Here is a 115,343-nt window from a genome sequence, read left to right as displayed (position 1 = left end):
GCTTTTACCGCCACTACCGTGGTGCGAAACTTCTCCATAGTTTGTTTGGGCAAACCGTAAATTAAGTCCAAATTGACCGAGGTATAGCCTATGTTTTTTGCATCAAACACTAATTTGGCAATGTGTGCGGTACTTTGAACCCGATTGATAGACTGCTGAACATCTACATTAATATCTTGTACACCAAAGCTAACACGGGTGTAACCTAATTCATTTAAATCTTTTAAGTATTCACAAGTCACATTTCTAGGATCTAACTCAATTGAAAATTCAGCTTCGCTGGAAATAAGAAAGTGTTTCTTAATCAGATACATTAAATAGGTATGTTGTATCGTTGAAAGAAAACTTGGGGAGCCTCCACCTAAATGAAGGGCTACCACTTTCTTATCTTTATAAAGCGATTTTTTCGCTACCATCTCTTTTTCAATGTAGCTAAGGTAATGGTCGGCTTTTTCGTTGTGGCGAGTTACTATTTTATTGCAGCCACAGTAATAGCAAAGCTGTTCGCAGAAAGGGATGTGAATATATAAGCTTATGGTATCGGCGCCGCAGTTTTCAGACGCGCTCTCTAATAACCCGTCGTTCACCGACTCGAATTTAAGCGCAGTAGGGTAAGAAGTGTAACGTGGCGCCTGTTGTGCATATTTTGTAATTGTACTTGTGGCGCGATCAATTGGCGAATTCATAGGTATTTTCTGCTTAGTTTGCTAGTAAAGTAGCGAAAGACACTTATACAGGTGGCCTTTCTTTCGTGGTAAACCCATTTCATCATTGATAATAATGCAAACTAGTAAGGTGTTTATTGATCTCGTTCAAGGTTTTGCTCTTAAACATACTCATTATAGTCAGTTTTCCAATTTTGCTAGTACAAGGCCTGCTGGTAAGGAAAAAAACGCTCAAATTACCGGAACCTTCCGGTAAAAGAGTGGGTTGCTGCCAGTGCGCTAGCAATGCCCCCAAAAAGGTGCATCTTAAAGGCGATGCGCATAGCGGCGTTCCGGTAAGCTGTCAGCAAATGAAGGCTCCCTTGGCGTTGCTTATTGCGGGAGATTCCGCTGCCGCTGGCGTGGGTGTATCTACTCAAGAACAAGCACTGTCTGGCTGGTTAATTAACAGTTTGTCGGAAAACTTTTGCGTTGATTGGGAATTAAAGGCCAAGACAGGGGTTAACAGTACGGATTTGTTATCCATGTTGCAGCGGGCTAAACCCAACCTTGATCCTACGTATGATGCTAATTCAACGTCCCTCTCAACAATCACTTCTACCCATAGTTTCGACACGCCTCTTCAATGCAGCTCGTTCGACGTGGCGGTTATTTCAATAGGGGTAAATGATGTAACGGGTTTTACGTCCTTGCGCCGGTGGCGTAGTAATGTCACGCAAATAATTGAAATACTAAAAGCGCGATACCAGTGCAGGTCAGTTGTATTTACCGCACTGCCTCCTATGCACGAATTTCCCGCGCTACCCCAACCGTTACGTTGGGTGTTAGGGCAAAGAGCGAAGTACCTCAATACCGCCTTGCTTAAGCTGGTGAACAAATATCATGGGGTTAACGTACTCACACTAACCTTAAACCCAATAGGTAATGATCAATCAGACAACACGCTCAAATACATGGCTGAAGATGGCTTTCATCCGCAAGTTGCAGGCTATCAATTGTGGTCTAACGCTGTTGTGAAGTTAGTGAACGAAGAACTTGATGAATTGGTCGGTAAAAATAGCAATGTTGGTTGAAGCTGAAAGGTTCACCCCTACAATACATTATTCATTTAGTAGGTGTTTAAAACCAACAATATTTAACGGCTTCGCGCTGGAGGTGCAATGAAAAGAGTAACGATAGATATGGTGTCAGACGTAGTTTGCCCTTGGTGCATTATTGGTTACGAACGTCTACAAAAAGCCATCGCGCAATTAGACGATATTGAAGTAACTATTCAATTTCACCCGTTTGAACTTAACCCGGACATGCCGCAAGAAGGACAGGACGTTCGTGAACATATAATGGAAAAATACGGGCTTACTCCAGCACAAAGTGATCAAAACCGAAAACAACTTATTGATGCAGGTGCATCGGTTGGTTTTAAGTTTGATTACTTCGACGGCATGCGTATGGCGAATACCTTCAATGCACACCAAGTACTGCACTATGCAGGGGAAAACGGTAAGCAAGAAGCGCTAAAATTACGCTTATTTGCCGCCTATTTCAGTGAAAGAAAAAACGTGAATGATATAGAGGTGTTAGTAAGCGAAGCGGTGTCTGTGGGGCTAAACGAGCAAGAGGTAAGTGAACTTCTGGCCAATCAAACCTATGCAGATGTCGTTCGAGAGCACGAGAACTTATGGTTGCAACGTGGTATTCAAAGCGTACCTACTTTTGTGATTGGTAATAGCGGTGTTGCGGGTGCACAAGACCCAGAGACGTTAGCGCAATTTATTGTTCAGGCATCTACTGAGCAATGAGTAATCAGCTAATACACCTTTTAGCCCAGTGGCATCCGCTAAAGGATGCCCACCAGTGGGTGCTGGGGCTTATATATAAGACGGAAGGCTCTTGTTACAGGAAAGCGGGGGCTGTCATGTTGTTCAGCAATGCTGGGCATCAACTAGGTGTGTTAAGTGGTGGCTGCCTTGAATCAGACATTAACAAACAAGCCCAGCGGGTAATGCAAGATGGTAAGCATCGTACAGCAGTTTACGATGATAACGATGAAGAAGACATTGCCTTTAAACTAGGTGTAGGCTGCGGCGGGGTTGTACATTTAGCGCTGTTACCTGTAACTAGTGATAATCACTATTTACAGTTACATACTGTGTATTCATATTTGGTGAGCGGGCAACCTTGTTTATGGAAGCAAGAAGTTAATGGCGAACTTTCCTCCTCTGTTAGCGTTTGCGACAACCAGCAAGCGAGTAACAGCGAACAGGCTGACAACACCACTCGTGTGAAGCCTGAAGCTAAAAAAACGGCCGCTTTACTTGATACCCAAAACGGTAAGTGCTTTCTAACAGTACCTTGTGAACCGCCTCCACACCTACTTATCGTTGGCGGTGGATACGATGCCACTTTTGTGGTGAAGATGGCAGTGCAGCAAGGGTGGTCGGTGAGCGTATGGGATCCTAGGCCAGCACAGGCAAGGGTAGAGCACTTCGGTGATGCTAACTTTATTGTCGAGTCGACAGAAGTCGAAGCACTGAATTTGCATGTCGCAGAACACAATATCGATGCAGCGGTGTTGATGTCTCATCACCGACAAATAGACAGTAATGCCTTAGCAATGTTATCTCGGTACCCGCTGAAGTACGTGGCCATGTTAGGGCCTATTCACCGTAAAGAAGAAATGTTCGCGTTAGCTGGGGTTAAAGAAAGTGATTTTAAAGGCTTCTTCGCCAGCCCAGCTGGGTTTAATATCGGTGGCGACTTGCCAGAAAGCATCGCGTTGTCGATTATTGCTCAGTGCCATGCAGTACTGGCAAACAAATTTCCGACATTAAAGTAGTTATGTGCAACACGCAGTTTATATACACATTCCTTAAAAGTCTTATACATGGCTTCAGTAAAAGCCCCGTGCAAGCCCCATAAAGCTTCCATAACTGCGTCCATAACTGCCACGAAGTAGATAAATAGCCCCAAAGTAGATGAATAAGTGGGGCTTTTTATTTAAGGTTACATCGCTTTTGTTTTAACAAACGCAATAGTTAAAAACGATTTCTTACCGATATACCATAGGAGCGAGGTGCGCCTGGGTAGGCCATCAGTTTTCCTTCTTGCACTGGCACATCAAAACCACTTCTAGCGATATATTCTTCATCCAAAAGGTTTCGAGCCCATACAATAATTTCGGTGTCCCATTCCTCAAGCTGAAGTGAAAGTCGTGCATTAATAATCTCGTATGAACCAGACTGTTTATAGGGGTCGTTGGAATCATCCAAATATACTTCCCCTGTATACTGATAATCTGCGCTTATTGTGGCGTCGTAACTCGCTACTAAAAAATGATGGTTTAGCATAATTGAAAGGCTATTTTGAGGCTCAAAACCCACTCTGTCACCGTCTCGTGCACAATACGGGTCGGCAGGTGACGCACGGCCCGGATCGTCAATACCCGTATGCCATGAATAGGCCACCCAACATGTACCTTGTTTGAAGGTATCAAAATTGGCTAACGTGCGTGATGCAATAAGCTGAAGTTCCGTGTTTGCACTCATTAACCAAGTGGTTTCAAGCTCCAGTCCCTTCACATGAATGTCGCCTGCGTTTTGCAGGTTAAAACCGGTACCTGTGAAAGTGGTGGCTTGAAAATCTTCAATGGTTGAATAATGCGCCGCAACATTTACCCGCACACCATAATCAGGCCAATCCTGTTTCAAGCCTATTTCTGCACTACGCGCTTTTTCGGCCTCAAAAGTGGCATCTAAAGACGGTAAAATACGATCAGTATTAGTGCCGCCTGCTTTATAACCAGAGGCTAAGCTGGCATAAATTAGTTGGTTTTTATTGGCCTGATAAGCAAGCTTTATCGTGCCCGTTAACTGGCTATCATCTATTGCTTCGTTTAAATCAGGTCGTGGCAGTACCGCTGATGAACCCAAGAAAAAATACCCCCATCCCGCCTGTTGAAAAGGCGCTAGGGCATTTAGCGAGGTTGGACTAATTGCAGTACCAGTATTGAGCGCTACGCCAATATCATTTAACGCTGTTACCGCAGCACCTATATTGGGCCTGCTTTCGGGAGCGCCGCTCAAGCCATCAATACCTGGGCCTTGTTCGGTGTACCGGCCAGCTATCGACTTCTTTTCATCGGTAAAACGCATGCCAGTCGTCAAGGTGATTGTGTCAGACAGCAACCAGTCAGCTTGGGCAAAAAATGCAACACTGTCTTGTTCTTGATTTGCCGAGTGCATAAATACGGTATTGCTTGGTGCTGCCACCCCAGAAGGGGCTATTAACCCGCCAGTGGCCGCACTAAGTCCATCAATCGCACTTGCCAAGGGAAGTAATTCAGCACCTGCAATGCTAAAAAAGCTATCGAATGCAAACTGTGTCGTGGTGTTAAAGGTTAAATCTAAATTTTGGCTAAAGTAATAGGCACCCAAAAGGCCACGAATTTTATCGCTTTTATAATGCAATCTAAACTCTTGAGAGAAAGACTGTTGTTTTGCATCGTTAGTGGCGGTTAATAAATCCGCATCTGAAAAATCGGTATCTACAATATCGATGCTATCAAAGGCGCGATAAGCCGTAATACCTACCAAAGACCATTGCTCACTAAGCACTACATCAATTTGCGCCGAAACACCTTTATCTTCCATTTTTGAAATAGGGGGTTGAGATAACGATGTGGTGAAATCGTAGAAATCGTCAGTACTGTAAATGGTGGCGTTAAACGGGGGCTGAGATAACAATGCATCTGTGCCAAATTTGCCAGGGATGTCATTTGCCTGAAAATTGTTTTGCCAAGTAAGTGCACCGCAACAACGCTCATTTAATTCACCGTAATCGGCAATGATGCGAACGCTGACATTTTCTGTAGGCGTATAAAGCCACTGAGCCTTTATGGCTGAGCGGTTTTTGTTATTTAAACTCTGCCCAGAAGTGGCATCGGTAATATAGCCATCACCATCGGTTTTAAACCCTGAAATACGCATGGCTAATATATCGTCAATCAACGAGAACGACGCGCCTGCACTTAATCTTAATAATGAATCATTACCCGCCAATACTTCTACAAAACCATCGGTATCGGTATGACTTGGCGCCACAGAGGTAAGGGTCATTGCGCCTGCTGCAGTATTTTTACCAAATAGGGTACCTTGTGGGCCACGTAGTACTTCGATAGCAGCAATATCAACTAAGTCGTTGATAAGGGCATTTTGCCGTGAACGATAAACCCCGTCCACATATAAGCCCACAGAAGATTCGAAGCCGAAATTTTGTGACGATGTGCCAATACCGCGGATGGAAAACCCTGAATTAGTCACGCTTTGATTTTGAAACGCACCAAATGCAGGCACATAGTTTTGCAAATCAAAGACGTCTTTCACCACGGTTTCAATTAAATCGTCGCCGGAAAGGGCGGTCACGGCAACAGGTACTGCTTGTAAATTTTGTGCCGTTTTTTGTGCCTGAACGGTGATATGCTCTAAGGCGCTATCTTGGCAGTAAGCAAGTGAAGATGTGCAACTCGCAGCTATACCTAATGCGACGAATGTGTGCTTGGGCAGCAATTTTTTCATTTTTATTTTACCTAACATCTAACCCATTTCAAACGAATAGCGTCGTTTGACTACAGCTAGAACCTTAGCAGTAATCTTTCACTTTGCATCAATGTGCAAAAAACAACGTAACAACTTAGTGTTGCAGTAATTTTAAGTCGCTACAACGATAGTAGAAATATTCTGAAAACCAACTGCCTCAACGCTATTGGGCGTGTTTAGTCGCCTTTGTTCCCCATAGCCTAACATGATGTATTCCCATTCAAAATATCAATTAAACTTATGGTGCTACTTTTCTTACCATGGTTAACATATTGATAACATCAGAGAGTAGTATGACTGACATCTACCTAGTACGCCACGGACAAGCATCTTTTGGCGCAGCAAACTACGACAAGCTTAGTGATCTAGGTGCACAGCAGTCCCAGTGGCTTGGGCACTACTTCAAGCAGCGCGATATTACTTTCGATAGTGTGTTTATGGGTGACATGGTGCGCCACAGAGAAACCGCCGAAGGTATTGCAAAAGGGATAGGTTCTCTACCCCAAGCGAACATCAACAGTGAATTGAACGAATTTAACTTTCAAGCAGTGGCAACAGCGTTTTTAACCCGATACCCAGATCAAAAAGTGCCAGAAGGTGCGTCTCGGGCAGAATATTATCGGTTGCTTAAAAAAGCCATGTTGGCATGGGCAGCCAATGATCTCGACCATAACTTATTGGATGAGAGTTGGGCAGGCTTCGAAGATAGGGTGGCCACTATGCTAAGCGCGCTCCAAAGCACACAGGCAAAGCGAGTGTTGGTGGTAAGTTCAGGGGGGGCCATTGCCATGATGTTAAAGCACATACTCGGTTACGACGCCCCCACGGTTATTAACATGAACTTGCAGATTAGAAATGCGAGTTTTTCTCAGTGCTTCGCGAATACTCGTGGTGTGCATTTGAACAATTTCAACAGCGTACCACATTTAGATGTTGTGGATAGATTGCACGCTGTGACATACAGCTAAACAGCGCCATCAGCGGATAAGGACAGTTATGAACTTTGAATACAATGAAAGAACACAAACGCTTTTAACGAAATTAAGAGCCTTCATGCAAGAAGAAGTGTATCCAATTGAGAAGGAGTATGTTCACGCGGTAGAAAATGGTGAAAACCGTTGGCAAACTCCCGTTATGATGCAAACTCTCAAACAACGCGCAAAAGACGCCGGCCTTTGGAATCTCTTCCTTCCAGAGGAATATAAGCCTTACGGCGCTGGGTTATCAAATGCTGAATACGCCCCTTTGTGTGAAGAGATGGGGCGTGTGTTGTTTAGCTCAGAGATTTTCAATTGTAGCGCGCCTGATACGGGCAACATGGAAGTGTTGGCGAAGTACGGAAATGAAGAACAGAAAAAACAATGGCTAGAGCCACTGCTTAATGGCGAAATTCGTTCTGCCTTTGCCATGACCGAGCCAGCAGTTGCGTCAAGTGATGCGACTAACATTGAAACGTCAATTACCCGAGATGGCGATGAATACGTAATCAATGGGCGCAAATGGTACACCAGTGGTGCCATGAACGAAAATTGCAAAATCATGGTGGTAATGGGTAAAACCGACTTTGAAGCTGCTCGTCACCAGCAACAGTCGCAAATTTTAGTGCCAATGGATACGAAGGGGGTCACCATTGTGCGCCCCATGGCTGCGATGGGCTATTTTGATGAGCCTGTAGGGCATGCGGAAGTATTGTTCGATAACGTACGGGTTCCGGTAAGCAATTTGCTACTCGGTGAAGGTCGCGGGTTTGAAATTGCACAAGGTCGCTTAGGCCCAGGCCGTATTCATCACTGCATGCGCTTAATTGGCTGCGCACAGCGCGCCTTAGATTTAGCCTGTGAGCGAGTAGATCAGCGTGAAGCATTTGGTAAGCCACTTAGCAAACAGCAGTCGGTGCGCGAAAGTATTGCACAAATGCATTGTGATATTGAGCAAGCGCGCTTACTAACACTTAAGGCTGCCGACAAAATGGATAGATACGGCAATAAAGTCTCTCGAGATATTATTGCCGCCATTAAAATTGTTGCACCCAAAATGGCGTGTAGGGTTATTGACGAAGCTATCCAAATGCATGGCGCTGCAGGTACAAGTCAAGATTACGCATTGTCTGCCATGTACGCGTATGCTAGGACCATTCGTTTAGCCGATGGCCCTGACCAAGTGCACATGATGCAATTGGGTCGCAATCTGATTGCCGAAAAGAACGCTTAAGGAGTATCTGTGGCTACGCACACGCTAGATATAGAAACGTTAAATCACTACCTAAATAAGGCGTGCCCAGAAATAGGCACGGTGTTGTCGGCAGAGAAATTCTCAGGTGGGCAATCTAATCCTACGTTTAAACTAAATGCTGATTCTGGCGTTTACGTGCTGCGTCGCCAACCGCCGGGGAAACTGCTCAAGTCTGCCCATGCGGTTGACCGCGAGTATCGCGTTATCAATGCACTAAGTAACACAGAAGTACCTGTGCCTAAGGTTTATCACTTGTGTGAAGATGCCGACATCATTGGCAGTATGTTTTACATCATGGCCTACGTTGAAGGCACCATTTATTGGGACAGCGCTTTACCGGAAGTAGAGAGCCCAAAAACTCGGGGCGCTATGTACGATGAAATGAACCGCGTGCTGGCAGTGATGCACGGTGTTGATATTGACGCCGCTGGGTTAACGAGTTACGGCAAGCCAGGAAGTTACTTTTCTCGCCAGTTAAGCCGGTGGACTCAGCAATACCGTGCTTCTGAGCTAGAGCATGTAGAAGACATTGAGCAGCTTATTACCTATTTAGAAGAAAATTTGCCTGAAGATGATGGGCAAATAGCCTTGGTTCACGGTGATTTTAGGTTGGATAATATGATGTTTGATATGTCTAACCTTGATGAACCTAAAGTGATTGCGTTGCTTGATTGGGAGTTATCTACCTTGGGGCACCCGTATGCCGATTTAGCCTATCAATGCATGCAGCTGCGTTTACCAAGTGACATCGCCCATGCGTCTGGTTTAGGTGGGTTAGACAGAGACGCGTTAGGTATTCCTAGTGAAGAAGAATACGTAGGTGCATATTGCAAGCGACGCGGCATTGACAAAATAGACAACTGGACCTTTTACCTCGCGTTTAGTTTTTTCCGTCTAGCAGCCATTCTGCAAGGAGTAGTTAAACGGGCACATGATGGCAACGCATCAAGCGACAAGGCAATGCAGTTAGGCGCTATGGTGCGCCCTCTGGCACAAATTGCGAATAAAACGATTCATCAAAACAGCTAAACCACCGAACACGGCTGTGGATCTCAATGACATTGAGGTGCACTTATGGACCACCGAGCGCCTATTAATAAGCGAGCGGTAAGCAAAGAAACGAATTATTAGGAGTGGCTATGAAAGCGATTGTATGTGAAGCATTTGGACCGATAGACGATTTAAAATGCAAGGAAATTGATGACCCAGTAATTAAGCCAGGTCACGTAGTCGTTAACGTAGAAGCGGCCGGTGTTAACTTTCCTGATGGGCTACTTGTACAAGGTTTATATCAAATGAAACCGCCATGCCCATTTGTGCCAGGTAATGAAGTAGCTGGTGTGGTAGCCGAAGTGGGCGAAGGTGTAAAGCATATAACTGCTGGCCAGCGCGTCATTGCGTTATCTAATCTAGGTGGTTTTGCTGAGAAAGTACTGGTGCCTGCCACGCATGTTATGCCACTACCGGATCCTATCGATGTAAAAGAGGGGGCTGCTTTAGTTACCGCACATGCTACTGCCCATCATGCACTAAAACAGCGTGCAAAAATTCAACCGGGAGAAACGCTTGTGGTAACGGGCGCAGCCGGTGGTACGGGCTTAGCCGCAGTGCAAATTGGTAAAGAAATGGGGGCAATCGTCATTGCCGTTTGTTCTACCGAAGAAAAGCTTGCGTTAGCCAAAGAGCATGGCGCGGATATACTTATTAATTACAAAGAAAAGAACTTAAAAGATGCCATTAAAGAAGCCACCAATGGCAAAGGCGCCGATGTGGTTTACGAATGTGTTGGCGGCGATACATTTCACGCCTGTAGCCGCAGCATGGCGTGGGAAGGACGTTTGCTTGTGGTGGGCTTTGCGGGTGGTGAAATTCCTCAATTCCCTGTGAATCTATCGTTAGTGAAAGGCTACTCGGTAGTAGGTGTATTCTGGGGGTCGTTTACCCAGCACGATCCAAAGGGTTTTGCCGCCAACATGAAAGAGCTTTTAACCTGGTATGTGCAAGGCAAAGTGAAAGTGGTGGTAGATGAAGCCTTACCCATGGAGCGTGCCACCGAAGCCATGGCTAAAGTGATGAACCGAGAAGTGAAAGGTAAAATGGTTATCACGCCTTAGCGTTTAAAAATGAGCTTGTAAAAAGAGACACTTGAATGAGTCACTTAAGAGAGCAGCTTAAAAGGCACTAGTAGCTAAAACGATAAGGTATGGTCAACGATTGGGTAAGCAGTCCATTACGTACCATGCCTTTTTTATTGCCTAGAATTTGCGAAGCTCAGTGATATGTAATAGCTCACCGCTTGGCCCCCACAAATAAAATACCTTCCCCCACGCTTCTATTGAAACGTCTGATATCTTAAGTTTGTCGGTGGCTTTTTTACATAATGAATGTGCCGCTTCAATATCCAGTACACATATCTGCAGCATGAAGTTGTTAGCCAAATCCTCCTGATAGAAATTCTGTAAAAAGAATTGGCAGTCACCATTTTCAAATAAGGTTAACGCATCGGAAACAAATTCACCTTTAAAGCCAATTTGGGTGTAAAACCTTTTCGATACAACATAATCTTTACTGGGAATGAATACTTTAATGTGGTCAACGTCCATGCGCTTCTCCAACCAATGGCTAAATGACTATTCAAGTTATTGTGGCATACTGATGGCATCGATAGTAGAAAGTCGCAGTATAAAAAAATATTCGGCGATTTATCGATAACGCATTTTGCGGTTGTTCACAAACTGTACATGCCAATAGGCTTGAATAAGCAGGGGGAAAAACAGGTAAGTTGGGCTAGAAACAGGGCATGCTAACGTTTACGGCAATTACTCGGCTACAACAATACCCTGTGGTAACGCAGTATGTAGCAGGCGCGTAGCGTTAGAAGCAGAAGGCTTTTGTGTTGAAACAGAAATCAAACGTTTAAGCACAAAAGAAGAAGACTGGCTTCGTACTTTTTTAACCGTCACTGGCGAATTCTGCGTAGGGTTTACATGCTGAAAATCAGATGTTTGAACTGAAGAAGACGTTGCGAATTGCGTTGATAGTTCGTTAGCTAAACTGTTCGAAGATAGGCCTAAACCAACAACAATGCTACTCATAGTAATGAAGTGTCTTAATGTCATTTTCATAAGTACTCCCAGCGTATAGTGCGGTTAGGTAAAAAGTCAGAAGCGACTAACAAGTCGCTTCGTCCGAAGGTTTTGTTTGTTCCCCTTCATTACAACTAAAGTCGCACTAAAACAAAACATCACCATTTATACTAAGGTATGAAATCTAATACTTTTGGATGCCCGTCCAAACCATCAACAGGCATCAACCAAGGTTCTACCAAGCAGTTACGCCGCCATCTACCGCGACAGTTTGTCCATTCATGTAGCTGTTACCGGGTGATAACATGAGGATCATGGCATTCACAATTTCTTGAGGCTCGCCCAAGCGTTTCATTGGGCTTCCCATGCCAAGCTGAGTTTGTGCCTCTTTAGTGTTGTAACCATCCACGTTTAATATATTGGTAGGGCTGTAAAAAGGGCACACCGCATTTACGCGTACATTCTTGCGACCGTATTCAACAGCGGCAGTTCGGGTCACGCCGGCAACTGCATGTTTAGCGGCGGCATACGCGCCACCTTTTGGGGCGCCACCCAAGCCGGCTAGGGAACTAACGTTTAATATATGTCCTTGCTTCTGCGATAACATTTGTGGAAGTTGGTACTTCATGCCAAACATCACGCCTTTTACGTTTACAGCAAACTGAAGGTCTATTATCTCTTCGGTCATTTCATGCATGGGGGCAGGTACATGAGCGATACCCGCATTGTTGATGGCGATATCTAGGCGACCAAACTTCTCTTTTGCCAACGCCACCAAGGCTTTGTTTAATTCTTCACTGGCAATATCGCCTGCTTTCGTTACCACATCAGTATAGCTCGCCACGTCAGCGCGACATGACGCCAAGTTTTCTTCATTAATATCCGATAACACCAGTTTGGCACCTCGGCTACCTAGGCCTTCTGCTAATAGGCGGCCGAAACCGCTGCCCGCGCCAGTGATCAATATCACTTTATCGCTAAAATCTAATAATGAATCCATAGTGGTTTCCTTAAGCTTGTCCAGTTGAATTAATAAAAGTGATAAGAAGATCGGCCAATTCCGGGCCTTTATCTTCTTGCACGAAGTGTCCGCCTTTCACTACTGTGGTGTGCGGCACGCCGCGACAGCCAGGTATGAATGACTGCATTAGCTTGTCACCGCCAGCGGTAACTGGGTCGCTGTCACTGAATGCGGTCATAAATGGTGTATTAAATTGTTTTAACCTTACCCATGCTTCACGGTTTGCTTGAGTTTGTGGATCGTCGGGTGTGGCGGGCACTAATAACGGAAATTGTCTGGCCCCTTCTTTATATTCTTCAGAAGGAAAAGGGGCGTCGTAAGCATCCAAAGTTTCTTGAGAAAGCATAGATACAGTTCCCCCCTTAACCACACCTGATACGGGAAATACAGGAACATCTTGCGAGAAGCGACGCCAGTTCAAAAATGCCTCGGGGGGCTTGTGCTCACCGGTAGGTAAAAACGTATTAGATGCCATGACGCCAGCAAAGCGGTCGGGCATGTCGGCTACCAGTCTTAAGCCTAGCAATCCGCCCCAGTCTTGGCAGAAGAGGGTTACTTTTCCTTCAACGGTTTGATTAAACCAGTCTTTAAGCCAAATAAGGTGGCGGGCATAGGTGTAATCTTCTCGCCTAGTGGGTTTATCTGAACGGCCAAAGCCGATGAGATCAGGTACTAGCACATTAAAGCCTGCATCGGCTAGTATCGGAATCATGGTGCGATACAGGTAAGCCCAAGAAGGCTCGCCGTGCAGAAGAAGAATAGTGTGGCCATCTTTGGGTCCGCACTGATAGTAGGCCATGACTATTTCGCCGCTTACGGTATCGGTAACGTGTACGTACCTCGGCTCATAGGGAAAGTCGGTAATAGAAGAGAATGCACTTTCAGGGGTTTTTAAAACTTGCATACTTGCCCACCTCAAATGTGAATCAGATGTAACTAATTAGTGTGTTCATTAACAAAAACACTAGCGAGGTAATCTGTCAATTCTTCCTTATACCCCATCGAATATGCGCTTAAGGGCAGTTGGGCACAAATAAAGGGGTTGCTGTCCATATTAAATATTGTGATGAATGTCTATAACACCAATAAACTTGGATGATTGACAACACTGCAATAACATCCGGTTAACGTGAATAACAGGATACCGTTATGACAGAGATGGAAAACAAGGCAGTGGACTACAAAGTCCAACAGGGCATAGCAACTATTACTATGCAAAGCGCGCCAGTAAACGCACTTTCTCGCGCAGTACGAGTTGGGCTAATAGATGGCATCGAAAGCGCATTAAGCGACGACAGTGTTAGTGCTATTGTAATCACTTCTTCTCTCGCCTTATTTTCAGGTGGCGCTGATATTAGTGAATTCTCCGGTGGCGATTTATCGCCAAATCTTCCTGAAGTCCTCGATAAAATTGAAAATGCTACCAAGCCCGTGGTGGCAGTATTGCCAGGGCCTGCGTTTGGGGGCGGATTAGAAGTCGCGCTAGCGTGTCATCACAGAATTACCTTTGCTGGAAACCAAGTGGGCCTTCCAGAAGTCAACTTAGGTATATTGCCAGGCGCGGGTGGAACGCAGCGTTTACCGCGTTTAGCCGATCCTGCTACCGCGCTAACTATGATTGTTACAGGTAAGCCTACTTCGGTAGTGAAGCTTCCAGGTGTATTCGACAAAATTTCAGACAAGCCTGAGCATTTGCTTGAAGACACCAAGCAGTACCTTGGTTCATTGAATGCTGAGAGTGGTATTAAACGCACCTGTGATATTACGCTGACAATGTCTGAAGAAGTGCAGGGCGTATTTGACGCCGTTACCGCACAAACGAAAAAAGCAGCACGGGGCTTTTTTGCGCCCTTAAAATGTATTGAAGCGGTAAAAGGCGCATACACATTAGCTTTTACCGATGGACTTAAGCACGAAGGCAAATTGTTCATGGAATGCATGAACACCCCTCAAGCCCGTGCACAGCAACATTTCTTCTTTGCCGAGCGAGCAGCGGGTCACGTGAGTGACTTTGATAAAAGCACACAAGAGCGAAGTATTGAGAAAGTTGCGGTTATTGGTGCTGGCACCATGGGGGGCGGTATCGCCATGAACTTTGCGAACGCGGGTATTCCTGTCACTATGCTAGAGCTTAAGCAAGAAGCGCTAGATAAAGGCTTGGCCCTTATTCGTAAAAACTACGAAAACTCAGCCAAAAAAGGCAAGTTAACCCAAGAGCAAGTGGAAACACGTATGGCGCTGTTAAGCGGCACTACAACGTATGACGACTTAGCCGATGTAGATCTTGTTATTGAAGCTGTATTTGAAAAAATGGAAGTGAAGAAAACCGTTTTCACTACCTTAGATAAAGTCTGTAAGCCAGGGGCTATTTTAGCGTCTAACACGTCTACCCTTGATGTGAATGAAATTGCCGCGTGTACCTCACGTCCACAAGATGTTATCGGTCTTCACTTCTTCTCGCCAGCTAACGTTATGAAGTTGCTTGAAGTGGTTAAAGCTGAAGATACGTCGGCTGACGTTATCAAAACCTGTATGAAATTAGCCAAGCGCATTAAGAAGGTAGCGGTATTGGTTGGCGTATGTTTCGGTTTTGTTGGCAACCGCATGATTGAACCTTACGGCCGTGAAGCTAACCGTTTATTGCTAGAAGGTGCAAGCCCTGAGCAAGTAGACCGCGTGCTCACACAGTTTGGTATGCCTATGGGGCCATTCACCATGGGTGACATGGCAGGCTTAGACATTGGGTACTACGTACGTCAGTCTCGCCAAGCCTTTATTTCACACGACCCTTCATACGGTGCAGTGGCTGACCGTTTAGTAGAAAAAGATCGTAACGGTCTTAAAACAGGCCGTGGTGCTTATCTGTATGAAGCAGGAAGTCGTGTTCCCATTCCAGACCCTGAAGTACTCGAGATTGCTAAACAAGAAGCTGCTCGTCTAGGGGTAACGCAGCGCGATGACATAAGCGATGAAGAAATCCTGGTGCGTTGTCTATACACCCTAATTAATGAAGGCGCATGCATTCTTGAAGAAAGCATAGCGGCTAAGTCTAGCGATATCGATGTTATCTATGTGTATGGCTATGGCTTCCCAGTTTATCGTGGCGGCCCTATGCAGTATGCAGACGAAGTTGGACTGGGTGAAATCGTCGATAAGCTATCTACCTACGCTGAGAAACTGGGAGACTACGGAAAAATGTGGTTACAACCAAGCGACCTATTAATCAAGCTAGCGCAAGAGCGCAGTAGCTTTGCAAAATTTAAAAACTAAGGAGTACGCTATGCGCGATGCAGTAATAGTAAGTACCGCAAGAACGCCTATTGGCCGTGCCTATAAAGGTGCACTTAACAATTTACCTGCCCCTACATTAGGTGGTCATGCTATTCGTAACGCCGTACAACGTGCCGGTGTCGATCCTGCCAGTATCGACGATGTGATTATGGGCGCCGCCCTAACGCAAGGCAGTGGCGGCATGAACATTGGCCGCTTAGCAGCATTAGCCGGCGATTTGCCGGTTACCGTTGCAGGTATGACGTTAGACAGACAATGTAGCTCTGGCATGTATGCCATTGCTAATGCCGCAAACAGTATTCGCACTGGCGACACCAATATTATGGTAGCTGGTGGATTAGATTCTATTTCTTTGGTTCAAACCAAAGCCATGAACATGTCTCGCGCGGTAGACCCACAATTAGTGGCTAAGCATAAGAATATTTATATGCCTATGCTGCAAACTGCTGAGGTTGTGGCACAGCGTTACGGTATTAGCCGAGATGTGCAAGACGAATACGCTTATCAAAGCCAAATGCGCACAGCGGCGGGTCAAGAAGCGGGTAAGTTTGACGACGAAATTGTGCCAATTACGGCCACTAAAGCCATTTTCAATAAAGAAACCGGCGAGACCAGTGAGCAGGAAGTCACGTTGTCGAAAGACGAAGGTAACCGCCCTGAAACCCAGCTTGAAGGTTTGCGTTCATTGAACCCTGTGATTGAAGGCGGGTGTATTACTGCGGGTAATGCTAGCCAATTATCAGATGGTGCTAGTGCAACCGTGATTATGGATGAGCATTCTGCCGCTAAAGGCCAAGCGCAACCATTAGGTATTTACCGTGGTATTGCGGTAGCAGGTTGTGAGCCAGATGAAATGGGTATCGGCCCAGTGTTTGCCATTCCTAAGCTGTTAAAGCAACACGGCTTAACCATGGACGATATTGGTTTGTGGGAATTGAATGAAGCCTTCGCAGTGCAAGTGCTTTATTGCCGCGACAAGCTAGGTATTCCTGATGAATTATTAAACGTAAACGGTGGCGCAATTTCAATTGGTCATCCTTACGGAATGAGTGGCGCACGTATGGTGGGTCATGCATTAATCGAGGGCAAACGACGTGGTGCGAAATACGTTGTTTGTACTATGTGTATTGGCGGCGGTATGGGTGCTGCTGGTTTATTTGAAGTTATATAGGTATTTGGTATGGAAGGTTATAAAGCTCCACAACGCGACGCCATGTTTGTTACACATGAGCTATTAAACTATCAAGAACATTATCAAAAGCTTGGCTTTGATGAAGCATCAGAAGATTTAGTATCAGCTATCTTCTCTGAAGCGGCTAAGTTTTCTGAAAATAGCCTAGCACCCATCAACATGTCGGGTGACGAAGAAGGGTGTAAGTGGGTAGACGGTGAAGTCACTACCCCTGCTGGCTTTAAAGAAGCTTATCAACAATACGTTGAAGGCGGCTGGCCAAGTATGTCTCACCCTGAAGAGTTTGGTGGTCAAGCACTGCCTTATTCACTTTCTTCTATTATTGCTGAATGGTTTTCCGGTGCAAACCACTCGTGGGCTATGTACCCTGGCTTAAGCCAAGGCTGCATGGAAACTATTAAAGCGCACGGAACTGAAACACTTCAAAACCAGTATTTACCGAAGCTTATTAGCGGTGAATGGACAGGTACCATGTGCTTAACAGAAGCGCATTGTGGCTCAGATTTGGGCATGCTTAAATGCCGCGCAGAACCACAAGACGATGGCAGCTACAGCTTGACGGGTACGAAGATTTTCATCTCGGCCGGTGAGCACGATATGTCTGAAAATATCGTTCACATTGTACTCGCGCGTTTGCCTGGTGCGCCAGAAGGCACTAAAGGTATTTCGTTATTTGCAGTACCTAAGTTCAACGTGTCTGATGACGGCGAAAAGCTAGATCGCAACGCCGTTGCGTGCGGCAGTATTGAACACAAAATGGGTATTAAGGCCAGTGCAACCTGTGTGATTAACTTCGACGGTGCGAAGGGCTTCTTGATTGGCCAACCTAATCGCGGCCTTAACTGCATGTTCACCTTTATGAACACTGCCCGAATCGGTACTGGCCTTGAAGGCTTAGCTGCTTCTGAAGCGTCTTTCCAAGGTGCATTGCGTTACGCTAAAGATCGTATTCAATTTCGTTCATTAACTGGTCGTAAGAACCAAGATGGTCCTGCAGATCCAATTATTGTGCACCCCGATGTACGCCGTATGCTACTTACGCAAAAAGCGTTTGCAGAAGGTAACCGTGCATTAGCAGCTTACTGCATGCAGTTGGTTGATGTGACCCTTTACGGTGATGATGCACAAGAGAAGAAGCTAGCTGATACTAAGCTTGCTTTATTAACACCTATTGTTAAAGCCTTCTTGACAGAAACAGCGCAAGAAAGCACCAGCTACGGTATGCAAGTTTACGGTGGCCATGGGTTCATCAAAGAGTGGGGCATGGAGCAGTTAGCGCGTGATACGCGTATTTGTACTATGTACGAAGGAACTACGGGTATCCAAGCTATCGATTTATTAGGCCGTAAAGTGATGGGCTCTAATGGTGAATTGCTCAATGTATTTGTACAAGAAGTACGTGAATATTGCGAATCGCTTCGCGGTAAAGCCCAGTTCAGTGCATGGACAAATGCATTAACGTCTCATTTAGATGAGTGGCAGCAACTTACCATGGATATTGGTAAAGCAGCAGCCTCCAATCCTGATGAGATTGGTGCCGCGTCGGTCGATTACCTTATGTACTCAGGCTATGTGACAGTTGCTTATTTCTGGCTGAAAATGGCCGTTAAAGCACAAGAGCAACTTGATGCAGGTAGTACTGAGACCGAGTTCTATAAGAGCAAAATATTAACCACTGGTTTCTATTTTGATCGCTTACTAACGCGTACCCGTTCACTTGTATCAGCCATGCACTCAGGCTCAGACAACCTTATGTCTATGCCAGAAAGCATGTTTGCTATCGAGTAAATACGATATGTAATGAAATGCCGAGCACCTGCTCGGCATTTTTCTTTTTTACTGTTTTGCGAAAGGCTAGGTATGCCACTAAACGCAGTAACATCTCACGCCGTTTCCATCCAACACCATTCTATTCATTATCTAGAACGAAAAGGGCGAACCTCAGATAGCCCGTTATTGATTTTATTTCATGGATTCCCTGAAAATGCCCATGCATGGGAAGCGCTCATCAATGTATTACCAAGTAATTATCATATTATTGCGCCAGATTTACCGGGATACCATCAATCAGAATCATTACCAGATAGCAGCGATTACCAAGTTCCTTCGCTGGTTACTCGTATGGGTGAATTCGTTCGTACGGTAAGCCAAGGCCGAAAAGCGATATTGGTGGGTCATGATTGGGGTGGGGCGATAGCCTGGCCGCTAGCGGCTTTTCAACCTGATTTGTTTCTTAAGCTGGTTATTATAAATGCAGCGCACCCCAGCACTTTCACTCAAGCGCTTAAAGCAAGTAGTGCACAGCGTAAGAAAAGTGAATACATAAAAGCATTAGCGGCAGAAGATGCAGAGATAGTTTTACAGCAGACCGATTTTGCCATGCTTAAGGATATGCTGGGTACTGCCATGTTTGAAAGTTCAGGTCACAAGGCTAACGAAAAAAGCTATGGGGCAAGGTTGCTTCGTAGTTGGCGCAATAACCAAACATTAACAGCCATGCTGAACTATTACCGAGAAATGCCACAAATGGCACCGGATGAGCATGCACCTGACGCTGAATTGTCACGTATACATGTGCCGCTTCTACGCGTCAGTTTACCTACATTGGTATTATGGGGGCGTTTAGATGATGCGTTTGATGAAGGCATTTTGAATGGTTTAGCAACTTACGTTCCCGACCTACGAATTGTGTATCACGATACGGCGACACATTGGGTACATAGAGAGCAAGCGAGCTGGGCGGCAAGAGAAATAACGGATTTTATAACGTAAGCATTTTTTGAAAAGCAATATGGGAAAGGGGCGTGGCCCCTTTCGGGGCCACAAGCACGGCATCCTGCCGTTACCATGTTGAACTGCTGTATCTTTACATGGTGCGAAGTATCTTAAAAACTAGATACGTTCGTTAAGTTCGCTAGAGATAGGGCTTGATTGTAGACCTTGCTCAGCAATCCACGCTTGAAGTGTTTTACCGTCTGCTTCTGGGTTTTGTAGTTCACGACTTGGCATTTTCTTAACCAAAAGTGTACCTACATCTACCGCGTTGTTTACGATAGCAGTACGGATTAGGCTGTTGCCGTTACACGAAATACCTGAGTAGTAATCATGCAATTTTAATTTGAAATCTGATTGTACACGACGCATCTTTTTACGTAGCTCGCCTTTATCGTCTGCTTGAACGATAGTGCAAATGTTCGCTAGCGCTTCGTTTACATCGGCTTGTGCTGCGTTAGAGAAAGCAAGAGTAGATGCTGCAATAACTAAAGAAGTTTTAACAATTTTCAACATGGTTAATTTCCTTTCGTATTTAATGTTTAATTTAAAGTTTGTCTGTTCGGTTCGGGAGTAATTAAAAACCAAATGGGCAGGTCAGAAAACATGCAAGGGAATAACAAGGTATCCCAAAGTATACCTTATACCAAAGTTGTAGGGCGGGTGGCGGGTTCTAGGCCTTTATTTGTAAGGTGCCAACCTAAAGTATAAGAAAAGTTGAAATTGGGCGTTCTACTGCAATTAATCAGTAAAAATGCGCAAAAATAAGCTAGAAAGGTTAGTTTAAGGAGTATTTTCACCGCCCAGCTTGCTCAAAATCGCTAATTTTTTCACTTTATTTGAATTTCGTTGGATGACAAGCAGCGTTATAGGTGAATCCGCTTTTTGTTCACAAGAAGAATGGCCGTAATGGTGGCGTTATTGAATTGCAGTATAAATAGGCGTAGATAAATAACCAACAAGGTTACCTATCTACGCGCTATGAAAAAGCTCGTTAGCTATTAAGTAAGGCTTGAGCAGTAGTTTCATTGGTAATGAGTGAATTGATAAGCTTGGATCGCAAGGCACCGAGTATGGCGTCTTTCTTATTCATACCTGCTGCGATACCCACAACTGGCTTCTCGGAAGCTAGAGTGAGTTTGCTACTGGTTACCCTTCGATTCACTTCACAATCAACAATAGCGCCTTCACGATTGTACACCCACCCAATGATTTCACCTGCGGCACCCAATGACGACAAGCTTTGTGTTTCGTTATCACTAATGAAGCCATCTACATGCAGGGGCGATGTGTTCCCTAAATTACCAATGCCTACAAAAGTAATATCGGCTTGCCGAGCCAGTTCGTGAATACGCGCAATATGAGCCTGTTGATGCAATTGTTCGCGCTCGGTTTCAGAGCCAGCAATAACAGGTAATGGCATTGGATAGTGTTGAGCTCTCACTCTATCGGCAATGTGCACTGCTACATCATAGCGAGTGGCTTCACCGTTGTTAGCAATATTCCCTACTAATGACACAATTTTATGCTGGGGGCAGTTCATCAACGCCAGTTCGTCAGCACAAGCACGCAATACGCGACCAGTACCAAACGCAATAGTTTGCGGTGAGTCAGACTTAAGTGAGCGCTCTATAGCACTGGCACCGGCTTGTCCCAACCCCAAGGTAGAATTTTCGTCGCCAACCACAGAGGGGACTACCTCACAAAACTGCAACCCAAAACGCTGTTGAATGGTTTCAGCTAACTCCATACAGCGGGCAATAGGGTGCTCGAGTCGCACCTTCACTAGCCCTTCAGACATGGCCAACGCCACTAAGCGCTGGGCACTTTGTCGAGAGGTATTTAAGCGTTTGGCAATTTCGTCTTGTGTTTTACCGCCTACATAATAAAGCCACCCAGCACGCGCGGCTTCATCGAGACGTTGATTTTCTAGGTGTTGTTTTTTACTCATTTATTCTTGTTCCATCAATCAGATACCAACATAGGGTAGGCTTGTATAAAGTTATCCCAATGTGAGAAGGTTGTCGTGTGGTTTGTTGGCATATCCTTTAAATGACTCCCCCCTGTGTAATGAATAACCTGCATGTTTGCGGCAATCCCAGCTTCAATACCCGCAGGGGAGTCTTCAATGACAATACATTGTTTAGGCGTAACCCCCATTTTTTCAGCCGCATATAAAAAGAGATCGGGGGCTGGCTTCCCATGTTTCACAAGAGAACGTGTAAATATATTGCTAGTGAAATACTGGCTTAAGCCAGTACAAGATAAGGCGTACTCTGTGCGCTCGGCTGAACTGCTAGTTGCAAGGCAATAGGGAACATTGAGCCTTGTCAGCAGACTTATAATGCCCGGTGTCGGCATTAAGTTTTCAGCAAAGCTTTTATTCAGCAAAACATGAAATTCATCTTTAATTTGAGTGGTAACAGTCAGGCCAAAATCATGCTGAAGTTGCTGTTCAACATGTTGCATACTTTTGCCAAGAAAGTTGCTGATAAAATAGTCCGCGCTAATCAACACTCCATAGGTTTCAAGTAAGTGCTGCCAGCTTTGCATCGATAACACTTCACTATCGATTAACACGCCATCACAGTCGAAAATGACAAGGCTGCTTTCTATTGTCATGTTATTCCTTATGCCCACTTATATATTGCTAAAACGGCATATAGCCCGAATGAATGTGTCGCAGCGTATGATCTGCGTAGTGTTTCCCATAGCGATTTCCAGAGAGGCTTAGTACTTCACAAGGAGGGAATTTTACGTACAAGCCCAGCCAGAAACCACTTCAATTTTACTTAATTTAGCTATTTAGCTCCATGAGTAAACGTAGGGGCAAACGTCTTTTTGAGTAATGTGCAACAACTGAGACAAAACAACGCTAGCTTCGCCATTTTTCACTATTCCAATCGATAGAATAAGTTCTAAAAAGTAAATGCGGGCGGTGTATTAATCAGGCGGTCAGGCTTATGACTTCAATATACTTAATTTACTTACGCATAACATATCGTGCCCTTACGGCGTTTTTAAGTCAACAAACGGCCCATAAACATAGCAATAGCAGTTAGATTCACCCCAATACGAACCTATTAGTAATAACATTTATTGGATACAAATTAACTTGTTAACCGAATTATAACGTTAGGCTTGTTAATTCCGTTTACATTTAAACATCGATATGTAAGTATTGCCAATTGAGAAATAACCCAGTTTAGTGGCAAATGCTCAGGTGGGCAGAAATTACTAAGCCAAGCCTGTTAATCTTCAGTGGTAGTTTAGGTCTTGGTATCGTTTTTATGAGTGTTAACGTGAAAATAATAGCGCTCATTACAAGTTTAGTTTTGGTACATGGCAGTAAAATGCTCGGCGAGTTGTCCCAAAGTGATGAATCAAGTAGCGAGATAAAAAATGAAAACGAATTCAAGCAATGTCGATATTGCACAGATAGGTGACGAGCAACTCCCTGTTGCTAAACACCAGTTGAAGGGCTGGAAGCACTTCATGGGACTTTATGCTGGTGAGCATGTTGCAGCCACCGAGTTTGTCTTTGGTGCTACGTTTGTTGCCCTAGGCGCAACCATGACCGACATTCTGTTTGGTTTACTCATCGGTAACATATTGGCTGTGCTTAGTTGGACGCTGATCACTACGCCCATTGCCGTAGATACACGCCTAAGTTTATATACTTACTTGCACAAAATTGCCGGTGATTCGATGACCAAGCTCTATAACTGGGCTAATGTCATCATATTTACAGTTATATCTGCCGCCATGATCACGGTATCAGCTACCGCGGTTCGATTCGCATTGAATATACCTGCGCAACTAGATTGGTATCCAACGAACCTTGCGTTTGTCGGTGTTGTTGCAGCGGTTGGCGTTATTGTGGTGTTTGTTGCCATGTACGGCTTTAACGCGGTGTCTGATTTTTCTCGTATTTGTGCACCTTGGCTATTCACTATGTTTGTGTGTGGTCCATTAGTGCTAATGCCAGCTTTGGCTGATGCAGTAATTGGTCAAACCTTCCTAACAAGTTGGGCTGACTTCATGCACATAGGGTCTGTGTCGGTATGGACTGGTTTAACCCCCTCTGGTGAGCAGGGCATTGGCTTGCTTGAAGTTATTGGTTTCTCTTGGGCTGCAAATACAATCACCCATTTCGGATTGATTGATATGGCTATGCTTCGTTTTGCAAAGCGTAAAGTCTACGGTCTTACTACTTCTGCGGGTATGCTTTTCGGTCACTATGTGGCATGGATTTCTGCCGGTATTATGGGGGCAGGAACTGCCATTATCGTCCAAAAATCTATTACTGAATTAGACCCAGGCGATGTAGCCTTCCACGCATTGGGTTTATCTGGCTTGGTCATCGTTATTGTTGCTGGTTGGACAACAGCGAATGCTAACTTGTACCGTGCAGGTTTGGCTGCACAGGCTATTTTTAAAGATAAATCTCGGATTAAAACCACCGCCACAGTAGGTATGGTTACCGTTGTTATCGCGTGTTTCCCTTTCGTATTTACTAAGCTACTTCCGTTACTCACGTATGCTGGATTACTCGTTGTGCCTGTAGGCGGGATTGTATTCGCTGAACACGTAATATTCCCACGTATTGGTTACACACGTTACTGGGCACATTTCCAAAACTTAACGCATAGTACACCTGCGGTGGCGACCTGGGGATTAGGGCTTGTATTTGGTTTTGGTCTAAACGCACTAGATATTATTTCATTCTACTACCTATTTATTCCAACGTGGATATTTACCATTATTGTCTACACCTTGTTGGCAGCAAAGTATGGTGCAAAGCGTCAATACGTTGAAGAAAAAGCAGAAATGGATGCTTTTTATACAGAAGTTGAAGTGCAACAGGAACGCCAAGCCGCTGAGATTCCAGCACCTGCAATTGACACATCATTGTTATCGAAATTACTACAAGTTGTGTCTTGGGGTAGCCTATTAGCGACGACGTTATTAGCCATTAATACGTTTTCGCTAAGCCCAGATATAGCGAATTACGAAGGCAACAGAGAGCTGTTCTTTAACTTGGCTTTCATATGCACAATTATTTACTTTACTACTGCTTACTGGTCAATGCGTCGCCACAAAGCACTTGCGAAATAGAGGTTTTTTATGCAACCAGCAACTAATATGCGTTTGAACCGTACTGCGTTACCTTCTCTTGATGAGAGCATCGCTGTACCTCAGTACGATGTATCTCGTGTAGAAGCCGGTATTGTTCATGTTGGTGTGGGCGGTTTTCATCGCGCCCATGAAGCCATGTACGTAGATGCGTATATGAACGTAACAGGTGACACCTCGTGGGGTATTTGTGGGGTAGGGCTGCGTGAAGCCGACCGCCATATGCAATCACGATTAAAAGAGCAAGACTACCTTTATACGTTGGTAGAGAAGCACGCCAATGGCGACCGCAAAGCGCGTGCTATTGGTGCACTTACTGACTTTTTAATTGCGGGCGATAGCCCCGTGGCCATCATTGATAAAATGGCGTCGGAGGCAATTAAAATTGTTTCGCTGACTATCACGGAAGGTGGGTATAACTTCGACCCAACTACCGGGGAATTTATTGCACAAAACCCCGATGTACAGCATGACTTAGCGAATCCTGAATCGCCGAAATTAGTTTTTGGTTATGTAACCGCTGCACTTAAAAAGCGTAAAGAAATGGGTATTGCACCTTTTACTGTCATGTCGTGCGATAACATTCAACATAATGGTGATGTACTTAAAGCCATGTTGCTGTCTTATATTCGTCTTGCGGATACCGATTTCGCACAGTGGGTTGAGGAAAACGTAAGCTTTCCTAATTCAATGGTCGATCGTATTACCCCAGCAACAACAGATGAAGACAAAGCGGCATTAGTTGATTCAGGCATTGAAGACAGCTGGCCTGTGGTATGCGAACCCTTCGATCAATGGATTATTGCTGATAAGTTTTGTAATGAACGCCCCGCGTTTGAAGATGTTGGCGCACAGTTCGTCGATAATGTGGCCCCTTACGAAAAGTTGAAGCTGAGAATGCTGAACGCGGGTCATTCTGTATTGGGGTTAACGGGTTCACTTGCCGATCTTGATACAATTCATGAAAGCGTAGCGCAAACGGAACTTCGTTCTCTTCTTGCCACCTTCATGGTAGATGAAGTCATGCCAACACTAGACCCGGTTGCAGGTATTGATGTTCACGATTACAAAAATATTTTGTTAGCACGATTTGCAAATCCGTATATTAAAGATTCGCTTTCCAGAATTTGTTTAGAAAGCTCAGCAAAAATTCCTGTATTTTTACTACCTACCATTCGTGAGAATTTAGCAAATGGTGGAAAAGTTGATATTAGCGCCTTAATACTTGCAGCGTGGAGTTTCTATTCAGACAAGCGTACTTCGCAAAAAGGTACGCCCCTAGTTATTCAAGATCAACTTGCAGATGAATTGCACCAGGCTGCTTCACGTTACCAAGATGATCCTTTGTCTTTCTTGAAAGTGACCAGTGTTTTCGGTGATTTAAGTGATGAGTCAGGCTTTACGCCTTTGTTTAAAGATTACTTGAGCCGTATTTATAGCGGTGAGTCTATTCTAGACATAGCCAAATCGTTAACGAGTGCGCCAAGCGAGCCGGCGCTCGTGTAACAGGCACAAAGAAAAGAGGCGACCTTATGGTCGCCTCTTTAAGTGCAGATTACTCTGCAACCATGTTGAATCTTTTCACATGGTATGTGAATTTTTTAGTCAGTCTTACAATCTTCCGCTCAGGGCTGTTTATTCGCCCAAGGCTGTTTATTCGCTCAAGGCTGTTTACAAACGACCGCTCAAGACTGTGGCAATTTCGTTACCTTCCAAGCCATTCTCAGAAACCCATGCTTGCAACGTTTTACCGTCAGTTTCTGGTGCTGATAAATCACTCTTTGGCATTTTCTTAACAAGAAGCGAACCTGCTTCTACAGCGTTGCTCAGCATTGCTGTGCGTATCAGGCTGTTACCGTTACAGCTAACACCTGAATAATAATCTTTTAATTTAAGGCGGTAATCTGATTCTACAGAACGCATTTTTTTGCGTAGCTCACCTTTATCATCTGCTTGTACAATAGTACAAATGTTTGCTAATGCTTCGTTTACGTTGGCTTGCGCCATGCCAGATACACCCAAAGTTGCTGCGATAACTAGCGAAGTTTTAACGATTTTCAACATGGTCAATTCCTCGGTTTAATTTAAAAGTATGTTCGTTCGTTGGGTTCTATTAAACGCAAAACTATTAAGATTAGAAAGAGTGGGTCTAATACTAAGGTATAGAGTTTAATATCTAAGCGGAATAGAAAGGGAAGATGCAAATAAAAAAGGCACACCACTTAAAGAGGTGTGCCTTCAAAAACAAGTAGTAAAAGTTAGTGGCTTTTAAAGTGGCTTGATACTTCCATTATCTGTTCACGCATCCACATATGAGCGTAATCATGATCTGCACTCACGTGCCAGTATAAGAAGTATTCAACGGTAGGTAAGTCGAAGGGTAATTCATAAATGGCTAAATCGTAGTGCTTAGCTAAATGAAATGGCAAGCAAGCAATAAGATCGGTTTTCACGATTGTGCTGGGCACGGTTAAGAAGTGTTGGCTTCTCATGACTTCTTTACGGCGTTTACCCATTCTATCCAGGGCGACATCTATAGGACCTGCACCTGATTTTCGTTGCGACACATTAATGTGACCGAGGCGTAGAAAGGTGTCCAAATCTAACCCGTTCTTTAAAGCAGGGTGATTCTTTCGTGCTAATACCACAAACCTGTCTTGCGCTATCTTCTCTTTGCACAAATGCGGGTCACTAAATGTAGATGCATCGGCAAAGAAATCTAAGGTGCCACTGGCCATCGCAGATACTATCTGGCTACGAGGAATTTCATAATTGGTAAGGCTAATATTGGGCGCTAAGTTTTGTAACCGCGAAACCAACCTTGGCATAATACTAACTTCTAGCAAATCTCTGCTGGCAAAGTTAAATGCCTTTTCTGCTGTTAAAGGATCGAACGTATGACTCTCTTGCACGCTCTTTCTTAGCAATGCTAAGGCTTGTCTCGCAGGTACAATAATGTTCTGAGCAACCGGGGTGGGTGTCATACTATGCCCGGTTCTGACGAACAAAGGGTCGTTCAACATTTCCCGTAAACGAGCCAGTGAATTACTCACCGCAGGTTGGGTAATACATAGCACATCCGCTGCTTTAGTTAGGCTTCCCGCTGTATATATGGCGTCGAATACGGCGAAAAGGTTTAAATCAATTCTATTTAGATTCATTGCGCAATCCTTGTCTGGCGAGTGCCAGTATGAAAATACCTAAAAGGTAACCGGCGAATTCTTTGGTTAATATTATTTTTACCTCATTGTAACAAGGTTATTTATAAATACCTATTATTAAAAGTTAATTGAAATATTCAATACATCAATAGTACTGTTCGTCTTAAATTAACTACCATTGGTCAAAAATTATGAAAACACTCATCGACTTAGCAGTTGGAGAAACCCTTGAACAAGCTGAATGGCTTACCATTTCACAAGACATGATTAATCAATTTGCTGAAGCTACAGGGGATTATCAATGGATACACCTTGATACTGAACGGTGTAAAAAGGAGAGCCCGTTTAAAACCACTATTGCACATGGTTTTTTAACTGCGTCAGTTATGCCCAAAGCGTTTGAAGGTGTACTCGCACCATCAGACAAAATTGCATCAACCATTAACTATGGTATTGACTCATTACGTTTTTTAGAGCCTGTAAAATCAGGCGATGCGATAAAATATCACTTCAAGTTGGTAGAAGTCGTTAATAAGCCTGCGGGGAAACTATTTAAAATGGAATCAAGCTGCGTGCTAGCCTCGTCAGGCAAACCTGCACTGGTAGGAACGTTTCTGATGCTGGCAGTAATGCAACCTAGCTAGTGAGCAATTAGCGCTGAGTATTCTATATGTTGTACTCTGCATTCTACCGGCTAGGAGGCTCGTTTGCGTTGTTGGGGATGTTGGTAGTTTGAACATCAATACGCGGGCTCTCTTGGTCGGTATTAATGGCCCGTATTGGGTAGGGAATAATAATACCTTCTGCGGCATAGCGCTTATGTAATGCCTTGATAAATGCCGATTTAATAAAGAACCGATGGAAGTACTCTTTTGCTCTTAACATCACTGTGAAATTGATGCTGGAATTATCAAAGGTGTGGTACACCACAAAGGTATCGTAATCGCCTACTCCCCATTCGTGAGAAACCAATATTTCTTTGGCGACCTCAAGGGTAACCCTCTCTACGTGCTCAAGGTCAGAGTTATAATGCACACCTACATCAACCGGTACTGATAACTCTTTACTCGGGTAGAAATAGTTAATTATTTTTGATTCAGCTAATACACTATTTGGCACAATAATGGTGTTATTGGGTAGCATCTTTATCCACGTTGAGCGCCAACCAATACGTTCTACAAAACCTTGTTCTTTACTCTCTAATTCGATGAAGTCGCCAACTCTAATAGGCTTGTCCATGACCAGTTGAACCCCTGAAAAGAAGTTTTCCAAGGTGGGTTGAAGGGCAAGGGCAACAGCCAGTGACGTAATACCTAACGACGCAACAATGGGCGTAATTGAAATCCCTAATGTACCCAACATAATCAATAGGCCAATACCCACGATAAGACCTTTCACAATGCCTTTAATTATGCCCGTGCTACTTCGAAGAGAATCTGAGCGCTGTGTTTGGTTGGCAAGTAACCCCACGGCAAAACGATTTAAGAAAAGAATAGCGGCAATGATCAGCAATAATTTAGAGGCAAGCGATATTGAGCTGGCATAGGACGCATTCACAATATCGTACTTGTCGAACAGCCAATTTAAAATCCAAATATCGATAACAAAAATAAGGATAGTGAGCGGCAGGTTTAACGAGTGGGCTAGCAAAGAGTCATAGAAATGTGAAGTACGGTCGGTAAGCAGCAAAAACTTGCGCAAAAAGATGCGCTTAAGTAAGAACATGAATAGGTTAGCAAGTATCACAGTAACGGTGATAACTAATTCAGGCACTAACATTAAACCTGCGAAGTTAACTTCTGGCATGGCTTTCCCTTGACCAATAACATATGGATACACAATTAAGCCATTCATACTAAGGGCGTTTTAGAACCTCAGTGTGAATACAAACACTACTATGTGCAGCAATTAACGTTCCAGCCAAATTCACACAAAAGAATCTAGAGGGCATTAACGCTAAAAAGGGGGAGTCATTTTCCCCTGGAGCGTTTCAACACGGGCGATAGCAGTAGGTGGCGGACGGAAGCAGAAGATGCATGAAAAGGGAAGTCGCTTGCTTCAATGCTAAACGAGTGCATTAAATTTGTGCAAAGCAATAAGGATTTACTATTTAATCAAGCGAGTTAAATACTTGTCAGGTACCAAACTTATAAAAAACTAACGTAACCGGTAATCAGAATTGCCTATTTTTATACGCATGTTCTAAAGGTTGTTTAAAAAGACATACCAATAGCGATACCGGCAACAACAGCGCTTTTGTGATTTCGATGATAGTCATAGTGCAGTTGGGGCGAAACACTAACACCAGATACCTCAAACTCATATAAAAAGCCCAATCGGACAACTTCCATTTTATGGCTACCGTGGAACTCTACCCCAGGACCAATCTGTGCGATAAAATTCGTAGTAATGTGTAGATCCGCAACCAGCAAATATGTGTAGGCGTCTAAATCTTCGAATGCGTATTCGGCCACAAAGCCAAGCCCTAAAAAGTCGGTAACACGATATTCGTAATCAATACCTACGGTGAACGCGTTTCCACATTCTTTTGTATATGTTGTGCCTACTAGAGCGGAAAAATGATGAGGGGACGTTTGCCAATGATGAGCCTTTCCTTTTGCAGCAACGGAGGGGGCAAACGCCAAGGTTGTAATCAATCCTATCGCTATTTGTGCTCGCATGATGTGCTCACTTACTTTTATAGTGAATACCTAGAAAGACCTCTTCTAGCACTCTCTACAGCGTAGGCACGATATTCACACCTCACCAATGAACTTTAGTTGAAGTGCGCAAGCGACGGCTAAATAAGACATTCCACTTTGTTCACTTAAATAGGTAAACTCTTATGCAGGGATATCGGCTTAAAGTAATTGAAAGCTACTGTAGAGGCCATTGTTAGTTAATTAAAAGGAGCACTGCGATGTATAACGAAAGAGAAGTAACCAAGTTTATAGAGGCATGCACTACTCAGCTCGTAAATTTATACACGGCAAGTAAAGAGGGAAAAAACGTAGATGCCGATAAATACCGAGTGCAAGGGTTTATGCACGCAGGCGAACTACTTGGCGTAATAAGTAAAAAGCAAGGGCAGGCGCTTATCGCTGACTTACACTTTCAGGTTTTTGGTGAAACCATTGACGAGAGAGCGAGAAGAAAGAATAAACTGGAAGCATTAAAGGAATCTGATCCAGATGCCTATATTGAAATTCCCGCGATAGAAAGACGTTAACTGGTGTTAAGCAAATATATTTAAGGCCACTGTTGTAAGCCACGACTATAGAAGTCTACAGCGTGGCTTAACCAGAACAACAAAGTGATAAATTAATTAGTTGCGTCTTCAGCACCTTCTTCAATGGCTTCGCCAGCGCTTTGTATATCTTCCCCTGCACCTTCTACAGTAGCGCATCCATTTACACCTACCACAGCAGATGAAAACAATAGCGCGGTGAAACTACCTCTAAGTAATTTCGACTTTAAAAATGACGACAAAACTGACCTTTTCATGACATGTCTCCTGATATTAATAATTAACGTTATTTAGTTTCTTTACTCATCACTCGCTTCGCTATCCCCATTTACTTGATCGCCAGAATTGCGCGTTGGGGATGATTCGGTGCCTGAAGTGGTCTCTTTCTTTTCAAGCATACTGTTAAGCTTATCGCTTCCCTTGGAATTAAAATCCAACGTACGAATAGGGAAGGGAATTAAGATGTCGTTTTCTTCTAATACACGTTTAACAGTACATATAGCTTCGTGGCGCACCACCATAAAGCCAGGGTCGCCTGGGTAACGTATCCAAAACCATAGCAATAGATTGATACTTGAATCACCGAATGACGCAGCGTAAACCGCAGTTTCGTCTTTCTTTATTACGTAGTCTTTTTCATTCATTGCGTCGGTAATGACTTCGGCGGCTTTTTCAATGTCATCGGCGTAGGAAATGCCCACGGGAACCTCAATACGCCTAATACCTTCAACTGAATAGTTAGTTAAAATATTTCTAAATAGAATTTTATTGGGAATGATTTCACGTTGCCCGTAAAAAGTAGCGACTAAGGTGTTTCGCAGGTTAATTTCCTCTACCGTTCCGAAAACGCCTTCAGCTTCAACCACATCACCAATTTCGAAGGGTTTACGTATACCCATCGCAATCCCTGCAATGAGGTTTTCTGTCATATCTTGAAATGCAAAACCAATGGCTAAACCTACAATACCCGCACCAGCAAGCAGTGATGTGACCGTGCCCTTGAGGCCAACAAAATCCAGCGCAATGAAAATACCGAAAACAATAATGAGTGACTTGATGATAGAGGTAAGTAATTTAGCGATTTGACGAGATTCGAATGCTCTGCGCATTACCTTTCCAACAATATTCCCTACCACTTTTGCCAGTATTCCGAAAACAATAGCGATTAATATAGCGACTACAAAGTTGGGTAGGTGCTTAATTCCGCTCTCGATCCAACCCTCTAGCTTCTGGTTGATCAGTTGGTAAAAGTCGTCAATATTCGGAAAATCCATAAAATTCTTTTATTTTCTAACAATATGACAGTGACTATTCAAGAATTATTCCGTCGTTAAATGTTGTTATGCTGCTGTTTTTGTTAGTGAAAATAAATTTCGGACTGGTATGGATACAAAAGTGATAAGAAAAAAATACAAGGGTGAGAAATAACTACGCAATAACTAAATGAATTTTCATAGAGGCTAGACAAAAGTTACAGTGGTCTGACCATGTGTAAAATTAATGTAAATATATTATTCACAATAAATTTACAAAGCATGTATTGACGCTTAACATCAATATTGCAGGTCAAAGATTGTTCATTGACCTTTCACAATAACAATGAGAAATCGTCCAGCCTGTTGCTAGCGGAAAGTGTGGGTTTTACCGGTAGTGATGCGCCCAGATTTGGAATCACACTATGAAATTTAAAACGCGTAAGACTGCAGTAGCTGCCTTAGTCAGCTCTGCCTTATTTTGTTCTCCTTTTTTAGCGAATGCGCAAGATGCTAACGAAGAAGTTGAAGCTGAATCTAAAAATAAAAAAGATGTAGAGTTAATTCTTGTTACAGGGAGCTTTGTTCGTCGCAGTGAGAACTTTGAGTCACCATCACCCTTAGCGGTAGTAGACAGCGTAGCTATCGATTCAATAGGTGCAAAAAATATTGCGGATATTACGCAAACATTAACAATTAATACTGGCGCAGAGAATAACCCTGATGCCTTTACGCAAAATGCCACCGCAGGTACCTCAAATATTAACCTTCGCGGGTTAGGGGTTGCTTCTACCTTGGTACTATTAAATAACAAACGCCAAGTCGTTACTGCTCAGCCTACAAACGAGGGTTTAAATTTCGTTGATACAAGTTCACTCGTGCCTATGATTGCCATTGATAGAATGGAAGTCGTAAAAGACGGTGCATCGGCCTTATACGGTTCAGATGCGGTTGCAGGGGTGGTTAACTTCATTACTAAACGCAATTACGATGGTGCGATGGTCAGTGTTGATTATCAAGACGGTGCCCATGGTGATAACAAAGAATATATATTTCAAGGTTTATGGGGCGCTACAGGCGACAATGGTAGTGTGCTAGCTGCCATCAGCTACACGAACCGTTCACCGTTATTTTTAAGTGACCGACGTTTAAGTCGCCCTCAAGATGACACTAGTGCGTTAGGTAACCCAGCATCTTATTTTGTAACTATTCCAGGCGCTGGAACATTACCTATAATCGACCCTTATGGGTGTGAGGAATTTGGTGGTGCACCTAATTTACTTGCTCCCAGTGGAACGATTCCAGGCTTAGAAGTTGGTTTCTGCGGCTTCGATTTTGGTAAGTTCTATTCCTATGTTGCAGATGAAAGTCGAATAAATTCCTATGTAAGAGCAGACTATGAGTTTGACAATGATATTACATGGACAGCCGAGCTCAGCATGGCGCGTAACCGCGCCGAACGTGGCGGGGCGCCAAGTTTCCCGATTCTAACATCACCGATTGTTCCTGATTATCACCCACAAAACCCATTCGGTCAGTCTGTCGCCTTCTTTGGCCGCGCTGAAGGAAATGGATTCGATGGTGATCCAGCCAACACAGAATCAGATACTTTTAGATTCAGCACTAATTTACAAGGTGTGACTGACAGCGGTTTCTGGGAGGTGAGCTATACCCGTGCAGTGAATGATTTCTTATTCAAAGTGCCTGATGTATTAAACACTGAGTTCCAGCTAGCGTTGTACGGTTTGGGTGGCTCGGCATGTGATCCTATCGCGGGAACACCAGGCGAAGGTAATTGTGAATTCTTCAATCCTTTTGCTACTTCCTATACGTCAGCGCCCAACTCAGACTACGTGGTAGATTCGTTCACGGGCACAGAAATCATAGATTCAAAAGCTGATCTTGAAGTGTTCGAAGCGTTTACTTCATTTGATATCTTTGAAATGAGTAGTGGTTTTGCCGCACTAGCAGTAGGTGTGCAATATCGCGAAGAACAGTTAAGCCAAGATTATGATGATTTGGCTAACCAAGACAGTTTCACCTTCGTTATTGGTAATCCAGATATTGATGGAAGCCAAGATGTATGGGCTGCCTTTGGTGAACTTGCTTTACCATTAAGCGAAGACTTAGATGTGCAACTCGCCGTTCGATATGAAGATTACGGCGGTAGCATAGGTAGTACAGTGGACCCTAAACTCGCAGTGTCCTATCGCGCTACCGATGAGTTTTCACTGCGGGGCTCCGTGTCTACGTCGTTTAGAGCACCTACTGTGTTCTTAGCGCAAGGTGGCGCTACGTCATTGCAGCAACTTATTGACCCAGTGCAAGGTGCTACGGCGTTTGTTGCGGTAAGAACCTCAGGTAACGAAAATCTAAAACCGGAAGAATCTACTGCATATAATATTGGTTTTTCATACGAGCCTTTCCGCGATTTCTCTGTAGAGGTTGATTATTGGAACTTCAAGTTTGAAGATTTGATTATTCAAGAAAACGCACAAGCAGTGTTGAACTTAGATCCAACTGATACCGATCGCATTATTCGTGCTGGCGACCCGTTAAACGGCCCTGTGTTACAGGTTAACAATACCTACGTTAATGCAAGTGAGATGGAAACATCAGGTATTGATTTCGTCACTAGTTATAAAATTGATACTGGCGTGGGTAGCTTTACACCAACCCTAAACGCCACTTACATCACAAAGTATGACTTAAATGATCCTCAAGCTGAAAATATTGACGGGGCAGGCCGCAGGAACTTCAACAATATCGGGGTATCTTCACCGGAACTAAGAATGAACTTTGGTCTTGCATGGAAAAATGACATTCATGCAGCAAACTTATTCGTTCGTTACATCTCATCTTATGACGATGATCAAAACTGTTCTGATGGGACTGCAAATATCGGTGGATGCGCTGATGGTTTCTATGAAGTAGACAGCCATGTCACAGTAGATGCTCAGTACAATATCGACTTAGGCTCACTGTTTGAGACGGAACAAAGTTATGTTGTCACCGTAGGCGGATTGAACTTGTTTGATGAAGATCCCCCTCAGTTGTTTACTAATAGCGGTTTTGATTCAAAAGTGCATGACCCCCGTGGGCGTCAAATATATGCACGGTTAGCGGTAGAGTTTTAAAACTTAACTTTCTTAACCCACAAAATCCTAGCGGCCTATGTTGAGTGTTCATGAAAATGCGCATTCTCATAGGTCGCTTTTTTATGTAAAGATTTCTCGCCAACATTAGTATTTTTTACTTCCACACTTTCTTATCTAAAAAGCTGAATTCATAAAGCGTATTGTTTACATTGTTTACTTCAAGTGAAGGAGGGCTATATGAGTACGCTACTAACCCGTGAAGAAATTCAAGTAAACCTCGAAACCTTAAATGAAGGTCTAGAGGAAAATGAACGGTGGGCATTGAACGACAATGCTATTGAGAAGACATTTACCTTTAAAAGTTTCATTCGTGCATTTGGTTGGATGTCACAAATTGCTATTTGGGCAGAGAAATTAAAACATCATCCGGAATGGTTTAATGTTTATAACCGGGTTGAAGTGAAATTAACGACTCATGATGTGGGTGGTTTAAGCGAATTAGATTTTAAACTGGCAACAAAAATGGAAAGCTTTAAACCCTAAACGTTTAATTTTTAACCTTGAATTGCTTGGCGATTAAGCATAACGATTAATAATAAAGCGTTCAGTCAGAAAAGTGAAATAATTAAGTAATAAGTCCTTGTGTTACAAAAGTGCGTATGTATAATACGCCCCACGTTGAAGGGAGACATCAAACACCTCAAACCAACAACGTTATTTTCTGGCGCGGGATGGAGCAGTCTGGTAGCTCGTCGGGCTCATAACCCGAAGGTCGTAGGTTCAAATCCTGCTCCCGCAACCACATTATAACCCTGGCTTATGCCGGGGTTTTTTGTATCTGTAAATCTATTTTTACCCATTCTTTATATTCTCGATATTAGCCTCTTTACCAATAACACTTAATTCGACATGTTAGTGTGATTGCGCAAATGTCATATTGGCGCTTTCTTATACCCCGTATACCTGGTCGTTAAAATCATGCAAATGGTAATGCCTTCCAACACCTATTGGTTAATTTAATTGGTAATGCTTATTTAATTAGCGTGCATAAGATGGTAAAAGTATTAAACAGTAAAAAAGGGAAAAATATACTGCATGTATATTTGTAAGTTCCTAAATCACTTATGCTTTTAAATGCGCTGATGGGTAGTATGATTCAACAATTTTTCATGATAGAGCAAGAAGTCACTTTGCTCGACGGACAATATGACTTTGGCTTAGTAGCACTGTCATTAATGATTGCCATCTTTGCGTCGTTTATGGCATTTAACGTTGCTACTCAGGCGGCGACTTCCACCAATAAATTCAGAAAATATGCATTACTTAGTGCAGGCAGTTTTGCTTTGGGCGGCGGAATTTGGGCCATGCACTTTTTAGGTATGCTCGCCTTTGAACTATGTACCGCCGTTTCCTACAACGTAGGGATAACCTTAGCGTCTGCCTTACCGGGTATAGCGGCGGCCTGGGTCGCGCTCTATCTTATGACAAGGTCAACTATTTCGTTCACTGAAATATTAATTGGTGGCGTTTTAGTTGGCTCAGGTATCGGCACAATGCATTACAGTGGCATGGCGGCCATGGAAATGTCGCCTTTGCTTCGTTATAACCCTTCATTATTTTTATTGTCTATTGTTGTTGCGGTATGCCTGGCCATGCTGGCACTTTGGATCAAATTCGGTCTAACCGCTGTAGGGACAAAAAAGTCGAGCTTGGGAAGGGATGCGTTTATTTCGAGCGTTGTCATGGGGCTTGCTATAGCTGGCATGCATTACACTGGAATGTCAGCCGCTAGGTTTGTCATGCCGCCAGGTATGGAGTTTTCTTCCCAACCCTCTGAAATATCAATTTACTTGGCACTTACCATCGCCATGGTAACGGTTACACTTATTGCGCTGGTGCTGGGTATTACCCTGTTGTTCAAGTACAAAGATGTGAGTTTCCGTGCTATCGAAAGCGAAAAAATTCAGCGAGCTATTACAGATATTGCCGTAGATGGCATTATTACGGTAGACAGTAAAGGCATCATCAAAACGGCTAACCCTGCAGTCACCGCGGTGACAGGCTATACGCCGGAAGAGCTCATTGGACAACACGGGGCAATACTGGCCCCAGCCGATAAAAAATCAATATACGACAGAGATTTTTTCGAACAAAAATCAGTGCCGACTGAACAAATAATTGGTACTAGCCGAGAGGTGGTCATCGTCGGTAAAAGTGGAGAGATCGTTCCTGTTCGTGTTGGGATTGGTTATACCAAACTAGATGGTAACGCCTTGTTCGTTGGTTTTTTTTCCGATTTAAGAAAACGCAAAGCAATGGAAGATGCGTTGCGTGAGAGTGAAGCTAAATTCAGAAGTTTCATTTCTAATATTCCAGGTATCGCATACCGGTGCTTGAATGAGCCTGATTGGCCCATGGTATTTATCAGCGACGCAGTGTGTGAAATAACGGGATATACCGCTGATGACTTTATTCTACCCAACCCTAAAATAACGTTTGGTTCCCTTTGTCACCCTGATGATATGGAGCGAATAGAAGAGGAAGTAGCTGGTCAAAAAGACTTTAGTATCGAGTACCGCATCTTTAATAAAGCGGGTGATATTAGATGGGTGACCGAACACGGTGTTCATGTGCTTGATGAGAAAGGCAACACCATTTACTTAGATGGCTTTATTTCTGATATTACCGCCCGAAGGGAAATGGAAGAGGAACTTAAAGCGGCAAAAGAAAAAGCAGAGCAGGCTGCGGCAGCTCGCACGAACTTTCTTGCTAATATGAGCCATGAAATAAGAACCCCAATGAATGCCATTATCGGGTTCAGCGACTTAATGCTTGCTGAAAAAATGCCGCCAGAACAGCATAGCCATCTTACCACGGTAAATCGCTCTGCACGTTCACTGCTACATCTATTAAACGATATTCTAGATAGCGCAAAGTTAGACAAAGGCAAACTCGATTTAGAGTATCGCGACTTCATCATTCGCGAAGAAGTCGATACGGTGGTGTCGACATTTTGGCTAGAAGCCAAACGCAAAACAATCTCCTTAGAAGTACAGGTGGGAAGTGAAGTTCGCGAGGCCTACCATGGTGTTCCTGAGCGTATCAGGCAGGTGCTAAATAACTTAATTGGTAATGCCGTTAAATTTACTGGTGATGGAAGTGTGGTTTTAGACGTATCCAGCGATAGCTCATTTGTTTACTTTAAAGTAAAAGACTCGGGCATTGGCATGAATAGTGAGCAGGTAACTCGTGTATTCGACGCTTTCGCTCAAGCTGACGCCTCAATGAGCAGAAAATATGGCGGAACTGGGTTAGGCACTACCATATCTAAACAACTTGTTGAGTTGATGGGCGGAAACATATGTGCGCAAAGCGAACTCGGTGTAGGTAGCACCTTTACCTTCCGCTTGCCGTTAGTACCTGCAATTGCCCCTAGGGTAGTGGAAGAGGGCAAGCCCGCCCAATTGCCACCAATGCATATTCTTATCGTAGACGATATTGCGCAAAATATAGATTTGTTGTCTTTGTTATTAACTCGCTCTGGTCATACCGTTGAGGTAGCAAGAGATGGTCAAGAAGCGCTGTTGAAAATGAATATACCCGGTATCGAACTGGTGCTAATGGATTTACAGATGCCTGTATTAGATGGCTTGGAAGCATCGATGCAAAGACGAAAATACGAAGCTGAGCATAGCCTACCTCCAATGCCAATTATTGCGTTAACAGCCAGTGTATTAGTGCAGGATAGACATGCCGCCACCGATGCGGGAATGGACGGATTTGCTAATAAGCCTATCGATTACCCCGTGCTTACCCGAGAAATGGCACGCGTACTGGGCAAAGAAATTGATGAATCAGCCACATTAATTGTTAATGATGACAAGTCGGAGAAACCAAAATCAAGCAAAGTGGTTAACCTAAATCGAGCCATTATGCTCTGGGGTGATGCGCAAACTCATCGTAATGAAGTGGCGAGATTTACCCGCGAAAACGAAGCTAAAATTGCGCAAATAACGACTGCTATTCTCGATGACGATGCATCAAAAACAGCATCATTGGCCCACAGCATTAAAGGGGTTGCCGGAAACTTGTGTTTGGACCCTTTGATGTCGGTATGCCGTGATATTGAGAAAAATGCACAGGCTGGTGAATTAGACATTTCCACAGTACAATTGCTTAAAAAATCATTCAACGAAGTGATAACATGGCTACAAGGCACTACTGAGACTCAAACGGTGCAAGTTAAGCAAGACGTCGACTACGCTGTGTTGTTAGCGCACCTCGTTAAATTAAAGCAAAGTGTTGAGCAAAACATGCTTGATGAAGATGAATTACAAGAAGTTAAGACGCTTGCTGGTGGCGAATACAAAGACACCATAGCCTCCATTATCATGGATATTGATGATTTTGAGTTCGAACGTGCCACAGTGCAGCTCGTCGAGCTAATTGATACTTTGGCCAGAGAGACTAAAACGCAATAATGCTTAAAACTATTGAAAAACCTACCTTGTTGGTCGTCGATGACGAGCCCGTAAATTTAAGAGTCTTAAAGCAACTGTTAGCCGCAGATTACCAACTGATTTTTGCCAAAAACGGTGAAGAGGCGATTAGAATAACGTCGCAACGACAACCCCAACTTATTCTGTTAGATATCATGATGCCAGGGCTAACAGGGTTCGAGGTATGTAGAATATTAAAAGGCCGAGATGACACACGTCATATTCCCGTTATATTTGTAACCGCGTTAAATGATGAGCACGATGAAGCGGAAGGTTTTGAAGTAGGCGCAGTAGACTATATTACTAAACCCATTTCACCACCGGTAGTAAAAGCCAGAGTGAAAACCCATTTATCGTTAGTGCAGTCTGACGAATTAATGCGCACTCGATTGCAAGTGGTGCAGCGCTTAGGCCGCGCGGCTGAATATAAAGACAACGAAACCGGTATGCACGTATTGCGCATGAGCCATTATTCGAAAGAGTTGGCGTTAGCATACGGGTTTAGTGATGAACAAGCTGAAATATTGCTGCACGCTGCGCCAATGCACGATATTGGTAAAATCGGTATTTCTGATAGCATCATGTTGAAGCCAGGTAAATTGACAGACGAAGAGTTTGCAATCATGAAGACACACCCTGAAATTGGTGCCGAAATTTTAGGGGAGTGCGATTCCGCGTTATTAGTGATAGCTAAGTCAGTGTCACTTACCCACCACGAAAAATGGGATGGTAGTGGATATCCCAACGGGCTAGTAGGTGAAGATATTCCTATAGAGGGAAGGATATGTGCCGTGGCTGATGTGTTCGATGCGCTTACCAGTAAACGGCCTTACAAAGAGCCGTGGAGCGTAGAAAAAACACTCGCGTTTATGGAGAGCCAGAAGGGTAAGCATTTTGATCCGGCACTCATTGATTTGCTGATGTTAAAATTGCCTCAGATACTAGAAATAAAAGAAAAGTGGAAAGACGAGGACTAATCATCTTGTATTGTCAAACATGGTCTAACAACTAATACTCGAGTGCTGTTGCTTAATGTGGCACCAATCAGTATAATACACTCATTAAGTGATGGTAGCGGGCTCCCTCAGTGTTAAGGAAAGTAACGCTTCCATTATTAGCAAACTATCACCTACCGGTGTTTTTTACCCATGTGTTTGCATTTGTCTTTGTGACAGATATGGGTTCAGAATTTTAATAAAAGCCCCGCTAGTCCGGGGCTTTTTGTTGTATTAGACCCTGGAGTCAGCCTAGCTGAGCTAGGTGATGACAGGTGGGCTTAAGGCCCTTTTTTCGTTTTTGGAGGTTTGCATTGGCAAAACTTGAAGAGAAACTAACCGAAATGCTCAACCCTGGTGTAGAAGCTTTAGGGTTTGAATTGGTTGGGATCGAATTTGTACGAGCGGGGAAACATTCAATTCTTCGCGTTTTTATTGATCATGAAAACGGTATCTCCGTAGATAATTGTGCAGATGTAAGTCATCAAGTGAGTGCAATTTTGGATGTTGAAGATCCAATTAGCACAGAATACAACCTTGAAGTATCTTCACCGGGTATGGATAGACCGCTTTTCAAAGAAAAGCATTATGTTGATTCTGTAGGTGAAGTTGTTCAGGTTCGTTTATCAATGCCGATGGACGACAGACGTAATTTTAAAGGCAAGGTATTGGCATGCGACAATGGCGTAGTCAGTATTGAAGTGGATGGCCAGCAGTTCCAGTTAGCTGTGGCGAATATCGAAAAAGGTAACGTTGTTCCCACATTCGAATAACGGAACAGCAATGCTTTCATCGACGAAAGCTTGAGTGAGGCTAAAATGAATAAAGAAATTTTGTTAGTGGCGGAAGCCGTTTCAAATGAAAAACAAGTGCCTAGAGAGAAGATTTTTGAAGCGCTGGAATTTGCAATTGCCAGTGCCACCAAAAAGAAAAACGAAGGCGATATCGAAGTTCGAGTAAGTATCGACAGAACCTCTGGCGACTTCGACACATTCCGTCGTTGGTTAATTATTCCTGATGACCAGGAACAAGAAAACCCATTCGCAGAAATTACCCTTTCTGCTGCGCAAGTAGAAGAGCCTGAGCTTCAATTAGGCGATTATGTTGAAGATCAGATTGAATCTATCAAATTTGACCGCATAACTACGCAGACCGCGAAACAAGTTATCGTACAGAAAGTACGTGAAGCTGAACGCGCGCAGATGATTGCGGAATACGAAGATAAAGTCGGCGAGTTGGTCACCGGTACGGTTAAGAAAGTAAACCGCGACAACATTATCATCGATTTAGGGAATAACGCTGAAGGTGTTATCTACCGTGACGATATGCTTCCTCGCGAAACATTCAGACCAGGCGACCGTGTTCGTGGTTTACTTTATGTAATCCGCCCTGAAGCACGTGGCGCTCAATTGTTTATCAGCCGTACTCATCCTGACATGCTTGTAGAGCTATTCAGACTTGAAGTACCAGAAATTGCTGAAGAAACACTAGAAATTAAAGCGGCGGCCCGTGATCCGGGTTCCCGTGCAAAAATTGCCGTTAAAACTAACGACAAACGCTTAGATCCAGTTGGTGCATGTGTGGGTATGCGTGGTTCACGTGTACAAGCAGTATCGGGCGAACTGGGTGGTGAGCGTGTTGATATCGTATTGTGGGATGAAAACTCAGCACAATTTGTTATTAACGCCATGGCCCCTGCAGAAGTTGCCTCTATTGTTGTGGACGAAGACAGCCACATGATGGATGTAGCGGTAGAAGCTGACAACCTTGCTCAGGCAATCGGTCGTAGCGGTCAAAACGTTCGCCTTGCTAGCCAGTTAACTGGTTGGGAACTGAACGTGATGACAGTAGAAGATCTGAACAAGAAACATGAAGAAGAAAACGCGAAGGTGTTGAACATCTTTACCGCTGGCTTAGATGTAGACGAAGAGTTTGCTGCTATGTTGGTTGATGAAGGTTTCACTACATTGGAAGAAGTGGCATACGTGCCAGCAAGCGAGCTTCTTGCCATTGACGGACTTGATGAAGATACCGTTGAAGAATTGCGTAATCGTGCACGTGCATTCCTTACGACCCGTGCATTAGCAAACGAAGAATCGCTTGAAGGCGCAGAGCCTACCGAAGCCTTACTAGGCCTTGAAGGAATGAGTAAGCACGTGGCCTATGTGTTGGCCAGCCGCGGCATTACCGACCTTGAAGAACTGGCCGAGCAAGGCACAGATGAAATTAGTGATATTGATGAACTAGACGAAGCTACTGCGGGTGCGCTAATTATGGCAGCACGTAATATCGTTTGGTTCAATGAAGAGTAAAGGTCAACAGGGGGAATAATACGTAATGGCAGATGTATCTATTGAAAAGCTCGCCAGCGACATTGGTACGACCGTTGACCGATTGGTTGGCCAGTTTAAAGACGCGGGTATTACAAAGAATGCCGGCGCTCAGGTTAATGAAGAAGAGAAAAAGAAACTGTTGGATCATTTAAGCAAGCAACACGGCAGCGCGTCCGAACCACAGCGCATGACACTTAAACGCAAGACAACCAGTACTATTAGCGTAGGCAAGTCGAAAGAAGTTAAAGTAGAAGTACGTAAAAAGCGTACTTACGTTAAGCGTACTGATGCTGAAGAGCAACAACGCATAGCGGAAGAAGAAGCGAAGTTAGCCGAAGAAGCACGTTTGAAACGTGAAGCAGAAGAAAAAGCTGCTGCTGAAGCAAAACAAGCTGCTGAAGAAAAAGCACGTAAAGCGGAAGAGTCAAGAAAGGCTGCTGAAGAAGAACGTGCTCGTCGTGCTGAACAAGCGAAGAAAGAGGCTGAAGCACGTAAGAAAGATGAGCCTGAAATGTCTGCTGAAGAAAAAGCTGCTCAAGAAGCTGCTCGTCTTGAAGAAGAACGTCTTCGTAAGGCTCAGGAAGAAGAAGCACAGAAGAAGCTTGAAGAAGATGCTAAGAAAGCCGCTGATGAAGCGCGTAAATTAGCAGAAGAAAACGAGCGTCGTTGGAAAGAAGAAGCTGAAGCTCGTAAGAAAGCGGAAGCTGAAGAAGTGCATTTACATTCAAATCGCTATGCTCAAGAAGCAGAAGACGAGCAAGACGCGCAAGTTGAGCGTTCTTCACGCCGTCGCAGAAAGTCTAAGCGAAATGCAGGTGAGCACTTGAAGCAAGGCTTCAATAAGCCAGCTCAACCTGTAGAGCGTATCGTTAAGCTTGGTGAAACTATCACTGTTGGCGAACTTGCTAGCAAGTTAGCGATTAAGTCGAACGAAGTTATCAAAACCATGATGAAAATGGGTGAGATGGCGACAATTAACCAAGTTCTTGACCAAGACACAGCAGTACTTGTTGTCGAAGAAATGGGTCATAAATTCGAACTGGTTAACGACAACGCGCTTGAAGAAGAATTGTTAGCTGATGATGGCACAGGCGGTGATAAAACTTCACGTGCACCTGTAGTCACCATCATGGGTCACGTTGACCACGGTAAAACATCACTACTTGATTACATTCGTCGCGCGAAAGTGGCTGACGGTGAAGCCGGTGGTATTACCCAGCATATCGGTGCTTACAAAGTACAAACTGATAATGGCGAAATTACCTTCTTAGATACGCCTGGACACGCCGCGTTTACTGCAATGCGTGCTCGTGGAGCAACGGCTACCGATATCGTTATCTTGGTTGTTGCGGCAGATGATGGCGTAATGCCACAAACGAAAGAAGCGGTTCAACATGCTCGAGCAGCGGGTGTTCCGTTAATTATTGCCGTGAACAAGATGGATAAAGAATCAGCCGATCCAGATCGTGTTAAAACTGAGCTTTCTCAACTGGAAGTTATTTCAGAAGAGTGGGGCGGTGAACACCAGTTTTGTAACGTTTCTGCTAAAACCGGTATGGGTGTTGATGGTCTTTTAGAAGCCATTAACCTTCAAGCTGAATTACTTGACCTACAAGCGGTAGCTAAAGGTCCTGGTCGCGGTATCGTTATTGAATCACGTCTTGATAAAGGTCGTGGTCCAGTGGCTTCAGTACTTATCCAAGAAGGTGAGCTGAAAGCCGGTGATATCCTACTGTGTGGTGAAGAGTACGGACGTGTTCGTGCAATGCGCGATGAGCATGGTCAAGAGCTTAAGCTAGCTGGCCCGTCTACCCCTGTTGAAGTACTAGGTTTATCTGGTGTTCCAGTAGCTGGTGAAGATGCAGCGGTAGTGAAAGATGAGCGTAAAGCCCGTGAAGTAGCGGCTAAACGTCATCAGAAGAAGCGTGAGCTTAAACTAGCTCGTCAGCAAAAAGCCAAGCTTGAAAACATGTTTGCGAACATGGAAGCAGGTGACGTTAGCGAACTTAACATCGTACTTAAAGCTGACGTACAAGGTTCTGTTGAAGCGATTGCTGAATCGTTGATTAAACTATCAACGGCAGAAGTTAAAGTTAACATTGTTGGTAGCGGCGTAGGTGGGATCACTGAAACTGATGCGACATTGGCAGCAGCTTCTGGCGCTATCGTACTTGGCTTTAACGTTCGTGCCGATGCAACTGCACGTCGCGTACTAGAAGCTGAAGAAATTGATTTACGCTACTACAGCGTTATCTATAGCCTAATCGACGAAGTGAAAGCAGCAATGAGCGGTATGCTTGCGCCAGAGTTCAGACAAGAAATTATTGGTCTGGCTGAAGTGCGTGATGTATTTAAATCGCCTAAGCTTGGTGCTATCGCTGGTTGTATGGTTACAGAAGGTGTGGTTAAGCGTAGCAATCCAATCCGTGTACTTCGTGAAAACGTAGTAATCTATGAAGGTGAACTAGAATCTCTACGTCGCTTCAAAGATGACGTACAAGATGTACGTAACGGTATGGAATGTGGTATCGGCGTTAAGAACTACAACGACGTAAAAGTTGGAGACCAAATCGAAGTCTTCGAAATCGTTGAAGTTAAACGCGAAATCTAATTGCCTAACTAAATCAGTATAAATAAAGCGGGGGCACAAGCCCCCGTTTTTGTCTGTCACTTTTCAAAATGAAACTAGGTTGTTTATAGGCTAAGCTTTACAAGGCTATGCCTAAAAGCGGATTAGCTTATAAAAGCCTGAGTGACTGGCGACTATCGCTGATTTAAAGACAGGAGAAAGTTATGGCTCGTGAATTTTCACGTACCGACAGAGTGTCGCAGCAAGTTCATAAAGAAGTAGCTAGCATTCTGCAAAATGAATACAAACACCGCGTTGGCGATATGCCGCTTATTACTGTGTCTGATGTAGATGTAACACGAGATTTAGCCCACGCTAAAATATATGTGACTATCTATAACAGCACAGAAGAAGAAGGCAAAAGACAAATAAAACAGCTGGCCGAGTTTCAGCCGTTTATTCGTAGTATTTTGGCTAAGCGTTTACGCATGCGCTCTGTGCCACATCTTCATTTCTTTGAAGATAAATCAATTATTGAAGGTATGCGCATTTCTAACTTGGTATCGCAAACCGTTGCGGCAGATGACGCGAAGCGAGATACCGACGAGTCAGAAGAGAAGGAATAAATGGCAAGGCGTCGTAAAGGCCGTGATATTAACGGCATAGTATTGCTAGATAAGCCATTAGGCGGTTCTTCAAACCAACTTCTTCAAAAGGTACGTTGGTTGTTCAAAGCTTCAAAAGGGGGGCATACAGGCGCGCTAGACCCTTTAGCCAGCGGTATGCTGCCTTTATGTTTAGGCGAAGCTACTAAGTTTTCGCAATTCTTATTAGATGCGGAGAAAACCTATGAAGTGACCGCAACGCTAGGTATTCGCACCAGCACTTCTGATGCAGACGGTGAAGTCGTTGAAGAAAAGCCGGTGACGGTAGATGAAGCGACGGTTCGAAACACATGTTTGCAATTTTTAGGCAAAAGCAAACAAGTGCCTTCTATGTTTTCGGCGCTAAAACACCAAGGCAAGCCTCTTTATCATTATGCTCGTCAGGGAATAACGGTTGAGCGTGAAGCGAGAGATATTGAAATATTCGAGCTTGAAGTTACTCGTATTGCGCTACCAGAAGTAGATATGCGCGTTAAATGCAGTAAAGGAACCTACATTCGTTCGTTAGTAGACGATATTGGTCAAATTCTTGAGTGCGGCGCTTATGTAACACGTTTGCATCGCACTGAAGTAGCCGATTATCCAACCGATAAAATGGTGTCTCTTGATACGCTAATTGCGACTCAAGAAGCACTAGATGAGGGTGACTTTGCAGCACTAGATGCATTTATGATCCCCATGGATACCGCAGTAAGTAGACTGCCTCTGGTTTGTATTAACGATGCTGAAAAACATCGTTTCGACAACGGTCAAAGTATTAAAGGCACGTGCAACGAAGCGTTAGTCGTCGGTCAGCCTTACCGGGTTTACTTCGGTGAAGACGAACAAGGTTTGTTTTTAGGCGTAGGTGAAGGCGTACAAGATCCAAAAGACCAAGTTGGGTCTAATGGCGATATTTTTGTCAATCCGAAAAGACGGGTTGTGTACAACCAATAAAGTTTACACTTTCCCTTGCTAACTCGCGCGCTGTCATTATAATACGCGCTTCATTCCGTCTGGCTGAATTAGTGATCGGCCGGACATAATTTAGGAGAATGTTATGTCACTAACTAAAGACGAAACTGCAACAATCATTGCTGATTATGGCGTAAAAGAAGGTGATACTGGTTCACCTGAAGTTCAAGTTGCGTTGTTAACTCACAACATCAACAAGCTTCAAGGCCATTTTGCTGATCATAAGAAAGACCACCACTCACGTCGCGGTCTTCTACGTATGGTTAGCCAGCGTCGTAAGCTTCTAGACTACCTTAAAGGCAAGAACGCTGAGCGTTATCTTGACCTAATTAAGCGTCTTGGCCTACGTCGATAAGCTTAAGTTTTTAATGAAAAAAGCACCCTAGGGTGCTTTTTTTATGTCTGTAAAACGTTGCCCCCACAGTAATTGTTGCGTATGTTTAGTATTGGTAATGCTTTAAGCATATGGAAATTACTGATAATAAGAGGGATGTATGTCATCAAATATTGATTACTCAACGTATTCACTGGAAGAATTGAAGCAAGCTCGCGCCGCTATTGACGATATTGAGCACCCTGAACGGGCGCAAGAGTTGGAAGAGCGAATCACGCAGTTAGAATTACCAGAGAATTCATCTACAGAAGCTCCATCTACAGGAGCTTCCTCCACAGTATCGACCGCAAGTGTTTTAAGAAAGGGTAAGGTTTCCTTTCATGGTAAAGCGTCAGAATTCTTTTCTATTTGGATTGTGAATTTATTGCTCACTATTGTGACATTAGGTATTTATTCTGCGTGGGCAAAAGTAAGAACCAACCGATACTTTTATGGAAATACCGAGATTGATGGTCATCGGTTTTCTTATCTAGCGAATCCTTTACAAATTTTAAAAGGCCGTATTATTGCGGTGTGTTTATTTGCTAGTTACTTTATTTTAAGCGCAATAAGCCCTATTGCGGGTGCGTTTATGGTGTTGGCCTTAATGCTATTCACGCCCTTTATGATAGTACTAGGTCAACGTTTCAGTATGCGTATGACAGGGTATCGAAATGTTCGATTTAAATTCAATGGCGGCTTTGGTGACGCGTTTGTAGTTTTCGTGGTGTTGCCATTCGTTAGCTTATTTACCATGTACTTGATGTTGCCGTGGGCGCTTAAGAAGATAGACGAATACCTCGTTGACGAATCAGCCTTCGGTGACAGTAGTTTTACCACCAAATTGAGCACGGGATCTTATTACGTTGCCTCACTCGGCGCTGTGGGCATTGTGGTGGCTGTGTTTTTGGTAGGTGCAAGTATAATGGGATTTGGCTTTACTAGTCTTATTCAAACACTAGAAAACGGTGCTCCTTTGGTGATGTTCACTTTGTTCGCCATGTATCTTATTGCCTATGCTATTTCATCTAGCTTTTATACCGCGCTTATCCGCAATCATATTTATGAAAGTAGTGAAATACCAAACGTGGCGCAATTCAAGTCCAATGTGGGTGTATTGCCGTTGGTATGGCTTAGAACAACCAACGTTATCGCTATCGTTCTTTCCTTAGGCTTTGCTATTCCCTGGGCGAAAATTCGCAGTGCTCATTTCTTTGCTAATGCCACTGAGGTCACTGTGTTATCAGGTATTGATAGCGTTACGTCCGTTAACACCGGTTCTGTGGGCGCGACAGCTGAAGAAGCGGCTACGTTGTTCGATGTTGATGTCGCATTAGGCTAGCCTAGTGATACCCGGGCAGTTATATCAATCAAAAGATTCAGCGGTAACATCAGTTATCGCGAATATTGAAAAAAATACATTGATCATTCGTTTATTAAATGGTGACAAGCGTGTTAAGGATGAGCAATGTGTGACAACAAGCCGTCTAGAAATAGACGCGAGCGATATTGCTGACAGTGGTGAAAGTGCCGGCGTTGGCAGAAGTGAAAGCACTGAGCCGCTAAGGTTTCAGCAATTTGAAGTCAATGCGAAGTCGAAGCTGGGTAATTTACCTCGAGAAATTACTCTACCTAACGACCGCTTACTGGTTTGCTCTCCATCGCCCCTGTTAGATCAGTGGTTAGATGGTGGGGCAGGTAGTCGTATCTCTCAAATGGAAACTAAAAAGCCTTGGCTAATTGCGAGTGTTTTATTAGTACCACTTTTACTCTATGTTATTTTCGTACAAGGCATGCCATGGGCGGCCGTTAAATTTGCTAACCAGATACCATACTCTATTAAATCCGTAGCTTCACAGCATACGTTGAGCGCATTAGATTATTCAATGTTGGAGCCTAGCACGCTACCTGATTTGCAACGTGAGCAGTTAATGATGGGCTTTGACACTGTTGTAAAGCAAGTTAGCGGACTCGGTATCGAAAGTAATATTCGGGTTCACTTTAGATATTCCGATTTGATTGGACCCAATGCCTTTGCGTTACCTGACGGCACCATAGTGTTTACCGATGACTTGGTAACACTGGTAGATGGCGACCAAGCATTACTTGATGCTATTTTGTTACACGAAATTGGCCATGTGGCACAAAACCATTCCATGCAATTGATAGCCGAGTCTTTATTTGCAACTCTAGCGATAAGTTACTTTTTCGGTGATTTAAGCGGAGCAATTGAGTCTTTTATGGGAATAGGCTCTAGTGTTGTGCAAAACCAGTACTCACAAAAGCATGAATGGCAGGCTGACAACTTTGCTATTTCACAATTAAAATTAATGCAACGCGATCCCGCTGACTTTGCAGACGTAATGCGTAAATTATCGAACGACAGTGAGCAGCAGGGCTCTGAAAATAGTTGGTTTCAATCTCACCCCTCAACAAAAGCACGTATAGAGAATGCTGAAAGCGCATCTTACAATGACTGATGGGTATCAGATAACCTAGTGTTAATGCCTACGTTTACAAAGGCCTAGCGAGGGTTTTCACCTAGATTTTGGCGTGCCTGTCTGTGTGGAATATAGTACGATTTCTGCCTTCGCCTTTAGCACGGTAAAGCGCATCATCGGCTTCTTTAATTAATGTTTCTACTTGTAAAACAGTGTTATGTTGCGGCATGGGTATTTGCGTCACGCCAATACTCACCGTAATGTTATCTGCTCGCGAGTAACGTAATTCTGCAATCCTTTCATGCAAATACTTACAATAGAGTCGGGCATTATTCTGGGTTGAGTTATATAGCACTATCAGAAACTCTTCGCCGCCCCAACGGGCAACAACATCGGTTTTTCGTGTGGCCGTTTTCAACGTATGTGAAAGTACACCAATAACCTCATCTCCTATATCGTGTCCGTGTTTGTCATTAATATTTTTAAAAAAATCAATATCAATAAGTAAAAAAGACACAGGAACAAACTTTCGGTTTACCTGATCGAGTAGCTTACGAATATCAGCAGAGGCAGCACGACGATTGAGTAAATTAGTAAGCGGATCGAGACGGGAGAGTAATGTGAGCTCGTCGGTTTTTAATTCCAAGCTGTCTCTCACTTCTATTAGCTCTTGATAGAGCTTGTCGCGACTCTTCGCTGTGTGCATAGACCAATAGAGTTGCTCACCATGCAGTATAACATTAGCCAATATTGGTATTCGTTCATGCTGCGCAGTAATGACAGTTAATTGAAGTTCCGAAAACCTACCCGAATCGAGCAAAGAAGGTCTCACATAGCTTTCAAAAAAAATTAAACTCGCCCGCGAAATAATGTTGGAAACGTTACTATCCGTAACGCCTTCGCGAGAATAACCAAGCAGGTCCAAAGCATCTTTGTTGCAAAAATTAATATTCCCGGAGCCTAAATCAGAGACTAAAAGTAAACTAGGAAAAAGGTCGAGCTTATCGTCCTTCAAGGTACGAAAGACTCTATTTTTTCTGCAATAGTTGCGGGGTTTGTCATATGCAAACAATGACCGTGAGCATCGATAACTTCAAGCGATGATAAGGGCGTATTTTCATGCATATATTTCCCGACTTCTACTGACGCTAATGAGTCGCTGCTACTTTGTAAAATGAGTGAAGGGAAAGCAATGGTTGGAAGAATATTTCTATAATCAGAAAAGAAAGTAGCTTTAGCAAAAGGTTTTGCATATTTGGGGTCGGTGGAACAAAAGCTGCTTTCAAGCTCTTTCACTAAACCGGGATCGTTTTCTCCCCCCATCACCAATGGCGCAAGGTAACTCGCCCACCCAATATAATTTTTGTCCATTAAGTTAATAAGCTCTGCCAAGTCTGCTTCTTCGAAACCGCCGAAATAATCCGGTGGTAGATTCAAGAAACATGGAGAGGGGCATACTAATACGAAGCTTGAAAAATACTGCGGGGCCGAAATTGAAGCAAGATAACCAATAATACCGCTTACCGAGTGGCCTATAAATGTCACTTCAGTTAACTCAAGTGCTTCACAAATATCGACGACATCTTGTGCATATCCTTCTAACGCTTCATACCGTGTTTTATCAAAAGCACTGACATTAGATTTTCCGCAACCTACATAGTCAAAAAGCACAATTTTGTACTTTTGCTTAAGATAGGGGGTAAGGTATTTCCACATGTTTTGGTCACAGCCAAACCCATGTGCAAGCATAAGCGTCTTTGTCCCTGAACCAATAATTTTTACGTTATTGTTGTCGATTATATGACTAGCGTTGGATTGGTGAATCATAGTTGCAGCCTGTTCTTACTCGAGCAAAAAAATAGCCTGAAAATAGCAATACACAAGGCTACCCACGGATATAATGTTTATAGCATCGAAGAGAGGCAGATTATATGCTACTTATGGTCAATAAATTCAGCGCAAAAAAAAGGAGCCATTTAGCTCCTTTAACGATTTATACACGTTTAAAATTAAGATTAGCCTTCCGATACGCTCGCAGTTGAAGAGGGCGCCGAGTTTGTAGCGCTCGTTGTGCTTCGAGAAACTACTTTGGTGGCTATCTCTCTTAGTTCATTTTCAAGGCTAGTAATGCGCCCAGAAAGAGAGCTGTTACGCTGCTCTAATACTGATAATTTGTCTGACAAATTCCGAACTTGTTGTTCACTGCTGCGTTTATCACCAGAGACTTGTTCTAATTGAACGTTAAAGGCAAGAATTTCGTCAGCCAATGAAGCCAGTTGATTTTTCACCGAACCAACTTGGCCCTGCTGGCTAGTCACATCATCGGCAACCTTCTTAATATTGCCCTGAAGCGCAGTTTGAACGTTACCAACTCTATCACCTAGGTCAGCAATTTCTTTTTGATTTCGGCGCCAGGCTGAAGCCCAAAGTTTGTCCATCTGCTCCCACAAATCATTGGTTTTACTGGCTAACTCATTAACTTTAACTTGCAAAGCCACGGTGGATTCGCCCATTTCTTCACCCGTGGCAGAAAGCTTTTTCTCTAATTCAAAAATGCGCTTTTCAGCGAGAGAAGCCACCATTTTTTGCTGTTCTACCAATGTGTACAGGTAGTAACATCCGCCACAGGCACCAAGGGCAATAAGTGCGATTAGGAATACCCAGAGGCCATTACCGCCGCCACTGCTATTCTCAGGGGCTTTGGGGGAGGGGCTGGATGGCGATGAGGAATTCGAAGATGCATTGGTTGGCGAAGGCTGACGCTTTTTTTGATAATCGCGACGATCTTCATCATCTAAGCGAATAGTTGGAAAATCATCGTTGTTCGAATTATTTGCCATAAGTTCTCTATTTTATCTCGTTTAAGCATTGGGTTAACTGCAACCTACCTCGTTGTAGGCGCAGCAACCGAAAATATAATTAATCGCGCACAATAACATCGATATTATATTGAATTAATTATAAATACCAATGGCGATTATGTATCATTATCAAACCATTCTACACGATACAAATCGCGGCGGCGATCTAGATAATTCCTCACGGAGCCCTCATTTTGAAGCTTAGTGAGTTTATCTAAATCTAGGTCCACGATTAGCGTCATTTCAGTGTTTGGGGTAGTTTCAGACACAATAGCATCATGGGGGAATGCAAAATCGCTAGGTGAAAATACCGCAGTTTGACCGTATTGAATATCAACGTTGTCTACTTTGGGTAAGTTACCCACGCTGCCAGCTATGGCCACATAACATTCGTTTTCAATCGCGCGGGCTTGTGCACAACGTCTAACGCGTAAATAGCCGTTCTTAGTATCTGTCCAAAAAGGAACGAACAGAATTTGCATCTCTTGTTCAGACAGTAACCGCGCAAGTTCAGGAAATTCCACGTCGTAACATATCAGTACTCCGATTTTTCCGAAATCGGTATCGAATACTTTAAGGCTATTGCCGCCTTTCATTATCCAATCTTTCTTCTCGTGTGGGGTAAGGTGTAATTTGTACTGACTCTCTATAGTGCCATCGCGCTTACAGATATAACTCACGTTATACAGTTCGTCTTCTTCTACCACTGGCATGGAGCCAGCAATAATAGTGATGTTGTAAGACACAGCAAGATGCGAAATGGAGGTAAGAATCTCGTCGGTATAAGTGGCCAAGTGCCATATTGCATCTATCGAAGTATCAGACGGACTTAGCCCCATTAATGGCGCGTTGAAAAACTCAGGAAACAATGCCACATCGCAGGAATAATCCGATAACGCGTCTACGAAATATTCAACTTGTTGAAGGAGTTCTTCCACATTATTGAAGTAACGCATTTGCCACTGAATACAACCGATACGCGCGCTCGATTTACGGCCAGTAATAAGTGACGGATTATTCGGCTCATAATAGATATTGTGCCATTGCAGTAACGTTGCATAGCCTTTGGACGCTTCGTCCTCGGGCAAATAGGCACTGAGAACCTGTTTTACCTCAAAACCATTAGACAGCTGAAAAGTAAGGATAGGATCGTATATGTCTTTAGATTTTACCTGTTCAATGTATTCATAGGGTGACAGTTCTTTTGCGTAATTCTTATAAGTAGGAATACGCCCGCCAGCCATAATTGACTTCAAGTTCAGGTTTCTACATAACTCTTTGCGCGCTTCGTACAACCGTCGACCTAGTCTTAGCCCTCGATAGTCGGGACAAACGATGACTTCAACGCCATACAACACATCACCGTTTGGATCGTGGGTAGTAAGATAGGCATCGCCAGTAATTTCATCGTAACTGTGTTTGTCGCCGAATTGGTCGTAATCCACAATGACAGAGATAGCAAAGGCCACCACCTTGCCTTTGTCTTCAATACAAATTTGACCTTCAGGGAATGTGGTTACTTGCGCCTTGAAGTTGTTATAAGGCCAAGCCCCCCCAACGTTTGCATACACGTTGTCCATTAATGATTTAACGTCGTTGTAATCGTCTAAGCGCAAGTTACGTAGCGCTAGATGATGTTCGGTTTCTTCAATGACTGTTTGATCCTGACTCATGCCTTTACCACCAGTGTTTGTTTTTCATATTTGAGCATAATTATTTCCGTGGGGCTAACGGTATTAATTCTTGTTTGACCAAGCTTTTGAAGCAAGTTTTATTCCCATTAAAACCAATGCTTTACAACTAGAGGGATTGGGTCTTTCACAATTGTTCGTAAACTGTGCATTTATCGCTTGCTGCACCGGTCACTTAGGCGTATAAACCCGCATCCGTTTACGCGCGCCACTGCTGCGCCAAGCCAGAATCAATCATGGAACGTTTTTCGTTAGATTTACCTTCACCTCTTTATGTTTTTGATGAAGATTATTTCAGTAGTATCGTGAGCGATTTACTCGAAAAGGGCTTTAGTATTAGGCCGTTAGGCGTACCTGAATTTGTTATAGATACACTGGTCGCTTGTCAAGATACATTGTCTAAGCAAGCATATCGGCGCGCCGGAATTGGTCGGGCTGAACAATTTCAACACCTAGAAAAAGTCAGAAGCGACGAAATATGCTGGATAGACGGTACCTCGTCAGAAGGCCAATTGTGGCTAGAATGGTGTGAGGCTTTAAGGCTGTACATTAATCGCCATTTGTTCATGGGGTTATTTTCATTCGAGAGCCATTTTGCTTGTTATGCTCCCGGTAATTTTTACAAACGTCATCTAGATGCTTTCAAAGGTCAAAGCAATAGAATGTTATCGGTGGTGACTTATCTAAATGAAGATTGGCAAACTACCGACGGTGGTGAGTTAGTACTATATACTAGTGAGCAGGATGACATTGGGGTTAGGGTGTTACCTGAAAAAGGCACTATTGCGATTTTTCTTAGTGATCTATTCCCGCACGAGGTACTCACCGCAAAACGTGAGAGACACTCCGTTGCGGGGTGGTTTAGGTTGAATACCAGCATTAATGAAAATATTGATCCACCAAAGTAATTCACCTATAGCTAAACCCTTGCTTCTAATGCTAGTATCGAGAATATAAGTCAAAAGTATAATTCCCAAGTGATGCGGTTACTGTTACACCCCAACAGTAGGTTATTGACTTATAATATCGTAGATAGTTAAACCCTCCATTTAACAGATGCGGTAACTACGGTAAGTCTCAGGGACAAGAAAAAAGTGATTAGTTGAATGTTGGAAAAAATTCCTGCCCCCACCTCTAAAGAGGATTTGCGCGTTCTGGTCATCGACAACCAGGGTTTAGTGCACGATGTAGTAGCCTCTGCGTTGCATGCTATTGGTATCAAACATGTAGTGAGTGCATTTAATGCCTTTCACGCTATTCGTTTGTGTGAAGAAAAGCGTTTTGATTTCGTGCTGCTTGCATTCAATGTTAGTCATGATAAAGACGGCTTTCATTTATTCGAAGAGCTTAAGCACTTAAATCATATCAATGATACCACCACGGTTATCTTTTTGAGTGCCGAAACCTCGCCTGAATTGGTCAATTGCATTGTTGAGTTGCAGCCCGATGATTTCTGGGTAAAACCATTAACGCCAAGCAGTATAGAGTCTCGTTTAAATTACTTACTTCAGATACGCTATAAGCTTCATAAAATGCTCCATTGTATGAAGATTGGCGACTATTCTACTGCGATGTACTATGCCGAACGTCAATTAAAAGACGTGTCACTGTTAGACTATCACCCCAGAATTAGGCGCCTTATTGGCGAGTGTTTGCTGCAACTGCGTGATTATGAAACGTCTGAAAATTATTACCGTGAATTACTGCAAACCATGGATCATGCGTGGGTACATATTGGTTTAGCCCGTTCGTTGTTACGACAGGATGAGTTGGAAGAAGCGCAATCAATGGTTGAAGATTTATTACTTCGTCGAGATACCCGTTTTTTAACCTATGACCTGTTGGCACAGTACTTTATTGAAAAAGAACAATTTGAGTTAGCTTACGAACAAATGAAAGAAGCGAGTAAGTTAGCGCCTCGTAATATTGAACGCAATAAGCGATTGTGGGATTTGGCAAGGCTCAACCACGACAAAGTAGGTCAGTTGTCTGCGGTTCAAAATATGGCGAAGTTTGCCAAGAATTCTATTCATGACTCACCGGAACTTTCTTTAAATGTAATTCGTTCTACTATCGATTTAGCCACCAGCCTTGGTGCTGGGGAAGGTGATAGATACATACAGCGTGCACAAAATGACTTAGAAGAGTTCAGTCAGCAAAAAGGGGTTCAAATCCAACTTGGCGATCAAATTGACGTAATTAAAGCGCGTATGTTGTGTCTTCGAAATCAAAAGAAGTCGGCCGAAGAAATCATGAACGCCAGTTCAGTTCGCACCACTGGGCAATCGATGGAAGATAACCTAGACAAAATGAAAGCCTTTCATGAACTAGGCATGCGTGAGCAGTGCATCAGCATACTGGAGAAGCTTAAAACGCAAATTGAAGGTGATACTTTTTCCTCGCAAGTCGTCGATGAATATCTAAAACAAGAGTCTATTGAACGCACAGAGATACAATTCACGACTAAAGAACTGAAGAATATGGCTACGGTGCATTATAAAGAGAACCGGTTGCAACCTGCTTACAATAATTTGCGCCAAGCACTCACCATTTCGCCAAAAGATAAACAAATTGCATTGAGCTTAATGAAGGTATTGCTTCAATTGCACAGTACCCAACCCTTAAGTGATGAGCAATTGGAAGTGGTCACACTGGCAGCACGCATGTTAACTAACGAAAAGTTATCAGCTTCACAAGCAGACAAGCGCGATCAGTATATTGATAAGTTAGGGCTTGAGGTAGAAGCGCCTCACGATAAGGAAGCCTTGGGCGTTCTTGGTCACCCTACAGCATAAATGAATACATTGGACAGTGAGGCTTGCTCCGTATAGTTATGCCTGCATAAACTAAATAATACTCGGATATAAAGCAGATATAAAAAAGGGATGGTTTTTAAACCATCCCTTTTTTAGTTTTAAACCGCCAGCATTTATTTACGGGGTTATTTTTGATGAATTTACTTAGCTGAACGGCGGCGAAAGGTTAGCACACCCGCCATTAGTGCTAAAATGAAGCCCATAGAACCACCAGAATCGTTATCAACTTCAACTACATCGTCACCTTCATCTGGTAATTCTGCTTCTAAGTTGAAGGTTGCAATGAACGGGTCGTGATCTGAGCTACGGAATGGACCTACATCAGTAAATGCATAGCCGTCTTCATCAGCGTAATAGGTCAGCGCTTGATCATACTGGAATTGGTAAACTTCAGGAGAGTTAATACTCCAATGTGCACCATCTACCGCATCAGCAAGCATGGTTTCACTTGCTAGCACATGGTCTAAGCTACCTACTTGCTCTGTACCGTAGAACCAGTAAGAGTAACCTTCTGCATCAAACTCTTCTGCAAGATTTACGTAACCATAATTAGCGGTTACTTCTACAGAGGCACCATCGTCCATACCTGTATTTGCTGCGGTCATTACCGTGTAGCCTTGGGTTTCAGCGGTGTAGTCGGTAAGAACAGCAACAGGATCTTCAGCGCTGTATGAGTTCAAGTCACCTAACACTAGAATACGCTCAGGTAAGCTCTCATCACTTAATGCTTCACCAAGGGTAATAGCAGCAGATACACGTAGTGCATTACAGCTACCTTGAATAGCATCAGTTTCACTCACTTCTTCAGCAATATCTTCACCACACTGTGAACCTTTCGATTTAAAGTGGTTAACGGCAACAGCAAAGGTTTTACCGCTTTCAAGGTGCGCAAACGATTGAATTAAAGAAGGGCGCATTTGTGCCACACTGTCTTCATCAATTTGCTGAATTGGCATATCTACTACTTGTGCATCACCTTCAGGCGTTACAATAGAAGCGCGGTATAACAAACCAACGGTAATAGCATCGGTACCAATTTCTGTGCTATCAGCTGTGCTGATAAATGAGTACTGTTCGGTATCGGCAAGTTCAGCGTTTACCGCAGCCACTAGGCTGACAATAGCACTGTCATCGCCAAAGCCGTCGTTTTCAATTTCCATTAAGCCAACAACGTCAGCGTTTAAGCCAACAATGGCTTCAACGATACGGGCTTCTTGTAATGCAAATTCAGTTTCGTCTTCTGCACCACGGTTTGCATCGAAATCGAAAGTTACATCGCCGTTAGCATCTACTTCGCCATTGAAGTAGTTCAATACGTTGAAGGTAGCAATCGATAAGTTACCTTCAGTTACTACCGGGTTCGCTTCGCGAGTAGAGGTTACTGTTATCACATCGGTAGGGTTAATTCTAAACGCACCGAAGCTATAGTTTAGCGGGCCGCTTGCAGACACAGTATCACCAATACGAATAGCATTTGCGTAGCTAAAGGTAGGGAAGTAGTTAACGGTGTCTGGGTAACTAGAACTGCTGTTATCTTCAATCTTAAGTAAGCTGGCTTCTGAGGCTGCAACTGCTTCAACGTATGCGTCTGAAAGTGGTGCTGCTACGTCGCTAGGCTGGCGTTTAACGCTGTCACTTACTTGAATTTCGCCGTAACGCCACAAATCGTTTGTGCTAGTTACCGTAGCATCAACAACAGAAGCTAGCATGCCTTCAAATGGCTCAAGAGAATAATCGTAAGGCATATCGATAGTTGTCATCAATACGTCATCGCTTGCGCCACAATCAAGTGCAGTTACATCGCTGTCTAGGTTCAGCGTAGTCATGCCGTAATTTTCAACAACTTCACCATATAGGCGAGCAACGTTACCTACCGCAACGGTAGTGCTACCATTAACGAAAATACCTTCAGAAGTGGCATCATCACCATCACTATCTGCTGTTTCTTCTTGTAAGAAGAAACCGCCTGCACCCATGCCCGTAACAATGGCTTCAACAATATGGCTGTTACCAACTTCTTCTGAAGCATCGCCGCTCCCTTGAATGGTACTAATAAGGGTTGCTGCGTCAGCACAAACACCTAGCTCAATGACAGGCTCTTCTGGTGGAACTTCATCATCACCGCCGCCTTCAGTACTAAAAGTAGCAACAGGGAAGGGGGTCGCTGCAGCAGCATTGGTTGCTGCATCATCTAATGCGTCCACGCCGCTGTAAGTCCAGTTGTCAGATGAGAACGTACCGCCATTAGCGACTGAACCATCTTTTCGGTAAGCCCAGCCGTCTAGGTATTCCCAAGCTGTGCCATTCCCGTCAACATTAATGTCACCGAAAGTATCGATAACCGCGTCGTTTTCGAAAAGCTCTACCGCATCATCGCCATTAATTCCCATGGCGGATGAATCATAGTCTGGTGCATAACCGAAAAATTCCGTAAAACCATCAATTTCAGATGCTACATAAATATAGCTACCCGCTGAGGCACTATCTGCTGGAAACGTAAATTCTACACCATCAGTACCGCCGCCATTATTGGCTGAGCCAAGCCCGTATACTGATAAGTCGGCAATATCGTTTACAACGTAAAGCTCAACAGCTTTAGGAACGCCGCCGGTGAGTGATGCATCGACAACACCGCTGATAACTAAGTCGCTGGCATTGGCCGAAAATGCAGTAAGAATACCTGCTGTTATAAGTGACAATGGAGTTTTCACTGGTTGTTTCCCTCTTAGGTCTTTTATTATTAGGTCTGTCAAAGCAGACCCTCTTTGTTATTGCTAGACCTAGCCTATAACGATAATGCCAACGCAGGAATGACTTAACGTTATTCAAGTTTATTTTTAATTAAAATATAATAATCAATGGGTTAACTCATATAAATAAAGTTATTTATGACATTGGCTCGTCATAAATGGCAATTCGGCGTCGATAAATAACACTACAAAGACTAAATAGTTTTCAGCGCGCTCTGGTTGTCGTCAAACGATAAACCCCTGCGTTAACTGTGTTTTAGCGTATCGCAAAACCAGTTGTGGTCATCGATAACCTGCCTTGCATAGTGATTAGCATTAGTAATTAGAGCGTTATTGGTGTCGTCGGTTAACGCCTTTACCGCACTTTTGGCAAAGCGTGTACTTCGCCTATCACCTCGGCAATGCGCTAAGGCAAGGGTGTAACCGCAGAGTTTAGCAAAGTATCCAAAGTCACCGTTTAGCGCTTTATTTCCCATACCAATATCATGAGGATCTAGCCCCACTTTAGCGTGGTGACGAGAGCGAATTAACCAGTGTGCATTGTCCCATATAACCTCATCTAACAATAGGTCTGGGCGGCGTTGCATTCGTCGTTGGCTGCGGGCGGTTAAATGAGCAGGGTTCAATTTATTCACCGGGCACACATTATCGAAGTAGAATAAGGGCGCGGCTTTGCGCTGTTGTTTCACCTCAACAATATGGCAATAACGAAAACTTTCAGCGTTATGCGGTTTTTTGGGGCCAACTAAAAAATAAAAGCGGCGCATATTTACCGAACCAGTTCCGGCATTTTCTCTGCTGGTGATATCGACAATGTCATCATCCATATAAGGTGCGAATGCCGCTAAGACCTGCTGATGTTCCGTTGGGCTCAACGGCGTGTATTTATCGGTGATGTGCTTAAATTTAAGTCCATCCTGCGTTAAATGTACCGCTTTTGCTAACGCACTTTTAGATTCGAACTTTTCACCACAAGAAGAGCGCTCCAATGCTTTGCGATAGAATTTTTTCAATTTGCCATCGGGCTCTTGCTCCATAGCTTCATTAATAACGGTCGCCTTTTCAGTTACGCGCTGGCATGTTGCCACGTACTCTTGAATGAAAAGGGATTGAGCATGTTTAACCTGATGGCGGTCTACCGCAGGTTTTAGCGGGTCTGGCATGTCTATCAAAAAGCGGCCTTCAGAAATACCTTTGCAATGGGCTTCTACGAGAGACAGTGAAGTAAGATAGCGAAGAATATCCCAATGTGCATAGCCAACACAGGCATCGTCAAAATCGTTCGGCGTAAAAATAACGGTATCGCCGTGTGAGCCTTCCTCAGTAATAAAGCCAAAGTTAGACGTGTGGCAATCACCCATAACACTGGTCAGTGACATCGAAAAACAAGCGTCTGGTACTGGTAAATGGTGATTCGCTAAATCCGCATAAAATAATTGTGCGCTACCGCGGTAAAACACGAAGGGGCTTTGGGCCATTTTCAAATGTTTAGCTAAGTGAGGAGAAGGTAAGGTGCCATCAATTCTGGCAATTTCTTGATTAAGAAATTTCGCGCGATCCATAACTGCAATGCCGTTGTAACAATGATGGCGTTAACATTACCTTTATTGGTTTTTGAATGCGAGGCTTGCGTGGGGAGGTGGAATGTGAGAAATTTCGCTCGTTCGGGATTTTTGCGGTTATTTAATATTATTGATTGGTAAACTTGATTGAAACATTCAAAAATACCAATTAGTTTTTTTAAAAAATCCGCGCTATTCTTATCACCAGTTTCAACGAAGTCGATTTTGCAAAACAGCAAAGCGCTGAAAACAAAATGGGCTTTGTAATTTTTCGTACTGTTGTATTTATAGACCAAGTGTCGTAAGTACAAAACAACACTCACTAAATGGAGAAAGTAAACATGGCATTAATTAACACTGCTATCAAACCGTTCAAAGCACAAGCATTTAAAGACGGCGAATTCATCGAAGTAAGCAGCGAAGATATCAGCGGTAAGTGGGCAGTATTTGTTTTCTATCCAGCAGATTTCACATTTGTATGTCCAACTGAACTTGGCGACATTGCTGATAAGTACGAAGAGCTTCAGTCTCGTGGCGTAGAAGTATTCTCAGTATCAACTGACACTCATTTTACTCACAAAGCGTGGCACGATTCGTCTGACACTATCAACAAAATCAAGTTTGCAATGATTGGCGACCCTACTGGTGAAATCACTCGCAACTTCGATTGTATGCGTGAAACTATGGGTCTTGCTGACCGTGCAACATTTGTTGTTGACCCAGAAGGCATCGTTCAAGCGATGGAAATCACTTCTGAAGGTATCGGCCGTGATGCAGACGACCTAGTTCGCAAAATCAAAGCTGCTCAGTACGTTGCTTCTCACCCAGGCGAAGTTTGCCCAGCTAAATGGAAAGAAGGCGAAGCTACACTAGCTCCTTCTCTTGACTTAGTAGGCAAAATCTAAGCAACCGCTTAGCGCTTATAAGTAAGTAATGGGAGTGGGTCTCCACTCCCTATCAAATTAATTTCCAATTCCTGCTTATGTTGTTAGCCTGAAAAATGGTTGGCAGGGATCGGCGTGTCGAAAATAAGGCAGACTACCGTGTTAACTAAAGAAATTTTACAAGCGTTGAAAGGCTATGCTGAGTCAATGCAGAAAAACGTAACCTTCGTCGTACAGACCGGTGAACACAGCAAGCGTGAAGAGCTTGTGTCGTTTCTGTCCGACATTGCTGGTGTAAGTGACAAACTAAGCCTTGAAGAGCGTGACACTAACGGTGTATTACGCAGCTCTATCAGTTTTTTACTAGAAGCTGATGGTGAAGATACAGGTATTCGCTTTTCTGGTATTCCTGGCGGTCACGAATTTAACTCGCTTATCTTAGGTATGCTTCACGCATCAGGTACCGAGCTTAAAATTGATGACAGCGTAAAAGCGATTGTTAAAGGCGTTAAAGAAGAACTTAACTTCGAAGTATTTATCAGCTTAAGCTGCCATAACTGCCCAGAAGTCGTTCAGGCGCTTAACCAATTTGCACTACTTAATCCAAACATTACGTCTGAAATGATTGACGGTGGATTATATCAAAACGTAGTAGCAGAACGTGATATTCAAGGCGTTCCAAGCGTTTACCTTAATGGTGAGCTATTCGCTAATGGTAAGGTAGATGCATCGGTTCTTATCGATAAACTTATCGAACGTGACCCGTCGCTGAAAGATGCGAACAAAGGTGAGTCGTTACCGCTACAAGACGTTACCGTAATCGGTGGTGGTCCAGCGGGCGTGGCATCAGCGATATACAGCGCACGTAAAGGTTTAAAAGTGACTGTGGTTGCCGATCGTTTCGGTGGTCAAGTGAAAGATACAATGGGTATTGAGAACCTTATCTCGGTATCTAAAACTACTGGCCCTGAGCTAGTAGGTAACTTAATGGAACACATGAACGATTACGATATCACGCTTAAAGAGCACGTTCGTGTTGATTCTGTAGCACAAGGTAACGTTAAAACTATTACGTTATCGTCTGGCGAACAAATTCGCACTCGTTCAATTGTTGTTGCTACTGGCGCACGTTGGAGAGAACTTGGTGTTCCAGGTGAGAAAGAAAACGTAGGTAATGGCGTGGCGTACTGCCCACACTGCGATGGTCCTTTCTTTAAAGGTAAAGACGTTGCAGTCATTGGTGGTGGTAACTCGGGTATTGAAGCGGCGCTTGATTTAGCGGGTATTGTTAAATCGGTAACGGTATTTGAATTTATGCCAGAACTTAAGGCTGACCAAGTACTGATTGACCAAGCTGAAAAACGCGAAAATATCACGATTATCAGAAACGCAGCTACCCATCAGATTAAGGCTGAGAATGGCAAAGTTAACGCAATTGAGTATCAAGATCGCAATACCAATGAGTTACATACCCTTGAGCTTTCGGGCGTATTTGTACAAATTGGCCTAGTGCCAAATAGCCAATTCATGGAAGGTGTCGTAGATATGAGCAAATATGGCGAAATTGTGATTGATACCAAATGCAATACTTCAGCGCCAGGCATCTTTGCGGCGGGTGACGTAACAACGGTTCCTTATAAGCAAATCGTTATTTCAATGGGCGAGGGTGCAAAAGCTTCACTTGCCGCATTTGAATACTTGTTAAGCCATGAAGTTATTGAAATGGAAGAAGAAACACAAGCTGCGTAAAACGTTTTTACGCAACGACTTTACTATTAAAGGCCGACTTACTGCTGTAAGTCGGCCTTTTTGTATGTAACCCATGAGGATAGCTAAAAAAATACTAAATAAGAATAATTATTGTTTTCATTGCTTGGCGATATTTGGTAATTTATACATAAAAATCAGTCGATGAAAAAGCGCGATAAATGAGTCGGTAGGGTAATGTAGAAAAGGCGTTGCTGTGCATTATTTTATCCTACTTAAGCGTTCAACTATTCGGCATTCATTATTCGTATTCGAAGGTAAGTTATGTTCATGTTATTTGCCGCAAGCGGCCTCTCAGTTGTGTCTATGGCGGCTGTCTATAAAAGTTGGCAACGCCAAACCTCACCGATGCTCTATATCGGGGTTGCTATTTGGTTAATGTCGTCCATTGCGTGGTCAATGTCGGTTGGGTGGGAGTTTGGTGTAGTGTACGCACTTTGCTTACCCGGATTGTTAGTATGGCCATTTATCGCGGCGAATCAGAGTGCTGCCCCCGCAACGCAACAACGGCCTGAACCTAGAAAACTCGATCTTTCCGTTAGTACTTCAATACAGCATATTCTTCATTCCATCATTGTGTTGATGTTAATGCTGATATTTAGTGTGGTGGCTTCCTTAGCACTTAGTGCATTACTTCCCCTTGAAATAGCCGGTCAACTGGCAATTTGTATGGTGATATCGCCCATTATTTGGGGGCTTGCGGTCTACCACTACCTAGCAACATCTAAGAAAATTAAAACGGTTGGCGGCTACCTTGTAGCAACAGCAGTAAGTTTAGCAATACTGATGGCAATGCCAATTTAGGAATAAAAATGAAAAAAGCAACAAAACAGTCAGCGCTAAATGCACACAGTTGGGTAGGCGTATTTTTAAGTGTATTGCTCTTTTTAGTGTGCTTGTCAGGCACTATTGCTGTATTCCATTTAGAATTTGAACGCTGGGAACAACCGCATATTCCCGAGTTTGAATCCGTCGAGGATGGGGCAGTAGAAAAGGCGATGGACCGCTTTTTAGCTAAACATCCCGAAGAAACGGATCATCTATTTGTGGTGCTTCCTACATCAGGGATACCACGGTTAGTGGTAGAAAACGATCATGCTGCTTATTTCGCTGATGCACAGGGAAATTTGCTTGAGAAGGAAAGCGTGCCTTTCACTCAAATGTTGGTGGACTTACATTTATATCTCAATCTACCCCATAGCTGGGGCATGATATTAGTCAGTGCCTTAGGTGCGATTATTTGTACACTCATTGTAACGGGTATCATTGCGCATAAACGTTTAGCAAGAGACGCGTTTAAATTTCGGCGCGGCGGCAATGGTCAGCAAAATCAAATTGATTTACACAATCGCTTTGGCCTTTGGGCTGCACCATTTCATTTGATTATTGGTGTGACGGGTGCTTACTTTGGGTTGGCTGGTATCGTACTGGTGTTGGTGGCACAACTTAATTATGGCGGTGATAGGGATGCGGTAATAAACCAAGTATTTACGCCCGATCCAGTTATAGAGGCGCAAGAAGGTAAACCTGCGATAGGTAAAGCCATCGCGCAAATGGAAACCATTGCGCCAGAAAACCCGCTTATATTTGTGACTGTTCATGAGGTAAACAAACCTGAGCAGTTTATTGAAATTTATGCACAAGTACCGGGGCGAATGATATACGGTGAAGCCTACCGATTTGATACCGCAGGTAATTATTTAGGTACCGCAGGCTATGACGATGGCGTCTGGGGTAAGCAATTGTTATGGGCTGTTTATCGCCTCCACTTTGGTGACTTTGCCGGAGTACCAAGTAAGGTGCTGTATTTTGTTTTGGGTATCATGCTAACCATGCTGTGCGTATCGGGTATGGAAGTGTGGTTGTCTAAAAAAGCCCATCCTGTGTTGGCCACGCGTTTATGGTATTGCACGGTGTGGGGCAGCGTGAGTGCATTGGCATTCACGGCAATAGCAGATATATTCTTTGCGGGTTCGTTAATTGCAGTATTCTGGGGAGTAATGGTTTTAAATGTGGCACTTACGGTTGCGGTAAAGCGGCTTACCAAACCAGTGTGGCTGATAATTTCAGGTATCAGTGTGTTAATGCTTTTACTTATTTATAGCGCTGTGAACGGGGAACATTCACTATCGGTGGCATCGTTGCAATTGAACTTGCCAATGTTCGTGTATGTGGTGTGGAGTATATGGCGTGGTAATACGCTGCTTAAGCGTGAAACTCTTTTGTCGAATTTTAAAAAAGAAGATCAAACAACAACGCAAAATATTGATGGCAATGGCAATGGCAATGGCAATGGCAACAAGAGCACATCAGTATCGACGGAACCGCAATCGCCAATGGCTTAAAGCGCTTAACAAACACGAGCGTATTGATAATGTGAACTAATACAGCGTGGCTTTTACTTCGTTTAACTAACTAAATGTGAAAGCCGCGCTTTTTATGTCTTATTATCTGAGTCTAAATTTAAACCTTCATCTGGCAAGTTGCTGTTCATGTATTAATAATGCATTCGCATCCCTTTTGGCCATCGTTGTGCTGAGTGTATGCTACTTATAGCCGTTGGACATATTGAATAATCACCAATCTAAATTTAACCCTCGGGTAAGAACATGCTATTGCTAGCCATCTACATTCTTTGATGGACTTAATAAGGGTAGTGAATGCGAATATTAATCATAAGTGGTTTGCTGGCCGTGATGGGGTATTTAGCATTTTGGCCTGTGCCAGTTGAGCCCGAAGCATGGAGTGCCCCACAAGACAAAGGGTATAGCGGCGTGCATCAAGCCAACGATAAGCTATCCTTCGCCCATGCTATAGCCTTAAGCGAGCCAACAGCCCTTAGTAATAAAGAAACAAACCCAATAAAAAGTGAATACGGCCCCGAAGATTTTGCACTGCGAAGTGATGGCGCCATTGCCACGGCCACGCATTCTGGCACCATCATGCTATTAGCCCCTAACGATACGCACTTTACACCTTGGATAAACACGGGCGGGCGGCCGCTAGGCTTAGAGTTCGATGCCAATGATAATCTCATAGTGGCAGATGCCTACCTAGGGTTACTTTCTGTTTCGCCATCAGGTGATATTTCCTTGCTAGCAGACACCGTTGATGACACGCGCATTGTGTATGCCGATGATGTAGATGTAGCAGAAAATGGCATGATATATTTTTCTGACGCCACCACTAAATTTAGTGCAAAAGCCTATGGCGGAACCCTAAGCGGCAGCTTGTTAGAAATTTTAGAGCACAAAGGTAATGGCAGATTGCTAGCGTACAATCCAACTACCCAAGTTACGTCTGTATTAATGGATGGGTTAATCTTTGCTAATGGCGTCGCCATCAGCGAAAACCAACAATATGTCTTAGTGAACGAAACAGGCAGTTACCGTGTGTTACGTTACTTTATTGCTGGGCCTAAAACAGGTTTGGTGGATGTGTTCATCGATAACTTACCTGGCTTTCCCGATAATATTGCCACAGCGCCAGATGGCGGTTATTGGATAGGGTTTGCTTCACCCCGTTCCGCCTCGTTAGACGATTTATCAAACACCCCCTTTTTGCGTAAAGTGGTACAGCGGTTGCCTGCATCATTGCGCCCAAAAGCAAAAGCCTACAGCCATGTAATAAAATTAAATGAACAAGGCAAGGTGACAAGTGACTTACAAGACCCAAGTGGAAATTATCCGCTAACAACAGGGGTGTTAGAAACGGCAGATATGCTATACATTAGCAGTTTAACTGCCTCATATGTGGCGGTGGTTGAAAAAGCAAATTTACCAAAGGGAGAGGATGAATGAAGCGAAATTTACCTAAAGTGCTAACTGTTATTTTATCTGTTTTAGGCAGTTTCTTTATTGCTTGTGCGGCCGATACTCTTGCGGTTAATAAGAATGACACCGACAAAGTAACCTCTGGCGACAGTTTCAAAACACAAGTGATCCCACAGGCCAATGCAGCCATTGATGAAGGCGAGGGTTGGATATTCTATAGCTACCACAATGATGAAACCTTTGGTACTAGCCAATCATTAGCGGGTATGGCTGTTATTAAGCCTGGTGTGGAAATACACCCGCCTCACGAACATAGTGACGAAGAGTTTCTATTGGTTACTCAGGGGAGTGGGGAATGGAGCGTTGAAGGTGAAGTGTTTAAAGCTAACACCGGCGACATGCTATACGCTGCCCCTTGGGATGAACATGGGGTGAAAAATACCGGAGAAGTAGACTTAATCTTTGTGGTATTTAAGTGGCACAGCAAAGGTATTGCTGTGCCTACAAAAAGTGCTTACAAGAAATAACTAACCAATCGTTAGCATTCAGTGTTAGGGGAAACTAGCGTTTTGCTGTTGATTTTCCTCTTCGCTGTGAACTAGGCATGCTTTGCCCGCTATTTTTGCCGCCGCTTCGGTTATCGGCTTTATTTCCACCTCTGTTAGATGCGTCGTTATCCCGACCAGTTGCATTGTTTTTGCCTCGGGCTTTACGTTGAAAACTTGGCGGCAAGCCAGTATGTTTAGTTAACCCACGCTCGCCATTTCTGCCTTTCGCCGCTTTTTTGCGTTTCTCATCTGCGGTTTCCGGCGGTACCAAGTGCTGAGCACCACGGCCTATTAAATCTTCACGGCCCATACGCTTAAGGGCTTCACGAATTTGCGCGAAGTTTTTAGGGTCGTGATATCGAAGCATAGCTTTATGCAGGCGTCGGTGTATTTCACCCTTTGCCGAAGGCACGTCTTCACTGTCTTTTGTGACCTTACGAAGTGAATTTACTTCGGTGTGGTACATAGTCGTTGCTGTGGCCATTGGTGAAGGATAGAAGTTCTGCACTTGATCAAGCTTAAACTTATTCTCCTTCAGCCAAATCGCCAAATTCAACATATCGTCGTCTGTGGTACCTGGGTGCGAGGCAATAAAGTACGGAATTAAGTATTGTTTCTTGCCCGCTTCTTGTGAATATTTGTCAAATAACGCTTTAAAACGGTAATAGCTGCCCATGCCCGGCTTCATCATTTTAGATAACGGGCCGTCTTCGGTGTGTTCTGGTGCTATTTTCAAATAGCCGCCAACGTGATGCAGAGCCAACTCTTTTACGTACTCAGGATCTTCAACCGCCAAATCGTAACGAACACCAGAAGCGATAAGCACTTTCTTTACGCCGGGTAATTCACGAGCACGACGATACAAATCGATAGTAGGCTTATGGTCGGTGTCCATATGCGCACAAATACTCGGATATACACAAGATGGGCGACGACACGTGGCTTCGGCTTTCGGGCTCTTACAGCGCAAACGATACATGTTTGCAGTAGGTCCACCTAAGTCTGAAATTACACCGGTAAACCCAGGTACGGTATCGCGAATTTCTTCAATTTCACGAATTATCGAGTCTTCAGAGCGGCTTTGAATAATTCGGCCTTCGTGCTCTGTAATAGAACAGAAGGTACAACCGCCGTAACACCCGCGCATAATATTGATACTGAACTTAATCATATCGTAGGCGGGTATAGTGGCATCGCCATAAACAGGGTGTGGCACACGCTGATAAGGAAGGTCGAATACCGCATCCATTTCCTCTGTTTCCAAAGGCATAGCGGGTGGGTTTATCCAAATATGTCTATCGCCATGGCGCTGCATTAATGCACGTGCACAACCTGGGTTGGTTTCTTGGTGCAAAATACGTGAGGTATGGGCGTATAAAACTTTATTGTCTTTTACCGTTTCGTAAGCAGGTAGCTTAACGTATACATTTTCCCAAGGCTTCCTGCGTTCCGGAGGCTGTATCACGACAGGTGCAGCTTCAGGGGCTTCGCTGTTTGTTTTATCTTTATCTTGCGAATCGCACTCAGGCTCCATTTGATAAGGGCTTGAGATAGGTTCAATTTTACCCGGGCGATCTAACGAGGTTGAATCAACCCCTTGCCACTCAGGTAGTGCTTCTTTTACGATAATGGCGGTGCCGCGAATATCGCGCATTTCATCAATAGTTTCACCTGCCGCTAAGCGGTGGGTAACTTCAACCAATGGGCGCTCGGCATTGCCGAAAAATAACATGTCAGCTTTGGAGTCGAACAATACAGAACGACGTACTTTCTCACTCCAATAATCGTAATGGGCAATACGGCGTAAGCTCGCTTCGATACCGCCGGCAATAACAGGCGTGCCTTTAAAGGCTTCGCGGCAACGTTGTGCGTAAACCGTTACAGCGCGATCTGGGCGTTTTCCGCCAACATTACCTGCTGTATACGCGTCGTCGTGACGAAGTTTTTTATCTGCCGTGTAGCGGTTTATCATGGAATCCATGTTACCCGCCGTAACACCGAAGTATAAATTCGGCTTACCAAGGGTCATGAAAGCGTCTTTACTCGTCCAATCTGGCTGAGAAATAATCCCTACGCGAAAACCGTGGGCTTCAAGTACACGGCCAATCACCGCCATACCAAAACTTGGGTGATCTACGTACGCATCACCAGTCACTAAGATAACGTCACAGCTGTCCCATCCTAGGGCATCCATTTCCTCTTTAGACATGGGAAGAAACGGCGCAGTACCAAGGCAGTGCGGCCAATATTTAGGATAAGAAAATAGACCGCGGTCGGCCTTAATGGTGGCTTGCATAAGATTCACATATAGCAGAGAAAAAAAGAATTAAGTAGGTCAGTACATCATAGTTCATATTGCTAATCGCAAATATAAAACTGCCAAGAGCCAGAATAAATAGCCGAGAGCGAATATAAATTGCCTAAAGCGAATATAAACATTGCAGACCGAACGCCTATTATACCAGTACACAGCAACCAAGGTATAGCGCTGTCGTTAAATTCACCGCCTTTGTTATACTGCATTGCTATATCAATTAGGATAATAACGAGAAAATATATGGCTTACTGGTTATTTAAGACAGAACCTGATGCATTTAGCATTGATGATTTACTATCACGGCCTGACCAAACTGAACCTTGGGACGGGGTGCGTAACTACCAAGCAAGAAACTTTTTGCGTGACAAGGTCGCCGTTGGTGATCAAGTTTTTATCTATCATTCGAGTTGTAAAACAGTTGGCATTGCCGGGATAGCAGAAGTAGTTAAAGCCGGATACCCAGATGAAACCCAGTTTAACCCCGAATCTAATTACTACGACCCCAAATCGTCGCGTGAAAATCCGCGGTGGTTTCGGGTAGATGTAAAGTTTGTTGAAAAGTTTGAAAGCGTATTGCCGCTATCTGTCATTAAGGCAATGCCTAACATTACAGAAATAGGTTTGGTAAAAAAGGGGGGGAGGTTATCGATAATGCCGGTGGAAGCAACAGAATGGCAGCAGCTTTATACTACTGCCAAAATGAACTAAACCTGCTATATATAAGTAAATATTTATCTAAGATATCATTGGCGTGTAAGTTGTTGGCGTTGCACTATTTACCTACAGCAAAACGAGTATCTGCATCTCTTAATAAATAAAGGGCAAAACACGCCGCCCACATTGGCCATGCGGCGAAAAACAACATGTTGTTGAAGGCGTCTAAGTATTGCGGAAATGACGACAAGGTTGACCCGCCGTGAAGCAAAAATATCAAGCCGTAGGAATAACGCTTTGCAATACCGGCAACGAAAGCAAGGACCAGTGCCAATTGAAATGCACCTAAAATGTATACGGCCGTCTCTGGTACGCCACCAATTGAATAAAAATGTTCAAATATCTTTGCGCTATGTGCAGGGTTAACGAATTTGTCTAATGTCCATACGAACATAACAATGAAAACAGAAACGCGAAGGGCGAAAAGAGACCAACTGAGGCGATTAGAAATATCAGTGGTTTGTTGAGATTGCATTTTAACTCCTATTTATTTGTGTAGCGATAAAGAACGGGCGTTTTCATATTAAATTTCAAAAACTTTCATAGAAAAAAATAAAAATGCTTATGAAATATTTTTAGCCGGATGTCGGTCTTGTCGAGTAAGCAATCTTGTAAGGTAAAAATACGAATGAAAAATAATATTGGGCTTGCCATCAGTGCACTGGCTCTATCTGTAAGCCAAGGGCTGCAAGCTCAGCAAGCTGACACGCTTGATAACATCGACAAAAATGACATTAAAAAAGATATAGAAGTCGTTGAGGTGACTGGAAATCAGCAAGTGCTAAACCCATTAAACCCTGGCGACAATACGCTAAGTGGATTATTTGGCGCTGGCATGTCTGCAGCCGATACACCGCGAGCGGTAACGTCTTTGTCGGTTGAAGCTATGGATGCTTTAAACATCAATACCTTACACGATATTGTCAAAGCTGCGCCAAATGCTTATGCATCTAGCGGTTTTGGTACACCTAGTTTGCCAAGTATACGAGGGCAATTGGGCGAGCTATTTCAAGATGGTATACGCCGCCAATCAGGTAACAATGGTTTTGGTTTACCGGTTTCATTCAATAGTGTTGAACAACTAGATGTAGTGAAAGGGCCATCGCCCGTACTATTTGGTAGTACACAGCGAAATGGTGGCTTTGTGAACCTGCAAACCAAAACTGCGCCTACTGCAGATAGCGAAGGTAATATCACATTGAGGGCTGGTCGTTGGGATCAATACTCAGCGCAGCTTGATTATGGTACCACCATTGAAGAAGGCAAAAGTGGGGTGAGAGTCAGTGTTGAGTGGCTAGATCACGGTAGCTTCTTTGATTTTGCAGAGCGTGTAAGCAAAAACCTGTTTATTGCGTACCGATATACACCTAGTAATGCCACAACATGGGACGTAAGTGCAGAGTATTACGATGCCGAATATCCTGATATTGCAGGCATTAATCGCCCCACGCAAAACCTGATTGATAACAACCTTTATATAACGGGCCAAGGCGTACAAACGAATGGCAGTACCGTACCTGGTGCGGGCGCTATTATTTCACCAACCGGTGAAGTGGTTATTCCGCGAAGTCAGGTGTATACCCACCCTGATGATGTTAATGGTGCTGAAACTACTGTACTTCGCAGCAACTTAACCCATCAATTTTCAGATAGCCTAGTGCTACGAAATATGACCTATTATCAGCACCTCACCCGTGAAGAAATTGCGCAAAATAGTTTTGTAGAGATTATCGATGGCGCAGATGCGTTCGAGAATCGCACTGAATTAGACCTAGTTTGGAACGATAAGCAAAGCACCACATTCGGTTTAGCATTACGTTACAACAATGTATTAGGCTACAGCCAATTTACAACTGAAGCTGACAGCCCTGTAGATTTAACCGGCCCGTTAAGTAACCGGGAAATTCCGTTAACCGATGCACAAAAAGCACGGTTGGTTGAGCTTAGTCCCGGTGTATTTGTTTCACCGGGTGGCCAGTACGATATAGATGGCGATGGTGCAGGGGACTACAATTTATCTGACACCACCGATTCAACCACCTTACAAACTGGCCTTGCATTTCAGCAGCGCTCTCAGTGGACAACATCGTTTTCAACCATTGCCGGTGTTAGGTTCGACTATTATGATGTAGAAGCGCGCGATCCCCTTGCTCCTGAAGGGGTTACCGCCGCTTCTGACACTTATAACGATATACTTGAAAGCGTACAACTCAGTGCGGTGTACAAGCTAACAGAATCACTTAATGCTTATGTGGCGTGGTCAGAGAATGATGCCACATCCAATAGCATGGCAGGGGGTACTACACTTACCAGTGCCAACGAAATTAACCCGCTAAATTTTGCCACTGAAAATACCCTTTACGAAGTAGGGCTTAAGTATTCTCCTGATAGTCATTGGTATGGTGAAGTGTCGGTATTTGACCAAACTCGTAGTTTACGTAACCGCGATGGCAGCAACAGTGGTGTGAAAACCAAAGGCGCAGAGCTGCAAGTTTTCTACCAAGGGCAAGATGTGTGGGTAAACGCGGCGTACAGTTATTTGGATGCGCGCTTCGATGATTCAGCGGCGTTTCAAGATACTGCACAAGTGGCCGATGCTTTTGACGATAGTCGACCAGACATTATTGAAGGCAATGGCGTTGGTTCGCCGTCTTTTGCGGCGTTTGCTCCGTCTGACTCATTAGTGCAGGGCATTCCATCGCAAATTGTGTCATTAAATGCTGGCTGGCAACTTACTGATGACTTACAAGTTGGTGCATCAGCCTTGTACACCAAGTCGTTCCCACTAGATTTCCTACAAACTGTATTTATTCGGGATCAAATCAATATTGATGTAAATGCCGATTATCAGGTTACTGATGATATGCGGCTTCGTGTTGATGTTATTAATATTACTGACGAAGAAAACTGGCAGCCCGTGTTTGAAGGTGGTTATTTTGGCGCTACCTTGGCCATGCCCAATACACCTCGTCACGTTCAGTTCACTATGCAATACGCGTTTTAAGCGCAATTAAGGAATAGTTTATGTTTAAGAAAATTGCACTTATCGCCGTATTGGTGGCTGCCGTTTTTGGCTTTTTTTACTTCGATTTGAATACCTATCTTACCCTTGACGGTTTGAAAGGCTCATTAGATACCTTTACTCAACAAATTGAAGAAAACCCACTGATAAGTATTGGAGTTTTCTTCGCTATTTATGTTGCGGTAACGGCCTTGTCGTTGCCGGGGGCGGCCATCCTTACCTTAGCTGCGGGTGCCTTATTTGGGCTAGTGCAAGGTTTTGTTATTGTATCGTTTGCATCAAGCGTAGGTGCTACCTTAGCCTTCTTAGTGGCGCGCTTTATTCTTCGCGATATGGTAAGAAAGCGTTTTAGTGAAAAGCTTAAAAAGATTGATGAAGGCGTAGAAAAACAAGGTGCTTTCTACCTGTTCACTTTGCGCTTAGTGCCAGTGTTTCCGTTCTTCCTGATTAATTTGTTGATGGGTTTAACATCAATAAAAACGTGGACATTTTATTGGGTAAGCCAAGTAGGTATGTTGGCCGGTACTGTAGTTTACGTAAATGCGGGTACCCAGCTTGCGCAGATAGACAGCTTATCGGGCATTGTATCGCCAGGGCTTATTCTATCGTTTGTATTGCTAGGCATATTCCCGTGGATTGCCAAATCTATTGTGGCGTTTGTTGAACGCCGCCGCGTTTACAAAGGCTATAAAAAGCCCGCTAAATTCGATAGAAACCTTATCGTTATTGGCGCAGGTGCGGGTGGCTTGGTGACCAGTTATATCGGTGCAGCCGTAAAAGCAAAAGTTACGCTTGTGGAAGCCGGTGAAATGGGCGGTGACTGTTTGAACTATGGTTGCGTACCAAGTAAAGCCCTCATCAAAACTGCAAAAGTAGCCAACCAGATGCGTCAAGCTGAAAACTATGGTTTGCACAGTGTTGAACCTACCATGTCTTTTAAAACAGTGATGCAGCGTGTACATAACGTTATTGCTACTATCGCGCCGGTAGACAGTGTAGAGCGCTACACCAGTTTGGGTGTGGATGTAGTAAAAGGCTACGCGAAAATCATCGACCCTTGGACGGTGGAAATAAAGCAAAACGATGGCGGCAAGCAAACCTTAACGACCAAAAGCATTGTAGTGGCTACAGGCGCAAGCCCGTTTGTACCGCCATTGCCAGGTATTGAAGAGAGTGGCTACGTAACTTCTGATACGCTATGGAGCCGTTTTGCTGAGCTAGAAGAAACGCCAAAACGCATGATTGTATTAGGTGGCGGCCCGATTGGCTGCGAGCTAGCACAAGCCTTTGCGCGCTTGGGCAGTGATGTCACCCAAGTTGAGCGTGCGCCCCTCTTAATGGGCCGAGAAGACAAAGAAGTGGCTGAATTTTCAGAAACCGTGCTTCGCGATAGTGGCGTAAACGTATTAACTAGCCACGACGCCCTTCGCTTTGAAAATAAAGACGGTGTTAAAACCTTAGTAGTCGCGAAGGACGGCAAAGAAAGCGCTATTGAATACGATGAAGTGATTGTGGCGGTAGGGCGTAAAGCACGCCTTAACGGCTTTGGTTTAGAAGAGTTAGGTATTCAGTTTGACCGTACTATTGAAACCGATGACTACCTACAAACCTTAATGCCTAACATTTTTGCAGCGGGCGATGTAGTAGGGCCGTATCAGTTTACCCATGTTGCATCGCATCACGCTTGGTATGCTGCGGTAAATGCTTTATTTGGTATCTTTAAAAAATTCAAAGTTGATTATCGTGTTATTCCTTGGACTACCTTCATCGACCCTGAAGTAGCGCGGGTAGGGTTAAGCGAAAACGATGCCGCTGAGCAGGGTATTGAAGTAGAAGTCACCCGCTACGAGTTTGAAGAACTTGATAGAGCCATTGCAGAGAGCGCTATTAAAGGCTTTATAAAAGTACTGACACCGCCGGGCAAAGATAAAATTTTAGGGGTGACCATTGTGTCTGAACACGCTGGTGATTTGCTCGCGGAATTTGTATTAGCCATGAAGCACGATTTGGGGCTTAACAAATTACTTGGCACTATTCACGCTTACCCAACGTGGGCCGAGGGCGCCAAAAACTCTGCAGGTACATGGAAGCGCGCTAACACACCAGAAAAATTACTAAGCTATGTGGAAAAATTCCACACGTGGCGTCGTGGTTAATAGGGCAGCAATTATGATGAAATTATCTTTAGGTCTAAACCGCTTAAAAAGAACAACCCATCTACTTGCCGCAACTGCGCTACTGGCTATGCCAGTGGCGCATGCTGAAGAAGGGTTACACACCCCTTTTTCAGCAATGCTAACGAAATATGTTGCGCCTATTAACCCTGTTACCAATGGTGATGGAGTAGAAATTAAAGGCAGGAGCACAGAAGTTGATTATGCGGGTTTTAAAGCGTCGCAAACTGACCTTACTGCTTATCTGAAAAGTTTATCGGCAGTGTCGAAGGATACATTTAATCAGTGGGATAAAAACACGCAACTGGCGTTTTTAATTAATGCGTACAATGCGTATACCATCGATTTAATATTAACCCGATACCCTGACCTAACCTCTATTCGTGACATTGGGGGTTTCTTTTCATCACCTTGGAAGCAAGCTTTTGCACCACTGTTAGGTGAAAAGCGTACGCTTGACGGCATCGAACACGGTTTAATTCGTGAAAAAGGAGTGTACAACGAACCTCGCATTCACTTTGCCGTAAACTGCGCCAGTATTGGTTGCCCTGCATTACGTGAGGAAGCCTATGTGGGCGATAAGTTAGATGAACAATTAGAACAGCAAACCGTTCGTTTTTTATCTGACAATAGCCGCAATTATTACGATGGTAATACCCTACACATTTCGAAAATTTTTAGTTGGTACAAAGAAGACTTTGAAATGAAGTGGCGTGATTCATCAAGCTTAACGGGGTTTATCGCTCAATATGAGAATGCGCTTTCATTCAAAGATGGTTCGGCACTCGATGACAATGACATAAAAGCGATTCTGTCAGGGAAAAGCGACATTGAGTTTTTGGATTACAACTGGGCGCTGAATGACCAAGAGTAATTTATCGTTAGTGGCATTAGGCAGTTTGTTTTGTCTAATGCCACTGTGTATGTTCGATGCCCTAAGGATTAGTTTAAGAGGGGCTGCAGGTGTTCGTGTAGCTGTTGAAGCAGCCGTTCAAGTCATTGCTCGATTAGTGGCTCATATTGCGGGTCAGGTGACGGGCCTTTTAAAAGCCATTTTAAGCGTAATAACGACCGTAATGTTTACTATTACGTTGGCTTACGCACTTGAGCCCGCCCAAGCGCAGGCTCAAATAAATGCGGATGCTCAAACAAGTACTCAATTAAAAGATCAGCCTCAAAATCAATCACCAGCTTCAAATCAGATTTTAGGCGATGCGCCGACGGTGCAGTTCCATGCGTGGGGCGGTAGTGCTCAAGTGAACGGGTATATTCAGTGGGTAAGCCAGCAAGTAAGCAAGCAATATAATATAACCTTAAACCACGTGAAACTAGCCGACACCAGCGATGCGGTGTCTCGTGTACTTGCCGAAAAAGCCGCCGGTAATCATACCCAAGGTAGCGTTAACTTAATTTGGATTAATGGCGAAAATTTTGCCGCCATGAAACGCCATAATTTATTATTGAAAGACTGGGCAAATAGTATTCCTAATTTTGCACTCACTAATCCGTCTCGAAACCCTGCAATGATCACCGATTTTGGTATTGCTACCGACGGGCAAGAAGCACCGTGGGGCAAGGCGTCTATGGTGTTTTATTATAATCACCGATTTGTAGAAAAGCCTCCGCTGAATATTCATGAGTTACTTGCCTTTGCCAAGCAATACCCGGGTCGATTCACCTACCCAATACCCAACGATTATTTAGGTATAAGCTTTTTAAAGTATGCGGCTATTGCGTTAAATGAAGATCAACAGGGCTTGCTGTATCAGCTGGTAACTGACACTGCATTGGCGAAAATCACCCCCGCGCTTTTTGAATACCTAGATGCGTTGCATCCTCTGATGTATAAACAAGGGGATTATATGCTGCGCCAGGCTTCACAACTACAACGTTTAATGGGAACCAGCGAATTACTTTTGGCCTTTTCTTTTACCGCCGCAGAAATACCCAGTGCAGTAAATCGTTTTGACTTACCTAGCAGCATTCGTACCTATGCGATGGAAGACGGCAGCCTGGCGAACGTGCATTTCATAGGCATTACTTACAACACCGAAAATGTTGAAGCTGCTAAGCAGGTGGTGAATTTTTTATTATCTCCCCAAGCCCAAGCGAAAAAACAACAATTGGCAGTGTGGGGTGACGACTCAGTACTCGACTTTTCTATGCTTGCTGCTAACGACAAAGCGATGTTTAAACCTGTTTCGCACCACGTTTCTGCAATAAACAAAGAAGAGGCAGTGCCACTTTTCGCTGAGCCTCATAGCAGTTGGACAGATGCCATACGACAAGCATGGTTTGACCGTTACGGTGAGCGGTTCTAATGTCGGTGTTCTCACGATTCACATTGCTTCGCAGCATGACACTTTTTCAACGCATAACGCTGAGCGTACGGGTGCTACTTGTTTTGCTGTTAAGCCTGCCGGTATTAGCAGGGCTTGTTGGTGTGATGTTACCTGCTTTTGGTTACTTTCCCGCACTGGATGCGCATGATTTTACCTTCACTGTTTTTGCACAGTTATTGGCGATAGATGGCATGGGTAAAATGGTGCTGTTGTCATTTATCACAGGCTTGTCAGCCACCGTAATTTCAGTTGCTAGTGCCTTTTTACTGTTGGCGGTATTTTACCGCTCAGCCTATCTCAATAAACTGCAAACTTGGCTTAGCCCGTTATTAGTCTTGCCACATGCTGCAGCTGCCATTGCGTTATTATTCGTGCTTTCACCCTCTGGCTTCTTTTCGAGCATCGCGGCAAATTTTAGTAACATACTAAGTAGTATAGGAACCGATGAAGCAGCTAGTGTAGGTGGCGCTAGTACGCTATTACCGCCGATGTGGGCATTTCCGTACGACAGTTACGGCATCTCTATTATTATTGCGCTGGCCCTTAAAGAATTACCTTTCGTATTTTTAATGGCGATAACTGTGATGTCGCAGCCACATGTTAAACGTAAGTTCGATGGCTATTTTAAAAGCGCGACGGCGCTAGGTTACTCGCCGGTAACCGTATTCTTTAAAGTCATTTTCCCCACCGTTTATCCTCAAGCGCGTTTACCCATATTGGCTGTGTTAGCCTATGCCACGGCGAATGTGGAGATACCCTTGCTACTAGGCCCAAATAACCCGCCCACGCTAGCAGTGGCAGTGGTGCAATGGTTCAACCATGTTGATTTATCGATGCGCTTTCAGGCATCGGCAGCTGCACTGTTACAAGTAGCAGTAACGCTAGTAGCACTGTGTGTATGGGTTGTGGGTGAACACGTAGCAAAGTATGCTCAAGGGCGTTTCTACTCAAATGGCTTTAGGCACACAGGTCAAGTGTTTTCCTCGTTACTGGCGTACGCCATAGTTGCAGTTTACGCCGTGATAGTACTCTCGATAATCGTCAGTACCGTACTTTGGTCTTTTGCCACTTTTTGGCAGTTTCCTGCTTTTTTACCAGCAGGGTTAACCTTATTGCATTGGAAAACCACGCTTTGGGCACTGGCTGAGCCTTTCAATAATACCCTGTTGCTAGCCACGTTAGTGAGCGGCTTTTCGGTGATAGTCGCTATCATGGCGCTAGAAGCAGAAACGGTTAGCGGGCATGGAGACCATAATAGTAAACCTACGTCTTACTTTAACGGATGGTCAGGGGCGTTGTTGTCACTTACTTTGTTTTTACCACTGCTAGTGCCAGGCGTGGCCTTCTTATATGGCTTAGTATGGTTTCAATTAGCCTATTTTAACGAGGCCGTGTGGTTTCATTTATTTATTAGCCATCTTGTTTATGTATTGCCTTATGTGTTTATTTCGTTGGCGGTGGCTTATCGTAAGTTTGACCCTAGGTATGCGCAGGTAGCTTATGGCATGGGAAAAACACCATGGCAGGTATTTGTGAACATAAAGCTACCGTTATTGCTTGCCCCTATACTGGTGGCTTTTGCATTAGGGCTGGCTATTAGTTTCAGCCAGTATTTGCCTACCTTGCTAAGTACCGGTGGGCGTATTGCTACTGTTACCACAGAAGCGGTGGCCGCGGCATCGGGTAGCAGTGCTCGGTTGACTGCAGTGTATGTGATAGTACAAACGCTTATGCCCTTATTGGGCTTTGTATTGGCCTGGTGGTTGCCCACAGTTTGTTTTAACCCGATGGGGCGCTATTCGCTTCTACAAACACGGAAATCGAAATTATGACCTTGAAATTAGATAAGGTGAGTTTGTTTCGATACACAGATACCTTGTTTTCACTCGATGAAGAGATTAACCCAGGCGAAGTGCTTTCTATCATGGGGCCAAGCGGCTCTGGCAAATCGACCTTACTTAACGCAATTGCTGGGCAATTAACTGCGCCTTTTTCCATGAAGGGTAGTATATACATTAATGATAAGTGCATTAACGGCATGCCAGCTCATAATCGTGGGGTAGGCGTGCTATATCAAGACCCTTTGCTTTTTGAACATATGACAGTTGGGCAAAATATTGCGTTTGCATTGCCTAGCAATATGCTTGATAAAGCTTCGATTCATAATGCGCCTAGTAAAAAAACGTTATCAAGAGCGCAGCGTGATCAACGGGTGACTGAGATGTTAGCCGAAGTGGGGCTTGAAAGTTTACAGCATCGACCCGTACAGACCTTATCGGGCGGACAACAGGCGCGTATCGCCTTGTTGCGAACGTTGGCTGCCGCACCTAATGTGGTGTTACTCGATGAGCCGTTTAGTAAATTAGATGCTGCAACCAAAACTCAAATGCGAACTTGGGTATTTAGTCAGCTTAAAGCCCGTGGTCTACCCACCTTATTGGTCACGCACGATAGTGAAGATGTAGAAGCTGCCCAAGGGCGCTTAATTGAGATAGAAACATGTTAGATGCGAAAGTTACGCCTTTTATAAAGCCGCTGTTAAGACCCATGATTTTGGCGCTGAGCAAAGCCTGCGTTACCCCAAATCAAATTACCTTGGCTGGTTTTGTTATTGGTATGCTGTCGGTTCCTGCCATTATCAATGGGTGGTGGGCAATGGCGTTCATATGTATTGTTGCAAATAGAGTATCCGATGGTATTGACGGCGAACTTGCTCGCTTTCAGCAAAGTAGCAGTAGTGCAGGTGGCTTTTTAGATATTTGTTTAGACTTTTTATTCTACGCTGCCGTGCCGTTAGCGTTTGGTGTAGCAAACCCTGCCGAATGGGGTGTACCTGCGCTAGTGCTAATGGCCGCGTTTGTAGGCACGGGCAGTAGCTTTTTGGCCTTCGCCGTAGCCGCAGAAAAATTTAATATCGAAAAACCACAGTTTAAGAATAAGAGCTTTTACTATATGCAGGGGCTTACCGAGGGTACCGAAACCATACTCTTATTTTTAGCATTCTGTATATGGCCAGCGTATTTTCCGGTGTTGGCTTATGTTTTTGCGGTAGCGTGTGGCATTACCATCATCACCCGAGTTTACAGTGGTTTTACTACCCTTAAAGCTGTAGAAGGTATTGATGATTACTGCACTAATAAAGAGAAAGAGAAGCAATAGTGGATAACACTGCACTTGTACGAGTCTGTCTATTTTTAGGCATTTTCGTGATAATGGCTTTGCTAGAAGCATGGCTGCCTGCTAGGCAATCGGTATTGGGGCGAGCCAGCAGGTGGAAAGGCAACCTGAGTATGGTGGTATTAGGCGCGCTGTGCTCAAAAGTGGTGATGCCCGCCAGTTTAGTGGGTGTGGCTCTATGGGCGGATAGTACTAATGTGGGTTTATTTAACCGCGTAAGTTTGAGCCATTGGGTTGTGGTTGCGCTTAGTGTATTGCTGCTTGATGTGGTGATTTATTGGCAGCACAGACTATTTCATAAAATTCCTCTGCTGTGGCGTATTCATAAGATGCACCACGCAGACAGTCATGTAGATACCACCACAGGGCTTCGCTTCCATCCTATCGAAATTGTATTAAGCTTGTTCATTAAAGCGGCGGTGGTTATTGCGTTCGGTGTGCCTGCTATTGCGATAGTTATTTTCGAAGTTGGTTTGAACGGATTTGCCTTGTTTAACCATGCGAATATCCGACTGCCTCAAAAATGGGATGACAGAATTGGGATGGTTATCATTACCCAACGGCTGCACCGCATCCACCACAGCCAGACAAAAGCAGAGTCTAATACTAATTTTGGTTTCAGCGTCTCTTGGTGGGACAAACTCTTTGGCAGCTTCAAAAGCCGCGCAACCATGCGCGATGAAGATATTGCTATTGGCCAAAAAGAATACCCAGCAACAAACGATAATGCAGGCATAATAGCATTGCTGAAAATACCATTTAATCGCTAAGTTTTACGTGATTACTCTCTACAATAAGCCAGAAACCTTCAGAGCTAAATACACAGTCCCCAGCTGAATTATCATCCCTAGGCCAATAAACACACCGTCTCGGTTGGTCATGCCTATAGCGGTTAATGTTAGCGCAAAAGCAGGGAGTGCTACGGCGAAAGGAACAACCTCAAGAGGGATCATACACAATGATGCTATAGCACAATAACCTGCAACTATATTTTTCCATGGCGTTTTTGATAGTACTGTTAAACGTGGTTTTAACAGCCTCTCGGTTTTTTTAACGTAAGGTTTGGCTCTGTCTACCGCGTTTTCTAACTTGTCTTGTTTAATTTCTTGTTTAGTAATTTTATTTGGTAACCAAGGCGCACTTCTGCCTAAAGCAACTTGTATACAGATTAGAAAGAGGGTGATACCACATAAGGAAGGCACGCCGGGGATGGCGCCAGTAGGCAGTAGTGCAATTAGTGAAGGTATGAGTAGTAGTGGACCAAAGCCTCTGTCTTCGAAGCGAGCAATAATATCTCCTGCGCTTTGCTTTTTTCCTTCGTCTTCATCAACTAGCTTGTCCAAAAGCCCACTTATTGATTCATTCATGTTGACCCATTCGTAAGTTATCTCGCATCCTAAAGAATGACACTATGGTGAAACATAGTTGCTGTAATTTATTACGTAAGTTTCTTGCAATGGTTTACTGCAAAAATTGTTACATTCTGGACTATTGGCTAAGGAGCGTGTTTTACCAATATGTACTAAAGTAAAAGCTAATTGTTTAACTTCCCATAAGGGGGATATGTGAAGCCAAATGAAGGCATTGCATTGTTACGTCAACTCCCTACGTGTTTGTTGTTCAAGCGTCTTGGTGATACAGCGTTTGACGTAAGCATTGCATTTGCGCGTCAGTTTGGTGAGGCAGTGGTATCTGATGCGTTCTTAGACAGCCTGCGTTTTTTCGATCCTATTACTAAAGATGAGCTTTCTGGTAGCTATCATCCATTCGCTATAGCAGAGGAAACCTTGCACCTTTGCCAATGGGTACGCATTCAATCTTATGAAAGGGGGATTCAGTTTTTTATAGAAAGTGCGGTTATCACGGTCGGCGGCGTTAGCTTAGTGGTTATCAACGCAAAGGCGGTTCAAAATAATTTGTTTATCGCGCCGGAAGAATCTTCACCCGTGGGCAAACACATTACGTTTAATGGGCTACTTTCAACTCTATCTTCGCAGCTTATAAATACTACCAGTGACAAAGTAGATAGTCTTATAGAGAATATTTTAGGCGCGTTCGGTGAATTCTGCGATCTTGACCGCTGCTATTTATTCGAATTTTATGACGACAAAAAATTCGCCTGTAACACCCACGAATGGGTAGCTGCAGGGGTAACGCCTTATAAAAATGATCTTCAAGCGTTACCGATGGAAACCATGCCTTACCTTGATAGAAAGATTAAGCAAGATGGCCTTTTTAAAGTGAATAATGTGGCCTATTTACCAAGAGAAGCCGCGGGGGAAAAAGAGGAGTTTGAGCGAGAGCACATTTGTTCAATTCTTTGTGCCGCGATTGAATTGGATGAGGGCATTTTCGGTTTCATTGGCTGTGATATCACGGGTAGCCCTTATACGTGGCGTGATTATGATATTAAGTACTTAGAGCGTATCGCGCAGATGTTGGCTAACACATTACAAAACGCGCATAACGAACGGGCTCTGTATGAGGCAAAACAACAACTTATAGAAGCCAACCTCAAGTTGGCAAAGCTTGCCAATATCGATGGCTTAACCGGTATAGCGAACAGAAGGCTGTTTGACGATACATTGCAAAGCGATATACAAAGAAGCGTTCAGTGTAAAATGCCACTAAGCTTATTATTAATTGATGTCGATCACTTTAAAATTTACAACGATTGTTATGGGCATGTGGCGGGCGATCGTGTGTTAATAAAGGTTGCAGAAATACTGAAGGAAACCTGTGTTGGTAATGACGATGTAGTGGCAAGGTATGGTGGAGAAGAGTTTGCTGTCATCATGCCATTTACTGACATGAATTCCGCACTCAAAGTAGCAGAGCGTATTCGAAGCAATATTGAGCAAGCGGCCATTGTGTTCAAACAGTCAAGCTACAACAGCAGGCTGACGATAAGCTTAGGCGCTTCCACAATGGCATTTACTCATCCAGTGAGCCCTAATGAATTAATTCAGCGTGCCGATGCTGCACTTTATTTGGCTAAATCGCTAGGGCGTAATCGCGTCGATGTATGGGAAAACCGTGAAACAGCGCTGCGTTAAAACGTAAGCACCAGTTTTCCAATATGCGCTTTTTGTTCGAAGTCTGTTTGCGCTTGTTTTATATCTTCAATGGGGTAAGTTTTAGAGACAAGTGGGCCAATATCGCCTGCTTCAATGCGTTTCACTACGTTGCCAAATACCTCTTCACAAATCACAGTACAGCCCAGTAATTGTAAATCTTTTAAGTACAAGGTTCTAACATCTAAGGTTACGCTATGCCCACCAATAGCACCCGATACTGCGTAGCGACCAAAGGGGCGCATCATATCAAGTAGCTCAGGCCATCTTGGTCCTGCCACCAAATCGATAACAACATCAAACGGCTTATCTTTCGTATACGTTAACCAATTACAGTCGCGGGTTAGGGTGTCGTCTGCCCCCAGTGCTTTCAATGCTTCTTGTTTTGATTCACTGGTGATAGCCACTACAAAAGCGCCTCGTGCTTTTGCTAATTGCACTGCAGCAGAGCCAACGCCACCAGAAGCGCCAGTAACAAGCACCCTGTCTCCCGCCGCTACTTTAGCGCGGTGCAGCATGTTTTCAGCGGTAGAATATGAACATGGAAAGGAAGCAAGTTCGGCATCTGACATGGTTGTATTTACGGTATACGCATGTTTTGCAGCAACTTTTGTGTACTGTGCAAAACCACCGTCGCATTCAGATCCAAAATACCAAGGTGAAGGTAATTTAGCACCATCCGCTTCGGTTAAGCAGGGTTCTATCATTACCCGCTCACCAATGCGTGCAGTGTCTACTTCACTGCCTACAGCCACAATATAGCCGCATACATCTGCGCCCTGTATTCGAGGAAGTGCGAACGGTTCACCATTCCACGATTCCACGTCAGTGCCATCGTCCTTTGTGTACCATCCCTTGCGGGTATTTATGTCTGTGTTATTGACACCCGCGGCGGCCACTTTAATCACAACGTCGGTGGTAGCTGGAATAGGCAGGGAGAGATCGTGACGAAGACTAAGCGCATCAAGATCGCCATGGCGTGTAAGTACGACCCCTTTCATGTGTGAGGGAAGTTGTGACATAAATTGTCTCCTTTAAGATAAACCGTGTTCTACAAGTGTTTGATCTAACATAGCTTGCGTTGTGGTTAACGCTTCTTCGCCCATGGTTGGCCACGCAGCCGACATACCTTCATGCATAATGAAAAGTGAACGAGACAGTGATTCGCTTTGGGTTAAGTCGTAAAGCCATTGGCGTACGTCGGCTTTATGAGTATTTACGGCTGTGGTTATCTGTGTGTAGTTTGGGTAGCTAGATAAGGCTTGTAGTGACATGCATCCGTTAGGGGCGTATTGCTGTAGCCATAACGCCAAACGTGAAAAAACATGCTGTACTGCGGCTTTCATATCGTTCGGGCAGTCTGTTGCTAGAAATGATAAATACCGCTGGTGGCGATGGGTGAGCGCCCCAATGATCATCTCTTCCTTAGAAGGAAAGTATTTGTATAAGGTTTTTAGCGTAGTGCCTGTTTGTTCTTTTAACGAGGCGACATTAGGCTGGGTGAAGCCATTAACGCTAAATGCGTTTTCTAACCGTGCGGCAATGTCATTTTTTCGCTCATCGGGTGTCATTTTGATCTCCAATCTCTGGCCAACTTCTACGAGACGGGTAGAATATTTGCTCTACTTTAATGAGGTGAGGGTAGAGCAATCATTCTACCTTTGCAAGTCGCAGTATAAGATTGGGGAATATCCCTTCGTACACGGCCTTTTTTGAGTGAGTAATTTGCGCTGATTCGTGTCGTTATTCTGTTTCTGTTACCGTTTAGAGTAACCTTTCGATAAGTGATTGTTTATGGTAACTTTGTTAAATGTGATTATTTATAGTAACTTTATAACTAAGCAAACTAACTGCCGTGTAATATTGCACTTGTATAAAAACACAGGCAATCTGAGTCGTGTCTATGATGCAAGTTCGTGAACACGAGGGCAAACTGGCTAATGATGAACTAAAGCGAGCTGTCACCGAAAAGGGAAGGTATGGATAATACAAAAAAGCGGCAGGCGGTGATAACCGGTGATATCGCAAACTCACAGCAGTTAAGCGATACTGATTTAGCACATGTGTTACAGGTGCTAACCAACGAACTTAAAGCGCAATCTGCATTATACAACGGGCAGTACGACGTATTTCGTGGTGATGCTTTTCAAGTTGTCATACCTGAGCCTGAAAGTGCCATGCTTGTCGCCATTTGCATCAGGTTAGCATTAAAAGCCTGCACGCCGACTACAGATGTGCGTATTAGCGTAGGGATTGGTGGAGTAAGTTTTACTGATGGAAAAGTGAAAACTGGAAATGGTGACGCCTTCGTACGCTCGGGTAGGACGCTGGATAGTATGAAGTCCCAATTCCTCGCTTTTTCAAGCGACAATGAAGCGTTTAATAAACACGCAAGTCTATTGACTGCATTTGTCGATAGTCATATGACTTCCTTAACGCAAACACAGTCAGAAACGTTACTTGCCTATATTAAAGCAAAAGATAAAGGTCACGAAAGTATAGCGAATACGCTGGGGAAAACCCGTAGCAACATCACCCGTATTTTAATCGCGAGTCAATATCACCTAGTTAGTGATTATTTGCATTACATGGCAACAGAAGTGAAAACGGAGCAGTAAGCATGGAGCAACTTAGCATGGTAATAGGGCTATTGGTTGCCCATTTACTGGGAGACTTCTATTTTCAGCCAACTCGCTGGGTGGAAAGCCGAAACACTAAACATCTGCAATCGCCTGCGTTATACCTTCATGCTCTACTGCATGGTGTGCTAGCACTTATTACGTTGTTCGCCGTGTCGGTATTTACGACAAAAGAGGCGGGCATGGCGGATATCGATATTGCAGCATTATTGATGGTAGCTGGTGGGGTATTAATAAGCCATTTTGTTATTGATGCAATAAAGTCTTACGCGGGAAGCACAACACTAGCGTTTGCAGTCGATCAAGCCGCGCACATAGGTGTAATTGTTATTTTATGGGCGATGCTTACTAATCAGGTCGGGGCATTGTTTAAGCAACTCTTACTGGTTAATCACCAGCATCTGGCCTTACTCTTGGCGTACTTAATTATTTTAAAACCAACGTCCATTTTCATAAAACAACTTCTGTCGCCATGGAGCAAAGAGCTTGATGAGCATGCCAAACCTAAAACAACTAGCCCACTGGTTCAGCTTCCTATACAAAATACGCTCGCCATGGCAGGGCAGCGAATTGGCTATTTAGAGCGCTTGCTTATTCTTACCTTTGTACTGCTCAATCAATTTGCTGCAATAGGTTTTCTACTTGCTGCTAAATCAATCTTTCGGTTTGGCGATTTGACAAAAAGCGAAGACAAGAAACTAACGGAATATGTATTACTGGGCACATTAACGAGTGTAGTCATTACGCTAGCGGTCGGGCTTACCGCTAGGTGGTTTGTTGGAAAAATTTAGTTCTCGATAGTTTCTAGCATCAATGTTGCAGCTGCACCCACCTGTAAGGGAGGATGGTAATAGTAGCCTTGAATCACGTCGCAGCCCATTTCACGCAGGCGTACAAGCTGGTTTTCTGTTTCTACGCATTCACCCACCGTGGCTAGGTTAAGTCCTTTGGCCAGCATAACAATAGCGCTTACAATACCATCGTTAGATTTTGACTTGCCTAGTTTTTTAACGAAGCTGCCATCAATTTTCAATTTATCAATGGGTAACGTAGAAATATAGCTTAAGCAGGAATAGCCGGTACCAAAGTCATCAATGGATACTTTAAAGCCCAATTTTTTTAGTTTCTTCAGTGATGTTAATGCAAATTCGGTAGAGCTTATAAACGTATTTTCAGTCAGTTCAATTTCAATGAATTCAGGCGGAATCTGGTTACACGACATAATCTCGGCAATTTGCTCGGCACAATCTAATTGGGTAATAAAACAAGCTGGCAAGTTAATCGCAATAGGCACTATAGGAATCCCTTGTGCACGCCATTGATTCATTTGAGCGCTCACACGATTTAAAATCCATATGCTCAGCATATTGATAAGACCTGCTTCTTCAGCAATAGGTATGAAGTGTGAAGGAGGAATATAGTTACCTTCATCATCTTGCCAACGTATTAACGCTTCCATGCCTTGAACATGACCAGAATGGGCACAAATTTGGGGCTGATAAACCATATGAAAAGCATCTTCAAGTTTTAGCGCTTGTCGAAGTTGCCCTTCCACAGACAGTCGATTTAATGAATTCTCTAACATGCCGTTATCGAAGAAGCAGAACTGGCCTGGTCCATTCTCTTTCGCATGATACATACTGGTATCGGCATGCTTTAAGAGGGATATGCCGTTTTCATTCTGAGTTTCATATATTGCGATACCAATACTGGTAGAAATGTGAAGTTGATGACATTCCAATAGCATCGGTTCACTCAAGCTCGCGATAATTTCATTCGCAAGGTACGCTAAATCATCTTTAGAGTGAGTTTCTTCAACCATAACAACAAATTCATCGCCACCCCACCTAGATACACTGTCTTGTCGTTTCACAATTTCAGTCAGCTTTTTCGAAACTTCAATAAGTACCTTATCGCCAATATCATGCCCTAAACTGTCGTTGATAAGTTTAAAGCGATCTAAATCTAGAAACATGACGGCCAGTGGGCTGCCATATTTATTAGCTTTGTTTACCGCAAGTTCCAATTGATCCAAAAATAGGTGGCGATTCGGTAAGTGCGTTAACGCATCATAATTGGCACGTTGGTAAAGTTGGCGAGTTCGAAGCTCTACTAAACTCTCAAGCTCAGTATTATGAGCCTTTAGCTGCTCTTGGTGATTTTCAACGGTTGCTAAAATATCGTTAACGCCAGAAAATAATTCGCCTAATTCATCATTGCGTACTGCTGGCAGGCGAGTGTGATATTCACGAGATGTTGCGACTTTTCTAATAAGCGCGATCAGTTTGTCGATGGGGCTGGTAAAGAGTTTCTGTAAACGAAAATTTAGCAAGTAAGAGAGCAGCATGCTTAGCAACAATACGCTTAATACTACCAGCATTGCTTGATGCTGTTGTGTATCAAGAGAGTGCGTACTGGCCGATAACAAAAGGTAGCCAATAATTTCTTTATCGAAAATGATAGGTTCTAAAAAGTAAAGCGCATCGTCTTTAAAGGTGGCCCCTAAAGGTAGCTGCTGGGGGGAGGTTAAGTCGAAGACGCCTTCTCTGGCATATTCGGCGAACAGGTTAAATTCAGCATCGTAAACCTTGGCGGTTAACGTAGCTTGCAACTGCGATGCTGCAAACAGTAAATCTTGGGTAGGTTGAGCGTCATTGAAAAGTACCGATGAACGGCTGGCCGAAGCCAACAATTTAGACTGGCTGCTAAGCACGTTCACTAAGTTAGTTTTGTAATCATCCACAAAATTGGAATACAGTAAACCCGCTACTAGGCATAGCGATAGGAAGTTAACCGAGAGGATGGCAAACAATTGTTTTGTGAAAAACGACGTAGAACGAAATATCATTTTATTTTCGCTACCTTCAACAATTCGGAGCTAATCGATAATTTAAGACGCTCAGCCTCTGCTAAATCAATTTCAAACCTTAACCGATTGTTTTCCTCATAAAACGTAAATACCGATGGGCGGTCAATAAGGTTAGGTAAATCACTTATAATGATGGTTGAAGTGGTAAGGTTTAACAGGCTGTCATCATTTTTGGTTAGGAATGCAAAGGTGCAGCTCTGTTTACCATCTAACACAACGATGCGAATGGGTGCACCACTGCTACTAGGCCTGCTTTCAACTAACTGGGTTAAAAATTGCTGAAACGCCTCATCATTCTGCACGCAAAAATTGACCGAGTCAGTGTTAATACTGCTCCATGTCATAAATTTTGTGAAGTTAAACATGTAAGCCGCTTTAAGCTTGTCGACCTTTTTTAGGTCAGCAAATGCTGAGTGACTGACACCTAAGGTCAGAACGACAACAATCAGTAATGAACGCATATACAACGCTTAATACAACACAGAAAGTTGAAGGCCAGCTCGCCACAACTCTTGGGGTTGAGGGCCATTTAGATTTTGATATACAGGCTTACTGACATCGGCAACCACTTTTAACCAGTCGATGGGAACAAATGAAATCCCCCCGAACACACTTACTTTTTCTCCGCCATACAGATCAGGATTAGTAATACTTGCAGGGTAGGGGTTGTTACCACCTATCGTGATTTCATCGTCTTGCCCGTGGATAGATTCTGAGTAGCCAAAGGCGACTCCAGTGAACAATGCTGTGCTCTGGGAAAGTGGGAAGTTATATTTTCCACTAAGTTTATAGTTGTTTCCTAGGCGATAGTTCCTATCGTTGGTACCCGTGCGGAGCATGGCTGATAGGGTGATAGTAAATGCGTGCTCGCCCTTATTTTGATAACTCACTTCAACAGGGAAGTCGTAGGTTCCCGAGCCTAGCTGCATTGTGTAGGGAAGTTGTTGATTACCTGCATCTCTAGGCGTATCGCCTTGCTCATCGATGGATCCGGTTGGCAAACTAATTCCCGCTGTTACCCACCAACTAAAATCACTATTGTCTTCTAACGCATAACTTGCTGAAAGCGCAATATCGCTCATGCCTGAAGATGAAATAACAAAATGTTCGTAACCTGGTACTACACTGATATGGTCAGTTTCTTGGTGAATGAAAGGAACTTGAATTCCTAGTTTTAGACCTTCATTTACTTGGTAACCTAGTTGAACAATTTTAGCGTACTGGTCGATAATTGTCGGTACAACAGGAAAGTTGTTTGTAGTTCGTGGTTCTTCACCAGGCGAGAACAACACATCATCGAGACTTATATCGCTATCATCGATTTTATAGCCATCAAATTCTGCGGCTTTTAGTTGTACAGAGAAGCTCCACTTATTCGCTGAAAATTGCTGGGTATCGTTTTCGTTTATATCAATATCAAGCAACGCTTGAAAGCTTAATTCAGCGAATTCTGAAGGTGTACTTTGGGCTAATGCATTAGAGGTAAAAGAAACTAAGCCAAAACTGGCTATTCTCAGAAATGTTCTCATTGATGTGCTCCGAGATTGGCCAAGGGAAAAGTAAACACAAAGAAGAATGCAAAGTATAAGGTAATGCTACACTATTACAAACTTCTAATATACTCGTCAACCAAATATGGGAGCTATTCAACTAATTGATTAGGAAGGAATAAGTTAATAAACAAATGAAAAATTTTCCACCTATTAATAGCCTATTAAGAACGCGTTTCAATTTAATGCAGAAGCCAACCAACAGCTCACAAGTCACGGCCTTTTACGGTACGGGCTAACTAAAAACTAGAACAAGTGAGTTAACCCTTTAAAGCTATAGGCTTAACCCACTCATTATGGTTATTAGAATACGCGGTATGCACTATCGGTGCGAATATAAATAGTCGCTTCTTGCTGACCTTCATTCACTAGTTGATGGTTAAAGGTGCCAGTAGACTCCACATAGCTACCCGCACTTAACGATATAGGTGATGTTACTTCTACTGACTGATAATCTACGTCGCCAGCTATAACGACAGCGCGAAATTCGCTGGCGCGTGTACCAATAGTGCCTTTAAAGCCAGCGGGTAATTTTACCATTGAGCCATTCATATCGCCGGAGCTGCCCCACAAATAAGTAGACGAGACACCCGCTGCAGTTATGTCGTGCAGCTCACCACTGTTAAGCCACACAATGTTGTCTTTATGCAGGTTTAACGGGCGTTCACCATTATCAAAATGCTCATTAGATGGTTGTACCAAATAAGGGCCAGAATCAATTTCTAAATAGATTAAATTGGCGCTGCCGTTTGCTGCTGTGGTGTGATCTTCGCCAGCAGGTTGGGTCCAAAAAGAACCCGCAGGCATCCACATTTTACCTGCACTAGGATCGTCATTATGCATAGCACCTTCAATCACAATGCCGCGATACGTAATATTATGAATATGCGGTGGAGACTCAAAACCTTTATTAAAACGTACTAGCATACCGGTTGCAGTATCTTTAGTGCGGTCGCCCCAAAGGTCTGCTGCGCTTGGGCTCTTATCGCCGCGAAGCGGGTTAAGGTAACCCCATTCAATATCATCTGCTGCTACGACCTTAGATGCTGTTTCTGCGGCAAACGCTGATGTACTTGTAAATGATGTTGAAAGTGACACGGCGCTAGAAAACGCAAGTGCGAGCGATGTTGCTTTAACTGTGAATTTCATTTTTAAACCCTTTAACTTGATTGCTTGGGTGTATTTTATGGGCTGAAAGGCAGTGGATAAATGGGCTAATCGCCAATACACTTTCGTTAAAACGTGGATAATAGTTGCTGTACTTGAAGATATTGATTCGGTTTTAGCTATAATGAAATGAACCTGGCTAAAGTTTATGCCATTGTAGTTACACAACCATAGCGTTAATAAAACTAAATTCTACTAAATAAAAAAGAAGATGTTATGAAGATAGAAGACTTGCAAGTATTGCTCAAGGTGGCAGAACTGCATTCAATAACTGCTGCAGCGAACCAGCTAGACATAAGTTCCTCTGCCGCAAGCGTAGCATTAAAGCGTATAGAGCAAGAGCTTGGCACTCAACTGTTTGTGAGAACTACCCGCAAAATACGATTATCCCCTGAAGGTGAGCGTTTTCTACCCTTATGTCAGCAAGCAGTAGACTTGCTGCAACAAGGTGTTATGCGTATTAGTGAAGAGCAGCAAGACATTAATGGCGAAGTGAAAATGGCCATGTCTTCGGAGATGGGACGTAACCTAATGCGGGTTTTGCTAAACGATATTATGGCGGAACATGAAGACGTATCAGTTAGGTTACAGGTAAGTGACAGCCGTGTGGATTTCTACCGCGACGGGGTAGACGTTGCACTAAGAGCCATGACCAAAAGCGCGGTTCAAGAGCTCAATATGTATGGGTTCAAAATTTGTAATATTCCACACTTTATTTGTGCTTCGCCACGCTATATTGAAAAGTATGGGGAACCTACTAGCCCCGAAGAATTAGCAAATCACAATGCATTGCTTTACAAATTGTACGAGCTAACCCACGACGGTTGGGATTTGTATAAAGACAAAGAGAAATTCAAAGTTAAAGTGAAAAGTAACCGTGCAGTGAATGACGGCGATATTGTGCGCCGATGGTGTGTTGATGGGGTGGGAATCGCAAAGAAATCGGTTATTGATATTGCAGAGGATTTACTGGCGGGGCGCCTTCAGCGGGTTATGCCTGCTTATCAAATTTCCCTAACTGAAATGTGGCTGGTGTTACCTAGTAGACAACTTATAACGCCTGCTATACGGCTAATTAGGGATGAACTGAAGGTGAAAATAAATACGCTTAGAAACGCGCTGATTGAAAAAGAAATGATAAGTGAAGAAGACTGGCCTGCATCAGAATAACCCGCAACAGTAGGATGAATAATTCAGCAGGTAAAAAATTCACGGGTTTTCACGGACTTCCAGTGCTTCAATATTGATAATAGTAGAGCGGTTTAGGGTTATCTTAAATCGCTGTACTTGCTGCTGCTTTTGTTTGTTGGTATGCATCAGCACAACGTTTATTTGATAGCGTCGCTCAACGGCTTGTTTAGTAATTTTGTTGTTTTCTAAAGAATACAGCCTACCTTCACCTTTCTTTAGAAAGCGAACAAAGGGGGTGAGGTTAAAATAAATACGTTGCTGTATGTCGTCGTAACCTGGCAGGAAGTTTTTCGCATTTACGCGAGTGTCGCTGCGAAAATGAAGTAACTGTGCCGCTTGTTTGTTTTGTTGCCTGCGGGTTTGATACAACTTATCAACTTGCTTCGGTAAATCTTTATTGCGAATGTATTCAAGCCAAATAGTTTGGGTGGCTATTCTGCTTTTATTCACACTGTGGCTATAAATAATCTTCCATTTCGGTAGCCCTTTTTGAATACGCCGCCAAATTACCCGCGTAATGTCTTCTTTAAAGATTTCCCTTAGCCCGTAAATAACCCCAAGAATACCTACAAAGGCGACGGTAACTTCAGTGAAGTTAGTACGAGCGTTCAACACCAATACCATCACTAAAGCCATAATAATTGCGGTAACCGTGCCACGCACTAGGCGGTTTAAATAGGTATTCAAACTTTTGGTTTTTTTCTGGAACACCACGCCGTACTCAATTAAGCGCTGTAATAACCGCATTTTGTTAGTAATACGATTGGGATCATCCAGTGTGATTTGTGAATTGTATTGATTATCTTCACGGTATTGGTTCTCACGGCGACAAAAATCGAAAAGAAATTTTCGCTCACTGGAATAATCACTGCTTTTAGGTGCAGCCGATAACAACTTCAAAAATGACTGCTCTACCTGCCAACTTAAATAGTTGTCTGCATTTTCGAAGTAAGCCCTTAATTTTTCATCAGTGGGTGTATAACGCCTGAGCTTTTTCAACAAACTAGAGGTTTGTTCTGCAAGTTCTATAGCTTGGGGGTAAAAGGTTTTGCTGTCTTTTAACTTGAGGGTTTGTTTTATATCAGTGTCGAGTGCGGTACGTATTTGATACGAGTACAAATTCAAGTTTAAGCGGTAATCACTCTGCTCGCCTTTTTTCTGACTGATAAAGCGACTGCGTACCAGTGGTACATGGAGTTGATCGGAGTAGTAGGCACTGTGATTTTGAATGCTATGGTGAAAATATTGTTCTTCGGTGAGGGTTTTAGCGCTAATTCCCATGTCGTCAGGCAATGAAAAAAACAGGTCAAGACGCTGATGATCGCTAGGTAGCAGCTGATAATCGACTCTAATAGATAGGTTTTCATCTTGTGTAAGTTTAATTTTTTGCACTTAAGTAATTTTCGCCTTGTTTGTCACAGTGTTGCAGCTTCTTACGAAAGTATGCACTAGTTTGGTTTTGTTAAGAAGAATACTAGGGATAATCTAACCCATATAGGGTGGCAATGCATTTTGAAATTATTTGAGGATACTTATTATGCCCATCCATTTAACTAGTACTTATTCCAGGCATGCATAGTATCTAAAACTTTTTTGAGTGTTTTATGAACTGCTTTTAGGTTAGTGCTTAGCGTAATAAATTGTTCGTGTTCAATCTAATCGTAACTTCTAACAGACGAAAGTTTATTTATACCAAAATAACCGGCTCCAAAAATAGTATATAAATCATACTAAATAAAGAAAAGTAAACCAATAAAGCATCAGTTTTTGTGCATTTTGACCTTTTAGTCTGTGCTCAATCAAAGCGCCTTAGATTTAGCTCAAATCATTTTTAAATAAATTCAGCTTTTGTCAACGTTGAATTATTAGTGTTAATCCCTTAGTATTTATTTTTATTGAACGATCAATTAATAAAAAATACACATTTCTCAGATAGAGTTGAATATCTTTCTTAGTCTTCAATACTGAATAGTGCCGTTTGTGGAAACAAGCTTTCAACTAGCAGTTGTAATCTCAAGTGGAAACTTTATCTGTAAACGCTTTATGTATAGATAACGGATTCAAGACGTTAATCAAGCGGTATGTGTGTTACTTCGAGAGATCAGGCCTGCGTAAAGTAGTCTGCACGCCTGACAAAATGAATTTGAACAATGTCAGCATGTTTTAATCTGCTGGCACTTATCAAGATAGGTTTTAATGTGACAACACCGGTTTATCAAAATTTCATTCATGGCAAATTCATCGCCAATAAAAGTGGCGAAACGTTTGCGGTTAAAAACCCTGCTACCGACGAAGTTATTTACCATGTTGAAGTGGCAGACGAAGGGGTGCAACAAGCGGCAATAGCAAGCGCAAAAGAAGGCTTTGCTACTTGGTCTGCTATGACACCGGTTGAGCGTAGCCGTATTTTATTAAAAGCTGTGTCATTGTTACGCGAACGAAACGATGAACTGGCTAAAATTGAAGTTCTAGATACAGGTAAGCCTTGGCAAGAAGCCGAGTGCGTAGACGTTGAAACCGGTGCTGATGTCATTGAATATTTTGCAGGCTTAGCGCCAACGCAAGTGGGTCAACAGCAAATGGTGGGTGACGACTTTTACTACACCCGCAAAGAGCCGCTTGGCATTTGTGCGGGCATTGGTGCATGGAACTACCCGCTACAAATTGCGTGTTGGAAGTCTGGCCCTGCCTTAGCGGCAGGTAACGCCTTACTGTTTAAACCTTCAGAAGAAACACCATTAGGTGCTATTAAACTTGCTGAAATTTTCTTTGAAGCGGGCGTACCAGCTGGCGTGTTCAATGTTGTACAAGGTGCAGCAGAAGTTGGCCAATGGTTAACCCAACACCCAGATATTGAAAAAGTGTCTTTTACTGGCGAAGTCGGTACAGGCAAAAAGGTAGTGGCGAGTGCAGCGGGTTCATTAAAAGACGTCACCATGGAACTTGGTGGTAAATCGCCATTGTTGGTGTTTGAAGACGCCGACGTATCGCAAGCAGTAAGCGCAGCCATGCTGGGTAACTTTTATACCCAAGGTGAAGTTTGCACAAACTGTACACGGGTTTACGTGCATAAATCGGTATACCAAGCCTTTATTGACGAGCTTAAAGCCCGTACAGAACAAAACATAGTTGCTGGCGACCCGCTCGATCCTAACGTGAATTTAGGCGCACTTATTTCTAAAAATCACCAAGATCTAGTGATGAGCTACATCAATAAAGGTGTTGAAGAAGGCGCTACCGTACTAACGGGCGGCACAACGCTTAGCCCTGAATCTGCGCCAAACGGCTACTTTGTGGCACCTACTGTATTTACCGATTGCACCGACGATATGACTATTGTTAAAGAAGAAATCTTTGGCCCAGTCATGAGTGTGTTGGTGTTTGAAGACGAAGCCGTTGTTATTCAGCGTGCTAACAATACCCACTTAGGCTTGGCTGCAGGTGTGTTTACCAAAGATATTAAACGGGCACACCGTGTTATCCACAAGCTGCAAGCCGGTATTTGCTGGATAAACAGCTATGGTAATTCACCGGCTGAAATGCCTGTGGGCGGCTATAAGCAGTCTGGTATTGGCCGCGAAAACGGAATTGAAACGCTCGATCACTACACACAGACCAAATCAGTATATGTGGGCATGACCGACATAGAGAGCCCGTTTTAATGAGTAAGCAAGCATATGATTACATCATAGTAGGTGCTGGCTCTGCAGGGTGTGTGTTAGCTAACCGGCTATCAGAAGACGCAAGCCATAACGTGCTTTTGCTAGAAACCGGCAGTAGCGATAAAAGCATTTTTATTAAAATGCCCACGGCATTGTCTATTCCCATGAATAGCGACAAATACGCATGGCAGTTCCACACTGAAGAAGAGCCGTTTCTAGATAACCGTAAAATGCATTGCCCACGAGGCAAGGTATTAGGAGGTTCTTCATCTATAAATGGCATGGTGTATGTTCGCGGCCATGCAAAAGATTTTGATGAATGGGAAGCACATGGCGCACAAGGCTGGAACTACCAAGCGTGCTTACCGTACTTCCAAAAGGCTGAATCTTTCTACCTAGGGAACGACGAATACCGAGGTGGCAATGGGCCATTAGGGGTTAACAATGGCAACGAAATGGCCAACCCTTTATACACCGCCTTTATAGAAGCAGGAAAAGAAGCGGGCTACGCTACAACGGCTGATTATAACGCCGCCCAGCAGGAAGGCTTTGGCCCTATGCACATGACCGTGAAAGACGGCGTGCGCAGTTCGGCCAGCCGTGAATACCTAGACCCGGTTAAATCGCGCAAAAACCTAACGCTTGTTACCGGTGCACTGGCTGAAAAAGTTATACTTGAAGGCAAAAAAGCGGTGGGTGTGCAGTACAGCGTAAACGGTAAACGTGTTACCGCAAAAGCCAATAAAGAAGTGGTGTTAAGCGCCGGTTCTATTGGCTCGCCACACCTTTTACAACTTTCTGGCATTGGCGACAGCGAAACGCTTAAAGCAGCAGGCGTTGACGTTAAGCACCATTTGCCAGGGGTAGGGCAGAACCTACAAGATCACTTGGAGTTTTACTTTCAATACAAGTGCAAACAGCCTATTACGCTTAACGGTAAATTAGGGCTGATTTCAAAAGGCTTAATTGGTGCACGTTGGATGTTTACCCGCAAAGGGTTAGGTGCCACCAACCATTTTGAGTCTTGCGCGTTTATTCGCTCGAAACCTGGTGTTGAATGGCCAGATATTCAATATCACTTCTTACCAGCGGCCATGCGTTACGACGGACGTAGTGCCTTTGATGGCCATGGTTTTCAAGTGCATGTTGGTCACAATAAGCCTAAAAGCCGTGGTGCCGTTACTATTAAAACGGCTAATCCTACCGACGCACCCAAAATTCAATTTAACTACTTGCAGCATCAAGACGACATTGAAGGCTTTCGTGCCTGCGTGCGTTTAACGCGTGAAATCATTGAACAAAGCGCGTTTGACGACTACCGAGAAGATGAAATTCAACCAGGTAAGCATATTCAAACCGATGAAGAAATTGACGCCTTTGTGCGCCAATCGGTTGAAAGCGCCTATCACCCGTCATGCTCGTGCAAAATGGGTGAAGATGCCATGGCCGTAGTGAACTCCAATACGCAAGTGCACGGTATTGAGAGGCTACGGGTGGTGGATTCTTCAATTTTCCCAACTGTACCTAACGGCAACTTAAACGCGCCCACTATTATGGTGGCAGAAAAAGCGGCTGACTTAATACTGGGCAAGCCAGCGCTAGCACATTCACCGGTTAGCGTTGCTACATCAACAAACTGGGAAACGGTTCAGCGTAATTCAACGATTTAATCTGAGCGGCCTACACGTACCAAAAAGGCATTTTTGGTACGTATGAAAAATATAACAACAGGAAGAAAGATGGAGCATTATCGTTTGTTTTGGGGAGGTAGTAATGACCTTATGGCTTAATGCTGGGATCATTTTCACCCTATTGGCCATTGTGGTTATTCTTGTTAAATGGGGAAATGTGAAGTGTATCGGTGTCACGCCGGTTAGGCTTTTCACTTTTATCGCCATTCTATTTACCTCGGGCCTAGACGTTGGCTTGATCATGTTTCCGCTTACCGAGTTCGGTGGCTATGCAAACATAGCAGCGAACCCTGAATACGCCTTTACTAACCCTATCGCGATTGAGTTTGGCTATTGGGGCTTTCTAATATGGGGCTTTTACTTTCTTACCTGTTTTTATTTTTGCGTGGTAGAGCCCAAGGTTAAGTTCTTCGAAATACCACTGGTTAAATTCATTAATAACGTGGTCATTATTGGTACCTGCGCCTTTACCGCGTTTTTACTGTTGTCGAATTTACCCTGGTATTTACCTGCTATCGGCGATGGTGAGTCCATCATACCTACTTTCTATTTCATCGTGTTCGCGGCTATCTGCTTTGCGGTTTACTCCAGCACCGACATTAAATATGTACGGTTATTAAGTATCTCTACAACATGGTTGTTTATCGCGTTAATCGGCTTCATGTGGGCGGGCGCCTTCTTGGGAAATGACAGCCAAATTGCCGCATTTACACATAATTTAGAGCTGATAGGCAGTTACTTTGGAAACATTGAACATTTTGTATTGCCGCTAAACGAATACCATGAGTTTTACTTATTTTGGTGGTTCGCATGGAGCATCATGATTGGGCAGTTTACCTCGCGTTTTGTAGGAGGTTTACGCACCTATCAAGTGCTAGGTGCCATGCTGATATTTCCTTCAATACCTATTGCGGTGTGGTTTAGCGTTATTTATCAATATCACGAAGCTGGCATACCCACCACAGGCTTGAAGAACTTTGCGATGGCCTTCGTAGGGGTTGTGTTTGTCATTAACTCATTAGATTCGCTTATTCGCTTGTATACAGACAACTTAAATTTAACCGTAAAACGCTTCGGAAGGGTTAAGTACATTGCTATGAATGTAGCCATGCTTTCCTTACTAACTCTGCTGTTTAAATTAGAGTTTTTACAAATTCAGTGGGTAGGTGCATTAGTCATCGGCCTATTTTTCAGCTGCGCATTTTTCATGTTTTACCGAAAACCAAAAACCGTAAAAAATATCGATAGTTCTCCTAAAGACAACGAAATAGATTTTACAAAAATAGATTCAGGCTCGTAAAAGCCTCAAATAAAAACATCACTATCTATCTAAAAACACAAAATAAAATAAAAAACACACAACGGGAGTTTTATGAACACTTATGTGCCAAAAAAGCGAAGCTTAATCGCTTTATCTGTACTTGCAGCGACGTCATTAACGTCAATGCATGCGTTAGCTCAAGAAGCTGAAGCGCAAGCAGCTGAAGAAGACAAAGACGTTGAATCAATATTAGTGACTGGGCGTAATGTTTCATACGCTAACAGTGCAACTTCAACAGAAATGAAAAAGCAACAGACCCCGATGACTAGCGCATTGGCACTTATCGACAATTTGCCAGGTGTATTGGTAACTGAAGGCGACCCGTTTGGTTCTGATGAATGGTCTACTACGATTTCAATTCGTGGTTTTCAGGTTAACCTTGACTCTCAGCAAATTGGGATGACCGTTGATGGCATTGCTAACGGTAACTCTAACTACGGTGGTGGTACTAAAGCCAGCCGATATATTGATACTGAAAACTTACGTGGCACGGTAGTTTCTCAGGGGACCGCTGATATTAGCTCTCGTTCGAATGAAGCCCTTGGCGGAACAATGGATTTTACTACCATTAGACCTGCGCTGGACGAGCAATTAACAGTAAGCACCACATTTGCAGAATACAACGCCAGTAAAGTTTATGTTCGTTACGATACAGGCGAGATTGCCCCAGATACGTTTGCATGGCTTTCGTTGTCTACTCAGCAAAATGATGATTACATGGATGGGTCAGTGACTAATACCCGTGACCATTTAGAAGGTAAAATCATCAGCACAATAGGTGAAGTAGACCTTACGGGCTTCGTGAGTTACGACGATGCACAAGAATACACTTATCAACGTGTTTATGGGTTAGCCCAGTATGCTCAAAACCCGGAATGGGATGGACTAACTGATACGTGGTCTGGTATTCCTTATCAAGATCAGGTTTTTCGCGAAGGGTGGGTTACCGAGCGCGAGAATTTCTTTACCTATCTAAAAGCCGATTTCACAGTGGGAAGTGTTGATTTTAGTACTAACGTTTATTATCACGAAAACGAAGGTGCAGGTAAGTGGAACCCATACTATATTGCCGATGTAACTGATGACGGCGCAGGAAATGCAAATTCTGAATTAAATACGTCAAGCACCGTAAACGGCGGCAGCACCTTAGGCCTAATCTACTTTGTTAATAGTGCTGGCGAAGCCCTTTCACCTATTGATAACTGTGTCAGTTCAATCAGTTCACCTTACGGTGGTGGTGGCGCTGAAGTTGATCCAAATTGCTATGAGCAAGGCGCTATTGCAGTAAGCTCTAATCGTCACACTCATTATAATAAGAAGCGCTACGGTATTAACGGCGATTTCGTATGGAACACAACCATTGCTGATATGGACAACGTAGTTCGTGGTGGTTTTTGGTATGAAGATTATCAGCGTGACGAATACCGCGATTGGCACAAAACCATTGATGCTTCAACAAGCGCTCGCTACGAAAACACCCCTTATTGGATTCAGTACGATCGAGAGTTTCCGGTTGAAACGCTTATGTACTATGTTGAAAACGAACTTGATGCAGGGTTTGCGAAAATTCGTTTAGGGGCAAAGCAGTTTAACGTTGATGTGTCTAAAGAAGACCAATTTACCCCTGAAAATAACTTAAACATATCCTCTGATTCTGATGTACTTATTTCAGCTGGTTTCGTTGCACCATTACCGGTTAACGGTTTAGAGCTTTTCGGTGGATATGCAGAGAACTTTGCAGCGGTTAAAGATGCGGTATTAGAGCGTGACGACACTGATATCAGTACGGTAGAGCCAGAAACCGCAGACAATATCGATTTCGGTTTGCGTTATTCAACGCCAGGATTTAATGCAAGTTTAACGTATTACACGATTGAATTTGAAAACCGCATTACCTTTGTAAGTAACGAAGACGTAAATGGTATCGACTTCTTAGAATCTGCTGCAGGCGGCTACATCAATGACGGTGGTATTGAATCAGATGGTATAGAAGCATCTATTGATTACAACATTACTGATTCATTAGGCATCTATGTTTCATATACTAAAAACGACTCGACTTACACTGACGAAGGCGTTAGCGGTAACACCGTAATCGGTTCACCAGAAGACATGGCCGTAGTTAGTTTTGATTACACCAAAGGTGATTTCTACGCTGGCTTTAGCACAAAATATGTAGGTGAGCGTTTCCTAGACCAAGCTAATACACAAGAAACTGACTCTTACATTGTAAGTGACCTGTATGTAGGTAAAACGGCTTACGACATTGGCGGCAGCATTGATAGCGTGGAGCTAAGCTTTACCGTAAACAATGTGTTCGATGAAGATTACCTTGGTTCCATTGCTGCAAACGCCGGATGGATTGGTGCCCCTCGCATCGCTTCTTTCAACGTACGCGTTGCTATGTAATTAAAGAGGTGTAAAAGCGTTATTCATAGCGCTTTACAATCGAAATAATAAGGCCGCAACCAGACGTACTGGCTGCGGCTTTATTCTTAAATGTTATCACACGGTTTACATACTAACGCGCTATTGTTGTCTTTTTCATGCGCCATTCACTCAAACGACTTGTATTACCACATAAGGTGTTTTTATGAAGCTTTCGACGCTAAGTCCTGCATTATTGGGTATTTCATTATTGGTATCGGGGAGTCTTTTATCCCATGTAAGTCATGCCTCGGTTAGTATCACAAAAGGGAAAACGGCCATTCCACATGGGAATGCTATTTCCAACGAAGATTTAACCATTCAAAACGATAAACTAGCATTCGCTATTGCAGTAGATTCAGCGCCGCCGTGGGGCGTAGCAAGAGGCTGTATAGTCGACATTGCTAATGTGAAAGAGGATGGAGCACTTAGCAACGATCGCGTTGCTTTTGCCGATTTCATCCCAAATAATTGGTCAAGCTGGCCTAATACTTACACCAAAATTGATATTCTTAAAGACAGTGCTCAAGAAGCGGTTGTTAACATTAAAAGAGACTTTGGCGAAGCTGAAATAAGTACAACCTACAGCCTTTCTGAGGGCGCAGATCTTATTCATGTTGAAACCACAATGACCAATAAAGGTGATAGCGATATCGAAGCGCTTTCAGGCTACACCTTATGGCCAGATTCCGGATACAAATTCGCTGTTCCTCGTAGACACACTATCGAAAAATCATCTGAGAATTTATGGTTATCAGACCGCTTCGTGGGTTATGACGAAGAATGGGCGATTGCATTGCACGCACCTTATATGCGCGAAACTAAAAATCAGTCACGTGATTTATACGCGGCACATACCCTTGGCCCTTCACAAAGTGTGACTTTCTCGGGTGACTATCAGGTGTTGCCACGTGGTAACTTAGCGCCCGTTGTGAGTGCCGAAATAAAGCGAAAAGCACTTAAAAGTGGAAAAATAGAAGCGCACGTAAGTACACAGGAAGGGCAAACCGTTGAGCAAGCCGCCATTGTAGTGTCGCAAAATGGTGTGCCTTATATGTGGGCCATGGGTAACGGCAAGAATGTGGATTTCACGCTGCCGGTAGGCGACTACGAAGTTTACGCTACGGGCAAACAACATTCAGACAGTAAAACGCGCCTGATTACCGTTGAAGAGAATGTGACTCAGAAACTCTCATTCGATGCACTTCGCGCCCCAGGTGCAATAAGCCTTAATATAACCGATGCGAAAAGTCAGAAGCCCATAGATGCAAAAATTACAATAGAGCAGGGCAATCAACCACTCATCGAATATTTAGGGGCACGAACCTTCTTCACCGACCTCGATAATATTGGCAACGCCGTATTTGGTTTGGCACCAGGGGAATACGAATTAAGCGTTTCACATGGTGCGGGCTTTAACGCCAAAAGTACGATGATCGCGACAAGCGTTAATGCAAATAAAATAACGACTGTAGCAACTGCAGTTGATGTGAAGGCGTATCCTACGATGCATGGTTGGTATGCAGGAGACCTGCACCATCATGCCGATGTGTTGGAAGGGTCAACAAACCCTACAAATTTGGTACGTTCTCAATTAGCTGCTGGGTTAAACGTATTATTTGTAAGTGATCATGATTCCACTAAAAATAACGACACCATTCAAAACCTGGCCGATGCACGCAATGTGCCCTTTATACCGTCTATTGAAGTGTCACCGTCTTGGGGGCATTTCAACGCATTTCCTATCGATAGTGGGGCGCAATTAACGGTCGATCCAGGTGTAGATGACATACACAGTATTATTGAAGATGTGCGGCGCATGGGCGCTACTGTTATTGCGTCAAATCACCCTTACATACCTTATGGCTATTTAAGCAGTTTAGATAAAGGCACTGCGCCAGGGGGCTTTAACCCTAGCATAGATTTATTTGAGCTAAGTGCCGTGGTGAATAACGAGCCAACAATTAATAAAGCGTACCAGTTTTGGAATGAAGGGGTACCGTATTATTTCACCGCAGGATCAGACACCCACGATGTGTTAAACCAAATCAGTGGTTTAAATCGGTTGTTTGTATATACCGGCAGCAAACCGACGGCAAAGGCCTTCGCACAAGCAGCAAAAGACGGTCATTCTTACGTATCTTTTGGCCCTGTGATTTACCCTGAAAACGTAATGTTTGGCGATACGTTGAAGATTGCAAAGGCACAACCGCAAACAATAAGTTTTGATTTGGTTGCTGTAAATGGACTTAAGTCGGTACAGTTGATTGGTAGTGATAGTAAAGCAATGAATAAGCAAAGTGCTGCTAGCAGCGTAGTACTTGAAGATAAAACGCTTGCCGGTGAGCGTGATGCCGTTAGCTTTGAAGTTCCACAAGCTTCGGGCTGGGTAGCGTTGGTCGTAGAAGATAATGAAGGCCGTAAAGCCTATACCAACCCTATATGGCTTGAGTTGGTTGATGAGAGCCAGTTTTAGTTAAAAATAACAAAGGGTGTCAGAGTACAACTGAGTCATAATCCTAGCTTGCCGAGTATCGGTGAGCCACTGCCGATTGCGCAATCCGTGAATTATCTAAAGTATCGTCCTGATGTGGCCAGTGCTGAAAGGAACTTGGCTGCAAATAATGCTCGAACTGGTGTCGCACTTCCTACATTTGATTAGTGTTTATCAGTCCTTTTGGGGAGAACTTGAATGGGGTTAAGGTAATAGCGAAATAGCTCCTTTCACAAAGGGCTGCTCACTTCATCATTCTCCCTGTGGCCGGTCCTTTAGAAAAGCTACCGTATCTGATTCTGTTAATCCTTCAATTTCATGTATGTCTAAAATCGGGCCCATTGTCTTTACGTGATAATCCAATTCATTGCGCTTGTTTAGCTTGTTCAATTCGTTTCAGGCAAGTTGTACGGTAATTTTTGTAAATACGACTACCTGCTTGCAACGGACATGACATGATTATTCCTAATTTTTCATAGTGCCTAACGCCGTCTTTTGACAATCCTGATAACTTTGCTAACTCTCCTGTGAGTATCCTCAATTAATCCTCTTGACTGTGGGTTTACCCTATAGATTACGTTACTTCATTTACGCATGTGGGTCGGTGGTGTCGCCTCTAAGGCCATCTCCCTCAGAGTATATGTAGAAGAAATGACGTTTGGACTTCCCAGCTTCATGTAAAGCTTGAAATATACTGTAAAGAACATTGTTTATACTCTTGCAACTTCGAGGTAGCAGCAAATTTATATTTGTTATATTTTTAACGTGACCATCCGTTCAAAACTTATGGCAGAGAAGACAATGACTTCTGACACCGACCAGTTCGCTACAATCGAGAAACATAGAGGGCTTAGGCCCGTTAAATACCAATTTGATGGGTTTTTGGTTGATCTCAACGGTCAAAATGTAAGTTATAACGGTCAACAATTGGAGGTCGGGGGACGAGCATTTGACATTTTAGTCGCGCTCTTGGAGCGCTCTGGTCAAGTTGTATCACAAGAAATATTAATATCTAGGGCATGGCCAAAACTTTTCGTTGAAGAGGCAAACCTTAGAGTCAATATCGCGTCTTTGAGAAAATTATTTCGCGAAAATGGTGCTGACACTGAATACATTAAAACCGTACAAAGGAGAGGTTATTTATTTACCGAGCCGGTAGAAATCATCAATCAAGCGTCACTGTTGACCCCAACTATGTCGAATCTACCAAAGCTTCTGTCCAAACTAATTGGGCGAGAAAGTGAAATTTCATCAGTGCAAGAGCTGCTATTGAAGAAACGGTTTGTGAGTATTACTGGTCCAGGTGGCGTGGGTAAAACTAGTTTGGCGTTGAACATTGCAAAATCGCTCGACGAAAAAATCTATGGGAATGTTTGTTTCGTGGAGCTGGCACTTGTGACCCGTGGAGATTTCATTGAAACGGCATTAGTGTCGTCTTTAGGAATATCTTTAAGAGGCCGGAATGCCGTTGCATCAATGGTTTCGCACTTAAAAGAGAAACAAACGCTAATATTGCTAGACAATTGTGAACATGTGATTGATGACGTGTCTTTTATTCTCAGAAAACTGTTTAGAGAAGTACCTCAGCTATTTCTCCTTACCACCAGTAGGGAAGCAATAAAGGTTGAAGGAGAGGAAGTTTTTACTTTAGGCTCTTTGAAAGTGCCACCACAAGAATCAGATCTAACAGCAAAAGAAATAACGAAGTGGCCAGCAGTTCAGCTTTTCATGGAGCGAGCGATTTCGAGTGGTTATCGTCGAGAACTCAGCGATGACGACGCTAAGTTAGTCGCAAAAATCTGCGAAAGTGTAGATGGAAATGCACTCGCAATTGAATTGGCTGGTAGTCGGGTAGGGCAACATGGTATTGACGGAACATCTATCTTAATTAACAGCAAAAAAAATATTCAGTTACCAGGTCGACGAGACGCTATCAACAGACATCAGTCGCTTAAGGCAATGGTTGAGTGGAGTTTTTTACTGCTAGAACGCCGAGATCGAATGGTAATAGTAAGGCTGTCTATATTCGTCGGAGCATTTACTCTTAACGCGGCGAAAAATGTAATTTGCGATGACCTGTTGAGTGAAGATGATGTTGAACTATCAATTGCAAGTCTGTGTGACAAGTCGTTAATCTCAAGATCCAATGGCGTTATAGAGGGGGGGTATCGGCTACTTATTACCACATTGCGCTATGTATCTGAAAAGCTGAGTGAGAGTGGCGAAATGCAAACCATAGAAATAAAGCATCGTCAGTACCTCATTGCTGTTTTAGCTAGGTCGAAAAATGATGGGTATGAGCGCAGTTTTGTGGCGAACAATGATCTAGCGGATGTACTTGGTAATATTAGTGCATCTATTGAGAGTAGCTTGCAAGACAATGCTAACAAAGCGTATGTATCCAAACTTGTTGCTTTGACAACCCCAGTGCTGCTAAGAAGGTCAATGCTAAAGGAATGCCTAAATTGGACTCAACAAGCCTTAAATTGCCTGGCAGCTGATGAACGAAACACAGAAGTCGAGCTAGCCCTTTGGGAGGGACTGGCGGTTTCAGTGATGTTTACCAAGGGGAACTCACAGCAAACACTGGAATCAATTAACAAGGGTATTGAACTGGCACGTGAGCTAGACAGCTTTGAGGCTGAGCTTAGACTTCTCGCTGGCTTACACATCTATAAATCTCGTACCGGCGAGTTTCAAGAGTTAATGGGGATTTCAGAACAAGCGATACGCGTTTCAGATAAAATTCATAGCGATTATTTTACTGCGATGGCGGAATGGATGATGGGTGTCGCCATACATTTGTGTGGCGATCAGACGCTTGCTCATGAGTATTGTGAAAAAGCAATGAGAAGGTCAACTACCGAAACATTCTATTTAGACGCTTTTGGGTTTGATCACCTTAGCCGAGGGTTAATTGTCTTGGCTCGTGTGCTTTGGCTACGGGGGAGGCCGTCTAAAGCTGAGCAGGTCTGTGAAGAGGCAATTCGTGTGGCTGAATCTAGGGACTACGGTGTTGCTTTATGTATCGCGTTAATGTCCACAGCGACTGTTTCTTTATGGTCTGGAGATATATCAACTGCCACCATTCGTATTACTCGGTTGATAAAAAACGCCAAAGAATTTTCTTTGGAACCCTATCTGGCTGTTGGTGTCAGTATGCGAGGATACTTGGCAGTGTTAAAGGGGGATCCGCGTGTCGGCATTGAAGATCTTCGAGCAGGACTGAATACGCTTTCAAAAGAGCAACATAGAGTTCTCTCCACTGAGTTCTTGCTCGTTCTTGCCCGTGCTTTGAGTACGGTCAATCTATGCGATGAAGCCTTGTCGATATTAGAAGAAGCTCACCAATTTTCACGAACCCAAGGCGAACAGTACCAGTTTGCTGAAGTTTGTCGTGTCCGAGGAATGATATATCAGGCAAATGGAGAGCCTATTGAGCAAGTTGAGCAAGAATACCGTAATGCACTAACGATAGCGCAGGAGCAAAGAGTTTTAGGATGGGAACTACGAGCAGCTACGTCGTTAGCTAAATTACTAATATTAGAAAAAAGAAAAAGAGAGGCAAGTGAAATACTTGAACAAACAATTAATAAATTTGGTAGAGAAGTTGGAACGCTTGATATGAAAGTTGCACTAGAATTAAAAAAGTCAATTTAGAGCGAAAGCCACTCTTATTCACAACACTTTCTAACCTAAATTCAAACAACCAGTTTTTGCGACCTATCACGAAGGGTTTATTGGCTCTTTCCGCGTGTTTTTTGTCAATGCCTCGTTGGTTGTTTAAGGTGCAATTTATGACTTTTTTTAGTGATTAAGGCAGGCTAGTGCACACAATTAAGTTGTTGAATTTCTATAGAGCCTTCTCCTCATTCCGTGCCCAACTTCACGGAATGAGGAGGGGAAGTTGTTGAGTAAAATGGAGCCACCTCCTCAATTAATAATTATTTTTCTAGGTGTGATTTTAATGCTTGTCCGGCTTGAAGTAATGAATCTTGAACAGTAGGTACATCTGCCAGAACGTTCAACATGCCGAAGTCATGGATCATGCCGTTATAACGAGTCACGGTTACCGTTACACCCGCATCATTTAACTTCCGACCATATGCTTCCGCTTCGTCACGCAGTACGTCTTTTTCCGCCGTTTGAATCAGCACTGGAGGTAAGCCAGCCAATTGCTCAGTAGTTGCTCGTAATGGCGAGGCATAGATCTCATTGCGTTCGATTTGATCAGTTGTGTAATTGTCCCAGAACCATTCCATCATTCCTTTAGTCAAGAAGTGATCATTGGCAAACTCTGAGTATGATGCATTATAAAAGCTTGCATCAGTCACTGGCCACAATAGCAACTGGAATTCAATATTAGGCGTACCAGCTTCTTTGGCTTTTAGAGCAACTACGGTAGCCATATTGCCACCTACACTGTTACCGGCAACAGCCAACCTTGAACCATCCACACCAATTTTACGGCCGTTTTCAGATACCCATTTGGTAGCAGCGTAGGCCTGATTAATTGCCGTTGGATACTTTGCTTCTGGTGACGGTGTATAGTCAACGTAAACCGCCGCAGCACCAGAATTAACAACCAGATCTCGAATCAATCGCTCATGTGTAGGGTAATCACCTAGAACCCACCCACCGCCATGAAAATACATAAAAACAGGTAGCGAGCCATGAGCGTTTTCTGGTTTAACAATCACCAAGTCGATGGCCTCTCCATCAACGTTTATGGTTTTGTGCATAACATCGGCAGCACGCAGAGTGGCTCCCTTTTGAGCGCCTGTCAGGACAGCTCGCGCATCTTTTGGAGAGAGCAATTCAAGTGGTGTTCCACCGCTTTGCTCTAACATTTCCAAGAATGCTTGCGTATTTTTTTCGGTGCCAGGTGAACCGGCGGCAAAAGAAACGCTAGATACCAAAAAAGTACTGGCGACCATCGCTGATAAAAGTAGCTTTTTCACTTTGATACTCCTCTTTCATTAAGCAATGGTTGTGGTCATGTCAATGTTGCCACGCGTTGCATTAGAATATGGACAAATGTGATGTGCATCTGCAACGAGTTTTTCAGCAACATCGTTGTCTAAGCTAGGCAATACAACATTCAGATTAGCGTTGATAGCAAAACCGGTACCGCGAGTATTTTCACCGATGCCTATTTTTGCTGTAACGGAAAGGTCATCTGGTAGTTGCAGTTTCTGCTGCGCAGCGACAAACTTCATCGCGCCAATAAAACAAGCAGAGTAGCCAGCGGCAAACAGTTGCTCTGGGTTTGTACCATCACCACCAAGGCCACCAAGCTCTTTGGGTGTACTAAGGGCAACGTCAAGTTTATTGTCGGAAGAGATTGAGCGGCCATCACGACCACCGGTAGAAGTAGCTGTTGCGGTATAAATAGCGTTCATAGGTTTGTCCTCCAGGACGTTCATTTCGCCTCTAAAAGGCGGGTAAAGTTATTACCATAATTATTGTGTGTAATTTGCGCTAAATGTAAATTTTCATCTATGCCCTTAGTTAAATTTCAAATCGACTTGAAAGCTAATTGGTATTTATTTACTAGAGGTAAACGAAAGTGTAGAGCTGAAATACGCTTCCTTATTTTACGGTTCTAAGAATTTAGCTTGGTTGCGATATTAGCCACGTGTTGGCCTTGAAATTTTGCCAGAGCTAATTCTTTCTCAGATGGCTGGCGGCTTCCATCCGACCCAGCTATGCAAGCGGCACCTAGTGGCGATCCTCCTTTCACTTCAGAAATATCGGTAAGTTCCTGAGCCGCGTAAGGCAGGCCAACTAGAACCATTCCATGATGGAAAAGCGTAGTATGGAAAGATTGGATTGTTGTTTCATTACCGCCTCCAGTTCCGGTAGAGGTAAAAACACTACCGACTTTTCCGATTAGCTTGCCCCCAAACCAAAGACCGCCTGTTTGATCTAGGAAGTTCCGCATCTGCGCCGCCATATTTCCGAATCGCGTAGGCGTTCCAAATATGATGGCATCATAGTCAGCAAGTTCTTCGGGAGAGGCGATATCAGCCTCTTGTTCTAACTTAATTCCTGCCTGCATGGCTGCGTCTTCCGGCACTAACTCAGGAACGCGCTTAGTTGTAACTGTAACGCCTTCAACAGATGACGCACCTGCTGAAACTGCATTGGCCATAGTTTCTACGTGACCATAACTTGAATAATAAAGGACTAAAATATTCGTCATTTTGATTCTCCTTAGAAAATTTGTAATTAAAAATTAAGACGGCACAGTCATTCCGCGTTGGACACCCGATCGATTACCAACAGCTTTTAGCCAACGTCTTAGTGATTCTTTATCTTTAAGGCTTGCTGCAAGCAGATCTCCTAAGAAGGTCGTTGCACTGTAAATCCATGGGTAACAAGCTATGTCAGTGATAGTGAAACTCTCTCCCGCAAGATAGGTGGTATCGCTTAATCGTTTATCCATCACTTTAAGTAAGCGGTCTACTTCAACTAAAAACCGGGCGCTGGCCAAAGGTGATTTCTCTTTTGAAAACTTCTCAAAAAATCCGAGCTGTCCCATCATTGGGCCTAGACCACCCATTTGCCAATGAAGCCATTCAATTGCTTTGTAGCGTTCTTCGCCAGATGGCGCTAGAAACTTCCCATACGTTTCTGCTAGATAAGTCAGAATGGCTCCACTCTCAAATACGGTAATAGGTTTACCAATTGGGTTTTCGTCGACAATTGCGGGAATTTTGTTGTTGGGGGAAATGCGCAGAAACTCTGGGGTAAATTGCTCACTTTTCGACAAGTTAATGGCATGTACTTGGTAAGGAACCTGAAGCTCTTCGAGCATTATCGATACCTTACGCCCATTCGGTGTTGACCACGTGTATAAATTAATCATCTTCATCTCCAATTAGCAACGAGCCCCCTTAAACTTGCGCTGCGCCACCATCAACAAATAATTCGATGCCATTTACAAAGCTGCTGTCATCTGAAGCCAGGAAGAGTGCAGCTTTTGCGATTTCTTCTGGTCGACCTAAGCGACCGATAGGTACCTGTGTAGCCAAGAAATCAAATAAGCCTTCTTGTTGACCTTCTGGCGCCAACCCACCTAAACCTGGCGTTCGAATAGGGCCAGGGCTGATAACGTTGACACGTATCGATTGTGGTTTAAGTTCCAACAACCAACTACGTGCAAAGTTTCGAACCGCCGCTTTACTGGCACTATAAACACTGAAGTTCTCAGTGCCTTTGCTTCCTGTTGTGGAGGACGTCAGAATGATGGAGCCACCATCCTTCATCAGAGGTAAGGCTTTTTGAACTGTAAAAAGTAAGCCTTTTACATTTGTATCGAAAATACTATCGAAGTGCTCTTCTGTAACCGTACCCAGCGGCAACATGTCACCACCACCGGCGTTCGCAAAAACAACATCAATGTGACCTGCTTGCTGAATGATTGTGTTCATCACAGAGTCTAAGTCGACCAAATTAGAGACATCTGCTTGAATTCCTATTGCACGAGGTCCACAAGTTGCAACGGCGTCATCTAGGGAACTTTTACGGCGTCCGGTGATAAACACTATCGCCCCTTGTGAAGTAAATTCTTTGGCTGAGGCTAGACCAATACCGCTGGTGCCACCTGTAATCAATATCACTTTATTAATAAGTCTGTAACTCATGCTTTGCTCCAAAATGGTTGAGGATTCTGCAATCAGGAATCGGCTACTGGCATCTCTTGATACACGGCCATGAACCTTTTACCTCAGACCAAGAATATAGGTGGATGGAATGAAGCTTCACGTAAAAACTTGAAAGTTACTGTAAAGAACATGGTTTAAGCTCTTGCAATTACGATGTGGCAACAAACTTATATTTGTTATGTTTTTAACGAGATCATCCGTTCAAAACTTATGGCAGAGAAGATAATGGCGTCTGACAAAGAGCAATTTGTAACGACCGAAAATGATGGTGGCCGTCGGCCCGTTAAATACCAATTTGCTGAAATTTGTCGTGTCCGAAGAATGATATTGCAGGCGAGTGGAGAATCCGGTGAGCAGGTTGAACAAGAATTCCTTAATGCACTAACGATAGCGCATGAGCAAAGAGTTTTGGGATGGTAGTTACGTGCAGCAACCACTCTAGCTAAATTACTAGTATCAGATAAACGGGGCCCAGGGGCATTAAAGTACTTGATGAAACTATTGAGAAGAATGGTAAAATTGCATTGGTACTTGAAGGTACTTGAAGGTACTTGAAGGTACTTGAAGGTACTTGAAGGTACTTGAAGGTACTTGAAGGTACTTGAAGGTACTT

General features: G+C 43.7%; 92 protein-coding genes and 1 tRNA gene (1 of these 93 running past the window's edge). 56 read left to right on the top strand and 37 right to left on the bottom strand.

The features are described 5' to 3' along the window. On the bottom strand, window positions 1-686 hold the 5' portion of the coding sequence (gene hemN / locus KYS23_RS15840) for an oxygen-independent coproporphyrinogen III oxidase (protein WP_218419339.1). It extends 682 nt beyond the left edge of the window; 686 of the gene's 1,368 nt are visible here — the first part of the coding sequence; the start codon lies at window positions 684-686; its stop codon lies off the left edge, out of view. Window positions 687-1,015: 329 nt separating this feature from the next. On the opposite strand from hemN, the gene KYS23_RS15835 reads away from it, so the two are divergent. The 3 genes from KYS23_RS15835 to KYS23_RS15825 all read left to right on the top strand — a co-directional run bounded on the left by KYS23_RS15835 (window position 1,016) and on the right by KYS23_RS15825 (window position 3,501). After that, window positions 1,016-1,738, top strand: a complete 723-nt coding sequence (locus KYS23_RS15835) for an SGNH/GDSL hydrolase family protein (protein ID WP_246604438.1) — start codon at window positions 1,016-1,018, stop codon at window positions 1,736-1,738. Between the two features lie 87 nt (window positions 1,739-1,825). Beyond that, window positions 1,826-2,464 (top strand): DsbA family oxidoreductase, encoded by a 639-nt coding sequence (locus KYS23_RS15830; protein ID WP_218396320.1) that lies wholly within the window; start codon window positions 1,826-1,828, stop codon window positions 2,462-2,464. Further along, window positions 2,461-3,501, top strand: a complete 1,041-nt coding sequence (locus KYS23_RS15825) for an XdhC family protein (protein WP_159529819.1) — start codon at window positions 2,461-2,463, stop codon at window positions 3,499-3,501. Before KYS23_RS15830 ends, KYS23_RS15825 begins: the two co-directional genes overlap by 4 nt. 199 nt (window positions 3,502-3,700) lie before the next feature. On the opposite strand, the gene KYS23_RS15820 is transcribed toward KYS23_RS15825, so the two are convergent. Beyond that, window positions 3,701-6,238, bottom strand: coding sequence for a TonB-dependent receptor (locus KYS23_RS15820; RefSeq protein ID WP_218419337.1), 2,538 nt, complete (start codon window positions 6,236-6,238; stop codon window positions 3,701-3,703). Between the two features lie 314 nt (window positions 6,239-6,552). Between KYS23_RS15820 and KYS23_RS15815 the strand changes: the two genes are divergently transcribed. The 4 genes from KYS23_RS15815 (at window position 6,553) to KYS23_RS15800 (ending at window position 10,605) form a co-directional block, all read left to right on the top strand. Continuing rightward, window positions 6,553-7,227, top strand: coding sequence for a histidine phosphatase family protein (locus KYS23_RS15815; RefSeq protein WP_159529823.1), 675 nt, complete (start codon window positions 6,553-6,555; stop codon window positions 7,225-7,227). 28 nt (window positions 7,228-7,255) lie between these two features. Beyond that, a complete protein-coding gene (locus tag KYS23_RS15810; protein WP_159529825.1) occupies window positions 7,256-8,470 on the top strand; it encodes an acyl-CoA dehydrogenase family protein in 1,215 nt (404 codons plus the stop codon). Window positions 8,471-8,479: 9 nt separating this feature from the next. Continuing rightward, on the top strand, window positions 8,480-9,520 hold the full coding sequence (locus tag KYS23_RS15805; RefSeq protein WP_159529827.1) for a phosphotransferase family protein: 1,041 nt from the start codon (window positions 8,480-8,482) through the stop codon (window positions 9,518-9,520). A gap of 110 nt (window positions 9,521-9,630) precedes the next feature. Beyond that, window positions 9,631-10,605, top strand: coding sequence for an NADPH:quinone oxidoreductase family protein (locus KYS23_RS15800; protein WP_218396321.1), 975 nt, complete (start codon window positions 9,631-9,633; stop codon window positions 10,603-10,605). 141 nt (window positions 10,606-10,746) lie between these two features. On the opposite strand, the gene KYS23_RS15795 is transcribed toward KYS23_RS15800, so the two are convergent. The 4 genes from KYS23_RS15795 to KYS23_RS15780 all read right to left on the bottom strand — a co-directional run bounded on the left by KYS23_RS15795 (window position 10,747) and on the right by KYS23_RS15780 (window position 13,502). After that, window positions 10,747-11,094, bottom strand: a complete 348-nt coding sequence (locus KYS23_RS15795; RefSeq protein WP_218396323.1) for a VOC family protein — start codon at window positions 11,092-11,094, stop codon at window positions 10,747-10,749. Between the two features lie 216 nt (window positions 11,095-11,310). Continuing rightward, the gene (locus KYS23_RS15790; RefSeq protein WP_218396324.1) at window positions 11,311-11,616 is read right to left on the bottom strand and encodes a hypothetical protein; all 306 of its coding nucleotides are present in this window, start codon (window positions 11,614-11,616) and stop codon (window positions 11,311-11,313) included. A 196-nt stretch (window positions 11,617-11,812) separates the two neighbouring features. Beyond that, the gene (locus KYS23_RS15785; RefSeq protein WP_159529835.1) at window positions 11,813-12,577 is read right to left on the bottom strand and encodes an SDR family NAD(P)-dependent oxidoreductase; all 765 of its coding nucleotides are present in this window, start codon (window positions 12,575-12,577) and stop codon (window positions 11,813-11,815) included. A gap of 10 nt (window positions 12,578-12,587) precedes the next feature. Beyond that, on the bottom strand, window positions 12,588-13,502 hold the full coding sequence (locus tag KYS23_RS15780) for a haloalkane dehalogenase (protein ID WP_159529837.1): 915 nt from the start codon (window positions 13,500-13,502) through the stop codon (window positions 12,588-12,590). A 245-nt stretch (window positions 13,503-13,747) separates the two neighbouring features. On the opposite strand from KYS23_RS15780, the gene KYS23_RS15775 reads away from it, so the two are divergent. From KYS23_RS15775 to KYS23_RS15760, 4 genes are all read left to right on the top strand, one after another. After that, window positions 13,748-15,868, top strand: coding sequence for a 3-hydroxyacyl-CoA dehydrogenase NAD-binding domain-containing protein (locus KYS23_RS15775; RefSeq protein ID WP_218419335.1), 2,121 nt, complete (start codon window positions 13,748-13,750; stop codon window positions 15,866-15,868). Window positions 15,869-15,878: 10 nt separating this feature from the next. Continuing rightward, complete coding sequence (locus KYS23_RS15770; RefSeq protein WP_013783791.1) at window positions 15,879-17,060, top strand: acetyl-CoA C-acyltransferase; 1,182 nt, start codon at window positions 15,879-15,881, stop codon at window positions 17,058-17,060. Between the two features lie 9 nt (window positions 17,061-17,069). Beyond that, a complete protein-coding gene (locus KYS23_RS15765) occupies window positions 17,070-18,869 on the top strand; it encodes an acyl-CoA dehydrogenase C-terminal domain-containing protein (RefSeq protein ID WP_218419333.1) in 1,800 nt (599 codons plus the stop codon). A gap of 72 nt (window positions 18,870-18,941) precedes the next feature. After that, window positions 18,942-19,853: an alpha/beta fold hydrolase gene (locus tag KYS23_RS15760; RefSeq protein ID WP_159529845.1), complete on the top strand. Its 912-nt coding sequence runs from the start codon at window positions 18,942-18,944 to the stop codon at window positions 19,851-19,853. A 120-nt stretch (window positions 19,854-19,973) separates the two neighbouring features. Here the strand turns inward: KYS23_RS15760 and KYS23_RS15755 are convergent, their stop codons facing one another. The 3 genes from KYS23_RS15755 to KYS23_RS15745 form a co-directional block, all read right to left on the bottom strand. Beyond that, the gene (locus KYS23_RS15755) at window positions 19,974-20,369 is read right to left on the bottom strand and encodes a DUF3718 domain-containing protein (protein WP_013783794.1); all 396 of its coding nucleotides are present in this window, start codon (window positions 20,367-20,369) and stop codon (window positions 19,974-19,976) included. Between the two features lie 478 nt (window positions 20,370-20,847). Next, window positions 20,848-21,804 carry a sugar-binding transcriptional regulator gene (locus KYS23_RS15750; protein WP_159529847.1) on the bottom strand — a complete coding sequence of 319 codons (957 nt, stop codon included), beginning with the start codon at window positions 21,802-21,804 and terminating at the stop codon, window positions 20,848-20,850. A gap of 14 nt (window positions 21,805-21,818) precedes the next feature. Continuing rightward, window positions 21,819-22,475 (bottom strand): HAD family hydrolase, encoded by a 657-nt coding sequence (locus tag KYS23_RS15745; RefSeq protein ID WP_218419331.1) that lies wholly within the window; start codon window positions 22,473-22,475, stop codon window positions 21,819-21,821. A 780-nt stretch (window positions 22,476-23,255) separates the two neighbouring features. Between KYS23_RS15745 and KYS23_RS15740 the strand changes: the two genes are divergently transcribed. Then, window positions 23,256-24,971: a purine-cytosine permease family protein gene (locus KYS23_RS15740; protein WP_159529851.1), complete on the top strand. Its 1,716-nt coding sequence runs from the start codon at window positions 23,256-23,258 to the stop codon at window positions 24,969-24,971. A 9-nt stretch (window positions 24,972-24,980) separates the two neighbouring features. After that, window positions 24,981-26,495, top strand: a complete 1,515-nt coding sequence (locus KYS23_RS15735) for a mannitol dehydrogenase family protein (RefSeq protein ID WP_218419329.1) — start codon at window positions 24,981-24,983, stop codon at window positions 26,493-26,495. Between the two features lie 165 nt (window positions 26,496-26,660). Here the strand turns inward: KYS23_RS15735 and KYS23_RS15730 are convergent, their stop codons facing one another. Further along, complete coding sequence (locus KYS23_RS15730; RefSeq protein WP_159529855.1) at window positions 26,661-27,053, bottom strand: DUF3718 domain-containing protein; 393 nt, start codon at window positions 27,051-27,053, stop codon at window positions 26,661-26,663. A gap of 194 nt (window positions 27,054-27,247) precedes the next feature. Continuing rightward, window positions 27,248-28,150 carry a LysR family transcriptional regulator gene (locus KYS23_RS15725; RefSeq protein WP_013783800.1) on the bottom strand — a complete coding sequence of 301 codons (903 nt, stop codon included), beginning with the start codon at window positions 28,148-28,150 and terminating at the stop codon, window positions 27,248-27,250. A 191-nt stretch (window positions 28,151-28,341) separates the two neighbouring features. Between KYS23_RS15725 and KYS23_RS15720 the strand changes: the two genes are divergently transcribed. Further along, window positions 28,342-28,794, top strand: coding sequence for a MaoC family dehydratase (locus KYS23_RS15720; RefSeq protein WP_159529857.1), 453 nt, complete (start codon window positions 28,342-28,344; stop codon window positions 28,792-28,794). 43 nt (window positions 28,795-28,837) lie between these two features. Here the strand turns inward: KYS23_RS15720 and KYS23_RS15715 are convergent, their stop codons facing one another. Both KYS23_RS15715 and KYS23_RS15710 read right to left on the bottom strand, forming a co-directional pair. Next, window positions 28,838-29,956 (bottom strand): mechanosensitive ion channel family protein, encoded by a 1,119-nt coding sequence (locus tag KYS23_RS15715; RefSeq protein ID WP_201299242.1) that lies wholly within the window; start codon window positions 29,954-29,956, stop codon window positions 28,838-28,840. Between the two features lie 407 nt (window positions 29,957-30,363). Further along, entirely contained in the window at window positions 30,364-30,831 is a 468-nt protein-coding gene (locus KYS23_RS15710) for a hypothetical protein (protein WP_159529859.1), read from the bottom strand. 239 nt (window positions 30,832-31,070) lie between these two features. Here KYS23_RS15710 and KYS23_RS15705 point away from each other — a divergent pair, with 239 nt between their 5' ends. Next, on the top strand, window positions 31,071-31,379 hold the full coding sequence (locus tag KYS23_RS15705) for a hypothetical protein (protein WP_159529861.1): 309 nt from the start codon (window positions 31,071-31,073) through the stop codon (window positions 31,377-31,379). 92 nt (window positions 31,380-31,471) lie between these two features. Here KYS23_RS15705 and KYS23_RS15700 read toward each other — a convergent pair whose 3' ends face one another. Both KYS23_RS15700 and KYS23_RS15695 read right to left on the bottom strand, forming a co-directional pair. Further along, entirely contained in the window at window positions 31,472-31,654 is a 183-nt protein-coding gene (locus tag KYS23_RS15700; protein WP_218419327.1) for an entericidin A/B family lipoprotein, read from the bottom strand. 42 nt (window positions 31,655-31,696) lie between these two features. Continuing rightward, window positions 31,697-32,671 (bottom strand): mechanosensitive ion channel family protein, encoded by a 975-nt coding sequence (locus KYS23_RS15695; RefSeq protein ID WP_159529863.1) that lies wholly within the window; start codon window positions 32,669-32,671, stop codon window positions 31,697-31,699. A 404-nt stretch (window positions 32,672-33,075) separates the two neighbouring features. Here KYS23_RS15695 and KYS23_RS15690 point away from each other — a divergent pair, with 404 nt between their 5' ends. The 13 genes from KYS23_RS15690 (at window position 33,076) to KYS23_RS20945 (ending at window position 50,616) form a co-directional block, all read left to right on the top strand. Further along, entirely contained in the window at window positions 33,076-35,787 is a 2,712-nt protein-coding gene (locus KYS23_RS15690; protein WP_159529865.1) for a TonB-dependent receptor plug domain-containing protein, read from the top strand. Window positions 35,788-35,985: 198 nt separating this feature from the next. After that, window positions 35,986-36,291, top strand: coding sequence for a 4a-hydroxytetrahydrobiopterin dehydratase (locus KYS23_RS15685; RefSeq protein WP_159529867.1), 306 nt, complete (start codon window positions 35,986-35,988; stop codon window positions 36,289-36,291). Between the two features lie 182 nt (window positions 36,292-36,473). Further along, window positions 36,474-36,550 (top strand) — tRNA-Met (locus KYS23_RS15680). A 349-nt stretch (window positions 36,551-36,899) separates the two neighbouring features. After that, window positions 36,900-40,229 carry an MHYT domain-containing protein gene (locus KYS23_RS15675; protein ID WP_218396333.1) on the top strand — a complete coding sequence of 1,110 codons (3,330 nt, stop codon included), beginning with the start codon at window positions 36,900-36,902 and terminating at the stop codon, window positions 40,227-40,229. Then, window positions 40,229-41,224 (top strand): response regulator, encoded by a 996-nt coding sequence (locus KYS23_RS15670; protein WP_218419325.1) that lies wholly within the window; start codon window positions 40,229-40,231, stop codon window positions 41,222-41,224. Before KYS23_RS15675 ends, KYS23_RS15670 begins: the two co-directional genes overlap by 1 nt. 332 nt (window positions 41,225-41,556) lie before the next feature. Further along, entirely contained in the window at window positions 41,557-42,015 is a 459-nt protein-coding gene (gene rimP, locus KYS23_RS15665) for a ribosome maturation factor RimP (RefSeq protein WP_013783811.1), read from the top strand. Window positions 42,016-42,060: 45 nt separating this feature from the next. Continuing rightward, entirely contained in the window at window positions 42,061-43,554 is a 1,494-nt protein-coding gene (gene nusA, locus KYS23_RS15660; RefSeq protein ID WP_013783812.1) for a transcription termination factor NusA, read from the top strand. Window positions 43,555-43,579: 25 nt separating this feature from the next. Beyond that, entirely contained in the window at window positions 43,580-46,186 is a 2,607-nt protein-coding gene (infB, locus tag KYS23_RS15655; protein ID WP_159529873.1) for a translation initiation factor IF-2, read from the top strand. A 182-nt stretch (window positions 46,187-46,368) separates the two neighbouring features. Further along, window positions 46,369-46,770: a 30S ribosome-binding factor RbfA gene (rbfA, locus tag KYS23_RS15650; protein ID WP_013783814.1), complete on the top strand. Its 402-nt coding sequence runs from the start codon at window positions 46,369-46,371 to the stop codon at window positions 46,768-46,770. Then, entirely contained in the window at window positions 46,771-47,745 is a 975-nt protein-coding gene (gene truB, locus KYS23_RS15645; RefSeq protein ID WP_159529875.1) for a tRNA pseudouridine(55) synthase TruB, read from the top strand. A gap of 103 nt (window positions 47,746-47,848) precedes the next feature. Then, window positions 47,849-48,118: a 30S ribosomal protein S15 gene (gene rpsO, locus KYS23_RS15640; protein ID WP_013783816.1), complete on the top strand. Its 270-nt coding sequence runs from the start codon at window positions 47,849-47,851 to the stop codon at window positions 48,116-48,118. 139 nt (window positions 48,119-48,257) lie between these two features. Then, window positions 48,258-49,478: a YjgN family protein gene (locus tag KYS23_RS15635; RefSeq protein WP_218419323.1), complete on the top strand. Its 1,221-nt coding sequence runs from the start codon at window positions 48,258-48,260 to the stop codon at window positions 49,476-49,478. Between the two features lie 4 nt (window positions 49,479-49,482). Continuing rightward, window positions 49,483-50,616: a M48 family metallopeptidase gene (locus KYS23_RS20945; RefSeq protein WP_218396337.1), complete on the top strand. Its 1,134-nt coding sequence runs from the start codon at window positions 49,483-49,485 to the stop codon at window positions 50,614-50,616. 61 nt (window positions 50,617-50,677) lie between these two features. On the opposite strand, the gene KYS23_RS15625 is transcribed toward KYS23_RS20945, so the two are convergent. The 4 genes from KYS23_RS15625 to KYS23_RS15610 all read right to left on the bottom strand — a co-directional run bounded on the left by KYS23_RS15625 (window position 50,678) and on the right by KYS23_RS15610 (window position 55,111). Continuing rightward, window positions 50,678-51,325, bottom strand: a complete 648-nt coding sequence (locus KYS23_RS15625; RefSeq protein ID WP_218419321.1) for a GGDEF domain-containing protein — start codon at window positions 51,323-51,325, stop codon at window positions 50,678-50,680. Window positions 51,326-51,588: 263 nt separating this feature from the next. Beyond that, complete coding sequence (locus KYS23_RS15620; protein ID WP_218419319.1) at window positions 51,589-52,404, bottom strand: alpha/beta fold hydrolase; 816 nt, start codon at window positions 52,402-52,404, stop codon at window positions 51,589-51,591. Between the two features lie 188 nt (window positions 52,405-52,592). Next, window positions 52,593-53,417 (bottom strand): hypothetical protein, encoded by an 825-nt coding sequence (locus KYS23_RS15615; RefSeq protein WP_218419317.1) that lies wholly within the window; start codon window positions 53,415-53,417, stop codon window positions 52,593-52,595. A 137-nt stretch (window positions 53,418-53,554) separates the two neighbouring features. Next, window positions 53,555-55,111, bottom strand: a complete 1,557-nt coding sequence (locus KYS23_RS15610) for a carbon-nitrogen hydrolase family protein (protein WP_159529887.1) — start codon at window positions 55,109-55,111, stop codon at window positions 53,555-53,557. A 254-nt stretch (window positions 55,112-55,365) separates the two neighbouring features. Here KYS23_RS15610 and KYS23_RS15605 point away from each other — a divergent pair, with 254 nt between their 5' ends. Further along, window positions 55,366-56,037 (top strand): 2OG-Fe(II) oxygenase, encoded by a 672-nt coding sequence (locus KYS23_RS15605; protein ID WP_218419315.1) that lies wholly within the window; start codon window positions 55,366-55,368, stop codon window positions 56,035-56,037. Between the two features lie 198 nt (window positions 56,038-56,235). Further along, window positions 56,236-57,924: a response regulator gene (locus KYS23_RS15600; RefSeq protein WP_159529891.1), complete on the top strand. Its 1,689-nt coding sequence runs from the start codon at window positions 56,236-56,238 to the stop codon at window positions 57,922-57,924. A gap of 161 nt (window positions 57,925-58,085) precedes the next feature. On the opposite strand, the gene KYS23_RS15595 is transcribed toward KYS23_RS15600, so the two are convergent. Beyond that, the gene (locus KYS23_RS15595; protein WP_159529893.1) at window positions 58,086-60,656 is read right to left on the bottom strand and encodes an ExeM/NucH family extracellular endonuclease; all 2,571 of its coding nucleotides are present in this window, start codon (window positions 60,654-60,656) and stop codon (window positions 58,086-58,088) included. 284 nt (window positions 60,657-60,940) lie between these two features. Next, window positions 60,941-62,257 carry a DUF2252 family protein gene (locus tag KYS23_RS15590; RefSeq protein WP_159529895.1) on the bottom strand — a complete coding sequence of 439 codons (1,317 nt, stop codon included), beginning with the start codon at window positions 62,255-62,257 and terminating at the stop codon, window positions 60,941-60,943. A 341-nt stretch (window positions 62,258-62,598) separates the two neighbouring features. Here KYS23_RS15590 and ahpC point away from each other — a divergent pair, with 341 nt between their 5' ends. The 6 genes from ahpC to KYS23_RS15560 all read left to right on the top strand — a co-directional run bounded on the left by ahpC (window position 62,599) and on the right by KYS23_RS15560 (window position 69,208). Continuing rightward, window positions 62,599-63,162: an alkyl hydroperoxide reductase subunit C gene (gene ahpC / locus KYS23_RS15585; protein WP_013783827.1), complete on the top strand. Its 564-nt coding sequence runs from the start codon at window positions 62,599-62,601 to the stop codon at window positions 63,160-63,162. Window positions 63,163-63,300: 138 nt separating this feature from the next. Continuing rightward, window positions 63,301-64,890, top strand: a complete 1,590-nt coding sequence (gene ahpF / locus KYS23_RS15580) for an alkyl hydroperoxide reductase subunit F (protein ID WP_218419313.1) — start codon at window positions 63,301-63,303, stop codon at window positions 64,888-64,890. A 282-nt stretch (window positions 64,891-65,172) separates the two neighbouring features. After that, entirely contained in the window at window positions 65,173-65,712 is a 540-nt protein-coding gene (locus KYS23_RS15575) for a hypothetical protein (RefSeq protein ID WP_232370597.1), read from the top strand. 8 nt (window positions 65,713-65,720) lie between these two features. Beyond that, window positions 65,721-67,253: a PepSY domain-containing protein gene (locus KYS23_RS15570; RefSeq protein WP_218419311.1), complete on the top strand. Its 1,533-nt coding sequence runs from the start codon at window positions 65,721-65,723 to the stop codon at window positions 67,251-67,253. Window positions 67,254-67,568: 315 nt separating this feature from the next. Next, window positions 67,569-68,708, top strand: coding sequence for an SMP-30/gluconolactonase/LRE family protein (locus tag KYS23_RS15565; RefSeq protein WP_218396348.1), 1,140 nt, complete (start codon window positions 67,569-67,571; stop codon window positions 68,706-68,708). Next, complete coding sequence (locus KYS23_RS15560; protein WP_159529901.1) at window positions 68,705-69,208, top strand: cupin domain-containing protein; 504 nt, start codon at window positions 68,705-68,707, stop codon at window positions 69,206-69,208. The genes KYS23_RS15565 and KYS23_RS15560 overlap by 4 nt, the downstream gene beginning before the upstream one ends. A 34-nt stretch (window positions 69,209-69,242) precedes the next feature. Here KYS23_RS15560 and KYS23_RS15555 read toward each other — a convergent pair whose 3' ends face one another. Further along, window positions 69,243-71,525 (bottom strand): YgiQ family radical SAM protein, encoded by a 2,283-nt coding sequence (locus tag KYS23_RS15555; RefSeq protein ID WP_159529903.1) that lies wholly within the window; start codon window positions 71,523-71,525, stop codon window positions 69,243-69,245. Window positions 71,526-71,786: 261 nt separating this feature from the next. Here KYS23_RS15555 and KYS23_RS15550 point away from each other — a divergent pair, with 261 nt between their 5' ends. Further along, complete coding sequence (locus KYS23_RS15550; RefSeq protein WP_218419308.1) at window positions 71,787-72,254, top strand: EVE domain-containing protein; 468 nt, start codon at window positions 71,787-71,789, stop codon at window positions 72,252-72,254. Between the two features lie 64 nt (window positions 72,255-72,318). Here KYS23_RS15550 and KYS23_RS15545 read toward each other — a convergent pair whose 3' ends face one another. After that, window positions 72,319-72,735: a hypothetical protein gene (locus tag KYS23_RS15545; RefSeq protein ID WP_159529915.1), complete on the bottom strand. Its 417-nt coding sequence runs from the start codon at window positions 72,733-72,735 to the stop codon at window positions 72,319-72,321. Window positions 72,736-72,888: 153 nt separating this feature from the next. On the opposite strand from KYS23_RS15545, the gene KYS23_RS15540 reads away from it, so the two are divergent. The 8 genes from KYS23_RS15540 to KYS23_RS15505 are packed head-to-tail and all read left to right on the top strand — an operon-like array spanning window position 72,889 to window position 83,745. Next, window positions 72,889-75,264 (top strand): TonB-dependent receptor, encoded by a 2,376-nt coding sequence (locus KYS23_RS15540; RefSeq protein WP_218419306.1) that lies wholly within the window; start codon window positions 72,889-72,891, stop codon window positions 75,262-75,264. Window positions 75,265-75,284: 20 nt separating this feature from the next. Continuing rightward, the gene (locus tag KYS23_RS15535; protein WP_218419303.1) at window positions 75,285-77,438 is read left to right on the top strand and encodes an FAD-dependent oxidoreductase; all 2,154 of its coding nucleotides are present in this window, start codon (window positions 75,285-75,287) and stop codon (window positions 77,436-77,438) included. 16 nt (window positions 77,439-77,454) lie between these two features. Next, entirely contained in the window at window positions 77,455-78,330 is an 876-nt protein-coding gene (locus KYS23_RS15530) for a DUF547 domain-containing protein (RefSeq protein ID WP_420838762.1), read from the top strand. Beyond that, window positions 78,317-79,777, top strand: coding sequence for an ABC transporter substrate-binding protein (locus KYS23_RS15525; RefSeq protein WP_246604435.1), 1,461 nt, complete (start codon window positions 78,317-78,319; stop codon window positions 79,775-79,777). The genes KYS23_RS15530 and KYS23_RS15525 overlap by 14 nt, the downstream gene beginning before the upstream one ends. Then, window positions 79,777-81,630, top strand: coding sequence for an ABC transporter permease (locus KYS23_RS15520; protein WP_246604433.1), 1,854 nt, complete (start codon window positions 79,777-79,779; stop codon window positions 81,628-81,630). The genes KYS23_RS15525 and KYS23_RS15520 overlap by 1 nt, the downstream gene beginning before the upstream one ends. Further along, window positions 81,627-82,304, top strand: a complete 678-nt coding sequence (locus KYS23_RS15515) for an ATP-binding cassette domain-containing protein (RefSeq protein ID WP_159529923.1) — start codon at window positions 81,627-81,629, stop codon at window positions 82,302-82,304. Before KYS23_RS15520 ends, KYS23_RS15515 begins: the two co-directional genes overlap by 4 nt. After that, window positions 82,298-82,957, top strand: a complete 660-nt coding sequence (locus KYS23_RS15510; RefSeq protein WP_159529925.1) for a CDP-alcohol phosphatidyltransferase family protein — start codon at window positions 82,298-82,300, stop codon at window positions 82,955-82,957. The genes KYS23_RS15515 and KYS23_RS15510 overlap by 7 nt, the downstream gene beginning before the upstream one ends. Continuing rightward, window positions 82,957-83,745, top strand: a complete 789-nt coding sequence (locus KYS23_RS15505; RefSeq protein WP_159529927.1) for a sterol desaturase family protein — start codon at window positions 82,957-82,959, stop codon at window positions 83,743-83,745. The genes KYS23_RS15510 and KYS23_RS15505 overlap by 1 nt, the downstream gene beginning before the upstream one ends. A gap of 18 nt (window positions 83,746-83,763) precedes the next feature. Here KYS23_RS15505 and KYS23_RS15500 read toward each other — a convergent pair whose 3' ends face one another. Beyond that, complete coding sequence (locus KYS23_RS15500; RefSeq protein ID WP_159529929.1) at window positions 83,764-84,342, bottom strand: exopolysaccharide biosynthesis protein; 579 nt, start codon at window positions 84,340-84,342, stop codon at window positions 83,764-83,766. Between the two features lie 198 nt (window positions 84,343-84,540). Here KYS23_RS15500 and KYS23_RS20940 point away from each other — a divergent pair, with 198 nt between their 5' ends. Next, window positions 84,541-86,031, top strand: coding sequence for a sensor domain-containing diguanylate cyclase (locus KYS23_RS20940; protein ID WP_159529931.1), 1,491 nt, complete (start codon window positions 84,541-84,543; stop codon window positions 86,029-86,031). Here the strand turns inward: KYS23_RS20940 and KYS23_RS15490 are convergent. Further along, complete coding sequence (locus KYS23_RS15490; RefSeq protein WP_218396358.1) at window positions 86,028-87,071, bottom strand: alcohol dehydrogenase family protein; 1,044 nt, start codon at window positions 87,069-87,071, stop codon at window positions 86,028-86,030. The genes KYS23_RS20940 and KYS23_RS15490 overlap by 4 nt on opposite strands. Before the next feature lie 12 nt (window positions 87,072-87,083). After that, window positions 87,084-87,620, bottom strand: a complete 537-nt coding sequence (locus KYS23_RS15485) for a TetR/AcrR family transcriptional regulator (protein ID WP_159529935.1) — start codon at window positions 87,618-87,620, stop codon at window positions 87,084-87,086. A gap of 408 nt (window positions 87,621-88,028) precedes the next feature. Between KYS23_RS15485 and KYS23_RS15480 the strand changes: the two genes are divergently transcribed. Continuing rightward, window positions 88,029-88,667 carry a hypothetical protein gene (locus KYS23_RS15480; protein ID WP_218396362.1) on the top strand — a complete coding sequence of 213 codons (639 nt, stop codon included), beginning with the start codon at window positions 88,029-88,031 and terminating at the stop codon, window positions 88,665-88,667. A gap of 2 nt (window positions 88,668-88,669) precedes the next feature. Further along, window positions 88,670-89,479 carry a DUF3307 domain-containing protein gene (locus KYS23_RS15475; RefSeq protein WP_218396364.1) on the top strand — a complete coding sequence of 270 codons (810 nt, stop codon included), beginning with the start codon at window positions 88,670-88,672 and terminating at the stop codon, window positions 89,477-89,479. On the opposite strand, the gene KYS23_RS15470 is transcribed toward KYS23_RS15475, so the two are convergent. From KYS23_RS15470 to KYS23_RS15455, 4 genes are all read right to left on the bottom strand, one after another. Beyond that, complete coding sequence (locus KYS23_RS15470) at window positions 89,476-91,536, bottom strand: bifunctional diguanylate cyclase/phosphodiesterase (RefSeq protein ID WP_218419301.1); 2,061 nt, start codon at window positions 91,534-91,536, stop codon at window positions 89,476-89,478. The genes KYS23_RS15475 and KYS23_RS15470 overlap by 4 nt on opposite strands. Beyond that, window positions 91,533-92,018: a YfiR family protein gene (locus KYS23_RS15465; protein ID WP_218419299.1), complete on the bottom strand. Its 486-nt coding sequence runs from the start codon at window positions 92,016-92,018 to the stop codon at window positions 91,533-91,535. The genes KYS23_RS15470 and KYS23_RS15465 overlap by 4 nt, the downstream gene beginning before the upstream one ends. A 9-nt stretch (window positions 92,019-92,027) precedes the next feature. Then, window positions 92,028-93,086 carry a hypothetical protein gene (locus KYS23_RS15460; protein WP_218419297.1) on the bottom strand — a complete coding sequence of 353 codons (1,059 nt, stop codon included), beginning with the start codon at window positions 93,084-93,086 and terminating at the stop codon, window positions 92,028-92,030. A 324-nt stretch (window positions 93,087-93,410) separates the two neighbouring features. Continuing rightward, window positions 93,411-94,256 (bottom strand): DUF4437 domain-containing protein, encoded by an 846-nt coding sequence (locus KYS23_RS15455; protein ID WP_218419295.1) that lies wholly within the window; start codon window positions 94,254-94,256, stop codon window positions 93,411-93,413. 234 nt (window positions 94,257-94,490) lie between these two features. On the opposite strand from KYS23_RS15455, the gene KYS23_RS15450 reads away from it, so the two are divergent. Further along, window positions 94,491-95,444 carry a LysR family transcriptional regulator gene (locus KYS23_RS15450; RefSeq protein WP_159529948.1) on the top strand — a complete coding sequence of 318 codons (954 nt, stop codon included), beginning with the start codon at window positions 94,491-94,493 and terminating at the stop codon, window positions 95,442-95,444. A 39-nt stretch (window positions 95,445-95,483) separates the two neighbouring features. Here the strand turns inward: KYS23_RS15450 and KYS23_RS15445 are convergent, their stop codons facing one another. After that, window positions 95,484-96,857: a hypothetical protein gene (locus KYS23_RS15445; RefSeq protein WP_218396371.1), complete on the bottom strand. Its 1,374-nt coding sequence runs from the start codon at window positions 96,855-96,857 to the stop codon at window positions 95,484-95,486. Between the two features lie 806 nt (window positions 96,858-97,663). Between KYS23_RS15445 and betB the strand changes: the two genes are divergently transcribed. The 5 genes from betB (at window position 97,664) to KYS23_RS15420 (ending at window position 107,042) form a co-directional block, all read left to right on the top strand. Continuing rightward, window positions 97,664-99,127: a betaine-aldehyde dehydrogenase gene (gene betB, locus KYS23_RS15440; RefSeq protein WP_218419355.1), complete on the top strand. Its 1,464-nt coding sequence runs from the start codon at window positions 97,664-97,666 to the stop codon at window positions 99,125-99,127. Beyond that, window positions 99,127-100,797, top strand: a complete 1,671-nt coding sequence (gene betA, locus KYS23_RS15435; RefSeq protein ID WP_159529952.1) for a choline dehydrogenase — start codon at window positions 99,127-99,129, stop codon at window positions 100,795-100,797. Before betB ends, betA begins: the two co-directional genes overlap by 1 nt. A 103-nt stretch (window positions 100,798-100,900) precedes the next feature. Continuing rightward, window positions 100,901-102,118, top strand: a complete 1,218-nt coding sequence (locus KYS23_RS15430; RefSeq protein WP_159529954.1) for a BCCT family transporter — start codon at window positions 100,901-100,903, stop codon at window positions 102,116-102,118. A 72-nt stretch (window positions 102,119-102,190) separates the two neighbouring features. Next, window positions 102,191-104,548, top strand: a complete 2,358-nt coding sequence (locus KYS23_RS15425) for a TonB-dependent receptor (protein ID WP_218396375.1) — start codon at window positions 102,191-102,193, stop codon at window positions 104,546-104,548. 184 nt (window positions 104,549-104,732) lie between these two features. Continuing rightward, window positions 104,733-107,042: a CehA/McbA family metallohydrolase gene (locus KYS23_RS15420; protein WP_218419293.1), complete on the top strand. Its 2,310-nt coding sequence runs from the start codon at window positions 104,733-104,735 to the stop codon at window positions 107,040-107,042. A 382-nt stretch (window positions 107,043-107,424) separates the two neighbouring features. Here KYS23_RS15420 and KYS23_RS20970 read toward each other — a convergent pair whose 3' ends face one another. Continuing rightward, window positions 107,425-107,601: a MerR family DNA-binding transcriptional regulator gene (locus KYS23_RS20970; protein WP_159529960.1), complete on the bottom strand. Its 177-nt coding sequence runs from the start codon at window positions 107,599-107,601 to the stop codon at window positions 107,425-107,427. A 260-nt stretch (window positions 107,602-107,861) separates the two neighbouring features. On the opposite strand from KYS23_RS20970, the gene KYS23_RS15410 reads away from it, so the two are divergent. Further along, the gene (locus KYS23_RS15410; protein ID WP_218419285.1) at window positions 107,862-110,720 is read left to right on the top strand and encodes an ATP-binding protein; all 2,859 of its coding nucleotides are present in this window, start codon (window positions 107,862-107,864) and stop codon (window positions 110,718-110,720) included. A gap of 284 nt (window positions 110,721-111,004) precedes the next feature. Here the strand turns inward: KYS23_RS15410 and KYS23_RS15405 are convergent, their stop codons facing one another. The 5 genes from KYS23_RS15405 to KYS23_RS15385 form a co-directional block, all read right to left on the bottom strand. Continuing rightward, on the bottom strand, window positions 111,005-112,021 hold the full coding sequence (locus tag KYS23_RS15405; protein WP_201299244.1) for an alpha/beta hydrolase: 1,017 nt from the start codon (window positions 112,019-112,021) through the stop codon (window positions 111,005-111,007). Window positions 112,022-112,039: 18 nt separating this feature from the next. Then, window positions 112,040-112,462, bottom strand: coding sequence for an organic hydroperoxide resistance protein (locus KYS23_RS15400; protein ID WP_159529964.1), 423 nt, complete (start codon window positions 112,460-112,462; stop codon window positions 112,040-112,042). 203 nt (window positions 112,463-112,665) lie between these two features. Beyond that, window positions 112,666-113,265 (bottom strand): NAD(P)H:quinone oxidoreductase, encoded by a 600-nt coding sequence (gene wrbA / locus KYS23_RS15395; RefSeq protein WP_159529966.1) that lies wholly within the window; start codon window positions 113,263-113,265, stop codon window positions 112,666-112,668. A gap of 33 nt (window positions 113,266-113,298) precedes the next feature. Beyond that, window positions 113,299-113,931 (bottom strand): glutathione S-transferase family protein, encoded by a 633-nt coding sequence (locus KYS23_RS15390; protein WP_159529968.1) that lies wholly within the window; start codon window positions 113,929-113,931, stop codon window positions 113,299-113,301. A gap of 28 nt (window positions 113,932-113,959) precedes the next feature. Further along, entirely contained in the window at window positions 113,960-114,709 is a 750-nt protein-coding gene (locus tag KYS23_RS15385; protein WP_159529970.1) for an SDR family NAD(P)-dependent oxidoreductase, read from the bottom strand. A 231-nt stretch (window positions 114,710-114,940) separates the two neighbouring features. Between KYS23_RS15385 and KYS23_RS15380 the strand changes: the two genes are divergently transcribed. Further along, a complete protein-coding gene (locus KYS23_RS15380; RefSeq protein ID WP_218419283.1) occupies window positions 114,941-115,150 on the top strand; it encodes a hypothetical protein in 210 nt (69 codons plus the stop codon). Window positions 115,151-115,343 lie beyond the last annotated feature (193 nt).

This window comes from Alteromonas lipotrueae (genome assembly GCF_019249255.1).
GTDB lineage: Bacteria > Pseudomonadota > Gammaproteobacteria > Enterobacterales > Alteromonadaceae > Alteromonas > Alteromonas lipotrueae.
The sequence above is the reverse complement of the archived record's forward strand: the minus strand, read 5'-3'. Positions and strand labels throughout refer to the sequence as shown.

Bases quoted from the DNA above. Each gene is read 5' to 3' on its own strand.
- KYS23_RS15510 (WP_159529925.1), top strand. From the start codon at position 82,298: ATGTTAGATGCGAAAGTTACGCCTTTTATAAAGCCGCTGTTAAGACCC.
- KYS23_RS15720 (WP_159529857.1), top strand. From the start codon at position 28,342: ATGAAAACACTCATCGACTTAGCAGTTGGAGAAACCCTTGAACAAGCT.
- KYS23_RS15550 (WP_218419308.1), top strand. From the start codon at position 71,787: ATGGCTTACTGGTTATTTAAGACAGAACCTGATGCATTTAGCATTGAT.
- KYS23_RS15685 (WP_159529867.1), top strand. From the start codon at position 35,986: ATGAGTACGCTACTAACCCGTGAAGAAATTCAAGTAAACCTCGAAACC.
- KYS23_RS15530 (WP_420838762.1), top strand. From the start codon at position 77,455: ATGAAATTATCTTTAGGTCTAAACCGCTTAAAAAGAACAACCCATCTA.
- KYS23_RS15755 (WP_013783794.1), bottom strand. From the start codon at position 20,369: ATGTTGAAAATTGTTAAAACTTCTTTAGTTATTGCAGCATCTACTCTT.
- rpsO (WP_013783816.1), top strand. From the start codon at position 47,849: ATGTCACTAACTAAAGACGAAACTGCAACAATCATTGCTGATTATGGC.
- KYS23_RS15690 (WP_159529865.1), top strand. From the start codon at position 33,076: ATGAAATTTAAAACGCGTAAGACTGCAGTAGCTGCCTTAGTCAGCTCT.
- KYS23_RS15785 (WP_159529835.1), bottom strand. From the start codon at position 12,577: ATGGATTCATTATTAGATTTTAGCGATAAAGTGATATTGATCACTGGC.
- KYS23_RS15800 (WP_218396321.1), top strand. From the start codon at position 9,631: ATGAAAGCGATTGTATGTGAAGCATTTGGACCGATAGACGATTTAAAA.
- KYS23_RS15740 (WP_159529851.1), top strand. From the start codon at position 23,256: ATGAAAACGAATTCAAGCAATGTCGATATTGCACAGATAGGTGACGAG.
- KYS23_RS15825 (WP_159529819.1), top strand. From the start codon at position 2,461: ATGAGTAATCAGCTAATACACCTTTTAGCCCAGTGGCATCCGCTAAAG.
- KYS23_RS15635 (WP_218419323.1), top strand. From the start codon at position 48,258: ATGTCATCAAATATTGATTACTCAACGTATTCACTGGAAGAATTGAAG.
- KYS23_RS15770 (WP_013783791.1), top strand. From the start codon at position 15,879: ATGCGCGATGCAGTAATAGTAAGTACCGCAAGAACGCCTATTGGCCGT.
- KYS23_RS15565 (WP_218396348.1), top strand. From the start codon at position 67,569: ATGCGAATATTAATCATAAGTGGTTTGCTGGCCGTGATGGGGTATTTA.
- KYS23_RS15410 (WP_218419285.1), top strand. From the start codon at position 107,862: ATGACTTCTGACACCGACCAGTTCGCTACAATCGAGAAACATAGAGGG.
- KYS23_RS15715 (WP_201299242.1), bottom strand. From the start codon at position 29,956: ATGCCAGAAGTTAACTTCGCAGGTTTAATGTTAGTGCCTGAATTAGTT.
- KYS23_RS15810 (WP_159529825.1), top strand. From the start codon at position 7,256: ATGAACTTTGAATACAATGAAAGAACACAAACGCTTTTAACGAAATTA.
- KYS23_RS15490 (WP_218396358.1), bottom strand. From the start codon at position 87,071: ATGTCACAACTTCCCTCACACATGAAAGGGGTCGTACTTACACGCCAT.
- KYS23_RS15780 (WP_159529837.1), bottom strand. From the start codon at position 13,502: ATGCAAGTTTTAAAAACCCCTGAAAGTGCATTCTCTTCTATTACCGAC.
- KYS23_RS15750 (WP_159529847.1), bottom strand. From the start codon at position 21,804: ATGAGTAAAAAACAACACCTAGAAAATCAACGTCTCGATGAAGCCGCG.
- KYS23_RS15765 (WP_218419333.1), top strand. From the start codon at position 17,070: ATGGAAGGTTATAAAGCTCCACAACGCGACGCCATGTTTGTTACACAT.
- KYS23_RS15615 (WP_218419317.1), bottom strand. From the start codon at position 53,417: ATGGCAAATAATTCGAACAACGATGATTTTCCAACTATTCGCTTAGAT.
- KYS23_RS15700 (WP_218419327.1), bottom strand. From the start codon at position 31,654: ATGAAAAGGTCAGTTTTGTCGTCATTTTTAAAGTCGAAATTACTTAGA.
- truB (WP_159529875.1), top strand. From the start codon at position 46,771: ATGGCAAGGCGTCGTAAAGGCCGTGATATTAACGGCATAGTATTGCTA.
- KYS23_RS15705 (WP_159529861.1), top strand. From the start codon at position 31,071: ATGTATAACGAAAGAGAAGTAACCAAGTTTATAGAGGCATGCACTACT.
- KYS23_RS15540 (WP_218419306.1), top strand. From the start codon at position 72,889: ATGAAAAATAATATTGGGCTTGCCATCAGTGCACTGGCTCTATCTGTA.
- KYS23_RS15450 (WP_159529948.1), top strand. From the start codon at position 94,491: ATGAAGATAGAAGACTTGCAAGTATTGCTCAAGGTGGCAGAACTGCAT.
- KYS23_RS15610 (WP_159529887.1), bottom strand. From the start codon at position 55,111: ATGAGTCAGGATCAAACAGTCATTGAAGAAACCGAACATCATCTAGCG.
- KYS23_RS15460 (WP_218419297.1), bottom strand. From the start codon at position 93,086: ATGAGAACATTTCTGAGAATAGCCAGTTTTGGCTTAGTTTCTTTTACC.
- KYS23_RS15695 (WP_159529863.1), bottom strand. From the start codon at position 32,671: ATGGATTTTCCGAATATTGACGACTTTTACCAACTGATCAACCAGAAG.
- KYS23_RS15425 (WP_218396375.1), top strand. From the start codon at position 102,191: ATGAACACTTATGTGCCAAAAAAGCGAAGCTTAATCGCTTTATCTGTA.
- KYS23_RS15835 (WP_246604438.1), top strand. From the start codon at position 1,016: ATGAAGGCTCCCTTGGCGTTGCTTATTGCGGGAGATTCCGCTGCCGCT.
- KYS23_RS15620 (WP_218419319.1), bottom strand. From the start codon at position 52,404: ATGATTCACCAATCCAACGCTAGTCATATAATCGACAACAATAACGTA.
- infB (WP_159529873.1), top strand. From the start codon at position 43,580: ATGGCAGATGTATCTATTGAAAAGCTCGCCAGCGACATTGGTACGACC.
- KYS23_RS15730 (WP_159529855.1), bottom strand. From the start codon at position 27,053: ATGTTGAAAATCGTTAAAACTTCGCTAGTTATCGCAGCAACTTTGGGT.
- KYS23_RS15535 (WP_218419303.1), top strand. From the start codon at position 75,285: ATGTTTAAGAAAATTGCACTTATCGCCGTATTGGTGGCTGCCGTTTTT.
- rbfA (WP_013783814.1), top strand. From the start codon at position 46,369: ATGGCTCGTGAATTTTCACGTACCGACAGAGTGTCGCAGCAAGTTCAT.
- KYS23_RS15760 (WP_159529845.1), top strand. From the start codon at position 18,942: ATGCCACTAAACGCAGTAACATCTCACGCCGTTTCCATCCAACACCAT.
- KYS23_RS15795 (WP_218396323.1), bottom strand. From the start codon at position 11,094: ATGGACGTTGACCACATTAAAGTATTCATTCCCAGTAAAGATTATGTT.
- KYS23_RS15485 (WP_159529935.1), bottom strand. From the start codon at position 87,620: ATGACACCCGATGAGCGAAAAAATGACATTGCCGCACGGTTAGAAAAC.
- KYS23_RS15555 (WP_159529903.1), bottom strand. From the start codon at position 71,525: ATGCAAGCCACCATTAAGGCCGACCGCGGTCTATTTTCTTATCCTAAA.
- KYS23_RS15775 (WP_218419335.1), top strand. From the start codon at position 13,748: ATGACAGAGATGGAAAACAAGGCAGTGGACTACAAAGTCCAACAGGGC.
- KYS23_RS15420 (WP_218419293.1), top strand. From the start codon at position 104,733: ATGAAGCTTTCGACGCTAAGTCCTGCATTATTGGGTATTTCATTATTG.
- KYS23_RS15400 (WP_159529964.1), bottom strand. From the start codon at position 112,462: ATGAACGCTATTTATACCGCAACAGCTACTTCTACCGGTGGTCGTGAT.
- KYS23_RS15710 (WP_159529859.1), bottom strand. From the start codon at position 30,831: ATGCGAGCACAAATAGCGATAGGATTGATTACAACCTTGGCGTTTGCC.
- KYS23_RS15725 (WP_013783800.1), bottom strand. From the start codon at position 28,150: ATGAATCTAAATAGAATTGATTTAAACCTTTTCGCCGTATTCGACGCC.
- KYS23_RS15820 (WP_218419337.1), bottom strand. From the start codon at position 6,238: ATGAAAAAATTGCTGCCCAAGCACACATTCGTCGCATTAGGTATAGCT.
- KYS23_RS15390 (WP_159529968.1), bottom strand. From the start codon at position 113,931: ATGATTAATTTATACACGTGGTCAACACCGAATGGGCGTAAGGTATCG.
- KYS23_RS15385 (WP_159529970.1), bottom strand. From the start codon at position 114,709: ATGAGTTACAGACTTATTAATAAAGTGATATTGATTACAGGTGGCACC.
- KYS23_RS15525 (WP_246604435.1), top strand. From the start codon at position 78,317: ATGACCAAGAGTAATTTATCGTTAGTGGCATTAGGCAGTTTGTTTTGT.
- KYS23_RS15500 (WP_159529929.1), bottom strand. From the start codon at position 84,342: ATGAATGAATCAATAAGTGGGCTTTTGGACAAGCTAGTTGATGAAGAC.
- KYS23_RS15515 (WP_159529923.1), top strand. From the start codon at position 81,627: ATGACCTTGAAATTAGATAAGGTGAGTTTGTTTCGATACACAGATACC.
- KYS23_RS15600 (WP_159529891.1), top strand. From the start codon at position 56,236: ATGTTGGAAAAAATTCCTGCCCCCACCTCTAAAGAGGATTTGCGCGTT.
- KYS23_RS15605 (WP_218419315.1), top strand. From the start codon at position 55,366: ATGGAACGTTTTTCGTTAGATTTACCTTCACCTCTTTATGTTTTTGAT.
- KYS23_RS15815 (WP_159529823.1), top strand. From the start codon at position 6,553: ATGACTGACATCTACCTAGTACGCCACGGACAAGCATCTTTTGGCGCA.
- KYS23_RS15575 (WP_232370597.1), top strand. From the start codon at position 65,173: ATGTTCATGTTATTTGCCGCAAGCGGCCTCTCAGTTGTGTCTATGGCG.
- KYS23_RS15480 (WP_218396362.1), top strand. From the start codon at position 88,029: ATGGATAATACAAAAAAGCGGCAGGCGGTGATAACCGGTGATATCGCA.
- KYS23_RS15465 (WP_218419299.1), bottom strand. From the start codon at position 92,018: ATGCGTTCATTACTGATTGTTGTCGTTCTGACCTTAGGTGTCAGTCAC.
- KYS23_RS15380 (WP_218419283.1), top strand. From the start codon at position 114,941: ATGGCAGAGAAGATAATGGCGTCTGACAAAGAGCAATTTGTAACGACC.
- KYS23_RS15560 (WP_159529901.1), top strand. From the start codon at position 68,705: ATGAAGCGAAATTTACCTAAAGTGCTAACTGTTATTTTATCTGTTTTA.
- KYS23_RS15830 (WP_218396320.1), top strand. From the start codon at position 1,826: ATGAAAAGAGTAACGATAGATATGGTGTCAGACGTAGTTTGCCCTTGG.
- ahpC (WP_013783827.1), top strand. From the start codon at position 62,599: ATGGCATTAATTAACACTGCTATCAAACCGTTCAAAGCACAAGCATTT.
- KYS23_RS15520 (WP_246604433.1), top strand. From the start codon at position 79,777: ATGTCGGTGTTCTCACGATTCACATTGCTTCGCAGCATGACACTTTTT.
- KYS23_RS15590 (WP_159529895.1), bottom strand. From the start codon at position 62,257: ATGGATCGCGCGAAATTTCTTAATCAAGAAATTGCCAGAATTGATGGC.
- KYS23_RS15470 (WP_218419301.1), bottom strand. From the start codon at position 91,536: ATGATATTTCGTTCTACGTCGTTTTTCACAAAACAATTGTTTGCCATC.
- KYS23_RS15430 (WP_159529954.1), top strand. From the start codon at position 100,901: ATGACCTTATGGCTTAATGCTGGGATCATTTTCACCCTATTGGCCATT.
- wrbA (WP_159529966.1), bottom strand. From the start codon at position 113,265: ATGACGAATATTTTAGTCCTTTATTATTCAAGTTATGGTCACGTAGAA.
- KYS23_RS15735 (WP_218419329.1), top strand. From the start codon at position 24,981: ATGCAACCAGCAACTAATATGCGTTTGAACCGTACTGCGTTACCTTCT.
- KYS23_RS15675 (WP_218396333.1), top strand. From the start codon at position 36,900: ATGATTCAACAATTTTTCATGATAGAGCAAGAAGTCACTTTGCTCGAC.
- KYS23_RS15745 (WP_218419331.1), bottom strand. From the start codon at position 22,475: ATGACAATAGAAAGCAGCCTTGTCATTTTCGACTGTGATGGCGTGTTA.
- KYS23_RS15570 (WP_218419311.1), top strand. From the start codon at position 65,721: ATGAAAAAAGCAACAAAACAGTCAGCGCTAAATGCACACAGTTGGGTA.
- betA (WP_159529952.1), top strand. From the start codon at position 99,127: ATGAGTAAGCAAGCATATGATTACATCATAGTAGGTGCTGGCTCTGCA.
- KYS23_RS15790 (WP_218396324.1), bottom strand. From the start codon at position 11,616: ATGAAAATGACATTAAGACACTTCATTACTATGAGTAGCATTGTTGTT.
- KYS23_RS15475 (WP_218396364.1), top strand. From the start codon at position 88,670: ATGGAGCAACTTAGCATGGTAATAGGGCTATTGGTTGCCCATTTACTG.
- KYS23_RS15545 (WP_159529915.1), bottom strand. From the start codon at position 72,735: ATGCAATCTCAACAAACCACTGATATTTCTAATCGCCTCAGTTGGTCT.
- nusA (WP_013783812.1), top strand. From the start codon at position 42,061: ATGAATAAAGAAATTTTGTTAGTGGCGGAAGCCGTTTCAAATGAAAAA.
- KYS23_RS15455 (WP_218419295.1), bottom strand. From the start codon at position 94,256: ATGAAATTCACAGTTAAAGCAACATCGCTCGCACTTGCGTTTTCTAGC.
- KYS23_RS15670 (WP_218419325.1), top strand. From the start codon at position 40,229: ATGCTTAAAACTATTGAAAAACCTACCTTGTTGGTCGTCGATGACGAG.